This window comes from Pseudomonas sp. RG1 (assembly GCF_025910115.1).
GTDB classification, from domain to species: Bacteria; Pseudomonadota; Gammaproteobacteria; order Pseudomonadales; family Pseudomonadaceae; genus Aquipseudomonas; species Aquipseudomonas atacamensis.
On record NZ_JAPCIK010000019.1, the window covers coordinates 223,081 to 338,423 of the forward strand.

94 protein-coding genes (2 of these 94 only partly in view) are annotated in these 115,343 nt (G+C 60.7%); 55 read left to right on the forward strand and 39 right to left on the reverse strand.

What is annotated here, in order from left to right; all coding sequences use genetic code 11:
* Window positions 1-878, reverse strand: partial view of an SDR family oxidoreductase gene (locus OK411_RS12520; RefSeq protein ID WP_264365000.1) — the 5' portion only. 169 nt of this gene lie to the left of the window's left edge; 878 of the gene's 1,047 nt are visible here — the first part of the coding sequence; the start codon lies at window positions 876-878; the stop codon falls past the left edge of the window.
* A 145-nt stretch (window positions 879-1,023) separates the two neighbouring features.
* On the opposite strand from OK411_RS12520, the gene OK411_RS12525 reads away from it, so the two are divergent.
* From OK411_RS12525 to OK411_RS12545, 5 genes are all read left to right on the forward strand, one after another.
* The gene (locus OK411_RS12525; RefSeq protein WP_264365001.1) at window positions 1,024-1,941 is read left to right on the forward strand and encodes a LysR family transcriptional regulator; all 918 of its coding nucleotides are present in this window, start codon (window positions 1,024-1,026) and stop codon (window positions 1,939-1,941) included.
* Window positions 1,942-2,324: 383 nt separating this feature from the next.
* Window positions 2,325-3,413, forward strand: a complete 1,089-nt coding sequence (locus OK411_RS12530) for a nucleoid-associated protein (RefSeq protein ID WP_264365002.1) — start codon at window positions 2,325-2,327, stop codon at window positions 3,411-3,413.
* Window positions 3,414-3,415: 2 nt separating this feature from the next.
* Window positions 3,416-4,885, forward strand: a complete 1,470-nt coding sequence (locus OK411_RS12535; RefSeq protein ID WP_264365003.1) for a hypothetical protein — start codon at window positions 3,416-3,418, stop codon at window positions 4,883-4,885.
* Between the two features lie 216 nt (window positions 4,886-5,101).
* Complete coding sequence (locus OK411_RS12540; protein WP_264365004.1) at window positions 5,102-6,061, forward strand: DUF6602 domain-containing protein; 960 nt, start codon at window positions 5,102-5,104, stop codon at window positions 6,059-6,061.
* Window positions 6,062-6,349: 288 nt separating this feature from the next.
* Window positions 6,350-7,255 carry a DUF6216 family protein gene (locus tag OK411_RS12545; protein WP_264365005.1) on the forward strand — a complete coding sequence of 302 codons (906 nt, stop codon included), beginning with the start codon at window positions 6,350-6,352 and terminating at the stop codon, window positions 7,253-7,255.
* A gap of 143 nt (window positions 7,256-7,398) precedes the next feature.
* Here OK411_RS12545 and OK411_RS12550 read toward each other — a convergent pair whose 3' ends face one another.
* Complete coding sequence (locus OK411_RS12550; RefSeq protein ID WP_264365006.1) at window positions 7,399-7,911, reverse strand: nuclear transport factor 2 family protein; 513 nt, start codon at window positions 7,909-7,911, stop codon at window positions 7,399-7,401.
* A 179-nt stretch (window positions 7,912-8,090) separates the two neighbouring features.
* Here OK411_RS12550 and OK411_RS12555 point away from each other — a divergent pair, with 179 nt between their 5' ends.
* The gene (locus OK411_RS12555; protein ID WP_319636909.1) at window positions 8,091-9,065 is read left to right on the forward strand and encodes an AraC family transcriptional regulator; all 975 of its coding nucleotides are present in this window, start codon (window positions 8,091-8,093) and stop codon (window positions 9,063-9,065) included.
* A gap of 69 nt (window positions 9,066-9,134) precedes the next feature.
* Here the strand turns inward: OK411_RS12555 and OK411_RS12560 are convergent, their stop codons facing one another.
* Both OK411_RS12560 and OK411_RS12565 read right to left on the reverse strand, forming a co-directional pair.
* Complete coding sequence (locus OK411_RS12560) at window positions 9,135-9,806, reverse strand: hypothetical protein (RefSeq protein WP_038860152.1); 672 nt, start codon at window positions 9,804-9,806, stop codon at window positions 9,135-9,137.
* Window positions 9,807-9,818: 12 nt separating this feature from the next.
* Window positions 9,819-10,556: a HupE/UreJ family protein gene (locus tag OK411_RS12565; protein WP_264365007.1), complete on the reverse strand. Its 738-nt coding sequence runs from the start codon at window positions 10,554-10,556 to the stop codon at window positions 9,819-9,821.
* 513 nt (window positions 10,557-11,069) lie between these two features.
* Between OK411_RS12565 and OK411_RS12570 the strand changes: the two genes are divergently transcribed.
* The 3 genes from OK411_RS12570 to OK411_RS12580 are packed head-to-tail and all read left to right on the forward strand — an operon-like array spanning window position 11,070 to window position 12,599.
* A complete protein-coding gene (locus OK411_RS12570; RefSeq protein WP_264365008.1) occupies window positions 11,070-11,375 on the forward strand; it encodes a metal-sensing transcriptional repressor in 306 nt (101 codons plus the stop codon).
* A 7-nt stretch (window positions 11,376-11,382) separates the two neighbouring features.
* Entirely contained in the window at window positions 11,383-12,519 is a 1,137-nt protein-coding gene (locus OK411_RS12575) for a nickel/cobalt efflux protein RcnA (RefSeq protein ID WP_264365009.1), read from the forward strand.
* Window positions 12,520-12,524: 5 nt separating this feature from the next.
* A complete protein-coding gene (locus OK411_RS12580) occupies window positions 12,525-12,599 on the forward strand; it encodes a YHYH domain-containing protein (protein ID WP_240995604.1) in 75 nt (24 codons plus the stop codon).
* Window positions 12,600-12,684: 85 nt separating this feature from the next.
* Here OK411_RS12580 and OK411_RS12585 read toward each other — a convergent pair whose 3' ends face one another.
* A complete protein-coding gene (locus tag OK411_RS12585) occupies window positions 12,685-13,047 on the reverse strand; it encodes a DUF6124 family protein (RefSeq protein ID WP_039758848.1) in 363 nt (120 codons plus the stop codon).
* A gap of 543 nt (window positions 13,048-13,590) precedes the next feature.
* On the opposite strand from OK411_RS12585, the gene OK411_RS12590 reads away from it, so the two are divergent.
* The 4 genes from OK411_RS12590 to OK411_RS12605 all read left to right on the forward strand — a co-directional run bounded on the left by OK411_RS12590 (window position 13,591) and on the right by OK411_RS12605 (window position 20,164).
* Window positions 13,591-14,913: an APC family permease gene (locus OK411_RS12590; RefSeq protein ID WP_264365010.1), complete on the forward strand. Its 1,323-nt coding sequence runs from the start codon at window positions 13,591-13,593 to the stop codon at window positions 14,911-14,913.
* Between the two features lie 134 nt (window positions 14,914-15,047).
* Window positions 15,048-15,674, forward strand: coding sequence for a TetR/AcrR family transcriptional regulator (locus OK411_RS12595; RefSeq protein WP_160768953.1), 627 nt, complete (start codon window positions 15,048-15,050; stop codon window positions 15,672-15,674).
* A gap of 324 nt (window positions 15,675-15,998) precedes the next feature.
* The gene (locus OK411_RS12600) at window positions 15,999-17,108 is read left to right on the forward strand and encodes an efflux RND transporter periplasmic adaptor subunit (RefSeq protein WP_264365011.1); all 1,110 of its coding nucleotides are present in this window, start codon (window positions 15,999-16,001) and stop codon (window positions 17,106-17,108) included.
* Window positions 17,105-20,164, forward strand: coding sequence for an efflux RND transporter permease subunit (locus OK411_RS12605; protein WP_264365012.1), 3,060 nt, complete (start codon window positions 17,105-17,107; stop codon window positions 20,162-20,164). Before OK411_RS12600 ends, OK411_RS12605 begins: the two co-directional genes overlap by 4 nt.
* Here OK411_RS12605 and OK411_RS12610 read toward each other — a convergent pair.
* Window positions 20,142-21,077 (reverse strand): NADP-dependent oxidoreductase, encoded by a 936-nt coding sequence (locus tag OK411_RS12610; RefSeq protein WP_051600431.1) that lies wholly within the window; start codon window positions 21,075-21,077, stop codon window positions 20,142-20,144. The genes OK411_RS12605 and OK411_RS12610 overlap by 23 nt on opposite strands.
* 60 nt (window positions 21,078-21,137) lie before the next feature.
* Window positions 21,138-21,569: a DoxX family protein gene (locus OK411_RS12615; protein WP_264365013.1), complete on the reverse strand. Its 432-nt coding sequence runs from the start codon at window positions 21,567-21,569 to the stop codon at window positions 21,138-21,140.
* A 295-nt stretch (window positions 21,570-21,864) separates the two neighbouring features.
* Here OK411_RS12615 and OK411_RS12620 point away from each other — a divergent pair, with 295 nt between their 5' ends.
* Both OK411_RS12620 and OK411_RS12625 read left to right on the forward strand, forming a co-directional pair.
* Window positions 21,865-22,698, forward strand: coding sequence for an oxidoreductase (locus OK411_RS12620; RefSeq protein ID WP_264365014.1), 834 nt, complete (start codon window positions 21,865-21,867; stop codon window positions 22,696-22,698).
* Between the two features lie 290 nt (window positions 22,699-22,988).
* Window positions 22,989-23,204, forward strand: a complete 216-nt coding sequence (locus tag OK411_RS12625) for an Atu4866 domain-containing protein (RefSeq protein ID WP_056786820.1) — start codon at window positions 22,989-22,991, stop codon at window positions 23,202-23,204.
* 45 nt (window positions 23,205-23,249) lie between these two features.
* Here OK411_RS12625 and OK411_RS12630 read toward each other — a convergent pair whose 3' ends face one another.
* The 5 genes from OK411_RS12630 to OK411_RS12650 all read right to left on the reverse strand — a co-directional run bounded on the left by OK411_RS12630 (window position 23,250) and on the right by OK411_RS12650 (window position 28,530).
* Complete coding sequence (locus tag OK411_RS12630; protein WP_056785061.1) at window positions 23,250-23,807, reverse strand: flavin reductase family protein; 558 nt, start codon at window positions 23,805-23,807, stop codon at window positions 23,250-23,252.
* A gap of 137 nt (window positions 23,808-23,944) precedes the next feature.
* Complete coding sequence (locus OK411_RS12635; RefSeq protein WP_024012654.1) at window positions 23,945-24,850, reverse strand: LysR family transcriptional regulator; 906 nt, start codon at window positions 24,848-24,850, stop codon at window positions 23,945-23,947.
* An 84-nt stretch (window positions 24,851-24,934) separates the two neighbouring features.
* Complete coding sequence (locus OK411_RS12640; protein WP_264365015.1) at window positions 24,935-25,501, reverse strand: GNAT family N-acetyltransferase; 567 nt, start codon at window positions 25,499-25,501, stop codon at window positions 24,935-24,937.
* A gap of 86 nt (window positions 25,502-25,587) precedes the next feature.
* Window positions 25,588-26,592: an NAD(P)-dependent oxidoreductase gene (locus tag OK411_RS12645; RefSeq protein ID WP_264365016.1), complete on the reverse strand. Its 1,005-nt coding sequence runs from the start codon at window positions 26,590-26,592 to the stop codon at window positions 25,588-25,590.
* Between the two features lie 114 nt (window positions 26,593-26,706).
* A complete protein-coding gene (locus OK411_RS12650) occupies window positions 26,707-28,530 on the reverse strand; it encodes an NAD(P)/FAD-dependent oxidoreductase (protein WP_264365017.1) in 1,824 nt (607 codons plus the stop codon).
* 246 nt (window positions 28,531-28,776) lie between these two features.
* Between OK411_RS12650 and OK411_RS12655 the strand changes: the two genes are divergently transcribed.
* Both OK411_RS12655 and OK411_RS12660 read left to right on the forward strand, forming a co-directional pair.
* Window positions 28,777-30,666 (forward strand): sigma-54-dependent Fis family transcriptional regulator, encoded by a 1,890-nt coding sequence (locus OK411_RS12655; protein ID WP_073474928.1) that lies wholly within the window; start codon window positions 28,777-28,779, stop codon window positions 30,664-30,666.
* 238 nt (window positions 30,667-30,904) lie between these two features.
* Window positions 30,905-31,501, forward strand: a complete 597-nt coding sequence (locus OK411_RS12660; protein WP_264365018.1) for a serine protease — start codon at window positions 30,905-30,907, stop codon at window positions 31,499-31,501.
* Here OK411_RS12660 and OK411_RS12665 read toward each other — a convergent pair whose 3' ends face one another.
* The 9 genes from OK411_RS12665 to OK411_RS12705 all read right to left on the reverse strand — a co-directional run bounded on the left by OK411_RS12665 (window position 31,502) and on the right by OK411_RS12705 (window position 53,525).
* Window positions 31,502-32,689 carry an HlyD family type I secretion periplasmic adaptor subunit gene (locus OK411_RS12665; RefSeq protein WP_370593533.1) on the reverse strand — a complete coding sequence of 396 codons (1,188 nt, stop codon included), beginning with the start codon at window positions 32,687-32,689 and terminating at the stop codon, window positions 31,502-31,504. It lies immediately after the preceding gene.
* Window positions 32,690-32,694: 5 nt separating this feature from the next.
* A complete protein-coding gene (locus OK411_RS12670; protein WP_264365019.1) occupies window positions 32,695-34,857 on the reverse strand; it encodes a type I secretion system permease/ATPase in 2,163 nt (720 codons plus the stop codon).
* Window positions 34,854-36,290: a TolC family outer membrane protein gene (locus OK411_RS12675; RefSeq protein WP_110599261.1), complete on the reverse strand. Its 1,437-nt coding sequence runs from the start codon at window positions 36,288-36,290 to the stop codon at window positions 34,854-34,856. The genes OK411_RS12670 and OK411_RS12675 overlap by 4 nt, the downstream gene beginning before the upstream one ends.
* Before the next feature lie 43 nt (window positions 36,291-36,333).
* Entirely contained in the window at window positions 36,334-48,057 is an 11,724-nt protein-coding gene (locus tag OK411_RS12680) for a BapA/Bap/LapF family large adhesin (protein ID WP_264365020.1), read from the reverse strand.
* A gap of 407 nt (window positions 48,058-48,464) precedes the next feature.
* Window positions 48,465-49,424, reverse strand: a complete 960-nt coding sequence (locus OK411_RS12685; RefSeq protein WP_264365021.1) for an alpha/beta hydrolase — start codon at window positions 49,422-49,424, stop codon at window positions 48,465-48,467.
* Between the two features lie 61 nt (window positions 49,425-49,485).
* Window positions 49,486-50,514, reverse strand: a complete 1,029-nt coding sequence (locus OK411_RS12690) for a transketolase family protein (protein WP_071171997.1) — start codon at window positions 50,512-50,514, stop codon at window positions 49,486-49,488.
* Complete coding sequence (locus OK411_RS12695) at window positions 50,511-51,359, reverse strand: transketolase (RefSeq protein ID WP_264365022.1); 849 nt, start codon at window positions 51,357-51,359, stop codon at window positions 50,511-50,513. The genes OK411_RS12690 and OK411_RS12695 overlap by 4 nt, the downstream gene beginning before the upstream one ends.
* A gap of 17 nt (window positions 51,360-51,376) precedes the next feature.
* Complete coding sequence (locus tag OK411_RS12700; RefSeq protein WP_123442684.1) at window positions 51,377-52,675, reverse strand: MFS transporter; 1,299 nt, start codon at window positions 52,673-52,675, stop codon at window positions 51,377-51,379.
* A gap of 100 nt (window positions 52,676-52,775) precedes the next feature.
* Window positions 52,776-53,525 (reverse strand): SDR family NAD(P)-dependent oxidoreductase, encoded by a 750-nt coding sequence (locus OK411_RS12705; protein WP_024012667.1) that lies wholly within the window; start codon window positions 53,523-53,525, stop codon window positions 52,776-52,778.
* 194 nt (window positions 53,526-53,719) lie between these two features.
* Here OK411_RS12705 and OK411_RS12710 point away from each other — a divergent pair, with 194 nt between their 5' ends.
* The 4 genes from OK411_RS12710 (at window position 53,720) to OK411_RS12725 (ending at window position 55,766) form a co-directional block, all read left to right on the forward strand.
* Complete coding sequence (locus OK411_RS12710) at window positions 53,720-54,637, forward strand: LysR substrate-binding domain-containing protein (protein WP_024012668.1); 918 nt, start codon at window positions 53,720-53,722, stop codon at window positions 54,635-54,637.
* A gap of 82 nt (window positions 54,638-54,719) precedes the next feature.
* Window positions 54,720-54,944: a DUF2188 domain-containing protein gene (locus OK411_RS12715; RefSeq protein ID WP_016774410.1), complete on the forward strand. Its 225-nt coding sequence runs from the start codon at window positions 54,720-54,722 to the stop codon at window positions 54,942-54,944.
* 49 nt (window positions 54,945-54,993) lie between these two features.
* Entirely contained in the window at window positions 54,994-55,524 is a 531-nt protein-coding gene (locus OK411_RS12720; RefSeq protein WP_110599269.1) for a hypothetical protein, read from the forward strand.
* A complete protein-coding gene (locus tag OK411_RS12725; RefSeq protein WP_122507439.1) occupies window positions 55,524-55,766 on the forward strand; it encodes a hypothetical protein in 243 nt (80 codons plus the stop codon). Before OK411_RS12720 ends, OK411_RS12725 begins: the two co-directional genes overlap by 1 nt.
* Before the next feature lie 203 nt (window positions 55,767-55,969).
* Here the strand turns inward: OK411_RS12725 and OK411_RS12730 are convergent, their stop codons facing one another.
* Window positions 55,970-56,878, reverse strand: a complete 909-nt coding sequence (locus OK411_RS12730; RefSeq protein ID WP_264365023.1) for a LysR family transcriptional regulator — start codon at window positions 56,876-56,878, stop codon at window positions 55,970-55,972.
* A gap of 134 nt (window positions 56,879-57,012) precedes the next feature.
* On the opposite strand from OK411_RS12730, the gene OK411_RS12735 reads away from it, so the two are divergent.
* The 3 genes from OK411_RS12735 to OK411_RS12745 all read left to right on the forward strand — a co-directional run bounded on the left by OK411_RS12735 (window position 57,013) and on the right by OK411_RS12745 (window position 59,277).
* Entirely contained in the window at window positions 57,013-58,041 is a 1,029-nt protein-coding gene (locus OK411_RS12735) for an alpha/beta hydrolase (protein ID WP_024012672.1), read from the forward strand.
* A 24-nt stretch (window positions 58,042-58,065) separates the two neighbouring features.
* Window positions 58,066-58,503: a cyclophilin-like fold protein gene (locus OK411_RS12740; protein ID WP_260470652.1), complete on the forward strand. Its 438-nt coding sequence runs from the start codon at window positions 58,066-58,068 to the stop codon at window positions 58,501-58,503.
* 141 nt (window positions 58,504-58,644) lie between these two features.
* Entirely contained in the window at window positions 58,645-59,277 is a 633-nt protein-coding gene (locus OK411_RS12745; RefSeq protein ID WP_264365024.1) for a carboxymuconolactone decarboxylase family protein, read from the forward strand.
* A gap of 39 nt (window positions 59,278-59,316) precedes the next feature.
* Here OK411_RS12745 and OK411_RS12750 read toward each other — a convergent pair whose 3' ends face one another.
* Window positions 59,317-60,315 carry an AraC family transcriptional regulator gene (locus tag OK411_RS12750; RefSeq protein WP_264365025.1) on the reverse strand — a complete coding sequence of 333 codons (999 nt, stop codon included), beginning with the start codon at window positions 60,313-60,315 and terminating at the stop codon, window positions 59,317-59,319.
* A gap of 62 nt (window positions 60,316-60,377) precedes the next feature.
* Here OK411_RS12750 and OK411_RS12755 point away from each other — a divergent pair, with 62 nt between their 5' ends.
* Entirely contained in the window at window positions 60,378-61,604 is a 1,227-nt protein-coding gene (locus OK411_RS12755) for an MFS transporter (protein ID WP_264365026.1), read from the forward strand.
* A gap of 5 nt (window positions 61,605-61,609) precedes the next feature.
* On the opposite strand, the gene OK411_RS12760 is transcribed toward OK411_RS12755, so the two are convergent.
* Entirely contained in the window at window positions 61,610-62,233 is a 624-nt protein-coding gene (locus OK411_RS12760; protein ID WP_016774418.1) for a TetR/AcrR family transcriptional regulator, read from the reverse strand.
* A 129-nt stretch (window positions 62,234-62,362) separates the two neighbouring features.
* Between OK411_RS12760 and OK411_RS12765 the strand changes: the two genes are divergently transcribed.
* Complete coding sequence (locus OK411_RS12765; RefSeq protein ID WP_264365027.1) at window positions 62,363-63,580, forward strand: MFS transporter; 1,218 nt, start codon at window positions 62,363-62,365, stop codon at window positions 63,578-63,580.
* An 18-nt stretch (window positions 63,581-63,598) separates the two neighbouring features.
* Here OK411_RS12765 and msrA read toward each other — a convergent pair whose 3' ends face one another.
* From msrA to OK411_RS12780, 3 genes are all read right to left on the reverse strand, one after another.
* Entirely contained in the window at window positions 63,599-64,105 is a 507-nt protein-coding gene (gene msrA, locus OK411_RS12770; protein WP_016774420.1) for a peptide-methionine (S)-S-oxide reductase MsrA, read from the reverse strand.
* Between the two features lie 124 nt (window positions 64,106-64,229).
* Window positions 64,230-65,015 carry an enhanced serine sensitivity protein SseB gene (sseB, locus tag OK411_RS12775; RefSeq protein ID WP_264365028.1) on the reverse strand — a complete coding sequence of 262 codons (786 nt, stop codon included), beginning with the start codon at window positions 65,013-65,015 and terminating at the stop codon, window positions 64,230-64,232.
* A 238-nt stretch (window positions 65,016-65,253) separates the two neighbouring features.
* Window positions 65,254-67,380 (reverse strand): TonB-dependent receptor family protein, encoded by a 2,127-nt coding sequence (locus OK411_RS12780; RefSeq protein WP_264365029.1) that lies wholly within the window; start codon window positions 67,378-67,380, stop codon window positions 65,254-65,256.
* Window positions 67,381-67,570: 190 nt separating this feature from the next.
* Between OK411_RS12780 and ppk2 the strand changes: the two genes are divergently transcribed.
* From ppk2 to cydB, 5 genes are all read left to right on the forward strand, one after another.
* Window positions 67,571-68,386, forward strand: a complete 816-nt coding sequence (ppk2, locus tag OK411_RS12785; protein WP_264365030.1) for a polyphosphate kinase 2 — start codon at window positions 67,571-67,573, stop codon at window positions 68,384-68,386.
* A 716-nt stretch (window positions 68,387-69,102) separates the two neighbouring features.
* A complete protein-coding gene (locus OK411_RS12790; RefSeq protein ID WP_016774424.1) occupies window positions 69,103-69,318 on the forward strand; it encodes a hypothetical protein in 216 nt (71 codons plus the stop codon).
* 23 nt (window positions 69,319-69,341) lie between these two features.
* The gene (locus OK411_RS12795; RefSeq protein WP_264365031.1) at window positions 69,342-69,731 is read left to right on the forward strand and encodes a VOC family protein; all 390 of its coding nucleotides are present in this window, start codon (window positions 69,342-69,344) and stop codon (window positions 69,729-69,731) included.
* Window positions 69,732-69,734: 3 nt separating this feature from the next.
* Window positions 69,735-71,108, forward strand: a complete 1,374-nt coding sequence (locus tag OK411_RS12800; protein WP_264365032.1) for a cytochrome ubiquinol oxidase subunit I — start codon at window positions 69,735-69,737, stop codon at window positions 71,106-71,108.
* Between the two features lie 12 nt (window positions 71,109-71,120).
* Window positions 71,121-72,122, forward strand: a complete 1,002-nt coding sequence (gene cydB / locus OK411_RS12805) for a cytochrome d ubiquinol oxidase subunit II (protein WP_264365033.1) — start codon at window positions 71,121-71,123, stop codon at window positions 72,120-72,122.
* A 3-nt stretch (window positions 72,123-72,125) separates the two neighbouring features.
* On the opposite strand, the gene OK411_RS12810 is transcribed toward cydB, so the two are convergent.
* Window positions 72,126-74,735: an EAL domain-containing protein gene (locus tag OK411_RS12810; RefSeq protein ID WP_264365034.1), complete on the reverse strand. Its 2,610-nt coding sequence runs from the start codon at window positions 74,733-74,735 to the stop codon at window positions 72,126-72,128.
* Between the two features lie 220 nt (window positions 74,736-74,955).
* Between OK411_RS12810 and OK411_RS12815 the strand changes: the two genes are divergently transcribed.
* Window positions 74,956-77,160: an OsmC domain/YcaO domain-containing protein gene (locus OK411_RS12815; RefSeq protein WP_264365035.1), complete on the forward strand. Its 2,205-nt coding sequence runs from the start codon at window positions 74,956-74,958 to the stop codon at window positions 77,158-77,160.
* Between the two features lie 193 nt (window positions 77,161-77,353).
* Here OK411_RS12815 and OK411_RS12820 read toward each other — a convergent pair whose 3' ends face one another.
* The 3 genes from OK411_RS12820 to OK411_RS12830 form a co-directional block, all read right to left on the reverse strand.
* Window positions 77,354-77,869: a PaaI family thioesterase gene (locus OK411_RS12820; protein WP_016774430.1), complete on the reverse strand. Its 516-nt coding sequence runs from the start codon at window positions 77,867-77,869 to the stop codon at window positions 77,354-77,356.
* A gap of 8 nt (window positions 77,870-77,877) precedes the next feature.
* Window positions 77,878-79,035 (reverse strand): GGDEF domain-containing protein, encoded by a 1,158-nt coding sequence (locus OK411_RS12825; protein WP_073474876.1) that lies wholly within the window; start codon window positions 79,033-79,035, stop codon window positions 77,878-77,880.
* A 105-nt stretch (window positions 79,036-79,140) separates the two neighbouring features.
* Window positions 79,141-79,389, reverse strand: coding sequence for a hypothetical protein (locus OK411_RS12830; protein ID WP_024012689.1), 249 nt, complete (start codon window positions 79,387-79,389; stop codon window positions 79,141-79,143).
* Between the two features lie 167 nt (window positions 79,390-79,556).
* Here OK411_RS12830 and OK411_RS12835 point away from each other — a divergent pair, with 167 nt between their 5' ends.
* Window positions 79,557-80,198, forward strand: a complete 642-nt coding sequence (locus tag OK411_RS12835; protein ID WP_051600691.1) for a class II glutamine amidotransferase — start codon at window positions 79,557-79,559, stop codon at window positions 80,196-80,198.
* An 85-nt stretch (window positions 80,199-80,283) separates the two neighbouring features.
* Complete coding sequence (locus OK411_RS12840) at window positions 80,284-80,625, forward strand: hypothetical protein (protein WP_071172017.1); 342 nt, start codon at window positions 80,284-80,286, stop codon at window positions 80,623-80,625.
* Between the two features lie 818 nt (window positions 80,626-81,443).
* Here OK411_RS12840 and OK411_RS12845 read toward each other — a convergent pair.
* The 4 genes from OK411_RS12845 to OK411_RS12860 all read right to left on the reverse strand — a co-directional run bounded on the left by OK411_RS12845 (window position 81,444) and on the right by OK411_RS12860 (window position 85,365).
* Window positions 81,444-82,400, reverse strand: a complete 957-nt coding sequence (locus OK411_RS12845) for a 2-hydroxyacid dehydrogenase (protein WP_264365036.1) — start codon at window positions 82,398-82,400, stop codon at window positions 81,444-81,446.
* Between the two features lie 31 nt (window positions 82,401-82,431).
* Window positions 82,432-83,190, reverse strand: coding sequence for an SDR family oxidoreductase (locus OK411_RS12850; protein ID WP_016774436.1), 759 nt, complete (start codon window positions 83,188-83,190; stop codon window positions 82,432-82,434).
* 34 nt (window positions 83,191-83,224) lie between these two features.
* Window positions 83,225-83,917 carry a fumarylacetoacetate hydrolase family protein gene (locus OK411_RS12855; RefSeq protein WP_016774437.1) on the reverse strand — a complete coding sequence of 231 codons (693 nt, stop codon included), beginning with the start codon at window positions 83,915-83,917 and terminating at the stop codon, window positions 83,225-83,227.
* A 98-nt stretch (window positions 83,918-84,015) separates the two neighbouring features.
* Complete coding sequence (locus OK411_RS12860; protein ID WP_016774438.1) at window positions 84,016-85,365, reverse strand: MFS transporter; 1,350 nt, start codon at window positions 85,363-85,365, stop codon at window positions 84,016-84,018.
* Between the two features lie 541 nt (window positions 85,366-85,906).
* Here OK411_RS12860 and OK411_RS12865 point away from each other — a divergent pair.
* The gene (locus OK411_RS12865; protein ID WP_264365037.1) at window positions 85,907-86,839 is read left to right on the forward strand and encodes a helix-turn-helix transcriptional regulator; all 933 of its coding nucleotides are present in this window, start codon (window positions 85,907-85,909) and stop codon (window positions 86,837-86,839) included.
* 8 nt (window positions 86,840-86,847) lie between these two features.
* On the opposite strand, the gene OK411_RS12870 is transcribed toward OK411_RS12865, so the two are convergent.
* From OK411_RS12870 to OK411_RS12890, 4 genes are all read right to left on the reverse strand, one after another.
* On the reverse strand, window positions 86,848-88,041 hold the full coding sequence (locus OK411_RS12870) for a GAF domain-containing sensor histidine kinase (RefSeq protein WP_264365038.1): 1,194 nt from the start codon (window positions 88,039-88,041) through the stop codon (window positions 86,848-86,850).
* Window positions 88,042-88,168: 127 nt separating this feature from the next.
* On the reverse strand, window positions 88,169-90,337 hold the full coding sequence (locus OK411_RS12875) for a TonB-dependent siderophore receptor (RefSeq protein ID WP_136493529.1): 2,169 nt from the start codon (window positions 90,335-90,337) through the stop codon (window positions 88,169-88,171).
* Window positions 90,338-90,607: 270 nt separating this feature from the next.
* The gene (gene yghU / locus OK411_RS12885) at window positions 90,608-91,447 is read right to left on the reverse strand and encodes a glutathione-dependent disulfide-bond oxidoreductase (RefSeq protein WP_024012700.1); all 840 of its coding nucleotides are present in this window, start codon (window positions 91,445-91,447) and stop codon (window positions 90,608-90,610) included.
* A gap of 230 nt (window positions 91,448-91,677) precedes the next feature.
* Window positions 91,678-92,181, reverse strand: coding sequence for a cupin (locus OK411_RS12890; protein ID WP_264365039.1), 504 nt, complete (start codon window positions 92,179-92,181; stop codon window positions 91,678-91,680).
* Window positions 92,182-92,360: 179 nt separating this feature from the next.
* Here OK411_RS12890 and OK411_RS12895 point away from each other — a divergent pair, with 179 nt between their 5' ends.
* The 20 genes from OK411_RS12895 to OK411_RS13000 form a co-directional block, all read left to right on the forward strand.
* The gene (locus OK411_RS12895; protein WP_264365040.1) at window positions 92,361-94,148 is read left to right on the forward strand and encodes a thiamine pyrophosphate-requiring protein; all 1,788 of its coding nucleotides are present in this window, start codon (window positions 92,361-92,363) and stop codon (window positions 94,146-94,148) included.
* A gap of 10 nt (window positions 94,149-94,158) precedes the next feature.
* Complete coding sequence (locus OK411_RS12900; protein ID WP_264365041.1) at window positions 94,159-94,896, forward strand: DUF72 domain-containing protein; 738 nt, start codon at window positions 94,159-94,161, stop codon at window positions 94,894-94,896.
* 74 nt (window positions 94,897-94,970) lie between these two features.
* Complete coding sequence (locus tag OK411_RS12905; RefSeq protein ID WP_071172020.1) at window positions 94,971-95,858, forward strand: Dyp-type peroxidase; 888 nt, start codon at window positions 94,971-94,973, stop codon at window positions 95,856-95,858.
* Window positions 95,859-95,867: 9 nt separating this feature from the next.
* Window positions 95,868-96,833 (forward strand): Gfo/Idh/MocA family protein, encoded by a 966-nt coding sequence (locus OK411_RS12910; protein WP_264365042.1) that lies wholly within the window; start codon window positions 95,868-95,870, stop codon window positions 96,831-96,833.
* A 214-nt stretch (window positions 96,834-97,047) separates the two neighbouring features.
* The gene (locus tag OK411_RS12915; protein ID WP_217879849.1) at window positions 97,048-97,800 is read left to right on the forward strand and encodes a GntR family transcriptional regulator; all 753 of its coding nucleotides are present in this window, start codon (window positions 97,048-97,050) and stop codon (window positions 97,798-97,800) included.
* Complete coding sequence (locus OK411_RS12920) at window positions 97,797-99,527, forward strand: fumarate reductase/succinate dehydrogenase flavoprotein subunit (RefSeq protein WP_264365043.1); 1,731 nt, start codon at window positions 97,797-97,799, stop codon at window positions 99,525-99,527. Before OK411_RS12915 ends, OK411_RS12920 begins: the two co-directional genes overlap by 4 nt.
* A gap of 27 nt (window positions 99,528-99,554) precedes the next feature.
* Window positions 99,555-99,800: a ferredoxin family protein gene (locus tag OK411_RS12925; protein ID WP_003225615.1), complete on the forward strand. Its 246-nt coding sequence runs from the start codon at window positions 99,555-99,557 to the stop codon at window positions 99,798-99,800.
* 211 nt (window positions 99,801-100,011) lie between these two features.
* Window positions 100,012-101,436 carry an ABC transporter substrate-binding protein gene (locus OK411_RS12930; RefSeq protein ID WP_264365044.1) on the forward strand — a complete coding sequence of 475 codons (1,425 nt, stop codon included), beginning with the start codon at window positions 100,012-100,014 and terminating at the stop codon, window positions 101,434-101,436.
* Between the two features lie 216 nt (window positions 101,437-101,652).
* Window positions 101,653-102,432: an ABC transporter permease gene (locus OK411_RS12935; protein ID WP_110599314.1), complete on the forward strand. Its 780-nt coding sequence runs from the start codon at window positions 101,653-101,655 to the stop codon at window positions 102,430-102,432.
* On the forward strand, window positions 102,432-103,280 hold the full coding sequence (locus OK411_RS12940; RefSeq protein WP_264365045.1) for an ABC transporter ATP-binding protein: 849 nt from the start codon (window positions 102,432-102,434) through the stop codon (window positions 103,278-103,280). The genes OK411_RS12935 and OK411_RS12940 overlap by 1 nt, the downstream gene beginning before the upstream one ends.
* Window positions 103,277-104,239: a HEAT repeat domain-containing protein gene (locus tag OK411_RS12945; protein WP_264365046.1), complete on the forward strand. Its 963-nt coding sequence runs from the start codon at window positions 103,277-103,279 to the stop codon at window positions 104,237-104,239. The genes OK411_RS12940 and OK411_RS12945 overlap by 4 nt, the downstream gene beginning before the upstream one ends.
* Window positions 104,236-104,514 (forward strand): DUF971 domain-containing protein, encoded by a 279-nt coding sequence (locus tag OK411_RS12950; RefSeq protein ID WP_264365047.1) that lies wholly within the window; start codon window positions 104,236-104,238, stop codon window positions 104,512-104,514. The genes OK411_RS12945 and OK411_RS12950 overlap by 4 nt, the downstream gene beginning before the upstream one ends.
* Before the next feature lie 193 nt (window positions 104,515-104,707).
* Entirely contained in the window at window positions 104,708-105,325 is a 618-nt protein-coding gene (lexA, locus tag OK411_RS12955) for a transcriptional repressor LexA (protein ID WP_264365048.1), read from the forward strand.
* Entirely contained in the window at window positions 105,325-105,942 is a 618-nt protein-coding gene (gene imuA, locus OK411_RS12960; RefSeq protein ID WP_024012713.1) for a translesion DNA synthesis-associated protein ImuA, read from the forward strand. The genes lexA and imuA overlap by 1 nt, the downstream gene beginning before the upstream one ends.
* Window positions 105,943-105,947: 5 nt before the next feature.
* Window positions 105,948-107,363, forward strand: a complete 1,416-nt coding sequence (locus OK411_RS12965) for a Y-family DNA polymerase (RefSeq protein WP_122610544.1) — start codon at window positions 105,948-105,950, stop codon at window positions 107,361-107,363.
* Window positions 107,360-110,437, forward strand: a complete 3,078-nt coding sequence (locus OK411_RS12970) for an error-prone DNA polymerase (protein WP_264365049.1) — start codon at window positions 107,360-107,362, stop codon at window positions 110,435-110,437. The genes OK411_RS12965 and OK411_RS12970 overlap by 4 nt, the downstream gene beginning before the upstream one ends.
* 435 nt (window positions 110,438-110,872) lie before the next feature.
* Entirely contained in the window at window positions 110,873-111,232 is a 360-nt protein-coding gene (locus tag OK411_RS12985) for a hypothetical protein (protein ID WP_264365050.1), read from the forward strand.
* A gap of 124 nt (window positions 111,233-111,356) precedes the next feature.
* Window positions 111,357-112,046, forward strand: coding sequence for a GntR family transcriptional regulator (locus tag OK411_RS12990; RefSeq protein WP_136493519.1), 690 nt, complete (start codon window positions 111,357-111,359; stop codon window positions 112,044-112,046).
* A 135-nt stretch (window positions 112,047-112,181) separates the two neighbouring features.
* The gene (locus OK411_RS12995) at window positions 112,182-114,293 is read left to right on the forward strand and encodes a PAS domain-containing hybrid sensor histidine kinase/response regulator (RefSeq protein ID WP_136493518.1); all 2,112 of its coding nucleotides are present in this window, start codon (window positions 112,182-112,184) and stop codon (window positions 114,291-114,293) included.
* 38 nt (window positions 114,294-114,331) lie between these two features.
* Window positions 114,332-115,343: the 5' end (the start) of an excinuclease ABC subunit UvrA gene (locus OK411_RS13000; protein ID WP_264365074.1), read on the forward strand. 1,622 nt of this gene lie beyond the right edge of the window; the window shows 1,012 of its 2,634 coding nt (coding positions 1-1,012); the start codon lies at window positions 114,332-114,334; its stop codon lies off the right edge, out of view.

Below are 115,343 nucleotides of genomic sequence, written 5' to 3' on the forward strand. Positions count from 1 at the left end.
GCATACAGCGTCGGCAGCGCGCCCTGCGCTGCGGAATGATACAGGTCCCGCTCTACAGCCCATTGTTTGCCGAATTCACTGTCCAGGCCAGGCCCCCGGGCGATCAGCTCCGTCACGGCAACGCCGGGGTGCGCGGCGATGCTGCGTATCCCCCAACCGGCGGCATCGCTGCGCTGCTGCAGCTCGATACTCCACTTCAGAACCGCCAGTTTCGATTGGCTGTAGCTGGCGAAAGGGTCGTAACTGCGCTCAGCCTGCAGGTCATCGAAGTTCAGGTTTGCGCGCCCGGCGGCGATGCTCGACAGGCTGACCACCCGAGCATCGTCGCTTTTGCGTAGCAGGGGCATCAGCAGGCCGGTCAAGGCGAAATGCCCCAGGTAATTGGTCGCCAGTTGCATCTCGTAGCCATCGGCGGAAACGCCTCGAACAGGCGGCGACATGATCGCAGCATTGTTGATCAGCACGTCGAGCCTCGGCAGGCGCCCTTGCAGACGGTTGGCGAGGTCGCGCACCGATTGCAGATTGGCAAGGTCCAGCGTTTCGAATTGCACGCGCGCCTCGGGCACGGCTTGCTTGATTTTCGTGATTGCTTCGCGGCCGCGCTCGGCGTTGCGTGCGGCGATGATCACCTCGGCACCGGCGCGCGTCAGGGCCAGCGCGTCTTCATAGCCCATGCCGCTGGTCCCTCCGGTCACCAGCACAATGCGGCCTTTCTGGCTGGGCATATCGTGGGTTGACCAGTCCGGCTTCGGCTCCGTTTGGGGCGCAGCCTGCGCAGCCAGTGTGCCGGCCATCGCGGAAATGGCGAACAGCATTCGGGTGGCCTTGAGGAGGCGTTGGGTCGCGGTATTGCTCGGCGTAGCGGGTGAATGGCTCATCGGGGGATTCTCATTCGCGTGACAGGTTCCCGCTTGGCGGGGCGAGTGAGCAGTATCGGTGTACGAGTGCGCGAGGATAAGTCGGGCATTGGTGGATGGCCCGTACGGTATGGCGTACAGTCAGTCGCTTGCGGAGGGAGCGTCCATGCGTAAACCAAACCTTACCGATGTGTCGATATTTGCTGCGGTGGTCGAGGCGGGGGGATTTCGTGCTGCCGCGCAAAAGCGCGGGCTGTCCGCCTCGTCGTTGAGCGACTGCATGCGTCGGCTGGAAAGCGACCTGGGCGTGCGCCTGCTCAATCGAACCACGCGCAGCGTCACGCCGACGGCAGCCGGCGAGCGATTGCTCGAGCGCCTGCGCCCGGCCTTGCAAGAAATCGACGCCGCTTTCAACGATCTGGACGACGACGCTCAGCGCCCGGTCGGCACGCTCAAGCTCAATGTGCCAGTGCCGGTGGCACGCTTTCTGTTGCCCGACCTGCTGGCGCGTTTTCTGCGCCTTTATCCAGGGGTCAGTGTCGAAGTCGTCATGGACAACACCTTCGTCGATGTCAACGCTGGCGGGTATGACGCCGGCGTGCGCTATGAAGAGAGCCTGGCCAAAGACATGATCGCCGTGCCCATCGGCCCGCGTCGCCAACGCTTCGTTGCAGCCGCCGCCCCGCGCTATCTGGCTGAACGCGGTACGCCCACTCACCCCGAAGAACTGCCGGGCCATGACCTGCTTGGCCATCGCTTCGAGAGTGGCAAAGTCGGCGTATTCGAGTTCCATCGAGACGGCCGTATCGTGCGTATCCCGCCTCAGGGGCAACTGCTGACGTCGTCGCACGATCTGAAAATTCGCTCGGCCATCAACGGGCTGGGCATCATCTATACCTTCGAGGACTTCCTGCGCGAGCCGCTCTCCGATGGTCGACTGGTGCCGATTCTCGAGGACTGGTGGCAGACCTTCGACGGCCCGTTTCTTTACTACCACGGCCGCCGCCACATGCCTTCGCCGCTGAGGGCGTTTGTGGATTTTTTGCGGGGGGAAGGGCGGATTGCGGAGAGTTTAGGCGTCTAACGCTGTTTCGTGAGGCGAATACATGGCCTGGCAGCAGAGCGCCCGTGGCGACTGGCAGCAATCTGCCAGAAGCAGACATTCGGAACAGGCCAGCTACGGGCCACTTTCCGGAGTTTGTTGATGAGGCTGAGGAGCTTCCTTGTCCCATTCTCCATGGTCCCTCTCTAGGAGCCCTTACACACCAGTCGTCGCTTCGACGTAGCTAGGCTGGCTAATTATGGGCAAAATCTCGTCTTAAGTACTGTGTTTTTGTACAGTTTTGTTCGGGCGCATGGATGCTTGAAAAATCGCTCACGGCGTGGACACGTTATGGTTCATTGTTTATGGTGAAGGCAATGTGTCATCAATTTCTTGATGGTTGCTCTTAAAAAGGAACTTTAATAGTGAGAAATCGTGTCAGTGTATTGACTGAAGTCCAGCGAAATGAACTCGTTGTTGAGAACTTTATTTACCATATCCTGAAGTCTGGCGAGGACGAGCCTGAATGTCTGGATGAAGTTCTTCTTTCAAGTGATACCCAGAGAGCATTCTTCAAAAAAATAATATCGGAAACAGGACAGGGTACTCAATACACCTTCGTCGATAAGGAAAACTCCCACTTGGTGACGGCATGTAATGCAATTGTTGAAGAGCCTGATATTCAGTTTGTCGAGCAGTCTAAGGAAATAGCTAGGTTGTTTTTGGGACAGCATTCAGCGGGGCAAACAGCTGATGGAGTCCTTATCGTAGCAAGAGTGACAATTATTTCTGGAACCTCAAGGCAGTCTCTGGTTGCTTTAATTAAACTGGATTATAGCACCGTGCTGCGTCAACAAAGAGATGCGGTGCAGAATACGAGAGTTAGGTTGGAAGAAATTATAGAGGCTCTTTCTGAGCAGGCTGCTGCTGTTCAAAAGAAGGCTCTGATTCAGCTTGGAGATGATTTTGCTTGGGACGTACTGGCAGTAGAGCGGAAAAAAACAGGTGCGGTACTGGATACGGAGGACGCCATTACTGATTATTTCAAGCGTTTCCTTGGTGTCCGTCTAAGAGTGAACGATTCAACCTTGACTAAACAAATGGTAGTGGCATGCCATCGATGGGCAAGAGCATATGACGGGGACTTGGGCGGTAGAACTCCTTCAGACGTAAGGCATTCAGTAATCGGTTTGCTTGACGCCTTCGCAGACGGTGAGCTTGCCTATAGTGAGATTAAAGATCGTGTCTGCATTCATACTGATCCAGCACAAGTTACTCGTATGAAAAGCAGCTTTGATTCGCATATGGATGAGCTTGGGCTTGGTGGAGTGTCGTTCTCACCCAAGCCGGGTTCTATTCCTAATAAGGATAGGAAAGGTGAGTGGATTACTGATGCAGGCGTGAAAGTGATTTGGCAAGGAGAACGAAATCCAAACATTCTGGATAAGACAAAGCAGGCTGATGGTTCATACATTATTACCATTAGAGCTACTACCGTGGAAGAACGGGAGTAGTTATGGCTGTTGATCTGGGGGTGGTATCTGGACTCATAGTCCGATTACAGCGCGAAGCTGATATCTCTTATAGTGAGAATTCGTTCGGAGCTAACTACTCTGGTCTTCTTAGTGTGACTTCTCGCGAGGTTTTAAGCGAGTTGTCTAAGTTGATTTGTGAGCATGCTATACCGAGCATACGCTTACAGGTCGATGGGCAAGATGAGGCTTGGGATGAGGTGGATTTTTCTGATCCGCGTATGCTGGATTGGGTTGTATCTATAACTGATAAGGCTGCTTTGCTTCGAGATTCCTTAGCGATTAACGTTGATATAGATGGTTTGTTGTTTTTTGATAAAGTCTATTTCTTAGAAACTTGGCTTCCGAAAGTTTCTGGTTTGCTAGGCGGTGATCTACACCAGAGTCTTAAGTCTGAAAGGCCACTTAAAATATTTTTATGTGGTTTCGAAGATGCATTTGGCGGACCTAGAATTGCAATAGTTCCGACAAATAAATATGACCAAGCTTTGCCCGTCGAGTGGATGATGTCAACGAAGCTTCCAAATCTGGAGAGGCTTCTTAAGTCAGTTCATTTTGTTACCGGAAACGCCGTTATGGTGTCCCCTGAGCGTTTTTTATTTAATTGGGGGCGTATTGATAATGCTATTGCAGCCTACTTCAACAAGGCTTGTGTTGTTTATGCCATGATCTCATTGGTTCAAGAGTTTTATGATTGGGATAAGGTTGTCTTGAAGGGGCGTAGAAAGCTCGAGCTTAGTGTCTGTGATAACGTATTGCAGGAGTTTTCGAAGCGGGATACTGATGCGGTTATTGCATGTGTTGAGTGGTGCTATGCAGAGAGCGATGAAGAAACTAGAACCTTACTTGTTGTTGATAGGCTGACTCTTGATTTAAAGGATGATCAGGCGTTAACTGGCGCGGTTCGCCTTGTATTTGCTGCGTTTGCAGAGGCAAGGTCTAGGTATAAATATGTAGTTTTGGATAGGAAAAAAGATTACACGAAAGAACTGTCTGATATACAAAAGGACTTGTCTGGCGTGGTGGATAAATATGTTGCTGCAAGTCATCAATTTACTGGGAGCTTGCTTACGGATGTGTTGGCTCTAGCATTTGTGCTCACTGCTGGAGTCGTGTCGCGTAGATTTATTGCTGAAGACGCGCTGAAGAGCCCGGAAGCAGTAGTTCTGTTCAAGTCGTTTTCAATTTATTTAGCTGTGGCTGTTATTTTGAGATTCTGGGGGGCGATTTCTGTCAGTCTAATCTCTACAAAATTATTTACAGATTGGAAGGATATCGTTAGATCGCATATGTCGGCGGAAGAGCTTCAGAAAATCGTTGATAATTCTTTGTTTTCGGTAAAATTGAATTTTTGGATTACCTGTGTTGTTGTATTTGTTATTTATGTAGTTATGGCGATATCCTGTTGGAATGTTGAGCTGACATTGAATTTGTTTGGGGTGCTTGGCCGATAGTCGAAAACGTATTTGTAGATCTCATGTTTCTCCGACGTCTACAAGAAGTCTCTGAAATTAATACTTTCAGACTTTATTGTTTGCTAGTTGTACCTGGGAAGTGTGCGCGGGTTTCACCTGCAGCGTTTTGGATCTGAGAATTTGTGATGGGCGATTTTTTGCTCATTGGTGTCTCCTTAACATTATCCCTACTTGCCACTCACCGAGAAGGTACTTATGGCTCAAAAAACTCACGACCTTCATGATTTTATGCGCCAGATAAGCGTTGAGATGTCGGCAGAGTATGATCGCATCCAGAAGCGAGCTACCGAAGATCCAGGTACTGCGGGAGATCAGGGTGAGGAAAACTGGGCAGAGCTTCTTAGAGACTGGCTTCCGCGGAGCTACGAAGTGGTCACAAAAGGCCGAATCATAAGCCAAGAGGGTGAGACAAGCCCTCAGATTGATGTACTTGTATTAAAAAGCTCATATCCGAAAAAGATGCTTAACAAAAAACTTTATTTAGCCGCTGGAGTAGCGGCAGCATTTGAGTGCAAGACAACTCTCAAGTCGTCTCACATTACTGACGCTATAAATACATGCGTTAAAATCAAAAGCTTCTATCGAAGTCGTACCGGTACGCCATATAAAGAGCTACATTCCCCTATAATTTATGGGTTATTAGCGCACTCCCACTCTTGGAAAAAAGAAAATTCGACCCCGTTAGAGAACATACAGAAGAATCTATATGATTCGGATGCTGTGTCTGTACACCATCCGAGGCAAAAACTAGACATATTATGCGTCGCTGATCTCGCAACGTGGACGTCGTCAGCAATGACATTCATTGGCCCTCACCAGATTCCTGACTGGGCATCAATGATCCAGAGTTACGGCGTACATGGCTCTGCTACAAGCGCATATGTAGGCCATGCATATTCACATGAACAGCAGGTCGAACAATTCACCCCTATAGGGGTAATTATCTCATATCTGTCCCAAAAGCTGGCCTGGGAAGATCCCGCATTTCGCGATCTGGCTGACTATTACCGATTAACTAACATAGCTGGGTCTGGAAGGGGGCAAATGAGGAAGTGGCCGGCTTCCATATATTCTGATGAGATTCGTTCTCGCGTCGAGAGTGGTATGCTATCGAACGGTAAACCATGGGACGAATGGAGTATATACTTTGCATAAGATGGCTAACACCTAATTCAAAGCGTTAATGAATCGCCCCGACCTCTTTAGATGCATTCAAGTTTCATAGAAGCGCTGCTAACCTGCGTAATAGTCCGCTTCTGGCCAATTTCTGCCCTCCGTGGGGGCCAGAAATCGGCCAAAAGCGGTCACTGAACGGTTAAGGGCTTAGTCGATTTTCTTGGCTCTCGTACATATTCCCAATAACAGCTCATGACGGACAGTCGCATGCTATGGAATCCAATAAGCTAGACTGGTCGGATGAGTTCAATTGTGATGGAGGTTTAAATGGCGGATTCTGATACTCAAGTACAACTGCTCGATAATGTTGTAGGCAGCCTGAAAGATATAAATCCTTGGATCACCACTGCAATTATATGCTTGTTGATTGTATGGGCTATTGCGCGCGCTCGATCCGCGCATTTTCTCTACGACAGGGTTTGGAGGATGGTCGGTGGTGGGGGAATACAAAATCCCACACTAAAGGCATACTGGGATGATGTCCGCGATGTTGAGGGTTTCAGATTTCGAACAGGAATAAACTTTCCTTCAATGGAGGTTTTGCTGGCTACAGCGAAGTGGACAAAAGATCATAATATTAATATCAAAGATTTGTCTTTTGCACGAGGTTGGATTCGCGATTTGCCATGGGTTTTTGGAGCGCCACCAATCAGGATGATAAGGAGCGTAGTTATAGCTCTATTGATTCCATTTGGCGTACTAGCAACCGGGACCGCTTACATGCTGGGAAGTGAAAGCGTACTTCTGACTATAAAAGAATCGAAAGTGATTTTCTGGACTGACGGTTTGACGGCGACAAATTTTTTCTTTGAAACGCATGTTTCTGATTTTTCTGTAACTCAAAGCAACTGTTCAACAACCCCTCTTGAAGGGTTGACCCAAGAAGATGTAAAGGTCATTTGCGAAACATTGTCCCCAGACAACTTCAAAGAAATCAAAAAATCGTTGACTGAACAGCGGATTATTGCTGGATATTTTTTAGCGGTCTTGACGTACATTTCATTCATTCTCCTACGATCTCTTGCTCAGGCACAGATGGCGATAAAACTCCGTAAATATCCCATACCGAATTTTGGAGCAAGCGAGCCACAAGATGGATTGATATCTAGCATCCAGCCCGTACCGAGTGAGCCATCTACTTTCCAAAGGGAATCGACAGCCGCTTCTGACTAACTGATAGGTGGTATCCAACCGGCGCAGGCCTCCAATCTAATCGTCCGCTTTTGGCCGAAAGCGGACATTCGACGGCATACCCACCTGCTGAAGATCTTGCAGCTCTCGCGAGCAGATCCTCCAGTCGATCCTGGCGGGCTTATCTATTCAACATCGCCCGCTTTAACCGGAATTCGTCTGATAACGTCGTCATAAGGCACCAGGTCGAGAAAGGCAGTGACCTCAACTGCCTGCAGATTTCGCATGCGCATGATCCATACGTAGCTGTTGCGATAAGGCGCGCCGTCGGCTGCGGTGGCGGTGCCGTCCCAGTGCACGACGACGTCATCGCCCTCAGCCCAGATATCCGTCACCGTCGGGCGAACGGGCGAGGCGAGCCGTTTTGCGAAGGGTTGGACTGCGCGTTTCAGGAAGTCGTCTCGGCCCCGATAAGTACCTGCCGAAGGGCTCGTCCCCTTGATTGTCCAGATCACATCGGGAGCCAGGACATCTGTGAAGAACGTCCGGCCGCCCTGAGCCCACTGGTTGAACGCTTGCGCAATGAATTGGCGGTTGCGTTCCGTAGTCGGTTCGCTGGCCACGGCGGGCGCCGGCCCTGCAATGAGTGTGGTGAAGACTAATGCTAGCGCTGTAGAGAGGCGGTGAACAAACGTCATTTCCTGTGCTCCTTAATCTGTCCCGAGTTGGATGGGCCGTTGTTGTTATCTGTAAGCCGCTAGTTGCGTTCCCTCACGCCGTTGCTCTATATGGGGCTTTGGCAAAGAATCGGCGCGGGTTTGGCCGGCAGTACCTCTGGGCTTCATCTGAAGTGTGACTTATGAGCGGAGGAGGGCTGTTGCAGGATCGTCCTGATTTCTTGCTTGATCATCCGATACCAGTTGTTAAACCGCCGCATGCCCTCGTTATGGAGTTGCGTTTGAATTCCCTTTCAAAGCTTGTCGATATCGTTGGTCGTCACGTCCGGGATGACGGCATTCACAGCACCGCGATTCCGGGTGTCAGCCTGATTCGTTCGGCTTCGCCCACGATGCCTATGCCGGTGGTGTACGAGCCAACACTCTGCCTTGTCGCTCAGGGACGTAAACAAGCGATGCTGGGTACTACCGTCTATGTTTACGATCCGGCCAAGTACCTGATTGCATCGGTAGACCTTCCGGTGATGGGCTCGGTCATCGAGGCGAGTCAGGCTGTTCCCTATCTGTGCCTGGCGCTGGATCTCGATACCACTGTGTTGAGTGAACTTGCGTTGCGCCATCCGCTAAGAGAAGAGAGCGTCAGTGCACCGCCGGCAGGCATTACGCTCAACGATACGACTCCAGAACTGCTGGATGCTGCGGTTCGGCTGGCCGGGCTGCTCGACAGGCCACGGGATATCGAAGCGCTCGCTCCGCTGGTGATTCGCGAAATGCTTTATCGCCTTCTCACCGAGAATGGCAACAGCATCATCAGGCAGATGGCACAAGCAGACAGCCGCTTGAACCAGATCGCCAAGGCTATTGCCTGGCTGCGCAGCCACTACAACGAAGCGTGTCGGATAGATGAACTCGTCGAAATCGCCGGCATGAGTCGTTCCTCGTTTCATACGCATTTCAAGGCGATCACCTCGATGAGCCCGCTGGAATTTCGCAACCAGTTGCGGCTACAGGAAGCACGTCGGCTGATGGTCACCGAAGCGGTCGATGCCGCAGAGGCGGGATATGCAGTCGGTTACGAAAGTCCCTCGCAGTTCAGTCGGGACTACGCCCGCTTGTTCGGTATGCCGCCGGCGAAGGACGCCTGGCGGCAGCGCACGGACATTTGTGGGATTTGAATCCAGCACTTTTCTTCGCGCAGAAAAAACGAGGCCGCATTTGCGGCCTCGTTTTCCATATGTTCCGGACTACTGTTTGACGCTCAGGTAATCGCCGGTCGTATTCAGCGAGATGGTCACGTCCTTGTTGCTGCGGTTACGCCAGAACCAGCCATGGGTGCCGTCGAATAACGCGGTGAATTCGCCTTTATTGCTTTTGACCTGCTTGCCCTTGTTATAGCTGTGGAAGTAACCCTTTTCACCGTTATAGGGCTCGCCGTGCGTGTCGTAGTTCACAAGGCCACCGACCGCCGTCCATTCGTAGCTGACAGTCTTGCCCTTCAGCATTTCCAGTTTGATTTCCGTACCTTCGCCAGGTTTGAGCGTTACGCTCATCTGATTGGTTTTCAGCGCCGTGGCGGGCGCGGTTACTGGCTTGGTAACAGGCTTCTCAATGGGTTGGACTTGTGCAACTTGCTGCGCTGGAGCTGGAGCAGAAGTTGGAGTCGGAGCTGGAGCTGGAGCGGTTGCTTGAGGCGTAGCGGCTTCCGCCAACGCTTCTTGAGCAAGGATGAGTTTCAGCTCGCCCATCTGGGTCAGCCCCAGTGTTCTACCTACACCTGTCGGATCAATGGCGTATTCAGACGGCATGACAACGGTCACCAAAAGGCCGGTAGCAACCAGTATCGCGATGACGGTCGAGCGCAGCAGTCTGCGGGTGCTGGGCAGTTCATTAACAGTTGGAAGCGGAGTATTGAACATGGTCAGAATTCCTTAGGCGGAGACAAACAGGCCGGTGATCTGGTAACCGATCAAGAGGAAACCGGCACTCATCATGGCGACGTTGGCGGTATACGCGTGGCGCCAGAAACTAACGGTGCGCCGCCAATACCCCATCAAAATGAGAATCGCGCTGAGGGCCAGCAATTGGCCGATCTCGACACCAACGTTGAAGGCGATCAGGTTCGGAATCAGGCCGTCTGGTGAGATCTCGTATTCCTGAATCTTGGTCGCCAAACCAAAACCGTGGAGCAGGCCGAAGATCAGCGTGGCCACTTTGGTATTGGGTTGGTAACCGAACCAGCGCTGGAATGCGCCGAGGTTATCGAGGGCTTTGTACACCACCGAAAAGCCGATAATGGCGTCGATGATGTAGGAGCTGATGCTGATCTCGGCCAGCACGCCAAGCAGCAGCGTGACCGAGTGGCCTACGGCGAACAGCGTGACGTAAAGGCCAACATCCTTCAGGCGGTAGAGGAAGAAGATCACCCCGAACAGAAACAGCAGGTGGTCGTAGCCGGTCATCATGTGCTTGGCGCCCATGTAGATGAAGGGCAGCAACATGACACCTGAGCTTTCCTGGATGAAACCTTTGTCGCCTTCCGCAACAGCGTGAGCCATCGCCTCGGGTGTTCCGAGTAAAAGTGCAGCGACAAGTAAAAACAACAGCAGTAGCGGGCGGTGCGAAGGCGCAGTAAATACGCCTGTGCCGCTCATCGAGTGCGAATGCATGGGTCAGTCCTACGTTGCAATGATCGTGGGCCGCATTGCGGCCGTGGTCAGGATGCGAACGAAGGGCGAGGTGGACGCTCGATCAAAAATATCGGCGGCAGAGGAACCGAGTGTCGAAGTGCATCGACCCGGATCGATGGCATCGGCGTTGTCGCCAACATCAACGCGGCTGTGAGTTGCGGCGTTTCGTGCTGATGATCAGGGGTCAATGGCGAGTGATAGTGTTCTGAAAAGCTTGAGTGACTGGATGACAACTCTTCGCCGTGAGCATGATGGACGTCCTGAGCGATCTCCCAGGCTGGCTGCCCCGAAGTGACTGACAACGAATAGATATGCCCGGCCCAGGCCATGAACATGGCGAGAGCAAGCGCGATTACTACCGTCGTTGTCAGTGTTTTGCTGAACATGGCGTTAAAGGTTTCAACTCGTTGACAGGGCGTTCAAGCGATTTGCCTAATCCCCCCTGGGGGGATACGATGCCAGCGTAATTCATCGAGCCCTGAGACTCAACTCATGAGTGAACACGAACACGAACACGGCCACAGCCATCCCCACACCCACCAAAGTCATGAGGCGATCATCAAACGCCTCAAACGGGCGGACGGGCATTTGCGCGGCATCATCACCATGATCGAAGAAGGGCGTCAGTGCGTGGATATCGCCCAGCAGCTTCATGCGGTTGAGAAAGCGATCTGCCAGGCCAAACGAACACTTATTCAGGATCACATCGACCACTGCCTCGAAGATACCGTTTCGGCGCTAGGCAATGGCGAGCGCGCACCGCTGGAAGCCTTCAAACAAATCACCAAGTACCTTTAGGTCTGACATGCCCGATTTCGCTGAACTGTTGCAGCAAGGCGGGGCTCACGCCTGGCTGTATTTCCCGAGCGCGATTCTGCTCGGTGCCTTGCATGGCCTGGAGCCCGGTCATTCGAAAACCATGATGGCGGCCTTCATCGTGGCCATCCGTGGCTCGGTCAAACAGGCTGTTTTGTTGGGGTTGGCCGCAACGCTTTCGCACACCGCCGTGGTGTGGCTGGTCGCCATCGGCGGCATGTACCTGGGCAAAGGTCTGGACGCTGAAACCACTGAGCCGTATTTCCAGCTTGCTTCCTCTGCACTGATCATCGCGATTGCCCTGTGGATGCTGTGGCGTACCTGGCGCGGTGAGCAGATGTTCAAGTTCGAGCAAAGCGATGATCACCATCACGGCGAACACGACCATGGTCATCATGATGAAACGCACCGAATAGATACCGGCCATGGTCGTATTGAACTGTCGATCTTCGAGGAAGGCATGCCACCGCACTGGCGCCTGAAGACCTTGAGCGGACACGCCTGGGCAGCCTCGGATGTTCGCCTGACCACGACGCGTCCGGACGGCAGCAGCCAATCGTTCGCGTTCGTCGAGCGTGAAGGCTTTCTGCAGTCGACGGTGGATATTCCGGAACCGCACGAGTTCGGCGCTCGCTTGAGCCTTGGACACGCCGGGCATTCGCATGATTACGACCTGACATTCCAGGAGCATGGTCACGGGCATGCGCATTCCGAATTGGAAGGCCTGGAGCTGTCGATTGATGGCTATCAGGATGCGCACGAACGTGCTCATGCCAACGACATCCGTAAACGCTTCACCAACCGCGAAGTGACCACGGGTCAGATCGTCATGTTCGGGCTGACTGGCGGCCTGATTCCCTGTCCGGCTGCCATCACTGTCCTGTTGCTGTGCCTGCAAGTCAAAGAGGTCGCGCTCGGCGGCATGCTCGTCCTGTGTTTCAGCATCGGCCTGGCGCTGACTCTGGTCACTGTCGGTGCCGCTGCGGCCATCGGTGCCAGACAGGCTTCCAATCGCTGGCCGTGGCTGGGAACCGTGGCGCGCCGCGCTCCTTACCTGTCCAGCGTGCTGATCATTGGCGTTGGCCTGTATGTCGGCTTTCATGGCTGGATTGGCCTGAGCGCATAAGGCCCATTACGCACAGCGGTGGCACTGATTCAAAGGGTTGCCATCGCAACCATAAGACCAACGACTACCACTGCCACTGATGAGCAAAAAAGCCCAGCGCAAGGCTGGGCTATCGAGGCGCGAGCGATGAGAGCGAGGCATTAGCGAACGCCTGCATCCGCAGGATTACTCGACCGGCACGACGTTATCCAACGCCTGATTAACCGCCAGCTCGCCGAGCATCACTACCTGCGCGATACCTTGCAGTGTCTTGCGCGCAGATCCTTCAACCATCCCGATCACATCACTCAGCATTACCGAGGCAGAGCCTAGCGATTCGCTGGCGTTGACCAGCAGTTCTTCGGTGGCGATTTTCGGGTTGGCGAGGAACATGCTGCTGGTCTGGTAGGGCGTGGTTTTGAGGGTGTCGGTGGGTTTGAGGTAGTGGTCGAGGGCGCGGTCGGCGGCTTCGTGGAGTTTTTTTGAGTCGAGGGATTCGTAGGGGGAGGTTGCGTCTGACTGTGGCGGGTTGGGCGTTACTTTGAACATAGATGAAACTCCAGGGTGAAAAGTGGAGCCATCACTTTCGCTACCAAACGAGGGTGGTGGCCAAACGCAGGTTGGTAGACCGGTCACCTGGAAACCCGGCGCGTCCTGAGACGCCCTACGCATGGCCACCATAAACAGCGGACGAAGCCGTCCGTGCAAATGACTTGCGATGCGACAGGTAAGCCGGGCTACCAAACCCGATCACTGTTTTTCAGTGACCGGCCAACGATAGAACCCCGGCCCGAGGCGCACAAGCCGGCGGATTCTGGCGTAGTCGTAGGCAATGGCGCAAGGCGTTGTAGCTTGCTGGAATAGTCTGGATGTCGGTTTTAAACGAGGTGTTTAGGGAATTGGTTTTGGCTGAGGTTTTGTGTTGATCGGGCTGGCTTCTTCGCGAGCAGGCTCGCTCCCACAGGTGTCGAGTTGGCAATGTTTATAGCGTCGTGCCGACAAGCCCCATCACACATTTTGAACTTTGCTTTCGGCGCCATTTCCATTGTTTGAGGTGACAACCCTCCAGCTCCTCCACACCTGAACCAAGGAATGACCGTGACGGCTCCCACTCATAAACCTGCTCTGCGCCGGGCAATCACTTTCCCGATGCTGTTTCTGTTTATTCTCGGCGATGTACTCGGCGCGGGTGTTTACGCACTCGCCGGAACGATCGCGGGGGAGGTGGGCGGCGCGATTTGGGTGCCGCTGCTGATCGCATTGTTCTTCGCCATGTTGACGGCAGGTTCCTACGCGGAGTTGGTGACCAAATATCCCCACGCCGGCGCGGCTTCGGTGTTCGCGGAAAAGGCCTTCAAGTCGCCGCTCATTTCCTTCCTGGTCGGTTTCTGCATGCTGGCGGCTGCGGTCACCAGCGCTGCGGGTTTGTCGCTGGCGTTTGCCGGTGATTACCTCAACGCCTTTGTCGACGTATCGCCGCAGATTGCAGCGCTGGTGTTTCTCCTGGCGATCGGCCTGCTCAACGCGCGGGGGATCAAGGAGTCGCTTGGGGCGAATCTGGTGATGACCGTGATTGAACTGTCCGGGTTAATTCTGGTGATCGTGGCTGCGGTCTGGTATTTCCGCACAGGCGATGCGGATCTGGGGCGGACGCTCACGTTCAAACCGGGCGTCAGTCCCATGCTGGCGGTGCTGGGGGCGGCGTTGTTGGCTTTCTATTCCTTCGTAGGCTTCGAAACTTCGGCCAATCTGGCCGAGGAAATCAAAGACGTGCGCAAGGTCTACCCGCGCGCCTTGTTCGCCGCTTTGCTCACCGCTGGGGTGGTTTACATGGCAGTGGGCGTGGCGGCTTCTTCGGTGTTGCCTACCGAGAAGTTGGTGGCCACGTCGGCGCCTTTGCTCGAAGTTGTCCGCGCATCGACCCTCGACATCCCACCGGCGCTGTTCTCTTTTATCGCGCTGATCGCTGTGGCCAACGGTGCGCTGTTAACCATGATCATGGCCAGCCGACTGACCTATGGCATGGCGAATCTGGGGCTGTTGCCGGGTGTTTTGGGTGCGGTGCTGCCTGAACGAAAAACTCCGTGGGCTGCCATTGTCGCAACGACCTTGGTCGCTATTGCCCTGACACTTACAGGGACGCTGGCAACGCTGGCAGAGACGGTGGTCTTGCTGTTGCTGTTCGTTTTTCTAAGTACCAATGTGGCGGTGCTGGTACTTCGGCGGGACAGGGTAGAGGAGGATCACTTTCGCGTGCCGACCTTCGTTCCGGTGCTTGCGATCGTTTCGTGTCTGGTGCTGCTCAGTCAGCAGGGGTGGGAAACGTGGTTGCGCGCGGGGGCGTTGATCATTGTCGGGATGTTGCTGCACGGCTTTTCTCGTATCAATTTTTCCGCGATCAGTAAGGCCGGGTAGTGCAGCAGCTTGGGGAATTGGTGTTGTTTGGGCGGGCGTATTCGCGAGCAGGCTCGCTCCCACAGTGGATGGGTGGTGGTTTTCAGAATAAGTCACACGTTGTCAGTCGGCGGGCGGGTGAGTAAGCTGCCGACATGAATCAGTCCTCAGTTTCCCCATCCTTCCCCGGCCCGCGTGGTCCCGTCGATCACGACATTCGTGATCAGATTGTCGCGGCGGCCAACGAGCATTTCAGCCAGTACGGCTACGCCAAGACCACGGTGTCCGATCTGGCCAAGGCCATCGGTTTCTCCAAGGCGTACATCTACAAATTCTTCGATTCCAAACAGGCGATTGGCGAAGCGATCTGCGCGAACTGTCTGGGGCAGATCGTTGCGGCGGTCGAGCAGGCGATCGACGAAGAAAACCTGACCCCTACCGAGCGTTTCCGTCGTTTGGTGAAAACCGTGATCGCTACGGGCGTGAACCTGTTCTTCAACGATCGCAAACTCTATGACATTGCCGCGTTTGCAGCGGGTGAGAACTGGCCAAGTGCGCAGCGTTACGATGCGCAGATCAAGCGCTTTATCACCGACATTGTCCGCGATGGTCGCGAGGCCGGTGAGTTCGAGCGCAGGACGCCGCTGGACGAGACGGTCGAATCGATTCACCTGGCGCTGCGGCCCTTCGTCAATCCACTGATGCTGCAACACAATCTGGATTTCATCGAAGTGGCGCCCACGCTGACTTCGAACCTCATCCTGCGCAGCTTGATGCCTTGACCCTCTGCTGATCCGAATACTCGGATCAGTCGCCCCAACCCCATCCTGTTCCTGACGCAACGACATTTCCGCTGTTCTGATCGTGACTCTTGGCTGGTATGGTCACTGGGGCAACATGGCCGCCGCAGTTTGGTTATTTCAGTGCTGCGTACCAGGGTTCGTACAGCGCGAAATACAAGAACAGCGCCAGCGGGCTCGGTACTTCTGTCAGCTATCGCTTCTGATTCAGCGCTGAACATCGGGCCGGTGACTCTGTGACTGTTGACGATATTGGTCACAAGACTGAGAATATGATGATCATCCTATTTTCAGTGAAGGAATTCCATGCGCCGGCTCCGACCTTTTCCCCTCGCGGTATGTTTGTTGCCCTTGGTCCTGACGGCGTGCGGGGATTCCTCCAGCGCAAAAGATCCACGTACCTTGGCGCCGATTGTCAGATCGGCAACGGTGCAACCGGCAGAAAATGGGTCTCGATCATTCACCGGCGTCGTCGCTGCGCGCACCCAGGGCGATCTGGGCTTTCGCGTTTCGGGCAAGGTGCTCGAGCGTCTGGTTGATACCGGGCAGACGGTCAAGCGCGGCCAGCCACTGATGCGCCTCGACCCGATCGACCTCGGCCTGCAGGCGCGAGCCCAGCAAGAAGCGGTGAGCGCCGCTCGCGCCCGAGCCATACAGACTGCCGGTGACGAAGCGCGCAATCGCAAACTCGTCGCCGCCGGCGCTATTTCGGCATCGGCCTACGATCAGTTCAAAGCCGCAGCCGACACCGCCAGGGCGCAGCTCAATGCCGCTGTGGCGCAAGCGGACGTAGCGCGCAACGCCTCGGGCTACGCGGTTTTGCTGGCGGACGCTGATGGCGTGGTGGTGGAAACCCTCGCCGAACCCGGGCAAGTCGTCAGCCCGGGACAACCGGTGGTGCGACTGGCGCGGGCCGGTCAGCGGGAGGCCATCGTCCATCTGCCCGAGACCTTGCGCCCCGCGCCGGGCTCAACCGCTCAGGCAAAACTGTATGGCGATACGTCGGCTGCCGTGAGCGCAAAACTGCGTCTGCTTTCCGATTCGGCCGACAGTACCACTCGTACGTTTGAGGCGCGCTATGTGCTCGAAGGCAAACTGGCCAATGCCCCGATCGGTTCGACAGTCACCCTTGATATCGCCCAAGGTTCTGTACCAAAACAGGTGCTTAAGGTGCCCGTCGCCGCGATCTACGACCCGGGCAAAGGCCCCGGCGTGTGGGTCATCGCCGGCACTCCGGCGAAAGTGAGCTGGCGCCCGGTCGAGGTGCTGGGCTTGAGCGATGATTCGGCCCGTGTCGCTGGCCGGCTCAACGTCGGTGAGCCGATTGTCGCGCTGGGCGCGCATCTGCTGCGCGATGGCGAAGAAGTGCGCTTGCTTGCCCGCGACGATGGCCAGATTGCCGGGGGTCGTCCATGAGCGAGGGCCGGTTCAACCTTTCTGCTATCGCCGTGCGCCAACGTGCGATCACGGTGTTTCTGATTTTTCTGATCGCCGTTGCCGGCGTCCTTTCGTTCTTCAAATTGGGCCGGGCGGAAGATCCGCCGTTCACGGTCAAGCAGCTAACAGTGATTACCGCGTGGCCGGGGGCGACCGCGCAAGAGATGCAGGATCAGGTCGCCGAACCCCTCGAAAAACGCTTGCAGGAACTGAAGTGGTACGACCGCTCGGAAACCTACACGCGACCGGGACTGGCATTCACCATGGTTTCGTTGCTCGACAGCACACCGCCGTCGCAAGTGCAGGATGAGTTCTACCAGGCACGGAAAAAGCTCGACGACGAAGCAATCAGGCTGCCGGCGGGTGTCATCGGGCCGATGGTCAACGACGAGTTCTCCGACGTGACCTTCGCGCTGTTCGCCTTGAAAGCCAAGGGCGAGCCGCAGCGCTTGTTGGTGCGCGACGCGGAAACTTTACGCCAGCGCCTGTTGCATGTGCCGGGGGTGAAGAAGGTCAACATCATCGGCGAGCAGGCCGAGCGGATATTCGTCTCGTTTTCCCATGATCGCTTGGCGACGCTGGGCTTGTCGCCACAGGACATCTTCGCCGCGCTGAACAATCAAAACGTGCTGACCCCCGCCGGATCGGTCGAAACCAAAGGGCCAGAGGTGTTTTTGCGCGTCGATGGCGCGTTCGACACGTTGCAAAAAATCCGGGACACGCCGGTGGTGGCGCAGGGGCGGACACTCAAACTGTCTGACGTGGCCACGGTCGAGCGCGGCTACGAAGACCCGGCAACTTTCCTGGTGCGCAGCAACGGCGAAGAAGCGTTATTGCTCGGCGTGATCATGCGCGAGGGCTGGAACGGTCTCGATCTGGGCAAGGCGCTGGATGCCGAGACAGTCAGGATCAACGGGGAAATGCCGTTGGGCATGACGCTGTCGAAAGTCACCGATCAGGCGGTGAATATCGACTCGGCGGTCGGCGAGTTCATGGTCAAGTTCTTTGTCGCGCTGCTGGTGGTCATGCTGGTGTGCTTTCTCAGCATGGGCTGGCGCGTCGGCGTGGTCGTCGCAGCGGCGGTGCCGTTGACCCTGGCGATCGTGTTTGTGGTGATGGCGGCGACCGGCAAGAACTTTGACCGGATCACCCTCGGCTCGCTGATTCTGGCGCTCGGGCTGCTGGTCGATGACGCGATCATCGCCATTGAAATGATGGTGGTGAAGATGGAGGAGGGCTACGACCGCATCAAGGCCTCCGCTTATGCCTGGAGCCACACGGCAGCGCCAATGCTGGCCGGTACGCTGGTGACGGCGATTGGCTTTCTGCCCAACGGATTCGCGCAATCAACGGCGGGCGAATACACCAGCAATATGTTCTGGATTGTCGGCATCGCGCTCATTGCGTCGTGGGTCGTCGCCGTGGCTTTCACGCCGTACCTGGGCGTGAAGCTGTTGCCGGACATCAAGAAAGTCGAAGGCGGGCACGCGGCAATCTACGACACGCCGCGCTATAACCGTTTCCGGCGTGTTCTGGCGTGGGTGATCACGCGCAAATGGCTGGTGGCCGGTGCGGTGGTCGCGCTGTTTGCCGTTGCGATTCCAGGCATGGGGCTGGTGAAGAAGCAGTTCTTTCCGACCTCTGACCGCCCCGAAGTGATGATCGAAGTGCAGATGCCCTACGGCACGTCCATCGAGCAGACCAGTGCCGCGGCGGCCAAGGTCGAAGCCTGGCTGCATCAGCAGGAAGAGGCCAAAATCGTCACCGCCTATATCGGTCAGGGTGCACCACGGTTTTTCCTGGCGATGGCGCCGGAGTTGCCGGACCCATCGTTCGCCAAAATCGTTGTGCTGACCGACAGCCAAAACGCCCGTGAAACTCTGAAGTTGCGTTTGCGCGAAGCGGTCGCCGAAGGGCTTGCTCCAGAGGCGCGGGTTCGGGCGACGCAAATTGTCTTCGGCCCGTATTCGCCATTTCCGGTGGCCTATCGGGTGATGGGGCCTGATCCGGCGAAATTGCGCGACATCGCCGAGCAGGTCAGGGCGGTGATGCAGAACAGCCCGATGATGAGAACCGTCAACACTGACTGGGGGCCGCTGACGCCGACGTTGCATTTCAACCTGGATCAGGACCGCTTGCAGGCGGTGGGGCTTACGTCCAGCGCAGTCGCCCAGCAGTTGCAGTTTCTGCTCAGCGGGGTGCCGATCACGGCGGTGCGCGAGGACATCCGTTCCGTGCAGGTCGTTGGCCGTGCGGCGGGCAATATCCGCCTGGACCCGGCACAGATCGAAGGCTTCACCCTGGTCGGTGCGGCGGGGCAGCGCATCCCGCTGTCGCAGATCGGCCAGGTCGAAGTGCGCATGGAAGACCCGATCCTGCGCCGCCGCGATCGCACGCCGACCATCACCGTCCGTGGCGACATCGCCGAAGGTTTGCAGCCACCTGACGTTTCCGGCGCAATCATCCAGCAGTTGCAGCCGATCATCGAAAACCTGCCTTCCGGCTACCGGATTGAACAGGCGGGCGCCATCGAAGAATCCGGCAAGGCCGGCAAAGCGATTCTGCCGTTGCTGCCGATCATGATCGCCATGACGCTGCTCATCATCATCGTCCAGGTACGCTCGATCTCAGCGATGATCATGGTCTTCCTCACCTCGCCGTTAGGCTTGATCGGTGTGGTGCCGACGCTGCTGATATTCAACCAGCCATTCGGCATCAATGCGCTGGTCGGGCTGATTGCGCTGTCCGGGATTCTAATGCGCAACACGCTGATTCTGATCGGGCAGATCCATCACAACGAGCAGGAAGGGTTGGCGCCGTTCCATGCCGTGGTTGAAGCGACAGTGCAACGGGCGCGGCCAGTGTTGTTGACCGCGCTGGCGGCGATTCTCGCGTTCATTCCGCTGACCCACTCGGTGTTCTGGGGCACGCTGGCGTACACGCTGATCGGCGGCACGTTTGTTGGCACCATCATCACGCTGGTGTTTCTGCCGGCGATGTATGCGATCTGGTTCAGGATTCGGCCTGAGCGCTGACATCGAGCACGATTTTTCCCCGGGTGTGTCCGGCCCAGCTTTGTTTAACCGCGTCGACAACTCCTGTCAGCGGTACCACTTGAGCCTCAAGGCTGAGCTTGCCGGATGTGAACAGCGCGGCAATCTCGGCCAATTGGCTGCCATCGGAGCGGGTGGCGAAATTTTTGCCACTCACACCGTGCTCGCTTGCCTTCTGTGCAGAGGGTGCGCTTACGGGGGAAACCAGAACGCCCCCGCGCTTGATCACACTCCATGAGCGGTTCTGAGTTTCGCCGCCGACCAGATCAATGACCGCATCGAGGTCAGCAACGCTGTCTTCGAATTTAGCCGTGGTGTAGTCAATCACCTCATCGGCGCCAAGTGAACGCAGATAGTCGTGGTTCTTCGCAGAGCTGGTCGCGATCACATAAGCACCGGCAAGGCGGGCGAGCTGGATTGCGAAGCTGCCCACGCCACCTGAGCCGCCGTGAATGAGGACTTTTTGACCTGCCTGAATTCCGGCGTGTTCATGCAAAGCTTGCCAAGCGGTCAGCGCTGCCGCCGGCACGCCGCCGGCTTCTTGCAACGATAGTGTTGTCGGCGTGTGGGCCAGACGATCTGGCGTTGAGAGGGCCTGGGTCGCATATCCGCCGGTAATCCCGATAAACCCGAACACCTTGTCGCCAACGACAAAGTCTCTGACATTCCTGCCCACCGCGGCGACTGTGCCTGAGACTTCCACGCCAGGCGTGTAGGGCAGTGGCAGAGGAATGAATTGCTGCATGGCACCGGAGAGGATTTTCCAATCGATTGGATTGATCCCACTACCGGCAACATTGATTAACACCTGATCGTCATTGGGTTTCAGATCCGCAAGTTCTTTGAGCTCCAGCGCTTCTGCCTGGCCGTACTGCGCGACTTGGATCGCTTTCATGATTCTCTCCGTTGTGATGGTCAAGGCTCGTCGGAAGAAATGGACGCGCCGGCGATTCGATTAGTGGCCACGTGCGTCGAGGCTGAAACGCCCTGCGCCGAAAGAAACGATCTGCAAGAGCCCACCGGCCATGGCGATATTCTTGAAGAAGTGAATGAACTGATTCTGGTCCGCCAGGGCGTTATGGAAAATCAGTGCGGTCAGTACGCTGAAAATCGCCAACAGCGCTGCGGTGGTACGTGTGCGATAACCGGCGATCAACGCTACGCCGCCGAGAACCTCGACAGCAATCGCTACGCCCAACGCCAGTGCGGGAAAAGGCAACCCGACAGAGCCGATGTAGCCAATCATCATGGCCGGTGCCGCGATTTTCGACAGGCCCGAAAGAATGAAGATCGCGCTCAGAAGAATCCGCCCGATCAAGGAAACGCTGCTGTTGAGGTTGGAAGACGTTGAAGCAGTGACGCTGGAAATTGTGGCTGCGTGGGACATGACGTGGATTCCGCTGATTTCAGCGCTTCACCATGAAGCGCCGTTGTGGAGCAGATGATGTCACCGCGCAGCTTTGCGCAATAGCCGACAAGTTTCGATGATCAGGTTCGAAAAAATAGAAATGCAGCAGATATCGAACGGGACCTTCCTCTGTGGTTAGCGACGTGTGTTGGTGAGCAGAATCAGGCAAATGTCGCGGACTAATCGGATAACAGCGGCGGGGCGGATTCGGTACGTTGGTCTCGAACGCGGTTCAGCCGAATCCTGAACCGCCGCTATCAAGAGGAGTACTGCAATGAACGAGACTAAGGTTTGGTTGGTTACAGGCTGTTCCACCGGGTTCGGTCGCCACATCGCCACGGCGCTGCTGAATGAGGGTGAGCGTGTGGTGGTCACGGCGCGCAACACACAGCAGATCGAGGATCTGGCCGCCCTCGGCGACGCTTTGATTCTGCCTTTGGACGTGACCGATCCGGCGCAGGCGATGCAGGTCGTACAGGCGGCCGAGCATCGCTTCGGGCGCGTGGACGTGCTGATCAATAACGCCGGCGTTGGCTATTTCTCATCGGTAGAAGACAGCGACGATGAAGCTGTTCGGCGGATGTTCGAGGTCAACTACTTCGGCACGGCCCATATGATTCGCGCGGTACTGCCAGGCATGCGCAAGCGGCGCACCGGCATGATCGTCAACCTCACATCGGTAGGCGGTCTGGTCGGGTTCGAAGCGGTCGGCCATTACTGCGCGACGAAGTTCGCCGTGGAGGGTCTGTCGGAAAGTCTGCGCGCCGAAGTTGCGCCACTGGGTATCGGCGTGATGACCGTTCAGCCCAGCGCCTTCAGAACCCAATGGGCGGGGTCTTCGGGCGCCGCGCAAACGGTGGCCGAGGATTACCAGGCAACCGCCGGCGCTGCGATGCGCGCATACCAGCAATCTGTTGGCAATCAAGCTGGCGACCCAGCCAGGGCGGCAGCGGCAATCTACGCCGCAGTTACCTGCGCAGCGCCGCCGGCGCGCCTGCTGTTGGGCAATGAAGCCTATGAGGCAGCGCAGGCGAAGCTTGCCGCCATGGGCCGCGAGTTCAGCGCATGGGAGTCTACCGCCCGTGGCACGGACTTCCCGACGGCCTGACAGGCGAAGCCCGCACTGATGGCATGGACGCTGTCTATTGCCTAGTTCGCTTAGTCCTCTGCCTAGACGTTTCTGCGAGCGCCTGGAGCATTGGGCAAAACCTGCGCAGGAATTGCATACCGGCACCGCGCCGCGACTTTTTACTCTTGCTTCAAGTCCTGCTGAACGGCAGGAAACTCTGATCTGAAAACAGGAGTTCTAAAATGTCCGATGTCGAAATTCGCGTAGCCCCTGATGCGCAAGAACACGCCACGGCAAATTCAGCCGGCGATCAGGGCAAGTACGTTGGCATGTGGGTGACAGCCGACGGTCATATTCGCCATGAGTTGCTGCCAGGAGGGCGATATGACGAGGCTCGCGGTCGGCAAAAAAGCGCTTATCAAGGGCGCTACTGGCTGGAAGGCGACCACATCGAGTATGTGGACGATACTGGCTTTACCGCAGACGGAGAGTTTCGAGATAACGTGCTGTACCACGCGGGCATGGTGTTATATCCCGAGCGCTGACGCATAAGCCGGAATGAACATTCCGGCTTTTTTATTGGTGTCGTATTACAGATTCTGTGGGCGGAATTGATCGCGCAAATCCAGGGTTTCGCCCGCCACCATAAATTTCCCCTGCCCGCGGTAATGCAGGGTTTTGGGGTTTTTCACCGACGTAGCCACATGCGCCTTGACCACTTCCCACACGAACAGACCGTACTCGCCGATAAGATTGGAGTCGAACAGCTTGCACTCGAAATTGGCGTAGCACTCTTTGATCAACGGGGCCTTTACCCGTTCTGCGGGGGCGGCTGTAAGGTCAAATTGGGCAAACTTGTCGATGGCGCCACCGCTGCTGTTGCCGACGGCAACAACCTGGTCCACCAATTCGACGGTGGGCACGTTGATGACGCACTGCTGGCTGTTGTGGATCAGCTCGTAGCTGTGGTTTGCACTCCAGATGTAGCAGCCAAACAGGGCGGGGGAGAACTGCATCATCATGTGCCAACCCATGGTCATTATGTTGGTTTCACCTTGCCAGGCGGAGGTCACCAGGACGATGGGGCCGGTTTCCAGATGCTGGCGAACCTCGCTCAAAGGGAAGTCGGATTTTCGAAATGCGGTCATGGCGCCTCCGGGGATCAAAAGAGGATAAACAGTTGTTGTCAGTCGCTTTCGACAATTCAACTTTCCTGCTTTTTGACATGCACCTCTCCGGCAGCCTTGCTCAGGCTGTCGGATTTTTGCTCTTTTTCCTGGATTGATTACGTCGGCAAGAGCTGTTCGCCGAACCGCTTGATCAGCCACTGCCCAGCCGGACCGGGCGGCGAGTCGGTTCGATAAATCGCATCGAAGGCATAGGTGCCGCCTTTACAGTCGGGCATATCAAGCTCGACCAGGCGTCCTTCGTCCAGGTCAGACTGAACCATGGGCACCGGCATATTCCCCCATCCGATGCCCTCTTTGAGAAGCATGTGTTTGGCGCCCAGATCCGCCAGTCGCCAAGTGCGAGTGCTCACGACGGCAAAGTCCTTGTCACCCGTAAGCGTTGAACGATCCGATAGCACCAATTGAACAAACTCTCTGGCAGCGCCAGGGGATTTGGAACACTCGGTTGCAAGCGGATGTGCAGGCGCGGCGACCGGTATCAATTGAACACTGCCCACGCCGATGCGCTCGATGCCGTCCAAGCCAATGTCCAGCGGACCGCTGATGCCGACTCCAGCTTTCTTCTCCATCACCAGTTGGGTCACTGCCCCCAAGGCTTCCATGTGCAAGTGCAGAGTGACTGTGGGAAATTCTTCCCTAAAGGTCCTCAACGCATCGACTACTCGCTCGGCAGGGAGCATTACATCGAGCGCGAGGTGAACTTCTGCTTCAAGCCCATGCAGCAAACCGGAGACTTTTGCGCGCAGCCCATTTACGCCGTTGGTAATAGTGCGTGCTTCAGCCAGGACGGTTCGACCTGCCTCCGTCAGTTGCGGTTTGCGCGTGGTTTTGCGGTCAAACAGTGAAACCCCGAGCTGCATCTCCAGATTGGAAATGGAGTAACTCACCACCGATGTCGCGCGATGCAGTTTTCTGGCCGCAGCGGCAAAACTGCCCACTTCTACAACCGTCAGAAATACTTTCAGTTGATCAAGCGTTGGTGTTCCTGGATCGGAGATCATTTCTACTGTCTCGAACGTTTGGGGAGTACTTGTCCTGATTTTGCAGACAGCAGCATATACGCAAGATTGAGCACTTGATCGGCTCTAACAATCAATTGACCGGTTTGTTTCTTCGGCAAGCCATTCGCTGCGCGTGATCTCCCACACCTCCACAGGCATCGGCCCCGACACAAACTGGCCGTCCCGCGTTTCAGCCATCCGCATGCCTTCATCTTCGGAAATCTTGCGCGAGGCGTGGTTGGCGGCGGCCTTGGGCACCTGCATCAATGGGCGCATCAACGTATCGAACCAGAAGGCATTGATCACCTTGCAGGCCTCGCGCATGTAGCCGTTGCCCTGAAACTGAGGGGCGAGCCAGAAGCCTCGATGGTTACCCGGTTGATCAAACAGGCTGATACTGCCGATGCAGCTCTCGGGCTGAACGCGGGTGCGGATCATCCAGTGCCATTCCTTTGCGGCAGCCATCGCGGGCAGCGCGACATCGCGGACGTAAACAAGCGCGCCGTCGTCCGGATACGGCCACGGAACGCGGCTGTCGAGATAGCGCACGACCTCCCATTGCGGAAACAATCGTTGCACCGCCGCTGCATCAGTCAGTTGCAGCGGGGTGAGGATCAGGCGGTGGGTGTAAAGCGTGGGGATGCGATCCATGGCAATCAATCCTTGCGAGCAGTGGCGGGCAGCACCGGTACTCTCTCAAACGAGCAGTTCAAGTGTCGAGCGACCTGTGCGCGGTCTCACTCAAGTAGTTCGATCAACTCCCCACCGTCCTCTTTCAACCGCTGCAAAAACACCTGTGCCTCCAGCAATTGATAGGGAAAATACAGCCCCGGTCTTACCGGCGCTTGCCCATCCAGCCCAACCAGTCGCTCCAGCAGCATGGCCACGCTGAGCCCGGTCAACGCTGCTGCGCCTGATCGGTGAACCACGGCGTGGCGTGTGCGCAATGGCTGGCCATCGTGATCCGTGCCTTCGAGTTCAATGAGTATTTCCGTCGACATCGGCTGACCCTGACGTCGGGTCGAGCTGACGCCGCTGGCGAGGTTGAACTCGACGTTCGGGGCGCCGGTGGCGGCGGCCAGGCCGGTGACGTCGATCGAGGAAAAGCCGGCGCCCTGCATGATTGTGCCGTCGACGGCGCGGAAGCTGACCTTGGCGTCGTCGCCTTCACGCCAGATGAACTCGCCGCCTCTGCGGGTCAGTGCGGCGGGCAGCATCTTGTTCAGGTGTTCGAAATCGACGGCCACGGTCGGGCCGCCGCCGTCCTGTTCGTCGACCAGTGCATGAATGCGGATGTCATTTACGCGGGCGAACGCCTTGGTGAGGTGCAGCGTTGCCACGGTCGTGGCACCGACCATCCATTCATAGCCGAGGACAATGGGCGACGCGTCGGGCGAGTGGATGAAACTGGCGATCTGCGGGGCGATTTCGAACACGCCGGAAGAGATGCTCAGGTGCGGCACCTTGCGCTTTTGCGCAAAGCGCAGCCCGGCGAGGGCGTGGTCCATGTAGAACAGGACGATGGCGCTGATCGGGCGATCACCCAGCCCCAGATCTTCTGCGCGAGCATCGATGACCACACCCTGGGCATTGCCGATTTGCTCGGCGGTTTGCTCAGCCTTGGCGAGGTCGCGTCCGCCGATCAGCAAGGGGACGTCGGGATGCGCCGCGCGCAATGCGCGGGCTGTCTGGTGGCCGATGGCGCCGGAGCCGCCCATGAACAGAATGGGATGAAGTGGCATGAATCCTCCTCATTTTTCCTGGATTGAAACGTGCTTGGGCTAGACACCCTAGCACGCACTTTCCAGTTCGCCGGTGCGCTTGGTCTGCGCACCGACGAACGACCACTTGAGGAATCAGCCCAGATGATGGCGCTCTGCAAGGCGATAAACATCGGTGTCGAGGCCTTCGAAACGGGCTTTCAACTGCAACGCCAGATACAGCGAATAGTGCCGTGACTGATGCAGGTTGCCACCGTGGAACCAGAGGTTTTGCTGCTGGGTCGGCTTCCACATGTTGCGCAGTTCACCTTCATACGGGCCGGGGTCGTTGGTGGTGCCGGAACCCAGGCCCCAGCAGCGTCCGACCTTGTCGGCGACTTGCTGAGAAATCAGCTTCGCGGCCCAGCCGTTCATCGAGCCATAACCCGTCGCATAAACGATGAGATCGGCCGGCAAGCGGCTGCCATCGGTGAGCACCACCGCATCCGCTTCGATGCGTTCGACACCGAGGCCCGGCGCGCTCTTGAGCTTGATCGTGCCGTTGGCGATCAGTTCCGAGGCGCCGACGTCGATGTAGTAACCCGAGCCACGGCGTACGTATTTCATGAACAAACCCGATTCATCGTCGCCGAAATCGAGCATGAAACCCGCCCGGCTCAGGCGTTCATAGAAGTCCTTGTCGCGCTCCTTGATTGCGTCGAAGATCGGCCGATGAAACTGTGGCATGACCTTGTACGGAATCGAGGCGAACAGCAGGTCGGCCTTATCCGTGGTCAGCCCCGACTCCAGCGCCTCTTCGGAATAAAGCCCGCCGAAAACCAGTTCCATCAGGCTGTCCGAACGCACGATGTGTGTGCTCGAACGTTGCACCATGGTCACCTCGGCGCCGTTTTCCACCAGATCGGCGCAGATGTCGTGGGCTGAATTGTTCGCGCCGATGACCACTGCGCGCTTGCCTTTCCACGCATCGCCGCCGGGGTGACGGCTCGAGTGATGTTGCTGACCCTGGAAGTCTTCGGCGCCGGGATACATCGGCACATTCGGTACGCCAGACATGCCGGTGGCGAGGATCAGTTGCGTCGGTTGCAGGGTGACGGGATCGCCGTTGCGCAGGACCTCCACGGTCCAGCGGCCAGTCTCTTCGTCAAACGTAGCGCCGAGGCATTCAGTGCGCGGCCAGTAGTTGAGTTCCATGACCTTGGTGTACATCTCTAGCCAGTCGCCGATCTGGTCTTTCGGGGTGAACACCGGCCAGTGGTCGGGGAAGGGCAGGTAGGGCATGTGGTCGTACCAGACCGGGTCGTGCAGGCACAGCGACTTGTAGCGGCCGCGCCATTGATCGCCGGGGCGTTCGGCTTTGTCGATGATCAGCGTCGGTACGCCCATGCGTTTGAGCCTTGCGCCGAGGCCGAGCCCGCCCTGACCGCCGCCGACGATCAGGCAGTACGGTTGCGTGGTAATGCCCAGCGCCGCTTCTTCATCGCGGCGGCGCTCCAGCCAGTTGCGCTTGTCAGCGTGGGCATGGCCGTGGCTCGCGCCCATCGGCCGGCGGCGGCCGCTGGGTTCTTCGAAACCCTTGAGCTCGCGCATGGTGGTCAACAAAGTCCAGCACAGACCGTCCTTCAGGCGCACGTAGCCTTTGCCACGTGCGGTGTCGGTTTCCAGGCTCATCCAGCCTTCAAGCACGCCATCGGTGAGCGTGGCTTCACCTTCGAGTTGCCAGCGTTCGGGCCGGGTCTGCTCAAGGCGTGTTTCGAGCATGTCGCGAATCGCCGGTTTGCCTTCCAGGGTGACGAGGTTCCAGCTGAACAGCAGCAAGTCACGCCAGTGGCATTCTTCGGCAAACAACTCCAGCGTGCCGTCCACATCTCGTTGCGCCAGACGTTCGCCGAGGCGTTCGACCCAGGCCGCAAGTTGCGCTGTTGGCGATTGCAAAGGGGTTTCAATAGCGATGTTCATGGGGCCACTCCCGATCTTGTTGTTTTGGTAAGCCATGGCATCAGAGCAAGGCTTGGGCCATCTCATTGAAAGGCGCGGGCCAGAGCGTTTGATGCAAAGGCCGACAAGGCTTGGCGCAGGCGAAATGTCACAAATTCGAGAATCGCGGATGACACTGTGTCACTCGGCGCGAAATTCCCCCGCAACGAGCTTTTCATCTAAGCTGCGGACACACCCGTGTCTTCACCGAAGCGGAGAACAACAACAATGAAACCGGCCTCGATCAACGCCCACGCGCGCCAGGTACTGCAAGCCGTGCAGGGCTCTGTTGCCAGCCACAGCGCGGCGGCAGACCTGGCGATCACCCGTTCGTGGCGGCGCTGCCTGGATCAATACCAGCTCGATCCGGCCAGCCGCCGCGCGCCGGATGTGCTTGAACAGGCACGTTTGCGCGAACACCGTGCGCCGTTGGAACACATCATCTCCGTTGCGCATTGGCAGATGAACAGCCTGCATCAGCAACTGGGACGTGACGGCCATGTCGTGCTGCTCACCGATGCGCGCGGCGTGGCGATCGACAGCGTGTTCAACGAAGCCGAACGCGGCGAGTTCCAGCGCTCCGGGCTGTGGCTCGGCTCGGTCTGGAGCGAGGAGCACGAGGGCACCAACGGTGTCGGCACCTGCCTGGTCGAGCGCCAGCACGTGACCATTCGCCGCGACGAGCATTTCCGTGGCCAGCACGTCGGCCTGACCTGTTCGGCCAGCCCGATATTCGACGCCAGCGGTGAGTTGCTCGCCGTGCTCAACCTGTCCTCCGTGCGCGAGGAAAGCAGCCTTGAGCAACGCTTCAAGGCCATGGCCCTGACCAATCTGTCGGCCAGGTTGATCGAGAGCTGTTTTTTCCTCGGCCACGATCCGCAACGCTATTTGCTCCGGTTTCATCCCGACGCCGGGTTTGTCGGGCTGCTGGGTGAAGGCCTGCTCAGCTTCGACGAGAGTGCGCGGATCTGTTCGGTGAATGCGGCGGCGCTGGATCTGTTGGGCCTGAGCCGCGAGCAGATGGTCGGGCAGTCGTTGACCATGTTGCTGGAAACGCCGATGGAGCAGTTGCTCGATCAGGCCAGTGCTCAGGCGCACGTCTGCTGGCCGATGCGCCTGGCCGACGGGCGCTTGTTCTACGGCCAGTTGCGCGAACCGATCCGCTCCGCGCCGTTGACCCTTGCGCCTGTCCCGCCAATCAAGGATGAGCGCGTGTGCCTGGAAGACCCGCGCCTGCAACGCGGATTCGCCCGCGCACTCCGTGTACTGGAGCGTGACGTGCCGGTGTTTCTGCAAGGTGAAACCGGCACCGGCAAGGAGGCCTTTGCGGCAGCGCTGCATCGCGCCAGCTCCCGCGCCGGCCAGCCGTTTGTCGCGATCAACTGCGCGGCGATCCCCGAGACGCTGATTGAAAGCGAGCTGTTCGGCTATCGCGGCGGCAGCTTCACCGGCGCGCGCAAGGACGGCATGGTCGGCAAGCTTGAGCAGGCCCATGGCGGCATTCTGTTTCTCGACGAAATCGGCGACATGCCCCTCGCGCTACAGACCCGTCTGCTGCGCGTGCTCGAAGAGCGCCAGGTTGTGCCGCTGGGCAGCGCAACGCCGCGACCGCTTGATGTACGCCTGATCAGCGCCAGCCACCAGAATCTGCCAGCCTGCGTGGCCGACGGACGCCTGCGCGAGGACCTGTTCTATCGCATTGGCGGTTTCGCCGTGGAACTGCCGCCGCTGCGCGAGCGTTCCGACAAGGGCCGTCTGCTTGACCTGCTGCTGCGCGAAGAAGCGGCGGGCGCCACTGTGCGGCTGCAAGCGGGAGTTCGAGAGCGCTTGCTGGCGCAGCCTTGGCCGGGCAACGTCCGGCAACTGCGCACCTGTTTGCGGACGTTGGTGGCGTTGGCAGTGGAAGGCCGGGTCACGCTGGAGGACGTGCACGAGTTACTGCCCGCAAGTGACGACCAACCTGTTGACGATCCACTGGGCGTATCCGAACGGCAAACTCTGCTCAGCATGATCGAAGCTGAACACTGGCATGTCGCGCGAGTTGCCCGTCGTCTGGGGATTAGCCGCAATACCCTGTACCGCAAGCTTCGTCAGCATGGGATCACTCGACCTGGTTGAAGACAATCGCGATCATTTGCGTTCATTCGCTGTTGATTGCGCGTATTGCCTGGAAATTGCTTGGATCCAATAATTAACTCACTATATCGCATGCCGACAAGCGGTAGGCTTAGCCTATTGCTCAAAGTGATGGCGCAATGACATATTGCAGCACCTTTCCTCACTTCAAGATGTACCGAAAATGCGCCCCCTCAAGTCACTTGTTGCAGCGTCGTTGCTGCTCAGCGGGTGCAATGGAATGCCAGTCGCTTTTGTTCAGGATCCTGTTTTAGACCAAGCCTTTATCGTCCACTCCGGCGCGCCTTTGCCTTACGTGCTGATGGGTTCGGCTGTGCAATGGAATGAAGACTTCGCCGTGACGGTGAAGCACATTCCTTACTTGTCGGGCACGGTTTTCCAGGGGCAGGCAGACGTGCAGTTCTTCCGCCACAAGGCCAATAGCGTGCCGGCGTGGCGCGGCTACAAGCCGGGCGAGGAGCTGACTTCGGTGGGCTTCAATTCGCTGTACATGTCGGTCAAGGGCACCGGCCAGGCGCTGCCGGCCATGGTTCGCCTCGACGTCAAAGAGGGCAACGTGCTTTATGGCACCCATAATGGCGCACTGGCCAAGGGCATGTCCGGCGGGCCGGTGTTTTCCGCCGATGGCAAAGTGGTTGGCATCAACGTGGCGTTCCTCACCCGTGACGATGTCAGCCGCCTCAAACGTAAAGACCTGCTCGATCAACCGCGCGTAAGCATCTTTTTGCCGTACGCGGAGATCAATCGCGAGTGGTCGCGCTATCAGGCCAGCATCACCCCGACAGCGCCACCAGCGACCAAACTGGCCAGCCGCTGATCAGCGTTCGCGCAACGCTTCGCGGGCGCGGTTGAGTGGTTTGATCAGGTAGTCGAGCACGGTTTTTTCGCCGGTACGGATGTCCACCGTGGCGATCATCCCGGGCACGATGGCGAAGCGTTTGCCGGCCTTGTTGCGCAGCTCATCCGAAGCGGTGCGGATGAACACGCGGTAGTAGAAGATCTCCGGCTTGGCTTCGTCCTGAATCGTGTCCGGCGAGATCGTCACCACTTCGCCGTCGAGGCTGCCGTAGATCGAATAGTCATAGGCGGTGATTTTCACTTTCGCCGCCTGGCCCGGGTGAATGAAGGCGATGTCGCGCGGCGAGATGCGCGTCTCGATCAGCAGTTGTTCATCGAGCGGCACGATCTGCATGACCTGGCCGTTAGGCGCAATGACGCCGCCAATCGTGCTGACCTCGATGTCCTTGACGATGCCGCGCACCGGCGAGCGCAGGGTCAGGCGCGATAGTGAATCGGTGCGACCACGGATCACCGCTTCGAGCATCTGCGCTTCGGCGTTGGCCTTGGCCAGGTCTTCGCGGGCGCGGACCATGTAATCGGATCGGGCTTCGGTGGCCTTCAATTCCAGCTCCGAGCGTTGACGGGTCAGGCGCAGCACTTCAACCCGGCTCGAGGCGCCGATCTTCGCCAGGTTTTCAGTGATCGCCAGTTCGCTGCGCACCAGTTTCAGCGAGCTCTGAATACCGTCGAGGGTTTCCGCCAGCCCTTTGCGCCGGGTCTGGTAGAGCTCGGTTTCGGCGCGGATCAGATCGGGAAACTCCTGCAGCGATGCGTCGAAGGTCAGCGGCTTTTCGCTGACTTCGGCCTGCAAGCGGTTGACGCTGGCCAGCGCCGCGCGGTACTTGGCCGCGCTTTCGCCGACGTTGGACTGGTTCTTCACCGGGTCCAATTGCGCAAGGATCTGCCCGCGCTCGACCAAAGCACCTTCGCTGACATTGAGCTGCTCAAGAATGCCGCCCTCCATCGACTGAATCACCTGCTCGCGCGAGCTCGGCACCACTTTGCCGGTGCCGGTCGAGACTTCGACGATTTCAAACCACGCGGCCCAGGCAATGAAGCAGGCGAGCATCAGCGCGCAACCCCAGATCACCTTTGCGCCACCGGCAAGAGCGCGCTCATCGCGGCCGTCGAGGTAGGACATCGGGTCCGGCACGTCGGTCATCATCGGCTTCATACCGCCACTCCTTTACCCGGTGCGCGCAGCCGCGCCAATGCCGCGTCGCGGTGGTCGTCGATGACGATACGCCCATTGTCGAGAACGATGATCCGCTCGACCAGTTGCAACACACTGACCCGGTGCGTGGCGACCACCAGCGTTCGGCCCTGGGTCCAGGTCGCGAGTTTTTCCAGCAGCAAACGCTCGGTGACGTCATCGAGCGCGGCCGTCGGTTCGTCGAGCAACAGCACTTGTGGCTGACGGATCAACAAGCGCGACAGCAACAAGCTCTGACGCTGACCGCCCGACAGGCCCAAGCCACCTTCAAGCACTAAATGATCCATGCCTTTGGGCAGCTGACGGACGAAATCCAGCGCGCCAGTGACAGTCAGCGCGGCGATGATTTCCTGATCGCTGGCCTGCCCGGCGCCGAGGGTGATGTTGTCGCGCAAGGTGCCGTGAAACAGTCGCGCCTGTTGCGACAGCAGGCCGACGTCGCGGCGCAGATCGGCCGGATCCAGATGTGCCAGGGCGATGCCGTCCAGGGTGGTTTCACCGCTGCTCAGATCCACCGCGCCGCCCAGCGCTTGCAGCAGCGTCGACTTGCCAGCACCGTTGCGGCCGAGCAGGGCGATGCGCTCGCCGGGCCGAATGCTCAGGTCGATGTTGTGGAGCGCCGGGGTCGCTTCCTCGCTGTAGCGAAAACTGGCCTGACGCATGCGGTAATCGCCGCGAATCGCCGGCAGGTGCACGCGCTGACTGCCTTCGGGATGATCCACCGGCATCTGCATGATCCGGTTCAAGCCTTCGAGCGCGACCTTGGCCTGCTGCCATCGGGTGAGCACGTGGGTCAGTTGCGCCATCGGCCCCATCATCCGCGACGACAGAATCGACGCCGCGACCAGACTGCCGGTGGTGAGGTCGCCGGCAATCACCATCGGCGCGCCGAATACGATGACCACTGCGAACACTCCGCCTTGCACGTTCTGCGTCCACGCCACCAGGCTGTTGGTCAAGGTGCGCAGGCGCAGGCTGCTGTCCGCCGAGGCGGCGTTGTACTGGTTCCACTGTTGCTGGAATCGCTGCTCGGCCTGCAATGCCTTGATGTCGTCGAGGCCCTGAATACTCTCTACCAGCATGGCGTTGCGCAGCGCCGCTTCACGCATCGACGCATTGGCCAGTCGCGCCAGACGCGGTTGCGCGATGATCCCGGGCAGCAACATGAACACCAGCGCCACCAGTGGAATCAGCACCAGTGGCCCGCCGATCAAATAGAACACCAGCAGGAACAGCAGGAAAAACGGCATGTCCGCCAGTGCCGTGGCGGTGCTGGAGGTGATCAGGTCGCGGATCTGCTCCAGCTCGCGCAACTGCGAAATGAACGAACCGGTGGATTTCGGCCGGGCGGAATTGCGCAGGCGCAAAGCGTGGCCGAAGACCAGATCGGAGACGCGCAAGTCGGCGCGTTTGCCCAGCACATCGGTGATGCGCAGACGCAGAATGCGCATGACGAAATCGAACAGCAGCGCCAGCATCACCCCGCCGAACAACACGTACAGGGTCGGCAGCGACTCGGCCGGAATCACCCGGTCGTACACCTGCATGGAAAACAGCACCCCGGCCATGCCCAGCAGATTCGCGACCAGTGAGGCGATCATCACTTGGCTGTAAGGCCGCAGATCGGTGAGGACGATGCGCCGGAACCAGTGCTCGTCGTAGGGCTTGATGTAATCGTTGGTGCGCACGTCCGCCACCGGTTGCGTCGGACGCAGAATCACCGTGCGCAGCGCCTGCTCGGCGAGCGCGCCAGCCTCCATGCGGCTCTGCAAACCCTGGTCGCCACTGAAGCAGATGCCCAGCTCGCCGGTTTCGCCGATGCTTTCGAGCACGCCGACCTGACCGTCGCGCAGTTGCACCACCAGCGGCGTGCGCCAGCGACTCAGGCTCTTGTTATCGAATACCGCGAATTTCACGCTCAAACCGGCCTGACGCGCCATGTGCCGAACCACTTCTTCGACGCGGCCTTCGCTGTGCACCGAGGCCAGACGCACGCTTTCCGGCGAGACGTCGAGGCGATAGTGACGGGCGACCTTCAGCACCGCTTCCAGCCACGGTGAATAATCGTCGCGAGCTTCGGCAGCAGCGGGTTCGGGAACAGTGATGCTGGCATCGGTCATGGCAGGATCTCGACATTCTGGATGGCGCTGTGGTCGATGCCGAAGACCCGGCGAATCGCACCGCTGTTGTAGAAGCAGTCGATCTGCAGGCGTTGCAGATCAGCCTGGGTGTTGACCAGATCGAAGCGCGACTGATGGATTTCCTGCTCGGCGTTAAGCAGGTCGAGCAGCGGTCGCGTGCCCAGTTCCAGGTACTGGCGGCCATACAACATGCGCGCCTCGGTGATGCTGGTCTGGCGAAATTCCAGCGAGCGCAGCCGCCGGTTCAGACCCGAGGTTTGCGCCTGGGCTTCGGCCAGACCCTGGCGCGCTTGCAGACGGGCGAAGTCTTCGGCCGAATCCGCTGCGGTCAGCGCATGCCCGGCGGCGCGGCTGCGCGCACTGATCGCGCCGCCCTGATAGATCGGCACTTCGAGGTTGAGAAAGATCCCCGCCTGGGTGCGATCAGCGCGCGAGTTCTGATCGTCGTAGTGGTCGTCCAGGTATTGGTTGACCGACGGTTGCAGCGACAGGGTCGGGTAGGCCTCGGCTTTGGCCTGGGCCAGCTCGGCCTGGGCCTGGGTGCGTTGCGCGGCGGCTTGGAGAACGGCGGGCAGGGTGTCGGAAATCTTCGACGCGTCACAGGCCTGAGTCAGTGTCGGCGCGGCGGCGGCGCTGACCGCCGGCGGCGTGCGCCGTCCGAGCAGACTGGTCAGGGTCGCTTGCCAGCGTGCGTATTGCGCCTTGAATTCCTGCAACGTCGCCGTCGCGCCTTCGGCCCGGGACTGCGCCTGAACCATATCGGAGCGGGTGCTGGCGCCCATGTCGCTGCGTTGCTTGGCCAGGTCGACGATGCCACCGATGCCCTGAATCTGCTCGCGGGCAACCTCGAGCAGACGCTGATAACGCTGCACCTCGATGTAGGCCCTGGCGGTGTCGCGGGCGATGTCGTCAATCGCCAGCAGAATCCCCGCCTGACTGCGCGCCACCCGGGCGCGGGCGGCGTCGACCGAGCTGGAAACCTTGCCGAAGTCATACAGCATCTGCTTGAGGGAAATGTTCACCGATTGGCTGCCGGCATCGCTGCCGTAACCGCTGGTGTAGCCACCCTTGATGCCGCCGGTGACCTGCGGGTAATAGCCGGATTCGGCGACGTTGACCCCTTCGCCTTGCTGGAACAGGGTGCCGATGGCTTCGCCGATGCGTGGGTGCCAGTCCACGGCCAGCCTGACCGCTTGTTCTAGCCCCAACGCGTCCGCATCGGCGGACGCTTTCAGAGCAGGGGCAGGGCGCTGACGGCTTTCATTGCCTGCCGGTTGTTGCAGTTGCGACGGGCTGATGCTGCGCAAGCTGCTGTCAAGGTTGTCGTCGGCGCGAATGCCGACGGTGAAAGCGGGGTAGAGGCCGATGGTCAACAGGACCACCGGCCATTTCTGGCGAAAAACTGACTCCACAGACTTCCCTTACTGTTGAGAGACCAACGTTCGATGTCTTGTTTCAAACCACTTGAATGCCGTTCTGTACCCACAAGTGGTGGCTCGGATCCTCCTGTGCCGTGTATTGAACATAGTCGATGCCGTCGGCCTGTTGCGTGCCATCGGCGACCCAGCCATCGGTCATGTGCACGCTGTCCCTGTCGTCACCCTTGATCAGCAGGGTGTTGTTGTCCGAGGACGTGATCGCCAGCAGATCGCTGAGATTCAATGTCAGCGCGACCGCACTGGAATGGTTGAGATCGAGGATCTCGACGTTGTGGATCTTGCTCTGCAGATCGCCGAGGTTGATCGACACGTCGCCACCGGCCCAGAGCAGGGTGTCGGTGCCGCTGCCGCCGTCCACAGAGGTGAACTGCTGGTCGGCGATGATCAGCGTGTCGTCGCCACCGCCACCTTGCAGGGTCACGGCGCCACCGTGCGAGCCGTCGAGGGTGTCGTTGCCCTCGGTGCCCTGGATCAAGTCACTGCCAGTGGCATGGGCCAGACCGAGGTCATCGCTGGCCAGTGCCGAGAACGCGGTGCTGGCGAATGCGCCGGCATTGTTCAGGTCGATGGTCAGCGTCGCGGTATCCACGGTGCCGTTGGGGTGGGTGAGTTGGTAAGTGAAGGTGTCTTCCTGGCCGATCACCGCATCGGTCAGCCCGGCCTTGAGCGTGTAGGTGTAGTTGCCGTTGGCCTGAACCACCAATGTGCCGTAGTTGCCGACCAGCGACACGCCGTTGTAACCCGGCGCCACGTAACTGCCGGCGACCAGTACGCTGAGCAAGGTGTACACCGAGCCCAGCACATCGGCGCCGCCGCCTGCGGTGTCGGTGAGCAGGTTGCCTGACACGGGCGTGTAGCTGCCGACCACGAACTGGTTGTTGTAGGTCGCGACGTTGATCAGGCTGGTGTTGACGCTGGTCAGCAGGCCGAGGCCGCCCACTGCCACCCGCACCTGATAACTGCCGGCGGTCTGGTCGTCGAACTTGATCCCGTAGTTGCCGCCGCCGAGATTGAGCAGGGCATTGCCGCCGTAACTCTTGACCAGCACGTACTGGTTGGTCGCCGTGTTGAGCTTGTACAGGCCCACCGTCATCGAACCGAGCAGCGCCAGCAGGTTGCTCGAATTGACCACCACGGTCAGGTCACTGACGGTATCGGCCGCGACCACGGTGTTGTAGTTACCACTGCCGCCGCCCAGCAGCACATTGAACGTGCCGAGGGCGGAGTTGGTGGTGACTTCGCGGTTGATCAGGGTGACGTCGGTCGAGGCGATGTCCGCTGTGGCATCCACCACCAGTGCCGGGCTGCCAAGGTTGGCGTCATTCCACACTTCGCTGGCTTGCGGGCTGTCGATGCGCACGTACAGATTGGCGGTGTCACTCAAGCCGTTCGGGTGCACCAGTTGGTAGTTGAACACGTCGACTTTGCCGACGCTGCCGACACTGCCGTTCGGTTTGTAGCTGTAGTTGCCGTTGGCGTCGATGGTCAGCGTGCCGTACAACCCTTGCACCGTGGTGCCGGCACCGGCGCTGACCCAGGCGCCATTCTTGAATATCTGCAACTGCGCGCCGTTGTCCGGGCCGGTCTGATCGACCGTGCCATCGACGCCGACGTTGGTGATGACGTTGCCGGTCACCGCTGGCCCGGCAATGCCGTTGAACTGGGTCAGGCTGCTGACATCCAGTTGCAGCTGGGTATTGACCGTGGTCAGCACGCCTATACCGGTGCTTGAAACCGTCAGTCGATAATCGCCTGACAGCAGGTTACCGATGTCGACCCGCACGCCTTGGCCGGCGAGCGCGATCAGGTCGAGCAGGCCGCCGCTGCCATTGACATCCAGAGTGACCCAGTTGCCGCTGGCATCCTTGACTTGCAGGGTGTAGACCACGCCATCGATCAGCGAAATCAGGCTGCTGGTGGTCAGCGTCAGGGTCGGATCAAGACGCGTGCCGCCGGCGACGGTGAAGGTGAAGGTTTTCGAGAATCCGGCCAGCAGCGTGGTGAACGAGTCGTTGAAGGTCTGCGAGGCGGTGACCGGGGCCAGCGTGACGGTGCCGACGGCGAGGTTATCGCTGGCGATCACTGGCGCGTTGACGTCGACGTCCGGCGCAATGACGTTGGCGGCCACCGAAACGTTGCCGCGTGCGTCGCTGAGGTTGACGGTGAGGTTTTCACCGTTGATCTGCGCACTGCTCAGGGTGACGGTAAACACGCCGAGGTTGTTAACCGTAGCGGTGCCCAGAACGCTGCCGCTGGCCGACTTGATGGTCACGGTTGCGCCGGCTTCACCGGTACCGGTGACAGTGAGGCCATCGGCACCGACCAGCAGCGCGGTGGCCGCCGCTGGAGGCGTCAGGTCTGGCGCCGTCGCGGTCGCCGCAGCCGATACGTTGCCACTCGGATCGGCCTGGGTGACGCTGAGTGCCTGGCTGTTGATCTGCGCCGAGGCCAGTGCCACGGAGAAACTGCCGTTAGCGGCGACGGTGGCGGTGCCGAGCACCACGCCGCCGACGCCTCGCACGCTGATGGTCGAACCGGGCACGCCGACGCCAGTGAGCACGGTGCCGCTGCCATTGACGCTGACGCCGGTCGGCGCGCCGGGCGCGGTAATGTCCGGCGCTGTCAGGCTGGCGTTGGGCGACAGATTGCCGGCCGGGTCGACCAGACGCACGGTCAACAGCTGCCCGTCGAGTTGCGCGGTGTTCAGGTTGAAGCTGAACGTGCCGCCACTGCCTACGGTGGCGGTGCCAATCAGCGCGCCGCCCGGGCCGTAGACGTTGACCGTCGCACCGGCTTCGCCCGTACCGCTCAAAGTCAGACCGTTGGCAGCGAGCGTCAGACCGCTGGCTGCAATCGGCGCCTGCACGTCAGGGGCCGTCAGATTGAAGACCTGCGACAGATTGCCCGTCGGGTCGGCCTGTTGGACGTTGAGCTGTTGGCCGTTCAGTTGCGCGCTGGACAGTTGCACGGTGAAGGTGCCGCCAGCATTGACCACGGCGGTGCCCAGCACGGTACCGGCTGCGTTGGTCACGGTGACGGTCGCGCCGGCCTCACCCGTGCCGCTGACGGCCAGGCCAGTACCGTTCAAGCTGACATTGCTCAGCGGCGCCGGCGCTGTGGTATCGGCGACGCTGAGGTTGGTAACCGGCGAAACGTTGCCCGCCGCATCACTCTGCGTGACGCTCAGCTGCTGGCCGTTGAGTTGCGCCGATGACAAGGTCACCGAGAACGAGCCATTGCCCGCCACCGTCGCCGTGCCCAGCACCGTCCCACCCGCAGCGCGAACAGTGACGGTGGCGCCAGCTTCACCGAGCCCGCCGAGGACCAGACCGGCACCGCTAAGGACCAGCGCCGTCGGAGCGGCCGGGGGAGTGATATCGGGCGCCGTTACGTTAAGCCCGGATGAGGTGTTATTGGACGCATCGGTCTGTGTCGCATTGAGCACCTGACCGTTGACCTGCGGGGTATTGAGCTGCGCGCTGAAGGTGCCATTGGCGCCAACCGTCGCATTGCCCAGCACCACGCCGCCCGCGCCGGTGATGGTCACCGATGCGCCGACTTCGCCGCGACCGGTGACCAAAGTACCGTTGGCGTTGACCGCCAGATCGCTGAGTGGCGCCGGTGCCGAGGTGTCACCTGCGGTGATTTCAGTCGGCAGCGAGGCACCCCCCAGCGCAGTGTTGGCGGTGACTTCGAGGCTTTGGCCGTTGATTTGCGCAGGCGTCAGCACCACGCTGAACGTGCCATCCCCGCCGGTGACGCCGGTGCCGATCAGGCTGTTATCCGGCGCGTAGACATTGATGGTGGTGCCGATCGCCGCCGTGCCGGTCAGCGTCACGCCGTCGGCTGTCAGCACAAGATTGTCCGGCGCAGCCGGCGCTGGCACTGCCGGAACAGTCAGGTCGGCGTCTGCGGACACATTAGTCGCGACGTCTGTTTGATTCACTGTCAGCACTTGCCCGGTGGTGATGCCCGGGGCCAGATCGATCAGGAATGTGCCGTTGGCCGCCACCGTGCCGCTGCCGACAACATTGCCCAGCGCATCGGTCACCTCGACACTCGCGCCGGCTTCGCCACGACCGGCGAGCTGGCTCAGATCGCCGCTGATGGTCAGACCGGTGACGGCATCCGGAGCCGTGGTATCTGCCGCCGGGTAGAGCAGCTCTGGCGATGCGTTTTGCGCCTCGTCCGTCGCGATCACCGACAACAACTGACCATTGGCCTGAGCCGGATTCAGCGTGACTGTGTAGGTGCCGTCGCTCAATGCCACCGCTGTGCCGAGCACGGTGCCGGTGGCGGACAGCACAGTCACGGTGCTACCGGCTTCGGCGGTCCCGGCGAGCAAGGTGCCGGCGCCGGTCAGCGATGTCACCGTTGGTGCGATAGGTGCAGTGCTGTCCGGCGCGTCCACCAGTACGGGCTCGGACTGGTTGTTTTGCGCGTCGGCTTGCACTACCGAGAGCGCGCGGCCATCGAGTTGCGCAGCCGACAACGTGACGCTGAAACTGCCATCTGCCGCCACCGTCGCTGTGCCGAGCACCACCGCGCCGTCAAGCACGGTGACGGTTGCGCCGGGCTCGCCGGTACCGGTCACGGTCAAGCCGTCCTGGCTGACGTTGAGGTCGGCCACTTCCAGTGGATCAGTGCTGTCGCCCGCTTGCAGAGGTGCTGTGGGTGAAATGTTTGAAGCCGGATCAGTCTGATTGACGCTCAACAGCTCGCCATTCACCTGCGGCGGATTGAGGGTCACGCTGAACGAGCCATTGCCGGTCACGGTTGCCGAGCCCAGTACCGTGCCAGTCGCGCTGAGCACGCGCACCGTGGCGCCGGCTTCACCGGTACCGGTCAGTGTCAGGCCATCAGGCGTGAGAACGAGGCCGGTGGGCGCAGCGGGCAGGGTGATGTCCGGCGCAGTGACGGGCACGATTGGCGAAGGATTACCTGCGGCATCGCGCTGGATCACCGACAAAGCTTCACCGTTGAGCAGAGGCTGGTCCAGGTTGACGCTGAAACTGCCATCGGCCGCGACGGTGCCGGTGCCAACGATGGTGCCCAGCGCATTGGTGACGACTACCTGCGAGCCCGCCGCACCGGAGCCGGTGATCAGGCTGCCGCTGGCGTCGATCTCGACATCGGTCAGTGCTGCAGGAGGCGTGCTGTCAGGTGCCGTCAGGGTGCCGGCAGGCGAGGCATTGCCGGCCGCATCCGCCAACACCACGAACAGCGCTTGGCCATTGGTTTGCACCGGAGCCACGGTGATCTGGAAACGGCCATCGCTGCCCACGGTGCCGGTGCCCAGCTCGGTACCGTCTGCGGATGTCACGCGGACAATGGCGCCGACTTCGCCGGTCCCGGTGAGGGTGTCGCCATCGGCATTCAGTTGCAGATCGGCCGGCGTCGCTGGCGGCGTCAGATCCGGTGCGGTGATCGACACCGGCGCGCTGACGTTGCCGGGTGGATCGGCCTGCTGCACGCTGAGGATCTGTTCGTTGATCTGCGGCGGATTGAGGGTGACGCTGAAGGTGCCGTCGCCGAGTACCACGCTGGTGCCGAGCAAGGTGCCATTGGCATCGCGCACGGTCACGGTCGCGCCGGGTTCGCCAGTACCGATGACCAGCGCGCCGGACGAGTTGATGTCGACGTTGTCCAGTGGATCAGGCGGGGTGAAGTCCGGTGTGGTCAGGTTCACTGTCGGCGAGTCGTTGCCCGCTGCGTCGGCCTGGACCACGGTGATCACTTCGGCGTTGGTCAACGCCGGGTTCAGTGGCAGGGTGAAGGTACCGGTCGCGCTGACCACGGCGGTGCCAAGCACGTTGCCGTCGCTGTCGATGACGCGCACCTGCGCGCCCGGTTCGCCGCGCCCGGTCAGGCTTGCGCCGTCGCCGCCGATGCTCAGTTGCGAAACGGCCGCTGGCGGTGTGCTGTCGACCGAAGTGAACGGCGTGGCTGCCGAGGTGTTGCCCGCCGCATCCGTCAGCGACACGGTCAGCGCCTGGCCATTGGCTTGCGGCGTGGTCAGGGTGATCGCAAACGTGCCGTCGATGCTCACGGTGCCGGTCCCGACCAGCGCTCCGGCGGCGTTGTACACGTTGACCGTGGTGCCGGCCTCACCGGTACCCGACAGCAAGGTGCCGTCAGCGCTCGCCACCAGCGCCGCCGGCGCATTGGGCGCGAGCAGGTCCGGGGCGATCAGGTTGACGCTGTTGGATTCGTTGGCGGCGGCGTCGGCCTGGCTCAGGCTCAAAGTCTGGCCAGAGGTCTGTGCCGGGCTGAGGGTGACGCTGAAGGTGCCGTTGGCCGCCACCACCGCGCTGCCGAGAACCGTTCCACCGGTGCCGAGCACGGTCACGGTGGCGCCGGCTTCACCGCGCCCGGTCAGGGCCGTGCCGTTCGGTGCCAGACTCAGTTCGCTGAGCGGCGTTGGCGCGGCGATGTCGGCAGCGGTGTAGTCGGTCGGTGACGAATTGATACCGGTGCTCGAGATTGCCACGGCAGACAGCTGTTCGCCGTTGAGTTGCGCGGCGTTGAGGGTGACGCTGAAAGTGCCATTGGCCGACACCAGCGCGCTGCCGAGCAACACGCCCGAGGCATTGCGAATGCTCACGGTGCTGCCGGCGGTGGCCGAGCCGGTCAGGGTCAGACCGTCGGCGCTGAGGGCCAGATTGGTCGGTGCACTTTCCGCCAGATTGCCCGGCGCAGTCACCGGCGCCGCCGGTCCGGTGTTGCCGGCAGCATCGATCTGCACCACGGAAAGATTCGATCCAGCCACCGCAGCCGGGGACAACGTGACGCTGAAATTGCCATTGCTGGCAACGGTCGCAGTACCCAGCAAAACACCGCCGGCATCGCGAACTTCCACGCTGGCGCCGACCTCGCCGATGCCGGTCAGGGTGGCACCATTGGCGCTCACCGCCAGATCGCTCGCCACCAACGGCGCCGTGCTATCGACCGCATTGACGATTGCCGGGGCTGACGGATTGCCTGCCGCATCGGTGGCCGTCACGTTCAGCGACTGGCCGTTGGTTTGCGGGCTGTTGAGAGTAATCTGGAAAGTGCCGTTTGCGGCCGCCGTGGTGGTACCGAGAAGATTGCCCTGGCTGTCGCGTACGGTCACCGTACTGCCGGCCTCGGCGTTACCGGCCAGTTGCACGCCGGCAGCATTGAGCGTCAATGCGCTCGGAATCGCCGGCGCGGTCAAATCCGCGGCGATGACTTCAACCGCCGTCGAAACGTTGCCCGGCGGATCTTCCTGAGTGACGGTCAGCACTTCGGCATTCAGTTGTGCTGCGTTGAGGGTGACAGTGAACGCACCGCCACTGCCGACCTGCGCGGTGCCAAGCAACGTGCCGTCGGCGCTGCGCACGGACACCGTTGCGCCCGGTTCGCCATGACCAGTGACGGTGACGCCGTCAGCATTCACCGCGACTTGGGTCAGTGCAGCTGGTGGGCTGATGTCGGGCGCATTGACGCTGGTCGACGGCGAGACATTGCCGGCAGGGTCGGTCTGGTTGATCGCCAACGCCTCGCCGTTGGTCGGCGCTGGCGCCAGGGTCACACTGAACGCGCCGTCCGCGCCAACTACGGCGCTGCCGAGCACGGTGCCGTTGGCGGTGGTGACATTGACTGTTGCGCCAGCCTCACCTGTGCCGCTGAGGGTGCTGCCATCGGCGCTGATCAGTGGATTCTGCACAGCGGCCGGCGGGGTGCCGTCGACGGTGATCACGCCAGTGGACGTCGAAGTGTTGCCGTTGGCGTCGGTCAGAGTGACCTGCAGGGTTTCGCCGGTGTTCTGCGCGTTGGGCAGGGTGACCTGGAAGTTGCCGCTCTGATCGACCACGCCGGTGGCCAGAACATTGCCGGCGGCATCGCGCACGGTCACGGTGCTGCCGGCTTCGCCCTGGCCTTTGACCACGGTGCCGACGTCATTGATCGTAACGCCAGTCGCTGCGGCTGGCGGTTGCAGATCGCTGGCAATGATGCCGGCAGGTTGCGACAGGTTGCCAGCGGCGTCGCTCTGGATCGCGGTAAGCGCCTGGCCATTGAGCTGCGCCGGCGTCAGCGTCAGGCTGAACGTGCCGTTGCTGGCGACCAGCGCAGTACCGAGCACGGTACCTGTGGCGTCGGTGACAGTGACCGTCGCCCCGGCCTCACCGCGTCCAGTGAGTGTCGTGCCGTTGGTATTCAGCGCCAGATTGCTCACCGCGTCCGGCGCTGTGCCATCGATCGCCGTCACCGTGCCCGGAATCGACACGTCACCGTCGGGACTGGTGGCCGTCACTTGGAGAACTTGCGCATTGATCTGTTTGCTACTGAGCAACAGGGTGAAGCGGCCGAAGCTGTTGATCAGACCTGAGCCGAGCACCGTGCCGCTGCTGCTGGTCACCGTCACGGTGCAACCGGGCGTTCCGGCGCCCGTCAGGGTGAAACCATCGGCACTCAAGGCCAGATCGGTCGGGGTCGCGACCTGGCTACCGTCCAGTCCTGCCAGCGGCACGACGGGCGAATCATTACCGCCGCCATCCGTGCTGATGACTTCCAGATTGCCGCCAGGCTCGGCCGGTGGGCTGAGGGTCACGACAAAGCGGCCATCCGCATCGGCCGTCGCGGTGCCCAGCACAGCGCCACCGCCGGCAATACTGACGGTGACCGTGGTGCCCGGTTCGGCAAGGCCAGAGACCTGCGTGCCGGCCGGGTTGAGCGCGAGATCGCTGACCGCTGCCGGCGGGGTGCTGTCCGGCGCGGCAACGGTGCCTGGCAGCGAACTGTTGGCGCCGTCCGACACCACGACTTGCAAGGCTTCGCCATTGGTCTGAGCCGTGTCGAGGTTGACCGTGAAGGCGCCCGTGCCGTCAGCGGTCGCGGTGCCGATGACGTTGCCGTCGGCATCCAGCACCTGCACCGTGTTATTGGGTTGCGTGGTACCGGTGACGGTGGCACCCGCCGGATCGATGAGCAGACCGCTCGGTGCAGGTGGGGCGGTGATGTCCGGTGCGGTGACCGGCGTGGCCGGCGAGGGCAGGGCGCTCGCATCGGTCTGGATCACACTCAGCACCTGACCGTCGAGCTGAGCCGGACTCAGATTGACGCTGAAACTGCCGTCGCTGGCGACCACCGTAGAGCCGAGCACCGTGCCGTCGGGCGCGCTGACGGTTACGGTGCTGCCCGCTTGCCCGGTGCCGGTCAAGGTCACGCCGTTACTGGCGAGCACGACATTGTCCGGCGCCAGCGGCGCGGTGGTGTCCGTCGCCGTCAATGGTGTGCTGGGGGAAACGTTCACGCCATCCGATTGGCTGACTTGCAGTTGCTGGCCTTCGATCTGCGGGCTGTTCAGCGGCACTGTAAAGGCGCCGCTGCCGTCGACGATCGCGGTACCCAACACATTGCCGGCCGAATCCTTGACCGACACCGTGGCACCGGGCTCGCCGGTGCCACTCAGTTCAGTGCCACCTGCATTCAGCGTCAGATCCGAAGGAGCCGTTGGGGCCTGAATATCCGGCGCTTCAACTGGAACTGCCGGCGAGCCCGACGGCGAGCCATCGGTCTGCACGACGCTGAGGTTCTGGCCATTGGTTTGTGGCGAGGACAACGTGACTTCGAACCGGCCGTTGCTGCCGACGACAGCTGTTCCCAGCACGGTCCCATTGGTGTCAGTGACAGTAACGGTGGCGCCGATCTGACCCGCGCCGGAGACCACGGCGCCATTGGCGGAAATGCTTACATCGGTCACGGCAACCGGCGTGGTCAGATCGGGTGCGATCACGTTGACCGGCGCCGAAGGATTGCCGTCCGCGTCGGTCTGGATCACTTGCAGCTGTTGCGCATCGGTCTGTGGTGTGGAAAGTGGAACGGTAAAATTGCCGTCGGCACCCACCGTGCCGGTGCCGATGATATTGCCGGCCGGATCGCGCACGATGACCGAGGCGCCGATTTCGCCTTTGCCGGTCAGCGTCTGTCCCTGGCCATCGAGTGTCAGGTTGGACACCGCCGCCGGGCCTTGGGTGTCAGGCGTTACATAGGTCAATGGGGCGGAGGTGTTGCCAGTGGCGTCGCTGGCACTGATCTGCAACGTTTCACCATTGTTCTGCGGGCTGCTCAATTGCACCGTGAACGTGCCATCCGCAGCGACCACTGCCGAGCCGAGCAGATTGCCGTTGGAGTCGCGCACTGTCACGGTCGAACCGACCTGGCCGCGACCTTTCATCTGCAGGCCATCCACGCTCAGGGCAACGTCGCTCGGCTGGGTCAGTCCGTCGAGATCAATGGCGATAACGGTCGCTGCTGGCGAAGGGTTGCCGGCGGCGTCGGTGACCAGCACGCTCAGCGCCTCACCATCGATTTGCGCGGCGCTCAGTTGCACGGTGAACGAGCCATCGGCTGCGACTAAAGCCGTGCCGAGCAGTGTGCCTTGGGCATTGGTGACGCTGACTGTGCTGCCGGGTTCGCCACGGCCGGTGACCGAGAGGCCATCGCTGCTCACCGTCAGATCCGTAGCAGCGGCGGGGCCGGTGATGTCCGGCGCATTGAAGGTGATGGCCGGCGATTGCGCACCGGCGCTGTTGACTGCCACGACACTGAAGGTTTCACCGTTGGCCTGCGCACGAATCAGCGTCAGCAGGAAAGTACCGTCAGCGGCCACCGCCGCGCGCCCGAGCAATTCGCCGTTGGCGGCACGGACTTCGATCGTGGTGCCGGCCCGGGCGGTGCCGGTCAGCTGGCTGCCGTCGCTGCTCAAACCGAGATTGCCTGGCGTCGTCGGTTCGACGATCTCCGGCGCGCTGACCGTTGCGCCGGTCGAGATATTGCCTGCGGCATCGGTGGCATTCACTGTCAGCGGCTGACCGCCGGTTTGCGCGGGGCTGAGGACGACGCTGAAGGTGCCATCGGCCGCAACCACGGCGCTGCCGAGCAGGCTGCCATCGGCGGCGCGCACCTGGATGGTCGAGCCGACTTCACCGGTGCCGCCGAGTTGCGTGCCGTCGGCGCTCACAGCGAGGTTGCCAGGCGCAGTGGGCGCGGTGGTATCCGGCGCAGTGACCGTACCCGGCGTCGAAACGTTGCCCGCAGGGTCGGTGAGCGTGACGTCGAGCGGCTGGCCATTGTTCTGTGGCGTACCCAGGTCGACCTGGAAACTGCCATCGGCGCCAACGGTACCGGAACCCAAAAGGTTGCCGGCTGCATCGCGTACCTGAACGACACTGCCAGCTTCGCCAAAACCACTCAGCACCCGGCCATCGGCCGACAAGGTTAATCCGGTCGCGGGCGCCGGAGGCGTCGCGTCTCCACCGCCACCACCACCACCGCCGCCGCCCCCACTTCCGCCGGCAGCGGCTGCCGCACCACCCGCGCCCAACAGGCCAAGCCCGGCAATCGCCCATGCCGGCGTCGCCCCATCCACCACACCGACGCCAGCGATCAGCTCGTCCAGCGAATTGATTTCGTCAAAGGTAAAGCCATTGAACGGCTCGGCGCTGTAGCGCGCCTGCCACAGCGTCGCGTCGTCACCCTGAAAGACAATGTCATTGGGCACGCCGTCAGGGCTGGTGACAAAGAAATTGGAGATTTTGATTTGCTCGCCAGACTTCAGATTGACGATCAAATCCTGACCGCTGCGACTGGTCGACGCCAATTGATCGGGCCGAACCGGCATTTGTACAACTGAAGGCTGACTGAGCTGAACATTGCCCCAGTTCTGGGCAGTGAGCTGAGAATTGGCTTTGTCGGCAATGACGATGTTGTCCATTACTACTCCCTGTAAATGGGTGGGGCGGACGTCCACGGATGGTTTTAAAACCATAGATAGGGAGTGTCAGATGGGGCTGCCTGATTTTTGACGAGTGTATGAATGGGCCATTTGCCCACGTTTATCTCTTTGAAAAACTGCTCTAATCAGGTCGTTACCGTTTGTCGGGACGTTGGATCCAAGCGGTTTTTGGGTGCAACAAAATGTGTCGTTTTCGACATTATCCAACGGAACGCTGGAAAAGGTCCGGGCGGAATCGCCGAGGGTGATGGCTAAGCGATATTGAATTTCTCAAAGCGCGGGCCATCCTCCGCAGTTGCCTGTCTGCGAAGGTGTTAATCAAAAAGCGTAGAAGGGGAGGAAGGCTTTGTATAAGAAATCCTGTTGTACCGTTTCAGCTGTTCTTTCTATCCCTCAGCAGTTAATGCGCTAGCTATCGATCGCCGAAGTGATCGGACGATATCCAGCGCAGACTGATCGCTAACGCTGCCGGGGCACTGATCAAACATATGTGGCGCCCCAGGGTAGACATGCAGTTCGACGGCAACCCCGGCGCGCGACAGGCGCAGGGCAAATGCAATGTCCTCTTCCAGAAACAGATCCAGCGCCCCGACGGCCAGAAACGTCGGTGGCAAGTCACGCAGATCGTCTTGCAGGGCCGGCGAAAACCAGCCAATTGGCAGATCATCCAGCGCTTGGTCAGCGCGCAGGCACTCCCAACAGAACTGGTTGGCTTGCGCCGGCCAGCCAATCACTCCGGTCGTGCTGTTCTGCTGAGGCGAGGCCGCGCTGCCCGAACGGTGATCGAGCATCGGATAAACCAGCACCTGACTGGCGATGGAATACTCGCCGCGATCCCGCGCCACAATGGCCAGCGCTGCTGCCAGCCCGGCGCCGGCACTGTGGCCCATGACGATTACTTTGTCGGCGTCGATGTTGAGCGTTTGCCGGTGGGCGAAAACCCAGCCAAGGGCGGTGTAGCAATCTTCTAGGGGAATAGGAAAGGGGTGCTCTGGCGCGAGACGGTAATCGACGGCGACGATGATCGCCTGAAGGTTTTCGGCGAGGTCAGCCAGATAGTCATCGGCCATTTCGGGGCAACCGAGGACGAAACCTCCACCGTGGATGTACAGGATCACCGCAAAATTACCGTCCGCTGCTGCGGCGGCGGGCCGGTAAAGACACAGGCGCAAATTCTCACCGTCGTGGGCCTTGGTCCATAGGTTTTCTCCGAGCGCTTGTTCTCGGGATTTGAATGTCGCGTGAACACGCTCCCTGATCGCGGGCAGCGTTCCCAACGTCCAGGCTTCTGCGCCGGGGGTTAAAAAGCTTTTGAAGTCGGGATCCAGCAGTTCATGTGCTTTCACGTTCGGCCTCCTGGTTGCGAATGAACGAGCGCCTCGGATGGAGGCGCCGCTCACGGTGGAGTTACAGCCAGGCTTTGATCTGCGCGCAAACGGCCGGCGTCGAAATGCCGTAGCGATCATGCAGCGTCGGCAGGGCGCCGGCGTCGAGGAAGGCGTCGGGCAACGCGATCTGTCTGAAGGTGGGCGTCACGCCATTGCGCAACAACAACCCGGCCACCGCCTCACCCAAACCGCCGATGATCGAGCTGTTCTCGGCGGTGACCACCAGACGCCCGGATTTGCGCGCTTCGGCGAGAATGGTTTGCTCATCCAGCGGCTTGATGGTCGGCACGTGCAGCACGGCCACATCAATGCCGTCGGCCTGCAATTGCTTGGCCGCTTCCAGTGAGCGCATGGTCATCAGCCCGGTGGAGATGATCAGTACGTCGTTGCCCGTGCGCAGGGTCTTGGCCTTGCCGATCTCGAATTTATAACCGTACTCGTCCAGCACCAACGGCACATTGCCGCGCAGCAAACGCATGTAGACCGGGCCTTGGTGAGCGGCGATGGCCGGCACGGCCTGTTCGATTTCCAGCGCATCGCACGGGTCGACAATCATCAGATTGGGCATGGCGCGGAAAATAGCCAGATCATCGGTGGCCTGGTGGCTCGGCCCGTAACCCGTGGTGAGACCGGGGAGGCCGCAGACGATTTTGACGTTAAGGTTTTCCTCGGCGATGGCCATGCAGATGAAGTCGTAAGCACGCCGCGATGCGAACACCGCGTAGGTGGTGGCGAACGGCACGAAACCCTCACGCGCCATGCCCGCCGCAGCGCTCATCAGCAACTGTTCGGCCATGCCCATTTGATAGAAACGCTCCGGATGCGCCTTGGCGAAAATGTGCAGGTCGGTGTACTTGGACAGGTCAGCCGAGAGACCGACGATGTCCGCGCGCTGGTCTGCCAGCGCTGCGAGCGCATGGCCGAACGGTGCCGAACGGGTCGCCTGACCCTCGGAAGCAATCGAGGCAATCATCGCCGAGGTGGTCAGGCGCTTTTTCACCGGCGCGCCAGTAGCAGTCGAAGGCGCAGTGTTGGCGGCGTTGCTCATTGGTCTTTTCCTTCTTCAAGGTTGCTCAGTGCCAGGTCCCATTCGTGCTCTTCGACGCGAATGAAGTGGGTCTTTTCCCGGTTCTCCAGAAACGGCACGCCTTTGCCCATTTTCGTGTCGCAGATGATCACGCGCGGTTGCCCGCCGGGGTGATTGCGCGCGGCATCGAATGCAGCGACCAGGGCGTCGAGGTCATTGCCGTCGACGCGCTGGGTGAACCAGCCAAAGGCTTGCCAGCGATCGACGATGGGTTCGAACGAAAGAATCTCGCTGGAGTAACCGTCGGCCTGCTGGTTGTTGACGTCGACGATGGCGATCAGGTTGTCGAGCTGCCAGTGCGACGCCGACATCACCGCTTCCCAGGTCGAGCCTTCATTGAGTTCGCCATCGGACAGCAGGTTGTAAACGAAAGATGACGAGCCTTTGCGCTTGAGGCCCAGGCAGGCACCGACCGCGATACCCAGGCCCTGACCCAGCGAGCCGCCGGTGATTTCCATCCCCGGGGTGTACGCGGCCATGCCCGACATCGGCAGGCGGCTGTCATCCGAGCCGTAGGTTTCCAGCTCGTCGAGCGGAATGATCTCGGCTTCGATAAGCGCTGCGTACAGAGCAATGGCGTAGTGGCCGATGGAGAGATAGAAGCGATCGCGCTGCTCCCATTCGGGGTCCGCGGGGCGATGATTCATCGCATGAAAGTAAGACACCGCCAGCAGGTCAGCCGCGCCGAGGGCCTGGCCCACATAGCCCTGGCCCTGAACCTGGCCCATGCGCAGTGCATGGCGGCGAATGTTGTGCGCGCGCTGGGTCAGGCTCAGCGATGCAGCGTGTGCAAGATTAGTCGTCATGATGAAACTCCGTTGACTCAACGATTGACCAAAGCGGCGGGAATACGCAGGACCAGGCTGGCGCCGAGGAACAGCACCCCGGTGATGAGGTACATGCCGATGGCGCTGGAACCGGTCAGGGTGGTGATCCAGCCGATCAGATAGGGCGAGCAGAACCCGGCGAGGTTGGCGAAGCTGTTGACCGCGGCGATGCCGGCGGCCGCAGACACCCCGCCAAGCAGCGTGGTGGGCAGCATCCAGAACAACGAGGTGGCGGAGAGAATGCCGGAGGCGGCCAGGCACAGGCTGAGGATCGACAAGGTCGGGTTGCCGCCCATCATTGCTGCCAGGCTCAAGCCGATCGCACCGGCGATCATCGGCACGATCAGGTGCCAGCGGCGCTCGCGATGTTTGTCGCCACTGCGGCCGACCAGGAGCATGGCGGCGATGGCGCACAGGTAAGGCAGGCTGGTCAGGAACCCGATGTGCAGCGGGTCGGAAACGCCTGCATTACGTACCAGTGTCGGCAGCCAGAAGGTGATCGCATATTGGCCCATGACCACACAGAAGTAGATCGCTGCCAGCAGCCACAAGCGCCGGTCGCGAATGAACTCGCCGACCGAGGCGTGGGTGACCTTCTGCTGGTCGTCTTCGGCCAGCTCGCGAGTGATCAAGGCTTTTTCCTCGTCATTGAGCCAGGTCGCCTGATGCACGCCGTCCTTCAGATAACTCAGCACCAGCAGGCCGACGACGACGGTGGGCACCGCCTCGAGAACGAACATCCATTGCCAGCCGGCCCAGCCGTGCACACCGGCAAAGTGATTCATGATCCAGCCCGACAGCGGGCCACCGACCATGCCTGACAACGGAATGGCGATAAACCACAACACGGTCATGCGCGCCCGCCGATAGGACGGAAACCAGTAGGTGAGGTAGAGCAGCAGGCCCGGCGCCAGACCGGCTTCGGCAATCCCCAGCAGAAAGCGCAGCGCGTAGAACTGCCAAGCGGTTTCGACGAAGGCGAACAGCGCCGAAACGATGCCCCAAGTGATCATGATCCGCGCAATCCACACTCGCGCGCCGACCTTGTGCAGGATGATGTTGCTGGGCACTTCGCAAAGGAAATAGCCGATGAAAAACACCCCGGCGCCCAGTCCGTAGACCGTTTCGCTGAGGGCCAGATCGTTCATCATTTGCAGCTTGGCGAAACCGACGTTGACCCGGTCCAGATAGGCGCATAGGTAGCACAGCATCAGGAACGGCATCAGCCGCCAGGCCGTTTTGCGATAGGCAGAAGAACGCACGGTCGAAACCGCTTCGAGCGACAGGGTAGTCATGATGGTCTGATCTCTTGTTTTTATTGACCGCCAGGCCATCAGGCCCGGCTGCGTCATCGATCCAGAACCGCACGGGCCACGCAGGCCCGCCCAGAGTTACTCAGTGAATCAGCATGCCGCCGTTCACATCGAGGGTGATGCCGGTCAGATAAGCGGACAGGTCGCTGGCCAGAAACAGCGCGGCGTTGGCGACGTCCTGCGCTTGACCCAGGCGCCCCAGCGGAATGCCTTCGATGATGGCGTGGCGGCGTTCATCCTGCATCAGGCCGCCGGTGATGTCGGTGTGAATAAGGCCGGGAGCGATGGAGTTGACGCGGATATTGTCCGGCCCCAATTCCCGCGCCATGGCCTTGCCCAGCCCCAGCACACCAGCCTTGGCCGCGCTGTAATGCGGGCCACCGAAGATGCCGCCGCCGCGCTGGGCCGACACCGACGACATGCAGACGATGCTGCCGGAAGACTGTTGGCGCATCAGCGGAATCACCGCCTGAGACATGAGCAAAGTGCCGCGCAGGCTGACGTCCAGCACCTTGTCGTAGTCCGAAGGGCGAATATCCAGAGTCTTCAGTGGCTGGGTGATGCCGGCGTTGTTGACGAGAATATCGATGCGCCCGAAGTGCTCGATGATGGCGGCGACGGCTTGCTGAACCTGCGCTTCGTCGGCCACGTTGGCCGCCAGGCCCAGATGACCTTCGCCCAGTGCTGCGGCGGCGTCACGTGCTGCGGAGGCATCCAGATCGAGGATGACCACGCGAGCGCCGTGTTGCGCAAATGTGCTGGCGGTAGCGCGGCCAATGCCACGGGCAGATGCGGCACCGGTAATGATTGCGACTTTGCCTTGAAGAAGCATGGAGGATTCCCTCGAATTGTTTTTATTGGGTCGGTCTGCGAAAAACCGATGACTCAGCTTGTCCTCCGGGGCGAGCGTGAGCAATAACGCGGAAGTCACTCAATGCTGAAAAAAATTCAGCACTCGTCAGGCCGTTTCGCAAATGCTTGAATGAAACCTGCCGGTACATCACAAGAAATCACCACGGAGTCACCATGCGCTCTGACACTGAGGCATCGATCATCCTGCCACCGCTGAAAGCAATTCAGGCCTTCGAACAAACCGCGCGCTTCGGCAACGTCGCCAGAGCGGCGGAAGTGCTGGACCTGACACCCTCGGCAGTCAGCCATCAACTGGCGAAACTGGAAGGGATGATCGGCCGGCAATTATTCGTTCGCGCTGCTCGGGGCGTCTCGCTGACGCCGGTCGGCGAGCAGTACCTCAAGGAAGTCTCCGGGATTCTGCACAGCCTCGCCGTTGCCACCGAGCGTGCGGCCAGCGATGTCAGCCTCGATTGCCTGCGCTTGCACTCATCGCCAAGCTTCGGCCTGCTCTGGCTGATGCCGCGCCTGGAAGCGTTTCGCGCCAGTCATCCGGACATTCAGATCAACCTGTCGTGCTCCTATGAATCGCTGCACTTCAGTCGCGACAAGATCGACGTCGATATCCGCCATGGTCTGCCGAACTGGCCAAGCTATGAGGTGCGCACGGTCAGGAACGAGACGTTCGCGGTGCTGACCTCACCGAAACTGCTCGCGCAACGCCCGGTACGCGGCGCGGCGGATCTGCTGGAGTGCGATCTGATTCTGTCGGAAGCCACTCTGCTCAAATGGCCGCAATGGTTTGCCCAGCATGGTCTGGCGCGTCCGGAACGGCCTTACGCATTGAGCTTCGATCGTTCATACATGTCGCTGGAAGCCGCGAGTCATGGCTTGGGTTTCGCACTGGAAAGCACATTGCTGGCGCAAAAGTATCTGGCCGCGGGCACGCTGGTTGAAGTAGCGCCTGAATCTCTGAGTGCTGCGGTGGCTGCGCACCATCTGGTATTCCCCAAAGCGCATTCGAGCTTTCCACGGGTCAGGCGTTTTCTGGCGTGGATGGAGAGCGAATTGGGGCACGAATTCGCGTATTGAGTCGGGCTCAATTCTTTCAAACTCTCTGAACCGGCCAAGGTCAATCCATTACCGGTCACATATTCACGTCAGAGGTGAAGGAATGGATAACTACCACATCAACAAAAACCAGCAGCGCTGGGAACTGGTCAAAGAGGGCGCGCAGCGTGCGTCGAAAACGGCTGCGACCAAAGCCGAGATCACCCAGATCGCCAGCGACTACCTCCAAGACAAAACCGCCTCGCTGAAAATCCATAAAGAAGACGGGACGATTCAGGAAGAACGCACCTTTCCGCGCGCAGCCGACCCGCGAAAAACCAAAGGCTGAGCAGGCTGTTCTTTTCTGTGTTCATCGTTTCTTCAGAAGGGTCTGATTTATGGTCATTGCATGTCTGGGATGGGGCTCACTGATCTGGAAACCGGACGGTTTGCCGCTGGCCAGCGAGTGGTTTGCCGACGGGCCGCAGGTACCGATCGACTTCGTTCGCGTCAGTGACACTGGCGAGTTGACTACAGCCATAAGCGCGAACGCGCCGCCGTGCAAAGTGCTGTGGTCGGTCCTGGACGTGACCGATCTCGATCAGGCCCGTGAGCTCCTGCGTATTCGAGAAGGTGTGCCGGAGGCCAGGGAGGATGGCATCGGCAGTTTCACCGTCGGTACCTCGCCGATGGGCATGCTTGCTGAATGGGCAATTCCTCGGCAACTGGATGCAGTGATCTGGACGGCGCTGCCCGGCAGATTCAAGAACATCGAAGGCCTGGTGCCGAATGTCGACGACGCAGTTTCTTATCTGGCCGGGTTGAGCGGCGCGGCGCACGAACAAGCGCGCGACTATATCGAACAGGTGCCGGCGCAGATCGACACGCCGTATCGCCGTGAAATCATTGCCAGGCTCGGGTGGAAATAATGAGCACCCGCAGCCAGGCGCAAATTGCCGCGATCTTCGATCAGCTGTTGGCACTGCGAGAAAGTGTCGACATTCTCCAGCACGTGGAGAGCGCTAGCGTCGAGTCGCTGCGTGGCCATCAGACCGTGGACGCCCCCGAGTCGTTGGATCTGGTGTTTCAAAAGCTGCAAGAAGACATCGCCAGCATGGAGGAAACGTTGGCGACGATAGCTGAGGCTACCGGTGACGTGCCGAAGTTGTGAGGGTGTCGCGGGGCTGGCATGCAGGGATGATGTGCCTGGTCTGGCGCCTTCGCGAGCAGGCTCGCTCCCCACATTGGACTTGTGAATCGATTGATTTCCGGGATCTGACGCAAAACTCTGTGGGAGCGAGCCTGCTCGCGAAAGCGCTGGATCTGGCACTTATCCTGTTGGATGTGCCGACGTTATCGCGAGCAGGCTCGCTCCTACAACGGGGCTGGATCTCTCTCCACGCGCAACGCATCCACCACCAGTGAAAACGCCGGCGATGGTTGGCGGCGGCTGGGGTAGTAGAGGTGGAAGCCACCGAACGGTTCGCACCAGTCTTCCAGCACTCTGACCAAACGCCCTTCAGCCAGATGCGCACCGAACTCGTCTTCAGGCAGGTAGGCAATCCCCAGCCCGTTCACAGCGGCGTCGGCGATGTGCACGGTGGAGTTGAACACCAGTTGGCCGTCGACCCGCACTTTCAGCTTTTTGCCCTGCCGCTCGAATTCCCAGGCATCGACACCGTCGTAGGTCGGAAATCGAATGTCGATGCAGCGGTGTGCCGCCAGCTCGCGCGGATGTTGCGGGGCGGGGTGCCGGGCAAAGTAGTCGGGCGAGGCGACGACGGCCATGCGCAGCGGCGGGCCGATCGGTACGGCGATCATGTCCTGGGCGACGGTATCGCTGAAACGCACACCGGCATCGAAGCGGTCGGCAACGATGTCGCGGAAACCGTAGTTGATATCGAACTCGACCTTGATGTCCGGGTATTGCAGCAATAGTGGCGTCAGCTTGGGCAGCAGAGTGGTCTTGATGATGTTGTCGCCGCAGGTGATGCGCACCGTACCGGCAGGCTTGTCGCGCAACTCGGTCAGCGCGTCCAGCTCGGCTTCGATTTCATCGAAACGATGACCCACGGTGTGCAGCAAACGTTCGCCGGCCGCCGTCAGTGACACGCTGCGTGTGGTGCGGGTCAGCAGGCGAATTTTCAGACGCGCTTCCAGCGCCGAGACTACCTGGCTCACCGCCGATTGCGTCACGCCCAGTTGCACCGCCGCGCGGGTGAAACTGCCGGTGCGGGCCACGGTGACGAAGGCGAGCAGGTCATTGAAGTTGGGTTTGGCCATGGCGCAATGCTCAGGTTTATTGATTAGCAGTGTTTATAACCGCATTAAGCACTCATTAGCTAATCAAAGTCTCGAGCCTGCGCAACAATACCTTCATCCCGGCCACGCCTGGCTTCTCGATCAAGGACGCCCCCATGAAACGACTGTTCATACTGCTCGGGTTTCTCCTGAGTTCATTCACTGCATTCGGAGCTGACATGTCCCACGGTGCCGACAATTTCTTCCAAAGCGACAAGGTGACCGCGCAGAAGGTCAGCTTCAAAAACCAATATCAACTCACCGTGGTCGGCAACCTGTTTGTGCCTAAAGGACTCGACCCGGCAGCCCGCAGCGCGGCGATTATCGTTGGCCATCCGATGGGCGCGGTAAAGGAGCAGAGCGCCAATCTGTATGCGCAGAAACTGGCGGAGCAGGGCTTTGTCACCCTGTCGCTGGATCTGTCGTTCTGGGGCGAAAGCGAGGGCGCGCCGCGCAACGCGGTGTTGCCGGACATGTATGCCGAAGACTTCAGCGCGGCCGTCGATTACCTCGGCACACGGCCATTCATCGACCGCGAGCGCATCGGCGTGTTGGGCATCTGCGGTAGCGGCAGCTTCGTGATCAGCGCGGCGAAAATCGACCCACGCATGAAAGCCATCGCCACCGTCAGCATGTACGACATGGGCGCGGCCAACCGTGATGGCCTCAAGCACTCGCAAAGCCTTGCGCAGCGCAAGCAGATCATTGCGCAAGCGGCAGAGCAGCGTTACGCCGAGTTCACTGGCGGCAAGGTCGCATACACCGGCGGCACCGTGCTGGAACTGAAAGCCGACACCCACCCGATTCAGCGTGAATTCTTCGATTTCTACCGCACCCCGCGCGGCGAATTCACCCCGGCCAGCTCGACGCCGCAACAGACCACGCGTCCGACGCTGAGCAGCAACACCAAGTTCATGAACTTCTATCCGTTCGTCGATATCGAGAGCATCTCGCCGCGCCCGATGTTGTTTATTGCCGGTGCCGACGCGCACTCCCGTGAGTTCAGCGAAGAGGCGTTCCGGTTGGCGGGTCAGCCGAAAGAACTGGTGATCGTGCCGAATGCCGGCCATGTCGATCTGTACGACCGGGTCGAGCTGATTCCTTTTGCCAAGCTGACGCAGTTCTTCAAGAGCAACCTGAAGTAACTTTCAACGCGACGGAGCAAAGCGATGCGGACTTTTGCCAACGGCTGGAAGGGATTCGTACTGATGGCATGGCTGCCCGTTGCTCTGTCTGCACCGACCGCTATGGAGGCCAGCACGATGTGGATGACCGTCGGAGAACAGCGTTTTGCCATTGCTCTGGAGGACAACCCGAGTACGCGGCAATTGCTCACGCGATTGCCGCTGAGCCTGGAAATGACCGACCTGCACGGCAATGAAAAATACGCCACCGTGCAGCCGCCATTGCCCACCCAACCCTACCCGCCGGGCACGATCCGCATCGGCGATTTCCTTTTGTATGGCGACGATACGTTGGTGGTCTTCTACAAAACTTTCGATTCGTCCTACCGCTATTCGCGTCTTGGCCGCATCGACCGCCCGCAAGACTTGGCCGAAGTCTTGGGGCGTGGCGATGTGCGGGTGACGTTCACTCTGCATGAGTGAGGAGAGTCATTGATGAACCAGAAATCGTTAAATCAAGGGCGCCTTCTGCGCATCGTCGCCCTCGGCTGCGCGGTCCTTGCCAGTGCAGCCTGCGTGAATCCCCTCTGCGCCAATCCTTCCCGATCACCGGAGAAACCGATCATGAAAGAACAGCCTCTGACGCCTGAACAACTGGCGATCGCCCCGATTGCCGCCAACGCTGCAATCGGCGACATGCCGCGTTTGCACGACGCACTCAATCGTGGTCTTGATGCCGGGCTGAGCATCAGCGAGACCAAGGAAATTCTGGTGCAGCTGTACGCCTACGCCGGATTCCCGCGCAGCCTCAACGCCTTGTCATTGCTGATGAAGGTTTTGCAGGAACGCGCCGCGCGGGGCATCGAAGACGTGCCGGGACGCGAGCCGGGTCCGGTTCCGTCGGGATATGCGCTCACCGAACTCGGCACCGACAATCAGACCCGTCTGGTCGGTGCGCCAGTGTCCGGCCCACTGTTCGAATTCGCCCCGGCGATCGATCAGTTTCTGAAAGTGCACTTGTTCGGCGACATCTTCGCCCGCGACAACCTGGCATGGACGGATCGGGAACTGGCAACTGTTGGTGCGCTGGCAGCGATGGCTGGGGTGGAATCACAGCTGGAGTCGCATTTGAAGATCAGTCTGAATGTGGGATTGACGGTTGAGCAGTTGCGGCAAGTGGCGCAGGAGTTGGAGGCGCGTGGGGATTTTCAGGCTGCTGAGCGGGTGGGCGCGGGGCTGGACAAAATCCAGCGGTGAGGGCGGCTCGGATTCATTGCCGCTCTGTTAATGCAATTCTTATGGTGCGCGCTGGCGCCGACTCGCTCCCGGTGAGCTTCCCGTTATCCGCTTGAACGCACGACTGAACGCCGCTTGGGAGGTGTAGCCCAGGCGCTGCGCCACTTCTTCGATCGGCAGTCTTTCCAGGGTCAGCCACTGACTGGCCAGGCGCATGCGCAGTTCGGTGGCGTAGCGCAGCGGCGGGGTGCCGAGGGTGGTCTGGAAGCGTTCGGCGAAGACCGAGCGTGAGGTGTTGCACAGCGTTGCGAGTTCGGCGACGCTCCAGTCGCGCCCCGGTTGTTGGTGCAGGGCCAGCAAGGCCTGCGCCAGGCGAGGGTCGCGCAGGGCGGCGACGAGACCGGAGGCATTGCCGCAAGCGCATTCGACCCAGCCGCGAACAATCATTGCCGCCACTACGTCGGCAAGGCGCGCGAGAATGCCGGCAAAGCCAATGCGCGCTGCGCTGACTTCGCGTTCCATGGTCGCGAGAATCGGCATGAGTCCCGGATAGCGCTGGCCACCGGCGTCGATCAGCATAAGACCCGGCATCAGCCGACCGAGGCCTTGCAGGCTGCCGAGTTCGAACTCCATACAGCCACTGAAGAGCAGGGCGCTATCGGGCAAATCGGCGCTGTGTCCGACCTGCACCGCGCAGACCGTGTCGCCGAGCGGTGCGGCGACGGCGTTGTCAATGTCCTGCACCTCGGCGTTTGGGTGTGACAGCAACTGGTGCGCGGCACCGTGGGCGATGAACACTGCATTGCCCGCCGACAATTCGTACAGGCTGCCGTCCTCCAGTCGCAATACCGTCGATCCAGCGGCGACGAAGTGGAAATACGCATGGCCGGACTTGTCGCTAAAACCCAGACCATACGGCGGACCAGCGTGGATCCGACGATATTGCACGCCACGCAAACGCATGCTGCGCAGCAATTCAGTGATCAGGTCTGATGACAGTGAAAAGGGATCGGTGCTGCTCATGTTCGGGGTTTCGATCAAAAGTTCAAGACTGCGCATCATAGATCATCCGGTTTGCCGCCAATAGACTGCCCTCTCGAAATGTCCAAGGGAGTCTTGAAATGAATGAACGTGTAGGTGATGGGCGAACTGACGGGGAGCCGCTGGTGCCTGCGTGGATGGCGGTGTTTTCACTGGCGATGGGCGTGTTTGGTCTGCTCACGGCGGAATATCTGCCGGCCAGCCTGCTGACGCCGATGGCGCTCGATCTCGGCGTCAGCGAAGCGCTGGCCGGGCAAGCGGTGACGGTGACCGCAGTGGTGGCGCTCTTTGCCGGATTGCTCATACCTGGGTTGACGCGCAGCCTTGATCGGCGCCTGGTCTTGCTCGGTTTCTCGGCACTGATGATCGCCTCGAATCTGCTGGTGGCGTTGTCGTCCAGCCTCGCAGTGTTGCTGATCATGCGCATCCTTTTGGGCATAGCTCTGGGCGGATTCTGGAGCATGGCGGCGGCCGTGGCCATGCGCCTGGTGCCGGCGGCGCTGCTGCCCCGCGCGTTGTCGATCATCTTCAGCGGGATCGCCGTGGGTACCGTGGTGGCGGTGCCGTTGGGCAGCTATCTCGGCGGCCAGTTTGGCTGGCGCAGTGCGTTTTTCGCAGCAGCAGCGGTGGGCGTGGTGACGCTGGTCTTTCAGATGTTCACGCTACCCAGTCTGGCGCCGCATCGTCCGTCACGCCTGCGTACGGTGCTTGAGGTGTTGCTGCGACCGGGCATTGCCGTCGGCATGTTCGGCTGTGTATTGGTGCATACCGGCCATTTCGCGTTGTTCACCTATATCAGGCCATTTCTGGAAAGCACCACCGGCGTCGGCCCGCAGATGCTGGCACTGATGCTCCTTGGTTTCGGCGTGGCGAACTTTGCCGGCACGCTGTTCGCCGGCTGGCTGTTGCAGCGCAATCCAAGGGCAACGTTGGTGCTGATGCCAGTGTTGGTGGGCGTTGTTGCTCTGGCGTTGGTCGGGTTACCGGCCTCGGTCAACGGGCAGGCGTTGCTCTTGGCGCTGTGGGGGATGGCCTTTGGTGGCGTGCCGGTCGCATGGTCGAACTGGGTGGCGCGCTCGATACCCGATCAGGCCGAAAGCGCAGGCGGCATGGTGGTCGCATCGGTGCAGTCGGCGATTGCCGCAGGCGCCGCCGCCGGCGGTTCGGTGTTCAGTTTCAGCGGTATCAATGGCGTGTTTGTAGCGGCTGGAATTCTGATGTTGCTGGCCGCGCTGCTGATTGCACTGAAGGTCAATGTCGATGTGCCGGAGCCGGGTTCGGCGCCGGTGGCACCGGTGCATTTGTGATTTGATCAATCCGCCTTACGCGTGACGGCAATGTCCCAGGTTTGCATGACCTGAGTGATAGCAGCATCAATGTTATCCAGCGCGGTGTTGTCTCTGGCGAGGATGGATATGCCCTGCAGGAAACTGTCGAATACCGTCGCCATCGCCGCCGCACTTGTGCCGCTGGCCAGCTCGTCGGCATTCACAGCGCGTTCGACGCAGGCTTGAATGCCGGCACGGGTGCGCTGCCTTGAGTGGGTCAGGGCTTGCGCCACATGGGCGGTTTCCGGGCTCGGTGCGCTCATGACGCCGAGGGTAACCATGCAGCCCTTGGGGTGTGTGTCGTCGCACTGCATGCGTGCCGACTGGCGCAAAGCGGTCTCGATCGCCTGGCGTGGTGGCAGGCTGTCGTCCCACAGGCACTCGGTGACTTGCGCATAGGTGGTTAAATAACGCTGCACGCATTCATCGAACAACGCTTCCTTGGAACCGAACGCGGCGTAGAAGCTAGGTGCAGAGATACCGCCACCCAGGCCTGCCTTCAATTGGGCCAGCGATGTCGCGTCGTAGCCGTGTTGCCAGAACAGTTGCAAAGCCTGATCGACGGCGTCGTCGCGATCAAACTGACGGGGGCGACCGGTTCTCGCCATGACCTGACTCCTCATTGATTTAATATAAAGACTAGTCGATACAGAAATTGTTGACAACGCTGCGCATGCACCCTCAGGATCTAGATCGATCGGTATTTAAATCTGAGTCGGTTTTTCGAGGAGCTTCCAGTGACACCTTCAATCACGTTAACGGCTACGCCAAAAGGTCTGCCCATCGGCGCTTTGCTGGCGCTGGCCATGACTGGCTTCATCTGCATCGTCACCGAAACCCTGCCGGCGGGCCTGTTGCCGTTGATCAGTGAAGGCCTGGCGATTTCGCCGTCCATGGCCGGGCAAATGGTTACCGCGTACGCATTGGGTTCCGTACTGGCGGTGATCCCGATGACCATCGCCACCCGGGGCTGGCGGCGCCGCAACGTGCTGCTGCTGACGATTGTCGGTTTCCTGCTGTTCAATTCGATTACCGCGCTGTCGTCGCACTACGGCGTTACGCTGGTCGCGCGGTTCTTCGCCGGGGTTGCAGCGGGTTTGGCATGGAGTCTGTTGGCCGGCTATGCGCGACGCATGGTTGAGCCCGAACAGCAGGGCAAGGCGTTGGCACTGGCGATGGTCGGCACACCGATTGCGCTGTCGCTGGGCGTGCCTGTGGGTACGTGGCTCGGTGGGCTGGTCGGTTGGCGCACTACATTCGGCCTGATGTCGGCGCTGACCTTGGTACTGATCGTCTGGGTGCTGGTGAAAGTGCCCGACTACCCGCCGCAGCCGGCCCATCAACGCCTATCGCTGAGCAAAGTCTTGACTACCCCGGGCGTGCGTCCTGTGCTTGCAGTGGTGATCAGCTGGATGCTGGCGCACAACATTCTCTACACCTATATCGCTCCGTTCGTGGCGCCGGCGGGCATGGCCGAGCGGGTGGATGTGGTGTTGTTGATCTTCGGCATCGCCGCGCTGGTCGGGATATGGCTGACGGCGAAGCTGGTCGAGCCGCTGCTGCGCTCGACTGTTCTGCTGAGTTTGGCGACCTTTGCCGCGGTCTGCGTGGCGCTGGGTTTTGGCGGACGCAACCCAGAGGTGATTTATCTCGGCGTGGCGGTATGGGGTTTGACGTTCGGCGGCGCGGCGACGCTGTTGCAAACGGCGCTGGCTGACGCGGCGGGCAACGGAGCGGATGTCGCCTTGTCGTTGAATGTAGTGGCGTGGAACAGCGCGATCGCTGGCAGCGGTGTCGTCGGCGGCGTGCTGCTCGATCAGTGGGGCGTTGCCTCATTTCCGTGGGCCATGCTGGCACTGGTCGCTATCGCCTTCGCCATTGCCTGGGGTGCCCGGGCCCACGGTTTCAAGTCGGGCCCGCGCTCTGTAGAAGCTTCGGTGGTGGCGGGGCATTGAACCCCGCCAGCAGTTTCTTCAACCGCGCTTCGGCAGTTTCCAGTTAGGCCGGATGAAATGGCAAGTGTAGCCATTCGGAATCCGCTCCAGGTAATCCTGATGCTCGGGTTCCGCTTCCCAGAACGGCCCGGCCGGTTCGATTTCGGTTACCACACGGCCCGGCCACAGCTTCGAGGCGTCGACATCGGCAGCGGTGTCTTCGGCGACGGCACGCTGCTCGTCGTTGAGGTAGTAGATCGCCGACCGGTAGCTCGGGCCAAGATCGTTGCCTTGACGGTTGGGCGTGCTCGGGTCGTGGATCTGGAAGAAGAACTCGAGGATCTGCCGGTAGCTGATTACCGCCGGATCGAATTCAATCTCGATGGCTTCGGCGTGGTTGCCGTGGTTGCGATAGGTCGCATTCGGGACATCGCCGCCGGTATAGCCGACGCGGGTTTTCAGCACACCCGGATAGCGGCGCAACAGATCCTGCATGCCCCAGAAGCAGCCGCCGGCGAGAATGGCAGTTTCGGTTTGAGTGGTCATGGTGTGTGCTTCCTCTCGAGACGATGTGGGGATACCCACTGTTATGAGGGCGGGTTGAGAGAATCCAAGGTTACGCTCATCAGAATCGACCACTGGCCTGCTGATCAAGCGGCATGCAGGCGTGTCAACCAAAGCCAAATAACGAACGCAGCCTGCTCGGTGACTTGCGTTCGTAGAACGGTTTGGTCTCCCTGAGGAAGTAATCACTCAGCCCGGCTTGTCCCGTCAGCACGCGGCAAAAATCAACTGGTCCGCCATCGGGGGCTGTGTCCGCAGCGACATTGCCGGCTTCGCGCATGACCTGTTCGATATCGCCATCCGCTTCGATGCCGACGATCAAGTGCGGTTTTTCATCAATCGAGGGGTCGTGCATCAGCGCCAGGAATGCGCGTTTCACATTGGCGTGTTTGGCCAGCAATTGCGAGAGCGAATGGACCATCGTCGATGGGTAGTCCGAAGGCTGTCCAAGCAAGACGTTGGTTTCTTTTTCCACGGTACGCTGCGTGGCGGGCCGGCCGATTTCGCCTGAGAGCAGGCGTTGCACTTCCGCCGGAAGAAATTCCTTGCCGTACGGCGACTTCGGATTCAGAAAAAGCAGCGCGCCCAGCGTGATTTCGAACAATGATCGGGCGGGTATCTCCACATAGCTCTGCTCGCTGTCGATGGATTGTTGCAGCGTTGGCAGTGAGGAGAAGAACGGAATGACTGGCGTGCCATCGGGCTTCTGCCAATGGGCGATGCTGATGTTGCTGCCGGCTTCGAGATTGACATGACCTTGCGCCGCACCGGCGGTGCCGAGGATGTAGAGGGTCGAGTCCAGAAGGGTGCGATAGAACTCAGGGCTATGCGCGGGTTCGTCCGCGGCCAGCCGGAGCGATGTTTCCAGAGGGTTTTCTTGGGAAGTATCCATGAGGTCAGTCCGTTATTTTCAATGGAGAACGATGATTACCTGGTCGGTCCGAGGAGATGTGCTGTCACGATGATACTCGTCCAGAGATTCGAACCCTGCGTCGTTCTAACCAACACCACAAAGCCAACTGTGGGAGCGAGCCTGCTCGCGAAGGCGTCGTGTCAGTTGAAATAACTCACGGCTGATACACCGCTTTCGCGAGCAGGCTCGCTCCCACATTTGAATTTCGCGTTGGGTCTTATAGCAAACTCCACGAAACCCCAACATAAACCCCCATCCCTTCACCCGGGGTCGACCGCGCGGCATCCAGACCTTTGTCGTCATACCCCGGCGTGACCGTTGCCGCATAACGCTTGCCGGTCAGGTTGCGCATGTCGACCCAGCCTTGCCAGTCGCCCTTCGGGGCGTTGTAGCCCAGGGTGGCGCCAAACAGGGCGTAAGGGTCGGCGTAGTAGCTGTTGGCGTAGTCAACGGCAACTTTGGACACCAGTTGTGTGTTCACAGCGGCGAAGAAGCCCTGCGGCCAGTCGTAACGCAGTTCGCCCTGGTAATAATGCATCGGCAGGCCCGGCAGGCGGTTGTCGCCGAAGCGTTCGTCGTCGCGGTAGTGGAAGTCGCTGAAGGTGTAGGCCTGGCGCAAGCTCAACTGGCGGCCGTCGGCGGTGGTCCAGAGTTTGCTGTTGAGGCTGGCCTCGATGCCCTGGTGCACGGTCGGGCTGGCGTTGAGTTCGTACGGCGTGACGGCGTTGGCGTCCGGCAGTACCGAGAGCAGTTCGTGACGAACTTGCGCGTAGTACCAGGCCAGGCTCCATTCGCCCAGTTTGCTGTCGCCACGGCCACCGAGTTCCAGAGTGGTAGCGGTCTGGTTTTGCAGTTCGACCGGGTCGCGCTGGGTGCCGGTGGCGGCGCCGTTGCCGGCAGGGAAGCGCACGTTGGAGCTGTAGATCAGCGACCACGGGTGCGGTGCTTCGACGGAGCGGCTGAGGTTGCCGAACACTTGCACGTCGGGGGTGATCTGATAGCGCAGGCCGATGCGCGGTGCATAGTCCCAGTCGCTGAGACTGGTTTTGCCGCCGCCCTGCGGATAGGTTACGGCGCTTTCGCGGCGGGTGTAGATCGCGGCGAGGCCGGTGGTCAGCCAGAGGTCGTCGGCAATTTCCAGGTCGTTACCGAAATGCAGCACGGTATCCGAACCCTGATAGGTGAAATTACGCATCCGCGTGCCCGGGGCGTAGCTGGCGGTGTTGCCACTCGGGATGCGCACGAACTCGCTGGCGCCGTCGTTGGGCAGGTGCTTGGTCACGCGCAGGCCGACATTGCTGCGGCTTTCCATGCCGAACAGGGTGTCGCGGCGTTTGTAGTCGAAGGTGCCGCTGACGTCGGTATATGCCACCTTCAGCCTGTTGGGGCCTTCGCGCAGATCCATCGGGTAGTCGTGGTAGGCGAGGCCGGTCTGGATGCTCGAATCGTCATCGAGGTAGAACGTGGTCTTGTTGCCGATGAACGTGCTGCCGGGCTGCTTGCGGCTGTCATCGCGGGCCACATACGCCGGGTTGGCTGCCCGTGGGCTGTGTTCGATGGAATGCTTGGTCACGCGACCGGCGAGGTCGTTGTCAGTCTCGCGATAGCGGAAATAGAAGCGGGTTTCCAGATTTGGGTTGAAGCGGTAGCCGAAGTTGGCGATCAGGCCTTTGCTCTCGCTGGCGGTGTGGTCCTGATAGCCGTCGGCATTGGCATCGGTCAGCGACACGTAGTAATCGAAATCGCCCAGCACTTGCCCGGAGCTGACCTGGCGCTGCTGATAGCCATGGCTGCCGGTGGCGTAACGCACTTGCAGTTTCGGCGCGGTGTAACCGGTGTGGCTGACGTAATCGATAGCGCCGCCCAGCGCCAGCGCGCCGCGATCGAAACCGTTGGCGCCGCGCAGCACTTCGACATGATCGACCCACAACGGCTCGAGCAATTCATACGGCGTGCCGCCGGGGCCGGTGAGGGGCAAGCCATCCAGCATCGTGTACAGCCCCGAGGCGTGGGCACCGGGTGCGCGGTTGATGCCTGAACCACGGATGGAAATCTTTACGCCTTCGTTGCCCGCCGACTGCGCATACACCCCCGGCTGATAGGCGAGCACATCCTGATTGCTGGCAACGCGGCCCTGCAACGGCTGGCGCATGTCGACCACGTCGGCGCCGCCGGGAACCTGCTCAAGGCGTTGCCGCGCTTCTTCGACCGCTGCATCGTTGCCACTGCGCTCATCTGCCGAAATCAGCACTTGCCCCAGCTCCAGACCTTGGGTCTCGGCCATCACCGGGCAGGCCAGGGCCAGACCGAGCAGGGCAGTGGGCAATGATTTGGACGACGGCATCGAAAAAACTCCAGCAAACAGGGGATCGGGCAATGAACAGTGCGACGTCGGAACAAACCCAGGAAACACATGGCGACAGGGCTTTTTTGCCCGACGATGGCAAACAATCGGGCGTGAACTAACCTCACGGATCAGGGCCATCGGGTCAATAAACAAATTCAGCGGGCTGTTGAAGCGCGAGGACAGGTTCATGGCGAAAGACAAGAAGAAACCTGCAAAGGCAATCGAACGTCCACGCTTGAAAAACAAGGACTATCTGGAACAGCTGCGCAAGCTCCACGTTGAACTGGTCAAGCTGCAGGAGTGGGTCATCGCCAAAGGTGTCAAGGTGTGTATTGTTTTCGAAGGCCGCGACGGTGCAGGCAAGGGCGGGGTGATCAAGGCGATCACGGAACGCGTCAGCCCACGGGTTTTCCGGGTAATGGCACTGCCGGCGCCAACCGATCGCGAAAAGAGCCAGATGCATGTGCAGCGCTACCTGCCGCATCTGCCGGCGGGCGGTGAGGTGGTGATTTTCGACCGCAGTTGGTACAACCGCGCCGGCGTCGAACGGGTCATGGGCTTTTGCACGGAAGAACAGGCTGACAAGTTTCTCAAGTCGATCCCTTGGGTGGAGAACGCTATCGTCGATTCGGGGGTGATCCTGCTCAAGTACTGGCTTGAGGTCAGTCCGGAGGAACAGACCCGCCGGCTCGAAGCGCGAATCAATGACGGGCGCAAGACCTGGAAACTGACACCAATGGATCTGAAATCCTACAGTCGCTGGTATGACTACTCACGGGCGCGGGACGAGATGTTCAAGCATACCGACACCGATTGGGCGCCGTGGAGGGTTGCCGACTCCAATGACAAACGTCGTGCACGGCTGAACATCATCACTGATCTGCTCAGTCGCATCCCCTATGAGGAGGTTGAGCGCGACAAGGTCGAGTTGCCGAAACGGCAGAAGCCGGGCAAGTATCGGGAGCCGGATTATGCGTACAAGCGGGTGGCGGATCGTTTTTGACAGTTGTGGGGGTTTTCAAGGCTTGGCGGCCTTTAGGCCGACCAAGCTTTGGTTGGTTTGGGTGAATATCCGTTTTTTGCGGTGTCGCGGCTGGCGGTTTCGCCCTTACGGCGAGTCACCTTTTTCAGACGCCAAAAAGGTAACCCAAAAGGCTTGCTCCTACGTTCGGCCCTCGCAGGCTCGGGTTCCTTCGCTACGGGACTGATCCGGGCGCAGCGGCTACGGTTTGCTTCGCTGCACCTCCTTCCGCTGTGTTCGACTTCGTCGAACGGTCGCTGCGCTCCCACGCCCGGATCAATCCCTCCACTCAGCCTTCCGACGTCGCCGGTGGATCAAAAGCAAGATCAAAAGCACTCGAGCTTGCGCTCATTGTTGAGTGGGGCGGCTTCGCCGCGGGCAGCTGCGCTGCTTTGCTTTTGCTTTTGTGGGAGCGAGCCTGCTCGCGAAGGCGGCCTGACAGCCGACCTGTTCTTGAGGTTGTACGCGACCAACTGTAGGAGCTGCCGAAGGCTGCGATCTTTTGATTTTGCTTTTCTGTGGGAGTGAGCCTGCTCGCGATGACGGAGGAACATTCAAATTTAATTTGACCGACATACCACTATCGCGAGCAGGCTCACTCCGACAAGGTTTTGCGTATCACCCGTCCATCCGTCGTCTGCCCTGAACCTCTGTCGCGCTGTTTTTTCTACCGGGTAAGTCCCTCAGGAGATACCCGTATGTTCGATCAGCAAAAGAAGGCATCACTGGCGGCATGGCGCAGGATGGCGGAGCAGGCCGAGGGCGATCTGGATCCGGAACAGCAATATGACGAATTGCTCAAGGCTGCGGATCAGATGGAGGAGCAAGGCCTGATCACCAGTGCCGAATGGCGCCAGTTGGTGCGCGACGCTGGCAATGTTTTTACCCTGAACGAGGAACAGCCACAGCGCTGACAGCTGCCATCGGAGGACATCCCATGCTCAGTTATCTGTTTATCGGCGCCGACGATGTCGAGCGTTCGGCGGCTTTTTACAAGGCGATCCTGACGCCGCTTGGCTACCGGCATGATCGCGAAGAACACTACTGTTTCTACTTGCCCGATTGCGCCGACAAGTCCAACGGGCCCGGGAGTGTGCACATCTCGCAACCGTTCAATGGTGAGCCGGCGACACCCGGCAACGGCATGATGCCGGCATTTCGCGCCGACTCGCGGCACCAGGTCGATCAGGTGCACAAGGCCGGGCTCGACTATGGCGGTAGCGATGAAGGCGCGCCGGGCACGCGCGAGGCCTATACGCCGGACTTCTATGTCGCGTATCTGCGCGACCCCGAAGGCAACAAGTTGGCTGTGTTCTACAGCGGCTGATGGATGGAGCCTGTTGATTCGGCCCTGATGGCGGCCCGCGCCCAGTTTGCGATCACGATCAGTTTCCACATCGTGCTGGCGGCGTTCAGCATCGGTCTGGCGAATTTCCTCATGGTGCTGGAAGCGTTGTGGTTGAGGACCGGGCGCCAGGTTTATCTGGATGTCTATCGCTACTGGCTCAAAGTGTTTGCGCTAAATGTCGCAGTGGGCACGGCGTCGGGATTGATTCTGGAATATCAGTTCGGCCTCAACTGGTCGCGGCTGTCGGTGCAGGCCGGTGATGTCCTCGGCCCGCTGATGTTCTATGAAGTGATGGCGGCATTTTTCATCGAAGCGGGATTTCTCGGCATCATGCTGTTCGGCCTGAAGAAGGTTGGCCCGCGTCTGCACTTTTTTGCCACGTGTACGGTGGCGGTGGGCTCGCTGATCAGCGCGTTCTGGATTCTTTCCGCCAACTCATGGATGCAAACCCCCGCCGGCTATTCGATTGGCGCGGACGGGCGTTTCCTCGCTGAGGACTGGTGGGCAATCATCTTCAATCCTTCGTTCCCCTATCGCTTGGCGCACATGCTGCTCGCCGTGTTCATCGGCAGCGCGACGCTGATTGCCGGGATCAGCGCCTGGCAATTGCGCCAGGCCCGGGAAAACCCGCGTGCTCGCCTGCAATTCTCCATGGCGCTGTGGGTGATTGCGCTGCTGATGCCGGTGCAGATCGTTGTCGGGGACCTGCATGGCCGGCACAGTTTGCAAGCCCAGCCGCAGAAAGTGGCGGCCATCGAAGGCTCATGGACGCGCCCGCCAGAAGGCGCGGGGGAGCCACTGCGGCTGTTCGCATGGCCGGATATGCAAGAGCGCCGCAACCATTGGGAAGTGGCGATTCCGCGCATTGGTTCCCTCTACCTGCAGCATGACCTGACCAGCACCATCGCCGCGCTTGATGAGTTCCCGCCTGAGGACATCCCGCCCGTGGCGCCGGTGTTTTTCGCGTTCCGGCTGATGGTCGGGCTGGGGCTGTTGATGCTTGGGCAGGGTGTGGTCAGCCTGATCCTGCGTCGACGTAATCGCCTGTACACGGCGCGCCGCTGGCTGGGCGCGTGCGTGCTGCTGGCGCCGGCCGGATTTCTGGCGATGCTCAGCGGCTGGGTCGTCACCGAAGTGGGGCGACAGCCGTTTACCGTTTACGGATTAATGCGCACGGCGGACAGCCTGTCATCGGTGTCCAGGGCTCAAGTCGTCGGGTCGACGTGGTTGATTCTGCTGTTTTATCTGCTGATCTTCGGCATCGGTCTGTGGGTGTTGCTGCGCCTGTTGCGCGAGCCGCCACAGCAGGATCAACCCGGGCCGCAGCCCACCCTTGCCGACGAAACCGGGCACTGAGGAGTCGCAGACATGGACACCGACTGGCTGACGCTGTTGTGCGCTGCCGCATTGGCGTTCTCGGTGATGAACTACGTGGTGCTCGACGGCACCGATCTGGGCGTCGGCATGCTCATGGGCCTCACGCCTTGCAGCAAGCAGCGCAGGGCGATGGCGGTGTCGATTCTGCCGGTGTGGGACGCCAACGAAACCTGGCTGGTGCTCGGCGGCGGCGGGCTGCTGGCGTTGTTTCCGCTGGCGTACGCGATCTTGCTTCCGGCCTTGTACGTGCCTTTTATCGTGATGTTCCTCGCCTTGATCGCGCGGGCCATGGCGCTGGAGTTTCGCGATTACGCACCGAACGAACGACGCAAGCGCATCGTCGACGGCGTGTTGGCGCTGGCTTCGCTGCTGACCGGGTTGGTCCAGGGCATGGTGCTCGGTACCCTCGTGCAAGGCATCGCCCATCAGGGCGGTCAGTACATTGGCGATGGCCGCGACTGGCTGAATCCGTTCCCGGTATTTTGCGGTTTGGTGCTGGTGCTCGGTTACGTCTGGCTGGGGACGTGCTGGTTGTACTGGCGGACCCTGGATGAATTGCAGCAGCACTCGGCCCGCCAGGCCCGCGTGCTGTCGCTGGTCGTCGTGGCGTTATTGCTGGTGCTGATTGCATGGACGGCGACGTTGCAGCCGCAATATGCCCGGCGGCTTGCCGAAATTCGGCTGTGGTTGCCGGCAGGGGTCATCCTCTGTGCTCTGGGATGGGTATTCAGCAAAGGCTTTCACAGCCGCTTCGACTTCATCCCGCTGTTCGCCGCACTGGGCGTTTTCGTGCTGGCTTTCGCGGTGATGCTGGTCGCGCTGTATCCATTCATCATTCCGCCGGATCTGACTTTGAGCGAAGCAGCCTCAAGCCCCACCAGCCAGATCTTCATGCTGGTCGGATTCGCCGTGCTGATCCCCATCACGCTGGCCTACAACACCTTCGGTTTCCGCGTGTTCAGCGGCAAGGTGCGCGTTGCCAACGATGGTTGAGATTCACGTTACCCGACCTTTTTTGCTCACCAGCGACAGGCGCGAAGCCCGTAGCAGATCAGCAAAAGCCGCCTTGTCGATCGGCCGACTCATGAAATAACCCTGCACCTCGTTGCATTGATCCTTGCCGAGAATCGCCAGTTGCTCCTCGGTCTCGACGCCTTCGGCCGTCACCGTCAGCCCCATGGCTTTGCCCAGACCGATGATCGCTTGCACCACGGCACGGTCGTTGGTGCCGCTGCTGATCGAGGCGATAAAGCGTTTGTCGATCTTGATCCCGTCGAATGGATAGGCGCGTAGGTAACCGAGCGACGAATAACCGGTGCCGAAGTCGTCCATGTTCAGACGCACGCCGAGCTCCTTGAGCTGATTCATGGTGGTCAGCGCGCCGTCGGTGTCATTGAGCATCACGTTCTCGGTGATCTCCAGCTCCAGACGGCTGGCCGGGAAACGCGTATCCACCAGCACTTCACGAACATCCTCGACGACATCGCTGAGGGCGAACTGCGCAGGCGAAAGGTTGACCGACAGCAGAATGTCATGGGGCCATTCCAGCGCGGTTTCGCAGGCTTCGCGCAGCACCCAGCGGCCCAGCGGTACGATCAGGTCGGTCTGCTCGGCCAGCGGAATGAACACGTCCGGCCCGAGCAGGCCCTGGGTCGGATGCTGCCAGCGCACCAGCGCCTCCACCGAGACGATGTGTTTGCCGTCGACCTTGTAGCGCGGCTGATAGTGCAAGACGAATTCGTTGTGTTTTAGCGCATGGCGCAGGTCATCTTCCATTTGCCGGCGCGTCTGGATCTGGTCGCTCATGTGCGCTTCGAAGTAGCACCAAGTGTTCTTGCCGTCGGATTTGGCTTGATACAGCGCGATGTCGGCGTAGCGGATCAGATCGCTGGCGACGAAACCGTGTCGACGACTCAGGGCGATGCCGACACTGGCGCCGATATGCAGCGGATGCTGTTCGTAGAGGATCGGCTGATGCAGGCTGCCGATCAGCCGTGTGCAGAATTTGTCGATCTCGTTATGGCTGTCCATGCCATTGAGCACCACGACGAATTCATCACCACCGAGGCGGGCGACGAGGTCGTGCTCGCGGGTGCATTCGCGCAGGCGCGTGGCGACTTCCTGGAGGACCGCGTCACCGGCAGGATGGCCGAGGGAATCGTTGATCGGTTTGAAGTTGTCCAGATCGATCATCAGCAGCGACAGCGGCGGCGCGTGTTCCTTCAATACCAGGACGTCGTCGAGATAACGCGCCAGTTTGTTGCGGTTGGGCAGGCCGGTCAGGGCGTCATGCATCGACAGGTGCTGGATCTGCGCATGGGCGGCGACTTCGTCGGTGATATCGCTGGCAGTGCCGCGATAGCCGACGACGCTGTCCTTGTCGAAAATCGGCCGCGCCGAGAGCCGGCAGTGGCGTGGCTGCCCGGAGTGATCGCGATAAGTACAGCGCAAATCGCCGGCGCTGTTTTCTTCGCTGAGTTTGCGCAGCCATAGTTCCAGTGGCGTGGTGTCGCAAGTCAGTAATTCGCCGATGTCCTGGCCCAGCCAGAGGGCTTGCGGGTAGCCGGTGACTTCGCTGAAGCGTGCCGACAGATAGGTCAGCGCCAACTGATCATCAACTTCCCAGATCCAGTCTGACGCCGCTTCGGCCACGGCGCGAAAGCGTTCTTCACTGGCTTCGAGGGCATGATTGGCTTTCTCGAGTGCCTGATTCGAGGCCTGCATGGCATGGATACTGTTGTCGACGTATTGCGAAGAACGCAGGGCGTGGCGGAAGAAGTATGCCGTCAGCAGCATCAGCACCAGAAACGTCGCGCCGAGCGGCGGCACCAGCGTCCATAGCAATTGCTGGCCGGGTCGTTGCAGGTCGGCAACCAGACTGTAGCCGGTGCTGTCGAGGGGCACGCTTGGATGGCCTTTCTCAATGGTGCCGTCCGGGACCAGGCTCAGGTTCGTCAGGCCATAACCGCTGCCGATCTTGCGCAGTTTGGTCGGGGTCAGCTTGTCGACGAACACCAGCACCGAGGTGTTTCTCAATTCATCCAGCGGGCGCTCGTCATTGGGAATGATCGCGGCAGCGGTGATCAGCGCCGGCCAGCCTTCGAACAATGAATAACTGCTGATCGGCTTGGTCAGATCAGGCTGACTCAGCACCTGCTCGACCAGCGCCGAGGCGGGCGCTTGCAGTACGCTGGATACGTCGGTTTCAACCATCTGCCCGCGAATCACTGCGTACTTGGTGCGATTGCGATCGAGGACGAAAACGCCGTCATAGCCGTCGCTGGTGAACAGGGTCTTGCCCATGTTCTGTTCGGTGTAGGCCCAGTTGACGTCGATCGGCCCGCTCAAGGCCTCATAGGCGCGGGTCCAGTAGGCGTAACTGGTGATGTAGTTTTTCGACGCGGTGATGCGGTTTTCCACGGCGCGCACGGAATAGAACTGGTTCTGTTCCAGATCTTTCGCGTCAAGGGTATTGGCGATGCCAAGCAGGGTGCTGATCGCGGCGATGACACCCGCAACGAACAGTGCGCCAACGGCGATGGCCAGGCGCCGGGTCACGGCGCGTTGCGGGGTGGGGATTGGCTGCGCAGGGAGAGTAACGGCCATGTGCTCGTCCTTGATCCGGTGTCTTCTGAATCTAGAACAATGGCGAGCGCACAATGTTCAGATTGTTGTTATTGGTATCGCCTGGATTTTTTCAAAGTGTAGCGAATCCGTTGGAATTTCCAGCAGCGCCGGCCAGCGGCGAATCCCGAAAGGGCGAGACTTCCCGCACAAAAACCGGATAATGGCCGCCATTCGTTTAGCCGTATTCTGGTAATCCCGCATGGAAATCAAGGTCAACTTTCTCGACAACCTTCGACTTGAAGCCAAGTTCGACGACTTCACGGTGATCGCCGATCAGCCCATCCGCTACAAGGGCGATGGCTCGGCACCGGGGCCGTTCGACTACTTCCTGGCGTCGTCGGCCTTGTGCGCGGCTTACTTCGTCAAGCTGTACTGCGACACGCGCAACATCCCGACAGAGAACATTCGCCTGTCGCAGAACAACATCGTCGACCCGGAAAACCGCTACAACCAGATCTTCAAGATTCAGGTCGAATTGCCCGCCGACATCTCGGACAAGGATCGCCAGGGCATCCTCCGTTCCATCGACCGCTGCACCGTGAAGAAGGTGGTGCAGACCGGCCCCGAGTTCATCATCGAAGAAGTCGACAACCTCGACGCCGATGCCCAGGCCTTGTTGATGCCGCAGTCCGATTCCCAGGCAGGCACCTACATCGCCGGCAAGGACCTGCCGCTGGAACAGACCATCGCCAACATGTCGAAGATTCTTGTCGACCTCGGCATGAAGATCGAAATCGCCTCGTGGCGCAACATCGTGCCCAACGTCTGGTCGCTGCACATTCGCGATGCGCATTCGCCGATGTGCTTCACCAACGGCAAGGGCGCGACCAAGGAAGGCGCACTGGCGTCGGCGCTGGGCGAGTTCATCGAGCGCCTCAATTGCAACTTCTTCTATAACGACCAGTTCTGGGGCGAAGACATCGCCAACGCCGAATTCGTCCATTATCCGGACGAGAAATGGTTCAAGCCGGGTCCGAAAGACGAATTGCCTAGCGAAATTCTCGACGACTACACCCTCGGCATTTACAACCGCGACGGCGAACTGCGTGGCTCGCACCTGTACGACACCAACTCCGGCAACACCCAGCGCGGCATCTGCTCGCTGCCGTTCGTGCGCCAGTCGGACGGTGAAGTGGTGTACTTCCCGTCCAACCTGATCGAAAACCTCTACCTGAGCAACGGCATGAGCGCCGGCAACACCCTGGCCGAAGCGCAGGTGCAGTGCCTGTCGGAAATTTTCGAGCGCGCAGTCAAACGCGAAATCCTCGAAGGCGAAATGGCCCTGCCGGACGTACCGCAAGAGGTACTGGAGAAATACCCGAGCATCCTCGCCGGCATCAAGGGCCTGGAAGAGCAGGGCTTCCCGGTGCTGGTCAAGGACGCCTCGCTGGGCGGTGAATTCCCGGTGATGTGCGTGACCCTGATGAACCCGCGCACTGGCGGCGTCTTCGCTTCCTTCGGCGCGCACCCGAGCCTGGAAGTTGCGCTGGAACGCAGCCTGACCGAACTGCTTCAGGGCCGCAGCTTTGAAGGCCTCAACGACTTGCCGCAGCCGACGTTCTCGGGGCAGGCAGTCACCGAACCGAACAACTTCGTCGAGCACTTCATCGATTCCAGCGGTGTGGTGTCGTGGCGCTTCTTCAGTGCCAAGCCAGACTTCGAATTCGTCGAGTGGGACTTCTCAGGCCAAGGCGAAAACTCCAACGCCGAAGAAGCCGCGACCCTGTTCGGCATCCTCGAAAACATGGGCAAGGAAGTCTACATGGCGGTCTACGAGCACATCGGCGCCAAGGCCTGCCGCATCCTCGTGCCGGATTACTCGGAGATCTACCCGATCGAAGACCTGATCTGGGACAACACCAACAAAGCCCTGCAATTCCGCGCCGACATCCTCAACCTGCACAATCTCAGCAAAGTCGGCCTGCGCAACCTCGTTCAGGGGCTGGAGCGCAGCGAGCAGGACGATTACACCGATATCACCACACTGATCGGCATCGAGTTCGATGACAACACACCGTGGGGCAAGTTGACGATTCTGGAACTGCGCCTGCTGATCTACCTCGCGCTGCAGAAGTTTGACGAGGCCAAGGATCTGGTCGAGGCATTCCTGCAATACAACGACAACACCGTTGAGCGTGGCTTGTTCTATCAAGCGGTCAATGTGGTGCTGGAGATGGAGCTGGACGAGGATCTCGAGCTGGAAGACTACGAGGCCAACTTCCGCCGGATGTTTGGTGACGAGCGTATGGATGCGGCGATTGGTTCGGTCAATGGCAGCGTACGGTTCTATGGCCTGACACCGACGAGCATGAAGCTGGAAGGGTTGGATCGGCATTTGCGCTTGATCGAGAGCTATAAAAAGCTGCATGCGGCGCGGGCGGGTGTGGCGGCTTTGTCGCGTTGAAGAGCTGGCTCACGTTTCGCTTTCGGCTTGAGTGTGGCTGCGTGGCTTGAACCGCAGCCCCTCACCCCAGCCCTCTCCCGAGGGAGAGGGAGCCGATTTTCAAGCTTTTCAGAATTTGTGTTCGACTCGGTTTCCCAGGTCGGCCTATCTCCACCAGACACTGCGGTCAGTTCCCTCTCCCTTTGGTAGAGGGCTAGGGTGAGGGGCTTTGGCTTTCGCGGCCATGCGCTGCATCCGCCAACTGCCCCGTATCCACCCGCACAAACACCGAATCACCCACTGCCGTCAGCACTTCCCCGGCATACACTTCGCAAATCACCCGGGTCTTGCGCCCGACTTCACCTTCGACCCGTGCACGCAAGAGCAGCGGTACGCCCATCGGCGTTGGCTTGATGAACTTGATCCCGAGGTTACCGGTGACGCAGTCGATGCGCGGCAGGCTGCCGGCTTCGCGGTTTTCTGCGCGGTAGTGCCAGGCCATGGCGGTCCAGTTGGAGTGACAGTCGACGAGCATGGCAATCAGCCCGCCGTAAACCAGATCCGGCCAGCCGCAATATTGAGCGTCGGGCAGATGCTCGGCGATGACGTGGCTGCCGTCCTCATCCCAACGACTTTTCACGTGCAGGCCTTGCGGATTGCGGCCGCCGCAGCCGTAACAAACGCCTTCGGGGGCGGCGAGGTCTTGCAGCGGGGTGGCGTGGCTGGACATGGCTGGGGTCATCCTGGAGTGGCGAGGCCGGACAGGCGCAAGCGGTTGCGGCCGCCGCGTTTGGACTCGTAGAGCGCGGCGTCGCCAAGTTCGATCAGCGCCGCCAGACTGGCCGGCGGTTTGTCGAACAGGGTGGCGCCGATGCTCAAAGTCACCGCAGCGGACGTGGGATAGGTGTGCGACGCCAAGGCCAGAAACTGTTCGCGCAAGGCATTGCCCAGTTCAAGGATAGCTTCGGCTGAGGCGTTGTTGAGCAACATCAGAAACTCATCGCCACCCAGCCGCGCCGTCAGCGCATGGGGCGGCAGCTGGGCGCGGATCATCTCGCTCAGGGCAATCAGCAAGCGATCACCGGCGATATGCCCGTACTGGTCGTTGACCAGTTTGAAGTTGTCGATATCGATCAACAGCAACGCACCCGGTCTTTGCGCTGAGACACCGGCCAACAGGCGTGGCGTGCGTTTTTCCAGGGCGCGGCGGTTGTAGAGGGCCGTGAGCGGATCGCGCTCGGCGAGGCGGGCGATCTGCTTTTCCCGGCGATAACGCTCGGTGCCGGTCATCGACAGGGCGATCAACATGATCGCCATCGCGCCTTCGACCAGCGAGATCTGAATGATCTCGCCACGAAACGCCGCCAGATCGATCAGCGTGCCGGGGATCACCACGGTCAGGGCCTTGGCCACATAAAAGATGCCGTGGCCGAGCAGCACATAGCGCAATTGCACCGCGCCAACGCTCAACGACTTGCCGTGCGGGCGCAGAAGCGAACTGGCCTTGAGTGTCGGGATCGCCACCAGCAGCGAGTTGGCTACCAGCATGGCCTTGGACCACAGCGGGCCGTCCGGCAACATCAACATGATCAGCCACGTCGCGAAAATCAGGTACCACGCCGGCGACAGTCGGGTCTGGGTGAAGCGCGCCACACCGAGCAGGAAAAAGAAGTGCGCGGTCACCAGCAGGCCGTTGGCGAACCAGATGCCCAGCAGCAGAAAACCGCTGCTGCGCAGCAGAGCGAGGGTGGAACCGATGGTGATGGTGGCGAAACCGGCGCTCCAGAACAGTAGCGAAGGCTCACGGATGCTGCGCCACTCGACCGCCAGGTACAGCGCGGCAGCGGCTGCGAGGGCGATCGTGATGGTCAGCATCGTTGGCGGGTCGAGCGGCATTTCCGGGCAGGCCTGTCTGTATGGCAATAGGCCTGCGATTGTAAGCGTTTGGTCAGGTTTTTCGCAGGGGGCGTGTTGCCGGGCAGACCACTGGCGCTCCAGCGGTCACTCTTGCGGGCTTAGCCAGGTGTCTACCACGCGGCGATCGAGCTCTTCCCAATAGGCCATGCCCAGCACCCGCGTGGTGTTGAGCCCGCGCAGGTAACCGCGCAGTTGCTGGGCAGTGTCGCGGATCAGTTGCGCATCGCGGCTGTTTTTGTCCAGCAGGATGCTTTCGTACTGCATCAGGTATTCGGCTACGCGGTCGCGATATTCGGGCAGCACGGTGTCACGGATCAGATCAAACGTTCTCAAGGCGAGACCCTCATCATTTTTCTTGAATGTATCCAGTGTGCATCAGTCTGCGCGACGCGCAACTATTGCTGGAAGTAATAGTGACCATCAAGAAACGCAAGTTCTGCTTTGCCGGCGATCGGCGGAAAATCGCCTCCATCGAAGACGCAGCTCAAGGAAATTGCGCGATGAACATTCTGACTCGACTGGCAATGATCGCCCTGCTGATGGGCGGGGTGGTTACTGCACCGGCTTACGCAGACGACGCCCGGTCGTGTCACCTGCAACCCATCGCCGCCAGCGCCTCGGCGTTGCAGCACACGCAGACAGTGGGTGTGTTGTTGAGCGAAAACACGTTGCAGAACCTGCAATACCTGGAGCGCTACCACGACATGGCGCTGAACGGTGCGAAAGACGCACTGGACTCGCGAATCCGCGACGCCTTTGTCGGCAGCTCCGACCCGGAACTGGCCCTCGACTGGCTGGTGAGTTCGCTGCAACAGCAGTTCGTCTCGGTGACCGTCTACGACAACCTCGATGCGCTGGTTCAGGCCCATCCGGACGTGGTGGTCAAGCTCGACACCTTCAACCGCTTGCTGACTCAGCGCAACAGTTTGGTCGAGGCGCGCTTCTCTGCGCGGTTCTATGACGCCGACCTGCAATACATCGGCAAGGCCGAGGGGGCGATTGAGCAAGAGTTGCCTTCGGTGTGGGTGCACAACCAGGCGGCGCCGCAGATCGCCGCGCAGATCAATCAGCAACGTGACCTGCAACTCAATGCGCTGAAGCAATTCGATGTGTCGCTCAAGGCCCTGGTGGCGTCGAGCTGATTCTTAAAACGTAAATGGCAACGGCGGCGCCGTGAAGTCGAACCGTTGCCGGTTGAACCGAACCTTTATTTTCAGGATTTACCCCATGCGTCCTTTATTCGTGCCAGCCATGGCTTTTGTTTCCCTGTTGCTCGCCGGTTGCGCTTCGGCGCCAAACGATCCGACCCTGACCTTGCAGACCAGCAAGACGCCGGCGCAGTACGCCGATTGCGTGGTGCCGAAATTGCAGGGCAGTGCGTTGAATCCGACGGTTTCGCAGAGTCAGCGCAGTTATCGGATTGTGGTGCCGAGCAAGGTGTCGGCGGATAACGTGTTGGAGGCGTACAAGGCGGGGAAGGGCGGCAAGGTGTTCATTTATGAGCGGCATTTGCTGGCGTCGAATTTGTTGCCTTCGAGTTTTGAGCGGGCGGCTCAGGAGTGTATTTGATCTGAGCGCTTGAATGGTTTTGACAGAGCTCCTTTGGTTGGCCGCAACCAACCAATTTTTTCGCCCCACACTGGTTTTCGGTTGTGGGGTTTTTTTTTGTGTTCTTGGCGGCCTTTGGGCCGACCATGCTCTGGGGGTTCTGGGTGAATATCCGTTTTTGGTGGTGTTGCGGCTGGCGGTTTCGCCCTTACGGCGAGGCACTTTTTCCAGACGCCGAAAAAGTACTCAAAAAGGCTTCGCCCTGACGTTCGGCCCGCTCGCTGGAGCTCGGGGTTCCTTCGCTCCGGAATCGATCCGGGCGCAGCGGCTACGGTTTGCTTCGCTGCACCTCCTTCCGCTGTGTCTGGCTGCGCCAGACGGTCGCTGCGCTCCCACCCCCGGATCAATCCCTCCACTCAGCCTGCCGACGGGCTCCAGGATCAAAAGCTACTCGAGCTTGTGCTCATCGTGTTGGGTGGCGGGACGGCCTGCTTGGTTTGCTTTTGCTTTTCTGTGGGAGCGAGCCTGCTCGCGAAGGCGGCCTGACAGCCGACCGATTTTTTTGTGGGGCGCGATCCAACTGTAGGAGCTGCCGAAGGCTGCGATCTTTTGATCTGGCCTTTGCTTTTGCTTTTCTGTTGAGAGCAAGCCTGCATTGGACGTTGGGTGTTGACCAATTCCTGTTCACGCCACAAAAACCTGTGGGAGCTGGCTTGCCAGCGAAGGCGGCCTGACAGACGCCCTATTTCTCACTGAATGTACGCAATCAAACCTGTGGGAGCGAGCCTGCTCGCGAAGGCGGTGTGTGCCGCGATCACGAACAGCGCTCCGGAACCCGTTCACCCCGTCACACACCCAACCGGCACTTTACCCGCAAACGTATCAACCAGACTCGCCACCACCATTTCCCCCATCCGCGTGCGTGTCTGAAGTGTGGCGCTGGCCCGATGCGGTTGCAGCACCACTTGTTCATTAGCAAACAACGCTTCAGGCACATTCGGTTCATCGACAAACACATCCAGCCCAGCCCCGGCAATCTCTCCCGCTGAAAGCGCGGCCACCAGATCCGCCTCATTCACCAGTTTGCCCCGGGCGACGTTGATCAGATAACCGTCCTTGCCCAGCGCTTGCAGCACTGGCGCGTCGATGATCGCTTCGCCCTTGTCCGCCGCGGCGGCGAGGATCAGGGCGTCGCTGTCGCGGGCCAGTTGTTTGAGGTCGGCGACGAAGGTGTGGGGGACGTCGCTCATCGGTTGCAGGTCGGTGTAGCTGATCGGGCAGCCGAAGGCGGCGGCGCGGGTGGCGATGGCGCGGCCGACGCGGCCCATGCCGACGATGCCGATGCGCATGCCGGAGACTTGTCGGGCCAAGGGCAGCGGGGCGAGTGGGGTTGGGCTTTGCGGCCATTGGCCGGAGCGCACGTAGCGGTCGCTGGTGCACAGGCCGCGACAGACCGAGATGAGCAGGCCGATGGCGAGGTCGGCGACGTCTTCGGTGAGGGCGCCGATGGTGGCGGTGACGCGGATGCCGCGATCGCGGGCGTAGGCCAGATCGACGGCATCGGTGCCGACGCCGTTGACCGCGACGACTTCCAGGTTCGGCAGTTGCGCCATCAGCGCCTGGCTGATGCCGGTGTGGCCGCCGGTGATGACGCCGCGAATGCTGGCGCCGTGTTCCTTTATGTAGGCGGGTTTGTCCGCTTGCTGGAAGTAGCGGCGTACGGTGAACAGTTCGTCCAGACGCGCGTTGATTGCCGGGATCAGGATCGGGCTCAGTTGCAGGATTTCTGGCTTCATGGCTACCTCGTTACGCAATAAAAAGGCCGGCTCAACCGCGGCCGGCAAACGGCATGGCGCTGGCCATGACGGTCATGTTCAGGACGTTGGCTGACAGCGGCAGGCCGGCGATGTAGCGCACTGCATCGGCGACGTGTTTGACGTCGACCATCGGCTCGACGGCGATGCTGCCGTTGGCCTGGCGTACGCCTTTGGTCATGCGCACCGACATTTCCGTCAGGGCATTGCCGATGTCGATCTGGCTACAGGCAATGTTGAATTCACGGCCATCCAGCGCCAGGGATTTGGTCAGGCCGAGCACGGCGTGTTTGCTCGCGGTGTAGGCGCTGCTGAACGGGCGCGGTGTGTGTGCCGAGATGGAACCGTTGTTGATGATTCGTCCGCCCTGCGGCTGTTGTTTGCGCATCAGCCCGAACGCGCCGCGAGCGCAGAGAAAGACGCCGTTGAGGTTGGTGTCGATCACGTTGCGCCACTGCTCGAAGGTCAGCTCGTCCAGCGGCACGGCGGGGGCGTTGACGCCGGCGTTGTTGAAGACCACATCGAGGCGCCCGTAGACCTCGGCAATGGTCGCGAACAGCACGTCGACACTGGCCGGGTCACGCACGTCGGTGGGCACCGCCAAGGCTTGATAACCCTGGCTCTGCGCCAGTTCGGCCAACGCTTGCAAGGGCTCGGGCCGGCGTCCGGCGAGCACGAGGGTGAAACCGTCAGCCATCAGGCCCAGCGCCACGGCGCGGCCGATGCCACTGCCGGCGCCGGTCACCAGCGCGACTTTTAAAGGGGTAGTCATATTGTTGTTCTCCTTTTTTCTCAATCCGCTGGAATCAGGGCCGTGGGCCGACGCGCATTTCCAGGTGGCCGATGCCGTCGATGCCGGCGTTGATCACATCGCCCGGTTGCAGGCTGTCAACGCCGGCGGGGCTGCCGGTCATGATCAGGTCGCCGGCGCGCAGGGCCACGGATTGCGAGATGCGCGCGATTACTTCACTGACCGACCAGATCTGGCTGTCGAGATTGTCGCGCTGGCGTTCTTCGCCGTTGACGTTCAGCCACAATTCGCCCTCGGGATGGCCGCTGCGGCTAACCGGGACGACGGCAGTCATTGGCGCGGCACCGTCGAACACCTTGGCGCCTTCCCACGGCAAGCCGTTGCTCTTGGCTGCGCGTTGCACATCGCGGCGGGTCAGGTCGAGGCCGGCGGCGTAGCCCCACACGTAGGCGAGCGCTTGATCCTCGGGGATATTGGCGCCGCCTTCACCGATGGCGACGACCAGTTCGATTTCGTGAACGAAGTCCTCGCACACTGAGGGGAAGGCGACGTCGCCGACGGCATCGACCACGCAACTTGCCGGTTTCATGAAAAACACTGGCGGCTGGCGCGACTGGCCTTGAGTGTCCGGCCATGGGTAGTTGCGGCCGACACAGAACACCCGGCCAACGGGGAAGCGCTGCTCGGTGCCGAGTACAGGCAAAGTCACGGGCAGATCCGGGGTAAAGACGTATTCAGTCATGTTCATCCTGCGGGTCATCCTGTTTGAAAGGGCAGCGTACGGCGGCTGGCGTCGGTGAAGTTGGACGAAAGCCGCCTGCGTTTGGACAAATCCGGGTTCTTGCCTCAGCGCACCTTCAGCTCGATGCGATACAGGCGCCCGAGCAGTAACGAATAGGAGAGGGTGCCGATCAGCGCCACGCCGCCGATAAACCAGAAGGCATAGGCGAAGGTGCCGGTGGCGTGGACGATGGCGCCGATCACGATCGGCGTGACGATGCCGCCGATGTTCGCCGCCAGGCTGGTAATGCCGCCGGTGAGGCCGATCAGCTCTTTTGGCGCCACTTCCGATACCGCCGCCCACGACGAGGACGCGATGCCTTGGGCGAAGAAGGCGATGGTCAGCACGGCGATGCAGATCAGGTTGGAGTCGGTGAAATTCACCAACACGATCGACATGCCCAGCATCGAACCGACCACCAGCGGCAACTTGCGCGCAAACGACATCGAGTAGCCGCGACGGATCAGCAGGTCGGAAACGATGCCGGCCAGCAGAATCCCCACCGTGGCACCGACGAAGGGCAGCACGGCGAAGATCCCGGCCTTGATCATGGTCAGTTTGCGTTCTTCGATCAGGTAGGTCGGGAACCAGGTGAGGAAGAAGTACAGCGCCGAGGTGCTGGCGAACTTGCCGATGCAGATCGCCCAGATCTGCCGATAGCTGAACAGCTCGGCAATCTGCCGCCAGTTGAAGCGGGTGCGCTCCTGGCTGCTCTTGACCAGACCGCCGCCGGTTTCGATGTACTTCAATTCTTCCTGGCTGACTTTCTTGCAGTTCAGCGGATCGCGATACAGGTACAGCCACAGCACACCGAAGACGATGCCGAGTGCGCCGGTGCTGTAGAACACGTGGCGCCAGTCAAAAGTGGTCGCCAGCCACAGCAGCGCGCCGGTGAACAGCGCCGTGCCGAGGTACTGACCGCACACGTAAATGCTGCTGGCCATCCCGCGTTCCCGCGCCGGGAACCACACCGTCACCGCGCGGCTGTTGGCCGGAAAAGCCGGGGCTTCCATGGCGCCGACCGCCAGGCGCAGGCCAAACAGTGAAGCAAATCCAGTGGCGAAACCCTGGCAAACGGTGACGGTCGACCAACTGATCAGCGATACGCCGTAGGTGAAGCGCGAACCAAACCGATCAGCGATGAACCCGGCCGGTACCAGTGCCAAGGCATAGGTCCAGGCGAACGCGGAGAAGATCAGGCCCATCTCGATCTTGTCCAGGCCCAAATCCTTGGCCATGAACGGCGCGGCGATCGAGATGTTCACCCGGTCGATGTAATTGATGATCGTCGCGATCAGCAGCAACGACAGCATGAACCAGCGCCGCCGGGTAGGCAGACGCTGCGTCGTAACGGCATCGCGTGCACCGGCAATCACCGGCGGCACCGTGGCACTGGAAGAATGGGAGTTGGACATGCGGAGACCTCGTTATTGTTAGAAGAGTCGAGATTTTTCGAGCAGCCGATGCCGTTGCCCGCAACGTGTGGGGCAAGGCAATCGAACGGGTTGCAGCGCGGCTTTCAGACGTTCAGGAACGTCTTTGTGCGATTGATTTCAAGGGGAGGTCGGGCGGGGCGGCGAGGGGAAATAGCAGGATCATGACGTGCGCACCTTTGATTGTTTTTGAAAGAGGTTGGGCTGCGTTGGTCATTACAGTGGTCGTACAACGGTTCTAAATCAACCGATGGGTTAGAACGTTTTTTCTTGAAAAAAGTGGATTTGGCGAACGTGTCCAAAAAGATAAATACGATTTGTCTTGAGAATAAAGATCAGATTTAAATCTCAAGCAACTGAAAAATAACGACTATCACTGTTTTTAAGCTAATGCGCTTTTTGGACAGGCTCATCGCGAGGCTTCTTTCAAAAAAGCCAATGTCATCGTATGACTCATTGCCGCCCACCGCCCAACCCTGCAAGATGACAGGCGCTACCTCACTGCCCGGAGGACCTTCTGCCCATGTCTTCACCCAGCCGTATCCCGACTTACGTCATGCAGCAACGCAGCGAATTGACCGATTTCTACATTCGCGACAAAAAGGGTCGTCGCGCCGAAACCGCGCCTCACCGGCACGAGTACTTCCAGATCCAGATCAACCTCGGTGGCGACACCGTGCAGCACATCGGCAGCGTCCAGCGGCCATTCCCGCGCAACACCCTGGCGTTCATCCTGCCGCACCGCGTGCATGTGATTCCGCATCCCGCAGACAGCAATTTCATCGTCATCAATTTTTCCCAGACGTTTCTCTTGCCGCATCTGCAATGCGACCCGATGGATCTGGAAGAGGTGTCCATCCTGCTCGCGCCGGAGCTATCGCCGTTCCGCTTTCAGGAACATCTGGATTTCATTTTGGGCGATGAGGATTTCGCTCAGGTCTGCGGCCTGATCGAACAGATGCGCGCACTCGATGAGAACCGTCAGTTCGGCACGCGGGAAATGCTCAAGGGCTTGTTGCTGCAGATGATCGGTAGCGTGTGTTTTCTCTACGCCGAGCCGCTCAAGCGTCTGGCGGAAGAGAATGCCGCCGAGAACAGTCGTCGCGACGCCTTGAGCCGCATGTTCGAGTATTTGCGGAAGAACATCGCCGATCCTGACCTCAACCTGATCAAAGTCGCCGCTGCGACCTATCTGTCACCGACCTACTTGACGCACTGGCTGCGCAAAGAGATCGGCAAGACCTTCACCGAGCTGGTGCTGGAGCGGCGCATGCACGCGGCGCGCAACTTCCTCCTCAACAGTACGCGCTCGGTGGGCGAAGTGGCGCGGTTGTGCGGGTTCGCCGATGAGGCCTATTTCTCCCGGCGGTTTCGCCAGATTCATGGCCAGCCACCGGGGCAGTTCCGCCGCCGCCAGCTCAACCCGGACACGCCGCAGACGCCGCTGGATACTTAGAGCGGCGCTCAGACCCACTTGAAGCGGGCAGGGAAGCGCGCGACAAAACAGGTGCCCGTTTCACGGTCGGATGTCACGCTCAAGGTGCCGTTGTGCGCATTGGCAATCTGCCCGGCGATGTACAAGCCCAGTCCCAACCCTTCATGACGCTGGCCTGCTTCGGAACGGGAAAACGGTTCGAACAGCAGCGGCATCAGCGCAGGCGGGATCGGCGTGCCCTGATTGGTCAACGAAATAACGAATTCGTCGCCCTCGGCAAAGGCTTTGAGCACGATCGGTTCGGCCGTGGAACCGTGGGTCACGGCGTTGCCCAGCAGATTCGACAACAACTGGCTGATGCGCAGCGGGTCGCAATAGACCCCGGCCGGCACCTCCAGCGAATCAATAAACTTCGCCTGCGGGTAGGCCACCTGGATTTCTTCCAGGGTCTGGCGCAGCGTTTGCTGCAAGTCATCGACCAGTTTGCGCTGCACCGGGATGCCACTGCCGAGCCGACCCCGGGCGAAGTCGAGGATGTTTTCGATCAGCACGCCCATGCGCACCGAGCTGGTGCGAATCGCCGACAGTAGCGTGCGCGAGCGCTTGTCCTCGACTTTGCTTTCCAGCAGATCTGCACTCATGCGGATGGCACTGAGTGGCGTGCGCAAGTCATGGCCCAGTACGGCGATGAACTGCTCGCGCAGACGGCCCATTTCGTTGGCATCGGCCAGCGCGGTTTTGGTCGCGTGCAAATGGCCTTGGGTATCCAGGCTCATCGCAATCAGTTGGGCGAAGAGGGTGAGGGTCTTTTCGATGGCCGGGTCGTCAAGGTTCGCCGGCACCGAATCAATGGCGCACAGCGTGCCGAAAAACTCGCCATCGGCCTTGATGATCGGAATGGAAATGTAGCTTTCCAGACCGTAGGTTTTCGGCGTGTGATGCGTGGAGAACAGCGGGTGCTGGCTGGCATGGCCGAAGATCACCGGCTGATGGTGCTGACGGATCTCATGACAAATCGTCGATTCCAGCACCAGTTCGCCGCCGGGCAACAGGCCGAAGTCAATCGAATCATCCACGGCGCAGGCGATCCACTTGCTCTCGGTGACCCGCGCTACGGCGGCGAAGCGCATACCGGTGATGTGCTTGACCATGCTCAGGATCACCGGCACAGCGTCAATGCTGCCGATGGCCTGGAGGTCGGAGGAGAAATCTGTCTGGGGCATGGCCGGTGCTTCGCGAAAGTGTCGCCAGAGACTATCGGTAATTGCCGGCCTTGCCTAATGAACCTGCAAAAAAGGGCACCGGGAAAACTCCCGGCGCCCTGTGTGGTGCTTGCTGAGCGCTATCGCCTCAGAACTTGTACTTGGCCGTCATCATGTAGCTGCGCGGGGTGCCGTAGTTATCGGTCGAGCCCCAGGTCACGTCGGTGCCGATGGAGGAATAGTACTTGCGGTCGAAAATGTTGTTGGCGTTGACCTGCAGGTCGAGGTGCTTGTTGACCTCGTAACCAGCCATCAGGTCGGTGACCGCGTAGCCGCCCTGTTCGAGGCGATAGCTGCCGCCGTTGGCCAGAGCGATGTCGTTGTACATGCGGCTCTGCCAGTACACGTTGCCGCCCACGCGCAGTTTTTCCAGCGGGCCTTTGAAGCGGTACACGGTGGAGACCTTGAACAGGTGCTCGGGCATGTCGGTGTCGAATTTCTGGTTATTGTTGGCCGGGTTTTCGTCCTTGATGTAGTGGGCGCGGGTGTAGGTGTAGCCGGCGCCGACTTGCCATTGCTCGGTCAGCGCACCTTGCAGTTCCATGTCCACGCCTTGGGCGCGAACCTTGCCAGAGGTTTCGTAGCAGGTCAGTTCCGGGCAGCCTAGCTGGGTCGCTGCCTGAGTGGCGCGGTTGGTCTGGTCCATCTGGAACACTGCCACGCTGCCGTTCAGCGCGCCGTCGAAATATTCGCCCTTGATACCGACTTCGTAGTTTTCACCGACGATCGGCTCAAGCACTTTGCCGCCGAGGTCCTTCTGGGTTTGCGGGGTGAAGATGTCGGTGTAGCTGGCGTAGACCGAGTGATGGTCATCGAGTTTGTAGATCAGGCCGGCGTAACGGGTCAGGTTGCGGGTGACTTTGAAGTCGCCGTCGGCGCTGCGATCGTCGTAGTCATACCAGTCCAGACGACTGCCGAGGATCAACGTCAGCGGGTCGGCCAGGCTCAAGCGCGTGGTCAGGTAAACCGCGTCCTGAGTGGTGACGTTGCGCGATTTGCCGCTACGCACGAAGTCAGGTTTTGGCGCGGCGATCGGCAGGCCGGTGTCGTAGGGCGAGTATTCCTTGGTGGTGGCGTCGTACACCCGATTGCTGGCGCCGACTACCAGTTCGTGGGTACGGCCGAACGCTTCGAACGGGCCGCTGGCGAAACCATCGAAGGCGCGTTGCTTGTCGGTGTGGTGCGATTGGTAGGCGGTGGTTTCCAGCGGGCCGTCGTAGCGCGACAAATACGTGCCGGAGAATTCGCCTTCGGTTGTCGAAGTGGAACCGCCGAGGTGCAGTTTCCAGTCGTTGTCGAAACGGTGTTCGACTTCACCGAATACGGTGTCGACTTGCAGCTTGCGGTTTTCCCAGTCGGTGCCCGGGTAAGTGGAGCGGGGCAGGTCGAGGTGGTGGCCGTCTTCGCCGATCGGCAGGCCGCCCCAGAAATAATTGGTCTGATCGTTCTGCCGGGAGAAACCGAGGGTCGCCGTGGTGCTGTCGCTCAGGTCGGCTTCACCGATGGCGTAGAACAGGCCGTGATCGTTTTCTTCCTTGTCGCGAAAACTGTCGGCGCCCTGATACGACGTCACCACCCGGCCACGCAGGGTGCCGCTGTCGTTCAGCGGGCTGGAGGCATCGACCTCGCCACGGTAGTCATCCCAGCTGCCGGCGGCGCCGGTGAGGGTCACGCGCTGATCGGCGGTCGGGCGTTTGCGCACCATGTTGATCGCCGCCGACGGGTTGCCGGCACCGGTGACCAGGCCGGTCGCGCCACGGACGATTTCCACGCGATCAAACATCGCCAGGTTCGGTTGCACCGCCAGGGTGTACGGCGAATACGAGCTGGGCAGGCCGTCGTACATGATGTTGTCGATGTCGAAACCACGCGCCTTGTAAGTCTGCCGCCCCGGGCCGCTGGCCTCGCTGAGAAACAGCCCCGGCGTGCCACGCACCACGTCGTTGACGCTGGTCATGTTCTGGTCGTCCATGCGCTGGCGAGTGATCACCGTCACCGCCTGCGGCGTTTCGCGCATGGTCAGCGACAGCTTGGTCGCGGTCTGCATCGGGCCGGTGGTGTAGGACTGCGTGTCTTCGGTGGTGCTGCTCATCTGCGTAGCGCCGATTTCGGTCGCTTGCAGTTCCAGCGGGCCATTGGTGGGCGCAGTGGCTGCGGTTTCTTCAGCCAACGCAGGAGCGATGCTGGCCATGCCGATGGCGATTGCGAGGAGGTTAGGTGAAAGGTTCGAGCGGCGGTGAATGGTGTGAAACGACATCTATCTGCTTCCCCAAGATTTACCCAAACGAAACTAATGCGAGTGCATGTAAGAATTATTCGCATTAGTATGTCGGAAGTTTCCGGGGGAATAAACCCGTACGAGTCAGTTAGTTAATGATTTTTTCACAATTGGATTCGATGGCCTTCGGACGCAAATGTGGGAGCGAGCCTGCTCGCGAAGGCGGTGTGTCATTCAACAGATGCGTTGTCTGATACTCCGCTTTCGCGAGCAGGCTCGCTCCCACAGGGTTATGCGGTTTTTTTGAAATCAGTCCAGATCCTTCGCCTCATGCCGCTCCGGCACCTGACTGTCTTCATCACCCCAGGTGCGATTCACTCGCTGCCCACGCATGACCGCTGGCCGCTTGGCGATTGCTTCGGCCCAGCGCTGCACATGGGTGTATTCATGCGCCGCGAGAAATTCCGCCGCCGAGTAAACGTTGTTGCGCACCAGTTGCCCGTACCAGGGCCACACGGCGATGTCGGCGATGGTGTAATCGTCGCCGGCCAGATAGGCGTTATCAGCGAGACGGCGGTTGAGCACATCCAGCTGCCGTTTGGCTTCCATGGTGAAGCGGTTGATCGGGTATTCGAGCTTCTCCGGCGCATACGCGTAGAAGTGCCCGAAACCGCCGCCCAGGTACGGCGCCGAGCCCATTTGCCAGAACAGCCAGTTGAGGGTTTCGGTGCGACCGGCCGGATCCTTGGGCAGCAAGGCGCCGAACTTTTCCGCCAGATACAGCAGGATCGAACCGGACTCGAACACCCGGATCGGCGGCTCGACGCTGCGATCCAGCAGCGCCGGGATTTTCGAGTTCGGGTTGACCTCGACAAAACCGCTGGAGAACTGATCGCCCTCGCCAATGCGGATCAGCCACGCATCGTACTCGGCCTCGCTGTGGCCGAGTGCGAGCAGCTCTTCGAGCATGATGGTGACTTTGACACCGTTGGGCGTGGCCAGCGAATACAGTTGCAGCGGATGCTTGCCGACCGGCAGTTCCTTATCGTGGGTCGGCCCGGCGATCGGCCGGTTGATGCTGGCGAAGTGGCCGCCGGAAGGGGCTTCGTGTTTCCACACCTTGGGCGGAACGTAAGACGCATTGCTCATGAAACGGACCTCGTCGATGCTGGGAGAGAACAGGTAGACACCGTAGGGAAAATTTCCGGCGGGTGCCAGCGGTGAGTGCGGTTATTCATATTGAATGATGCAAACCGATCTGCCGCCTTCGCGAGCAGGCTCGCTCCCACAGGGGTATGTATTGGACAGAGAAGCAGGGTTCACCCGTATTCATTGTGGGAGCGAGCCTGCTCGCGAAAGCGTCGGCAGGGTCGCCGCGCCTAATGGCTCCAATACCGCCCAACCGCACCCCCGACTCCCTGCACCGGATCTGTCTCAGGAAACGCCAGCCCCTCGATCCGCGCCAACTGCGCATCACTCGGCGCGGCCCGGCAAATATCCGCCTGCTGCCCCGGCGGATAAGCACCGACCACCAGAAAATCCGAGCTCGATTCGAGATTACAGTGCCCGGTTCCCGCCGGCAGCAACAGCACATCCCCGGCGTAGACGTCGACGACTTGCCCATCAGGCCCGCCCAACATCAACCGCGCCTGACCGGCCGCCACGCCAAGCACTTCGTGGCCTTCAGTGTGATAGTGGTGATAGTCATAAATGCCGTAGCGCCACTGCGCCGGCCAGCCATTGGCGCCGAAGGTCTGCTCGAAGCGCGCCGCCGGATCGTCGCCTTCAACGGCAATCGCGCTGCGGTAGATCAGCACCGGCAGACGCGGATTGTTCGGCACCCAGTCATTGCGTTGAAGCAGCAGGGTTTGCACATCAGTCATGGCCCATCCTCCTTCGATCATTTCTCAATCGACCACAGAGCAGGGCGCACGCCTCAAAAAATCATTGCCGCGCAAACACGGCGCCTGAGCCATGCCCGGACAATCCAGCGAAACTTCATCGCGCAGCGAGCTGTCCAGACCCTTACATGTCCATGCAGCGGTAAATGGCGAGGGTCAAGATGACGATGACAGTAGGTGATTTTCTGGTTGAGCGGCTCAGCGAATGGGGCGTCACGCGGATTTTTGGTTATCCGGGGGATGGCATCAACGGCGTTTTCGGCGCCATGAGCCGGGCCAAAGGCAAAATCGAATTTGTCCAGGCGCGGCATGAAGAAATGGCCGCGTTCATGGCCTCGGCCCACGCCAAGTTCACCGGCGAGCTGGGCGTGTGCATCGCCACCTCCGGCCCCGGCGCTTCGCACCTGATCACCGGCCTCTACGACGCGCGCATGGATCACATGCCGGTGCTGGCCATTGTCGGTCAGCAGGCGCGTACGGCGCTGGGCAGTCACTACCAGCAGGAGCTGGATCTGGTGTCGATGTTCAAGGATGTCGCCGGTGCGTTTGTGCAGCAGGCTTCGGCGCCATCGCAAGTGCGCCATCTGCTTGATCGCGCGGTGCGCACTGCGGTCGGCGAGCGCCGCGTCACCGCGTTGATTCTGCCCAATGACTTGCAGGATCTGCCTTACGAACAACCCGCGCGCGCCCATGGCACCGCGCATTCCGGCGTCGGCTACAGCAAGCCGAAAGTCGTTCCTTATGCCGCCGATCTGCAACGCGCGGCCGAGGTGCTGAACAGCGGCGAGAAAGTCGCGATTCTGGTGGGTGCCGGCGCGCTGGAGGCGACCGATCTGGTCATCGCCGTGGCGGAAAAGCTCGGCGCGGGCGTCGCCAAGGCGCTGTTGGGCAAAGCAGCGTTGCCAGACGATTTGCAGTGGGTCACCGGCAGCATCGGCCTGCTCGGCACCGAGCCCAGCTACAAGCTGATGAGCGAGTGCGACACCTTGCTGATGATCTGTTCAGGCTTCCCGTATTCCGAGTTTCTGCCCAAGGAAGGCCAGGCGCGCGGCGTGCAGATCGACTTGCAGCCGGACATGCTCAGCCTGCGTTATCCGATGGAGGTCAATCTGGTCGGCGATTCAGCGGAAACCCTCGCCGCGTTGCTGCCCTTGCTGGAACAGAAAACCTCGAACAAATGGCGCAAGAAGATCGAAGGCTGGCGCAGCAGCTGGGAGAAAACCCTGGAAAAACGCGCCATGGCCAAAGCCGATCCGGTCAATCCGCAACGAGTGGTCTACGAGTTGTCACCGCGTTTGCCCGAGCAGGCGATTATCACCAGCGACTCTGGCTCCTGCGCCAACTGGTTCGCCCGCGATCTGAAAATCCGTCGCGGCATGAAATGCTCACTGTCCGGTGGCCTGGCCTCGATGGGCGCGGCGGTGCCCTATGCGATCGCGGCGAAATTTGCTTACCCGGAACGCCCGGTCATTGCCCTGGTCGGCGACGGCGCGATGCAGATGAACAACATGGCCGAGCTGATCACGGTCGCCAAATACTGGCGGCAATGGCAAAGCCCGAAATGGATCTGCGCGGTGTTCAACAATGAAGACCTCAATCAAGTCACCTGGGAGCAGCGGGTGATGGAGGGCGATCCCAAGTTTGAAGCGTCGCAGAGCATTCCCGATGTGCCATATCACCTGTTCGCGATTTCCATCGGTCTGAAGGGCATTTTCGTTGATCGTGAGGAGGAGGTCGCAGCTGCGTGGGAGCAAGCGCTCGCCTCGGAAGTGCCGGTGCTGATTGAGTTCAAGACCGACCCGAACGTGCCGCCGCTGCCGCCGCACATCAAGCTTGAGCAAGCGAAGAAATTCGCCACGACCCTGCTCAAGGGCGACCCGGACGAAGCCGGGGTGATCGTGCAGACCGCCAAGCAGGTACTGGGCGCCGTGTTGCCCGGGAAGAAGTGACGGTGTGCGCTTGAACGAGTCAACCATCTACATCGGTTGCGCCGGCTGGAGTCTCGCTCGCGAGCACTGGCCGGCATTCCCCGCCGAAGGCACGCACCTGCAACGCTACGCCGCGCGCTTCAACTGTGTGGAAATCAACAGCTCGTTCTACCGCCCGCATCGGCGTCAGACCTACGAACGCTGGGCCGACTCGGTAGCGCCGGACTTTCGCTTCGCAGTGAAAGTGCCGAAGCTCATCACCCATGAACAGCGGCTGGCGGACAGCGCGGCCGCGCTCGATGAGTTTCTCGGCCAGTGCCAGGGCTTGGGTGATAGACTCGGCTGCCTGCTGGTGCAGTTGCCACCGAAACTTGCGTTCGATGCGCCGGTGGCCGAGGCGTTTTTTCGTGCCCTGCGCGAGCGGTTCAAAGGCAGTGTGGTGCTGGAACCGCGACACGAATCGTGGACTGAGGCTGAGGCAATGCTGATGGAGCTGCAGATTGCCCAGGCGGTGGTCGATCCCTCGCGGATCAGCACCGACACCGCACCGGGTGGCTGGCAAGGCCTGCAGTATTGGCGCCTGCACGGCTCGCCACGGATTTATCACAGCGCTTATGAAGCGACCTATCTGCAACAGCTTGCTCAGAACCTGCGGCGCGCGAAGGCCGACGGCAGAGACATCTGGTGCATCTTCGACAACACCGCCAGCGGTGCCGCCACCGCCGATGCGCTGGCTTTGAAGGCGTTGATCGAGGGCGTTGAACGCTGAACGACGACGCTCTCGCCACCCACACAAACGATACGGCTACAGGTAAACTCCGCGCACTTTTTCAAGGAGTTCACATGAGTTACTACCAGCCGGGCATTCTCGCTACCCCTGTTCCTGCGCAAGCACGTCATCTGTTTTTCGCCCTGGCGTCGGTTGAAGCCTTGCCGCAAGCGATCGACAGCCTGCTGATGCTGGTGGATGGCAAGTCGGCGGTGGTTGGCTTTGGTGAGTCGTTGACCAAGGCGCTGAATGTCGAAATCGCCGGCCTGCGCAGCTTCCCGGCGCTGACCGGCGTTGGCGTGAACAACCCGTCGACCCAGCATGCCCTGTGGATCTGGCTGCACGGTGTCGACCGTGGTGAACTGCTCAACCGCTGCAACGCTATCGAGGCCGCGCTGGCCCCGGCCTTGCGTCTGGTAGAGATGCAGGAAGCCTTCCGCCACATGGACGGCCACGACCTCACCGGTTACGAAGACGGCACGGAAAACCCCCACGATGACGCCGCTGTCGCCGCCGCGCTGCTGAGCTCCGGCGCTGACGGGCTGGTCGGTGGCAGCTTCGCCGCGATCCAGCAGTGGCAGCACGACCTCAAGGGTTTTCATCGCCTGTCTGCCGGCGCCAAGGACGACATCATGGGACGGCGCTTGAGCGATAACGAAGAAATCGACGACGCGCCAATCTCCGCCCACGTCAAACGCACCGCGCAGGAGAGCTTCGCCCCGGAAGCCTTCGTCGTGCGCCGCTCGATGCCGTGGATTGAAGGCGATCGCGCCGGTTTGATGTTCCTCGCTTTCGGTTTCTCGCTGGATGCTTTCGAAGCACAGCTGCGGCGCATGAGCGGCCTGGAGGACGGTATTGCCGATGGCTTGTACCAGATCAGCCGGCCGATCACCGGCGGCTACTACTGGTGCCCGCCGCTTAAGGACGGACGCCTTGATCTGCGCGCGTTGCGCATCGGCTGAGGACTGCCTATGAACGTGGTGCGCTGGGGCATGATCGGTTGCGGCAGTGTCGCTGAACGCAAGAGCGGACCGGCCTTTTACAAGGCACCCGGTTCGGCACTGGTCGCGGTGATGGGCCGACGCCTCGACGCGGTGACCGACTACGCCGCGCGCCACGGCATCAGCCGCGTCTATACCGATGTCGATGCGTTGATCAACGATCCCGAAGTGGACGCGGTGTACATCGCCACACCGCCCGACAGCCACCACGCCTACAGCCTGAAAGTCGCCGCCGCCGGCAAGCATTGCTGCGTGGAAAAGCCCATGGCACTCAACGCCGGGCAAAGCCGCGAGATGCAGCAAGCGTTTGCCGCTGCCGGTCTGCACTTGTTCGTCTCCTATTACCGCCGCTCGCTGCCGCGCTTCGCCCAGGTGCGGCAATGGCTGGAGGAGGGTCGCATCGGCGATGTCCGCCATCTGAGCTGGACGCTGACCAAAGCACCGTCGCCGGCTGATCTTGAGGGTCGCGATAATTGGCGCACCGACCCGGCGGTGGCGGGCGGCGGCTACTTTGCCGACCTGGCCAGCCATGGCTTGGACCTGTTCCAGTATCTGCTTGGCGACATCGTTGAAGTCGCCGGTTTCACCGCGCGTCAGGCGGGTCTGTACGCGGCGGAAGATGCGGTCAGCGCCACCTGGCGGTTCGCTTCCGGAGCGCTGGGCATGGGCTGCTGGAACTTTGTTGCGGACCGCCGTGAGGATCGCGTCGAGATTATCGGCAGCAAAGGGCGCATCGAGTTTTCGGTGTTTGACGAGCATCCGGTGCAGCTGGATGCCGATGAGCAGATCAGCCTGGAGATCGCTCATCACGAGCATATTCAGTGGCATCACGTGCTGGGGATGAATGCGCATATTCGGGGTGATTCACAGCATCCCGCCGTGGCCGAGCAAGCCGTCAAGACCGATTGGGTAATGGACCGGATCCTCAAACGCTGAATAGCTCACGATCCCCGGTGGGAGCGAGCCTGCTCGCGAAAGCGGTGTGTCAGTCACGGAGGTATTGACTGACAGAATGCTTTCGCGAGCAGGCTCGCTCCCACAGGTCATCCGGCGCAACGCGCATCTAAGGTTATGCCCAAACAATATTTCTCAACCTCGTCATAACCTCTCTAAGATCACGTCATAACTCGTTATAACAAGTGATCCGACGATGACCGATAACGTTCTCTCCCTCAGTAGCGTTCCGCTGCACACCCAACTGCGCGACGTCCTGCGTGCGCGGATTCTCGACGGTGAATACCCGCAAGACAGCCAGATGCCTTCCGAAAGCGAACTGGGCGCGCTGTTCAAAGTCAGCCGCATCACCGTGCGCCAGGCACTCGGTGATCTGCAAAAGGAAGGCCTGATCTTCAAGATCCATGGCAAGGGCACCTTCGTCTCCAAACCGAAAACCTTTCAGAACGTCAGCAGCCTGCAAGGCCTCGCCGAGTCGATGACCGGGCGCGGTTATGAAGTGATCAACCGACTGCGCAGTTTCAAATTCATTCCGGCCGACAAGCGTGTCGCCGAGCGTCTGCAGGTGGCCGAAGGTGAGATCGTCGCGCAGATCAAACGCGTACGGCTGATCAATCGCGAGCCGATCTCGCTGGAAATTACCTACCTGCCCAAAGCGGTCGGCGAACGGCTGGAGAAGGCCGACCTGGTCACTCGCGACATCTTTCTGATTCTGGAAAACGACTGCGGCATCGCCCTTGGCCACGCCGATCTGGCCATCGACGCAGTGCTGGCTGACAGCGACCTGACCCAGGCACTCAACGTCGAAGCGGGCTCGCCGATCATGCGCATCGAGCGCCTGACCCATGACGCCCAGGGCCAGCCGCTGGACTTCGAACACCTTTATTACCGTGGCGATGCGTTCCAGTACCGCTTGCGGATCGACCGGCAAAAAGGGGAGCAGGCATGACCCGCAACGTTCTAGAACAGGAATACGACATCGTCGTGATTGGCGGCGGTACGGCCGGGCCGATGGCAGCGATCAAGGCCAAGGAGAAGAACCGCGATTTGCGCGTGTTGCTGGTCGACAAGGCCAACGTCAAGCGCAGCGGCGCGATCAGCATGGGCATGGACGGCCTGAACAACGCGATCATTCCCGGCCACTCGACACCGGAGCAGTACACCAAGGAAATCACCATCGCCAACGACGGCATCGTCAATCAGGCGGCGGTCTACGCCTATGCGACGCACAGTTTTGAAACCATCGAACAACTCGACCGCTGGGGCGTGAAGTTCGAGAAAGACGAAACCGGTGACTACGCGGTGAAAAAGGTCCACCACATGGGCGCCTATGTGCTGCCGATGCCGGAAGGGCACGACATCAAGAAAGTTCTGTATCGGCAGTTGAAACGTGCGCGGGTGAGCATCACCAATCGCCTGGTCTGCACGCGGTTGCTGACCGACGAGGAGGGCGCGGTCAACGGTGTAATGGGCTTCGAATGCCGCACCGCCGACTTCCATGTGATCAAGGCCAAAGCGGTGATTCTCGCCTGCGGCGCGGCCGGGCGCCTCGGCCTGCCGTCGTCGGGCTACCTGATGGGCACTTACGAAAACCCGACCAATGCCGGTGACGGCTACGCGATGGCCTATCACGCCGGCGCCGAACTGGCGAATCTTGAGTGCTTTCAGATCAACCCGCTGATCAAGGATTACAACGGCCCGGCCTGCGCCTACGTCACCGGCCCGCTGGGTGGCTACACCGCCAACAACAAGGGTGAACGCTTCATCGAGTGCGACTACTGGAGCGGGCAGATGATGTGGGAATTTCACCAGGAACTGGAAAGCGGCAACGGCCCGGTGTTCCTCAAACTCGATCACCTGGCCGAGGAAACCATCCAGAACATCGAGGAAATCCTGCACAGCAACGAGCGCCCGAGCCGTGGCCAGTTCCACGCCAACCGTGGCACCGACTACCGCACGCAGATGGTCGAAATGCACATTTCGGAAATCGGCTTTTGCAGCGGCCACTCGGCGTCCGGCGTGTGGGTCAACGAGCGTGCCGAGACTTCAGTCAAGGGCTTGTACTCGGCCGGCGACATGGCTGCGGTGCCGCACAATTACATGCTCGGCGCGTTCACTTACGGCTGGTTCGCCGGGCACAACGCCGCGGACTTTGTTGCCGGCCGCGAGTTTTCCGCACTGGACAGCGAGCAGATCGCCAAGGAAAAAGCCCGGGTCTACGCGCCGCTCGATCGCGAACACGGTCTGCCGCCGGCGCAGGTCGAGTACAAACTGCGGCGCTTCGTCAACGATTACCTGCAACCGCCGAAAGTAACCAAAAAAATGCAGATCGGCCTGCAGCGCTTCAGTGACATCGAGCGCGATCTCGAGCAGATGAAAGCCAACAACGCTCACGAACTGATGCGAGCGATGGAAACCAGCGTAATCCGCGACTGTGCCGAAATGGCCGCCCGCGCTTCGTTGTTCCGCGCCGAAAGCCGCTGGGGCCTGTACCACTATCGCGTCGATCACCCGCAACGCAACGACGCCGATTGGTTCTGTCACTGCCATCTGAAGAAGGGCGAGGACGGGCGCATGACCAGTTTCAAGAAAGCCGTCGAGCCTTACATCATCCCGCTCGATGCTGAGGAAATGCAGGCTTACGACCGCCTGCGGGTCGGCGCCTTCGCCGCTTGATGCATCACTGAAAAGAGAGTCCGAACCATGGCTTATCAAGCTCAGGAAATCTTCTTCCGCTCCAACGCGCCGGTCACCGTCGACGAGGACAAATGCATCGCCGAAAAGGGCTGCACGGTGTGCGTCGACGTCTGCCCGATGGACCTGCTGGCGATCAACCCGGCCACGCAAAAGGCCTACATGGCGTTCGATGAATGCTGGTACTGCATGCCGTGCGAGAAGGATTGCCCGACGGGGGCGGTGAAGGTCGACATCCCCTATTTGTTGCGTTGATCCCAAATCCACTGTGGGAGCGAGCCTGCTCGCGAAAGCAATCGTTCATTCAACAATGATGGTGACTGACCCGCCGCCTTCGCGAGCAGGCTCGCTCCCACGTTGCAATTGTGATTATCCAATAGCCATCCGGTGAACCCCGGACGCTGAATGCAAAACACCCCTCGTTTCCCACCGCGCCCCGATCGCGGCGGAGACGAACTTCAAACAAATGATTCGAGGGGAAACACTCATGTTGCGTGCAGCACTCGCCGGTCTGGTACTGGCTTCATTCACCTTGTCGGCCTCGGCCGAAACCATCCGCATCGCCATCGGCACCCAGGACACCACCATCAACTGCGCCGCCGGTGGCCTGTTGATCAGGGAACTGGGGCTGCTGGAAAAATACCTGCCCCACGATGGCGCCTACAAAGATGCGAAGTACGACGTGCAATGGAAAAACTTCACCAGTGGCGCACCGCTGACCAACGAGATGGTCGCCGGCAAGCTCGACTTTGGCGCCATGGCCGATTTCCCCGGTGCGTTCAATGGTGTGGCGTTCGAAACGGCGGGCAAGCACAGCCTGTTCATCAGCGTGCTGTCGGGCAGCATCAAGGGCAGCGGCAACGGCATCGTCGTGCCGAGCGCTTCGTCGGTGCAAAGCCTGAGCGAACTCAAGGGCAAGACCATTTCGGTGCCGTTCGCCTCGACGGCTCACGGCATGTTGCTGCGCGCCGTGGCAGAGCAGGGCTGGGACCCGCTCAAGGATGTCAACATCATCGCCCAGCCACCGGAAGTCGCTGGCTCGGCATTGCAGGCCGGCAAGATCGACGCCCACGCCGATTTCGTGCCCTTCGCCGAACTGTTCCCGAGCCGTGGTTTCGCCCGCAAGATCTATGACGGCGCCCAGGCCAACGCGCCGACTTTCCATGGCGCACTGGTGGATCAGGCCTACGCCAGGAAGTACCCGGAAATCGTTGTCGCTTACCTGCGTGCGAGCATCGAAGCCAACCAACTGCTCGCCGCCGAACCGGAGAAGTACAGCGAACTGATCGCCAAGGTCACCGGCGTCGATGCCGAGGTCAACTACCTGTTCCATGGCCCGCTCGGCGTACAGACCCGCGACCTGAGCTGGAAGCCTGAATATCGCCAGGCCGTCGGTACCGCCATCGATACCCTGAAGCTGCTGAAGAAAGCTGATCGCGGGCTCGACCTGAACAGCTTCATCGACGACCAGTACATCCGCGCCGCGTTCAAGGCTGCGAACCTCGATTACACCGCGCAACTGGCCAACTACGCGCAGACGCCGTTGCCGGGTGTAGATGCTGCGACGGGCAAAGCCATCACCGACGTCAGCCATGTCGCGGAAATCTGGGTGCGTGGCGAGGAAAAAGTCCGCCGTTACGGCTCGGCTGAAGCGGCGTTCACCGCGCTGGCGGCGTTGAAGCAGGAGGGCAAGAACATTCGTGCGGTGTATGCGCAGGCCAGTGACAGCGGGATCAAGTTGCTCGCTGAACAGGCGTGGTTTGCCAGCGACGCCAAGGGCCGCCTCAGCGCATTTCTGCTCAAGGGCCAGGCCCAGCAATACGCTGCGGGGCAAGGTGGCAAGGTGTTCGACTTCAGCGATGCCACTGCGCAGGTTGTTGCTGCGCGCTGAAGATCAAAAGCCCCTCACCCTAACCCTCTCCCGGAGGGAGAGGGGACTGACCGAGTTGTCGTTGAGAGATACGCCGACGTGAAGTACCGAGTCGAACTCAGGTCGTGAAAAGCACGCAAATCGGCTCCCTTTCCCCCTCGCCCCCCCTGGGGGAGAGGGCTGGGGTGAGGGGGTAAATCTCGGCCATCACACAGAACCCGAACTGGAAACCGGACTATGAAAACACCGTTGCGCTGGACATCAAGAGCCGCCTCACTGCTGCTCTGCCTGCTCTTCTGGCAACTCGCCGCCAGCCACCACTGGAACCTCGGCCTGGTCACCTTTGCCAACGTGCCGACGCCACTGGCGGTGATCGAAGCCGCGCTGGGCCTGGGCGACTCGGGCAAACTCTGGCAGCACCTGAGCAGCAGCCTCGGCCGCGTCTTCGCCGGTTACGTGGCGGCGTTGATCATCGGCATCGCCCTGGGCCTGGCCATCGGCCGGTCGAAATGGGCTGAGGATTTGCTGTTGCCACCACTGGAAGTCCTGCGCCCGATCCCCGCCGTGGCGTGGATTCCGCTGGCGATCCTGATGTTTCCATCCTCGGAATTGTCGATGGTCTTTATCACCTTCACCGGCGCGCTGTTCCCGATCCTGCTTAACACCGTGCACGGCGTCGAAGGCGTCGATCCACGCCTGATCGCCTCGGCAAAAAGCCTCGGGGCAGGGCGCCGGGCGATTCTGCTGGAAGTAATCCTGCCGGGCGCTGCGCCGAGCATCATTACCGGCCTGGCGATCGGCATGGGCACTTCGTGGTTCTGCCTGGTGACGGCGGAAATGATCTCCGGGCAGTTCGGTATCGGTTACTACACCTGGGAGTCCTACACCATTCAGAACTACGCCGACATTGTTGTCGGCATGCTCCTGATCGGCGTGTTGGGCATGGGCAGCAGTTGGCTGATCAAACGTCTGGGCGGCTTGTTCACGCCTTGGCATCGACCGCGAGGCAAAGCCTGATGAGCGTCATGCAAACCCCGGAAGGGCGGATCGACATTCGCCAGTTGTCCATCGTCCTCGGCCAGGGCCGCGAAGCCTTCGAAGCGGTGCAGGGCCTCGATTGCCAGATCGAACCCGGCCAGTTCGTGTGCATTCTCGGCCCGTCCGGTTGCGGCAAGTCGACCTTGCTTGGCGCCCTGGCCGGACACTTGAATGCCAGTACCGGCAGCTTGAAAGTCGACGGCAGCGCTGTGACCGGCCCGTCGCCGCAGCGTGGCATGGTGTTTCAGCACCACACGCTGTTCCCGTGGCGCACGGTGCGCGACAACGTCGCCTTCGGCCTGAAGATGCGCGGCGTCGCCAAGGCTGAGCGGCATCGCGCGGCTGATGAAATCCTCAAACTGGTCGGCCTCGAAGGCTTCGCCGAGCGCTGGCCGGATCAACTCTCCGGAGGCATGCAGCAGCGGGTGGAGATTGCCCGGGTGCTGGTCAATCGCCCGCGCCTGTTGCTGATGGACGAGCCGTTCGGCGCGCTGGATGCGCTGACCCGCTTGAACATGCAGGAACTGCTGCTGGACATCTGGACGCGCATCCGCACCACCGTGGTTTTCGTCACCCATGACATCGACGAGGCGCTGTTTCTAGCCGATCGCTTGCTGGTAATGAGCGCGCGACCAGGGCGAATCATCGAAGACTTGCCTCTGGACTTTCCACGCCCGCGTACCAATGAACTGGTGACCAGCCCCGAGTTCGCTCGCCTGAAACGCCATTGCCTCGACCTGCTGCGCCACGACAACGACCGACCGCTGCCGCGCCTCAATCCGCTCGGCCTGCCTCCTGAAAACCCTTTGCCGCGATTCGCCCTATGACCTCTATTTTTGCTGTGACCGACAACGAAGACATCCTCGCCCTGCAACCGCGCCTGACGGCGGAAGACCCGGGCGTGCGGCGCATTGCCCTGATTGATCTGGCCGATCTGGAGGAACCGGATGGTTTGCTCTGGCTGGTTGATCGACTCCGGCAGGATCCCGCCGAGGACGTTCGCGCTGAAGCCGCACGATTGCTCGAAGCGTGGGAGGATGAAGCGGTCGTGCAAGCCTTGTGCGAAGCGCTGACGGATCCGGCGCCCGCCGTGCAATCGGCGGCGGCGCAAAGCCTGAGCCTGCTCAAGACTGCAGCGGCGGGGCGGGTCATTCTGCCGTGGACCGCACATGCCGATGTCAGTGTGCGCATCGCCGCCTTTCGGGCGTTACGCGAATTGCGCTTTGCCGAGGCCGCGCCGGCTGCCGTCGCCGCGTTGGAGGACACCGATGCCAATGTTCGGCGCGAAGCGGTCGGTGTGCTCGGCTGGCTCAAACAGCTCGACGCGCTGCCAGCTCTGGCGCAACTGGCCAGCGACGACCCGGACACCGAAGTGCGTCGCGCCGCGACCGGTGCGCTGGGTCTGGCCAGTGGCGCCGAAGTATTGCCAGCGTTGCGCCAGGCTTTGCGCGACCCTGCCTGGCAAGTGCGCGAAGAAGCTGCGACCACGCTGGGCAAGGTTGGCCACAGCGACGCCGGCCCGGCCTTGGTCGAAGCGCTGAGCGATGATTACTGGCAAGTGCGCCTGCGCGCCACCCGAAGCCTCGGCCGCTTGCGCTTCGTCCCGGCGCTGGACGCGCTGATCGACACCCTCGGCCACCGTATCAGCAATCTGCGCAAGGAAGCCGCGCTGGCCCTCGGTGAATTGAACGATCGCGGCGCTGTTGCCGCGTTACAGGCGGCGCAGGACGACGGCGACCCGGAAGTGCGCAAAGCCGTGCGCATCGCTCTGAGTCAATTGCAATGAATCCGCTGGCGGTGGGCAACTCGCAGAGTGCGCGCACGTTGCGCCTGAGCTGGCCGGACGGGCGCGAATCGTTGCTCAAGCATGCCGATCTGCGCCGGCAATGCCCGTGCTCGCAATGCCGCGCATTTCGCCTGCGTGGCGTCACGCCGCTGGTTGATGATCGCGTGCGCCTGATCGAGGTCAATCCACAGGGTTATGGCGTGCAACTGGTGTTCAGCGATGGCCATCAACGCGGGATTTACCCGTGGGCGTACCTGGCGCAACTGGGTTCCTGACCTTATCCGATGATCGTTCCCACGCTCCGCGTGGGAATGCAGCCCGTGACGCTCCGCGTCACTGGACGCGGAGCGTCCCTTGAGGCATTCCCACGCGGAGCGTGGGAACGATCAGATCGCAGCCTTCGGCAGCTGCCTGCGTCGGCTTGCGCCGACTGGCGGTTCTTGTCAGGCATTTCCCACAGGAGTACAAATGTACTCCATGACGAACCTCACTCCCCGCCGTACCGCCATTCTGATCTTTATCCGCGATCGCATCGCCGAGCACGGTCAGCCCCCAAGCCTCGCTGAAATCAGCGAGGCTTTTGGTTTTGCCTCGCGCAGCGTGGCGCGCAAGCATGTGCTGGCGCTCACCGAAGCCGGTTTCATCGAGGTCAATCCGCATCAGGCCCGGGGCATTCGCCTGCTCGGTCAGCCACCGCGTCCGGAGCTGCTGGAGATCCCCGTACTTGGTCGTGTTGCCGCCGGCGCACCGATTGGCGCCGATGCCGATATCCATAACCGTTTGCTGCTCGACCCGGCGCTGTTCTCCCGTACCCCGGATTACATGCTGCGGGTGCAGGGCGACTCGATGATCGAAGACGGCATTCTCGATGGCGATCTGGTCGGTGTGCGGCGCAATCCCGAGGCGCTGAACGGCCAGATCGTCGTTGCGCGTCTGGACGGTGAAGTCACCATCAAACGCTTCGAACGGGTCGGGGATGAAGTGCGCCTGCTGCCGCGCAACCCGGCCTATCAGCCCATCGTTGTGCGTAACGATCAGGATCTGGCCATCGAAGGCGTGTTCTGTGGTCTGGTGAGGCAAGGCTGATGGGCGCCGTCGTTGCGTTGGATACGCTGTTCAATGGCGGCCAGGTCTGGCGCGGCCGGCCTGCGCCACCGGCGGCGAGTCCGCAGCCGACCGGGCATGCGGGACTGGACGCAGCTCTGCCCAGCGGCGGCTGGCCGGAAGCGGCGCTGAGTGAAATCCTTCTCGCCGGCCCCGGTGTCGGCGAGCTGCAGCTGGTCTGGCCAACCCTGGCGCGATTGTCCGCGGCCGGTGAGCGCATCGTGCTGGTGGCGCCGCCGTTCGTGCCGTACCCGCAGGCCTGGGCCAATGCCGGAGTCGATCTGCGCCAGTTGTCGGTGATTCAGGCCAGCGAGCGCGATGCCTTGTGGGCGGCGGAGCAATGCCTGCGCTCGGGCAGTTGCGGCGCGGTGCTGTGCTGGCCGAACAAGGCCGATGACCGAGCCTTGCGGCGTTTGCAGGTAGCGGCGGAAACCGGCCAGACCCTGGCCTTTGCCTGGCGCCCGTTGAGCGAGGCGGTCAACCCGTCACCGGCAGCGTTACGCATAGCCATCGATGCCAAACCGGCGCAGCTACGCGTACTCAAATGCCGTGGCGGGCTGGCGCGTGCTACGCCGATTGCCTTTGCCGTGGGGCACTGATCGTCATGCGCTGGGTATGTATCCTGTTTCCGCAATTGGCCCTCGACGCCGTGCTGCGTCAGCGGCCCGACCCTGAAGAGCCGCTGGTCCTGCTCAGCGGCCCGGCCCAGCGGCGGGTGCTGCAAGCGGTTAATCCGGCGGCACGCAAACTGGGCCTGCGTCCTGGCATGTCGATGACCGCCGCGCAAGCCATGAGCAAAGGCTTTGCCACCGCCGATTACGAGGTGGCCGAGGTCGAGCACTGGCAGCAGTTTCTCGCCGCGTGGGCCTATCGCTTCAGCGCGCAGGTAAGCGTGCATTATCCGCGTACCGTGGTGTTCGAGATCGAATCCAGCCTGGGACTGTTCGGTACCTGGCCGCAATTTGAAGCTCGCCTGCGCCAGGAGTTGAAAGACCTGGGCTTTCGTCATCGCATCGTCGCCGCGCCGAACCCGGTGGCTGCGCGAGTGCTGGCCAATGCCTACGATGGCTTGGTGGTGCCGGACGGTGAGGCTTTGCAGCATCATCTCGGGCAATTGCCGGTCGACCGCGTCGGGCTGGAGCCGAATGTAGCCACGGCGTTGTCGCGCATGGGCCTGCGCAATCTCAGTCAGGTGCAAAGCCTGCCACGCCAGGCACTGGCCCGGCGTTTCGAAGCGCAGATGCTCAAGCACTTGGATACGCTGTTCGGCGCACGCCCTCTGGCGCTGGCGTTCTATCTGCCGCCCGACCGTTTCGATATCCGCATCGAACTGAATTTCGACGTGCAATCCCATCAAGCCTTGCTGTTCCCGTTACGGCGCTTGACCGGCGATTTGTCGGCGTTCCTCTGTGGGCGCGACAGTGGCGTGCAGCGTTTCGATTTGCTTCTGGAACACGCCGGGCTGCCGGACACAGTGATCAAGGTCGGCCTGCTCAGTGCCGAACGTGACGCGGCAATGCTGTTTGAACTGGCCCGTGGCCGGCTGGAGCAAGTCCAGGTCGAAGCACCGGTGCGTGGTTTTCGCTTGCGCGCCGAAGACCTGCCGAGTTTCGTTCCGCAGTATCAGGAGCTGTTCGACGACCGCCCGCAGCAGACCTTGCCCTGGGAGCAATTGCGCGAACGCCTGCGCGCACGGCTGGGTGATGACGCGGTGCAGGGGCTGCGCTTTCAGGCCGATCATCGCCCTGAGTGCGCGTGGCAGAGCGCCGTCGACAAGCAGCCTTGCACGGGGTTGCCCAGCGTGCAGCGTCCGGGCTGGCTGCTCAACGAACCGCAAAGCGTGCCGGAAGGTTCGGCGCGGATTCTCATGGGGCCGGAGCGCATCGAATCCGGTTGGTGGGACGGTGGCGACGTGCGGCGTGATTACTACCTGATCCAGAACCGCGCCGGTCAGCAGGGCTGGGCCTGGCGGGCGGTGGGTGAGGGCGGTCCGCTGTGGCTGCAAGGCTGGTTCGCATGAGTGCCGATTACGCCGAACTGCATTGCCTGTCGAACTTCAGTTTCCAGCGCGGAGCCTCGAGCGCGCTGGAACTGTTTCAGCGGGCGAAAAAGCACGGCTATCAGGCGCTGGCGATCACCGACGAATGTACCCTGGCCGGCATCGTTCGTGCGTGGCAAGCGGCGAAGTCCGTTGAGTTGCCGTTGATCATCGGCAGCGAGATACGCATCGACAACGGCCCGAAACTGGTGCTGCTGGTGGAAAACCTTGCCGGTTATCAGGCCTTGTGCGGCTTGATCACCCAGGCTCGGCGGCGTACGCAGAAAGGCCAGTATCAGGTGCAGCGGGAAGACTTCGCCGAAGCGCTGCCGGGTTTGCTGGTGTTGTGGGTGCCGGATTCAGTGGATGACCGGGAAGAAGGGCGCTGGCTGAAACAAATCTTCGGCGACCGCCTGTGGCTCACGGTGCAACTGCATCGCGGGCAGAACGATCAGCAGCGACTATCGGCATTGTTGGCTCTGGCGGCTGAGTTGCAGATTCCAGCCGTGGCCAGCGGCGATGTGCACATGCACGCCCGGGGGCGCCGTGCCTTGCAGGACACCATGACCGCGATCCGTCATCACGTCCCCGTGGCCGAAGCGGGTCTGCGCCTGCACCCCAATGGCGAGCGGCATTTGCGTTGCCTCGATGAGCTGCGCGCCCTGTATCCGCCGGACTTGCTCGAAGCGTCGCTAAAACTGGCCAGACGCTGCACCTTCGATCTGAGCGAGCTGCGCTATCAGTACCCGAAAGAGCTGGTGCCCGAGGGCCACAGTGCCAGTTCCTGGTTGCGCCATCTGACCGAGGAGGGCATTGCCTGGCGCTGGCCGCAAGGGCCTCAGGCCAAGGTGCTCAAGCAGATCGATGACGAGTTGCAATTGATCGCCGAGCTCGGCTACGAAAGCTATTTCCTCACCGTGCACGACGTGGTGCGCTTTGCCCGCACACAGAAAATCCTCTGTCAGGGCCGTGGTTCGGCAGCCAACTCGGCAGTGTGTTTTGCCTTGGGCATCACCGAGATCGATCCGGAGCGCACCACGCTATTGTTCGAACGCTTCATGTCCAAGGAGCGCAACGAACCGCCGGACATCGATGTCGATTTCGAGCACGAGCGCCGCGAAGAAGTCCTGCAATACGTGTTCAACCGTTACGGCCGGCGACGTGCGGCGCTGACGGCGGTGGTCAGCACCTATCACGCCACCGGTGCCGTGCGCGATGTGGCCAAGGCCCTCGGCCTGCCGCCGGATCAGATCAACGCGCTGGCCGACTGCTGCGGGCGCTGGAGCGATGAGACGCCGCCGCTGGAACGTTTGCGTGAAGGCGGCTTCGACCCGGATAGTCCGGTGCTGCGCCGGGTGCTGAGCCTGACCGGGCAACTGATCGGCTTCCCCCGGCATCTGTCGCAGCATCCCGGCGGTTTTGTGATCTCCGAGCAGCCGCTGGACACCCTGGTGCCGGTCGAAAACGCGGCAATGGCCGACCGCACCATCATTCAGTGGGACAAGGACGACCTCGATGCGGTCGGCCTGCTCAAGGTGGATATCCTCGCCTTGGGCATGCTCAGCGCGATTCGCCGCTGCTTCGACCTGCTGCGCCGGCATCGTGATCTGAACCTGACGCTCGCGACGATCCCCGCCGAAGACAAACCGACCTACGAAATGATCAGCCGCGCCGATACCGTCGGCGTGTTCCAGATCGAGTCGCGGGCGCAGATGTCGATGTTGCCGCGCCTGAAGCCAAAGACCTTCTACGATCTGGTGATTGAAGTGGCGATTGTCCGGCCCGGGCCGATTCAGGGCGGCATGGTTCATCCGTATCTGCGCCGACGTAATAACGAAGAGGCGGAAACCTATCCATCGCCGGCGCTCGAAGTCGTACTCAAAAGAACCCTGGGCGTGCCGTTGTTCCAGGAACAGGTCATGCAGATCGCCATCGTCGCTGCCGACTATAGCCCCGGCGAGGCCGATCAGTTGCGCCGCTCGATGGCGGCGTGGAAGCGCCATGGCGGACTGGAGCCGCACAAGGAACGCCTCGCCGCCGGCATGAAAAAGAACGGCTACACACCCGAATTCGCTGCGCAGATCTTCGAGCAGATCAAGGGCTTCGGCAGTTACGGCTTCCCCGAATCCCACGCCGCCAGTTTCGCCTTGCTGACCTACGCCAGTTGCTGGCTCAAGTGTCACGAGCCGGCGGCGTTTGCCTGCGCATTGATCAACAGTTGGCCGATGGGCTTTTACAGCCCGGACCAGATTCTGCAGGACGCGCGGCGGCACCAATTGCAGATCCGTCCGGTGGACGTGCGCGCCAGTGACTGGGATTGCAGCCTTGAGCCGCTGAGTGCCGGGCAACCGGCGATTCGCATGGGCCTGCGCATGATCAAGGGGTTTCGCGAAGAAGATGCCCGGCGCATCGAAGCCGCGCGCCGCCACGGAGCCTTTGCCGATGTCGCTGACCTGGGTGAGCGCGCCGCCCTCGACAGTCGTGCGCAGGCCTTGCTGGCAGACTCCGGCGCCTTGCGCGGTCTGGCCGGGCATCGTCATCGTGCGCGTTGGGAAGTGGCCGGGGTGCAGAAACAACTCGGCCTGTTCGCCGGCCTGCCCAACGAGGAAGAAGTCAAAATCGTCCTGCCCAAACCCAGCGTTGGCGAAGACTTGCATGCTGATTACGCCACGGTGGGGACGACGCTGGGGCCGCACCCGTTGGCATTGTTGCGTGGCGAGTTGCAGGCCCGGCGCTGCCGCAGCTCGCGCGAATTGATGGATATCGAACATGGCCGGCCGGTCAGCGTGGCCGGGCTGGTCACCGGCCGACAGCGACCCGGTACGGCCAGCGGGGTGACGTTCGTGACCCTGGAAGACGAGTTCGGCAACGTCAACGTGGTGGTCTGGCGTGACCTGGCCGAGCGTCAGCGCCAAGTGCTGGTGGGGTCGCAATTGCTCAAGGTCGACGGCCGCTGGGAACGCGAAGGCGATGTGCGCCACCTGATCGCCGGGCGCATGAGCGACCTGAGCCCGCTGCTCAACGGCATTCACGTGCAGAGCCGCGATTTTCACTGACCCTTGTGGGAAAGAGCCTGTCGCGAAAGCGGACTGTCAGGCGATGACGATGTTGACTGTGCCGCCGCCTTCGCGAGCAGGCTCGCTCCCACAGAGACTTTGGTTGCTCTGGAGATGGTCGATCTGCCCCGTATCAGTGTGGAAGCGAGCTTGCTCGCGAAATCGCAGTGTCAGGCGATGACGATGTCGAACGTGCCGACGCCTTCGCGAGCAAGCTCGCTCCCACAGGGGTTTTGGTTGCGATGAAGATGGTTGATCGGCCCCGGATCAGTGTGGGAGCGAGCTCGCTCGCGAAAGCGGACTGTCAGGCGATGACGATGTTGACTGTGCCGCCGCCTTCGCGAGCAGGCTCGCTCCCACAGGGACTTTGGTTGCTCTGGCGATGGTCGATTTGCCATGTAGCAGTGTGGCAGCGAGCCTGCTCGCGAAAGCGCAGTGTCAGGCAATGACGATGTTGAATGTGCCGCCGCCTTCGCGAGCAAGCTCGCTCCCACAGGGATTTTGGTTGCGATGAAGATGGTCGATCTGCCCCGTATCAGTGTGGGAGCGAGCTTGCTCGCGAAAGCGGACTGTCAGGCAATGACAATGTTGACTGTGCCGCCGCCTTCGCGAGCAGGCTCGCTCCCACAGGGATTTTTGGTTGCGATGAAGATGGTCGATCTGCCCCGTATCAGTGTGGAAGCGAGCTCGCTCGCGAAAGCGCAGTGTCAGGCGATGACGATGTTGAATGTACCGCCGCCTTCGCGAGCAGGCTCGCTCCCACAGGTTTTGGCTGTTTATTCAAAATCGAGATAAATCAAAAGGCTGCACCTTTGGGCCGAAGGCAGATATTCTGCGCTTCACACTGGTACGGGAACCCGATCAACTCCATGGCCAGCCACTGCCAGGATGAATTGCCCGACGCCAAAGGAGTGTTCGAATGAGCGAAAAAAAGCTGGAAACCACGGTCGATCGCGTCTACCAAGGGGTTTATGCGGCGATCAGCAAGCGTTCGTTGCGCCCGGGCATGAAGCTGGGTGAGGCCTCGCTGGCCGAGCTGTTCAATGTCAGCCGCACCTCGGTGCGTGCTGCGCTCAAGCAGTTGGAAGCCGATGGCTTGGTCACCACCGAGCCCAACAAAGGCGCTTCGGTGTCGCTGCCCAGTGACGCAGAGCTGCGTTCGTTGTTCGAAACCCGGCGGCTGATCGAGATCGGCATCGTCACCGAACTGTGCCGGCGCAAAGACAGCGTTGCCATGCAGGATCTGCGTGAGCACTTGTTACTGGAAGATGCCGCGCATGCTGCCGGCGACCATGAACGACTGATCCATCTGCTCGGCGAGTTCCACCTCAAACTGGCGCGCAGCCTGAACAATCCGGTCCTGCTCGACTGGTTCCAGAAGCTGATCTCGCGGGCCTCGCTGTATGCCGCCGCGCTCGATGATGACAGTCATCAAGCCTGCCGCGACGATGAACACCTGCGTTTGCTTGAGTACATCGAAGCCGGCGATCAGAGCGCCGCGATCGAACTGACCTGTACGCACCTCAACGGAATCGAGAAGGCGATCCTCGACGCCGCGGCGAAAATGAAAACCGGCTATCACCCACTCAAGCACTTGATTGGCGTCTGAATGGCTCTGCGTCGCAAATCGGCTATACCTGCGATGAAACCAATGCGTTTTCACAGCCTCGAAACACACGGGCGTCGCGTCGTTGTAGCGTTGCGATAGATCGGAAAACCGCAAAAAAGGACACTGAGTCAGGCGATGCAGTTTTTATCCGAAAGCCACGGCTGTGAAGGCTGGAAAGGCGAAATGGCCGAGCGCATCCGTGCGTTCGACTGGAGCCACACCGAACTTGGCGCGCTCGCCGAATGGCCGGCCAGCCTGTGCAACACCGTGCAACTGATGCTGGCTTCGCCGTTGCCCATGGTGATGCTGTGGGGCCACGCCGGCTACATGATCTACAACGACGCTTATTCCGAATTCGCCGGCGGCCGCCACCCCTATCTGCTTGGCGTCCCGGTTGAGCTGGGCTGGCCGGAAGTCGCCGAATTCAACCGCCACGTCGTTGACACCTGCCTGGCCGGTGGCACCTTGTCCTATCGCAACAAAGAGCTGGTATTGCTGCGCGACGGCGTGCCCGAAGACGTCTGGATGGATTTGTATTACAGCCCGGTGGCCAACGACGAAGGCGTGCCCGGCGGCGTCATGGCGATGGTGGTCGAAACCACCGAACTGGTGCATTCCGAGCGCCTGCGTCAGGCGGCCGAAGATGCCTATCGCGCCGACAACGAGCGCGTGCGTCTGGCGCTAAATGCCGGCGCACTGCTTGGCTCGTTTGTCTGGGACATCAAGAACAATCGCTTCTCCGCTGACGAACGTTTCGCCCGCACCTTTTCCTATCCGCCGGATCAGGACTTGAGCGATCTGCAACAAGAGATCGCCGAATCGCGCATTCATCCCGACGACCACCCATGGGTCCAGGAGCGGGTCGCCCATTGTGTGCGCACTGGCGAGCCGTACAACGCTGAATACCGCGTGCAGCGGGCCGACGGCCAGTATCTGTGGGTGTTGGCCAGTGGTGCCTGCGAGTTCGATGAAGACGGAAGGCCGTTTCGCTTCCCCGGCGTGCTGATCGATATTCATGAGCGCAAGAATGCTGAAGAGTCGCTGCTCAAATTCACCCGCAACCTCGAACAGCGCGTGGCCGCCGAGGTGAATGCGCGGCTGGCGGCTGAAGAACAACTTCGCCAGTCGCAGAAACTCGAAGCCATCGGCGGCCTGACCGGTGGCGTTGCCCATGACTTCAACAATCTGCTGCAAGTCATCGCCGGCAACCTGCATCTGCTCGCTCGGCATGAGCCCAACAATGCCAACGTGCAGCGCCGGGTCGGGGCTTCGCTGGCGGCGGTCGAGCGCGGGGCCAAACTGTCTTCGCAATTGCTCGCATTTGCCCGCCGGCAACCGCTGTCACCGGCCGTGTGCAACCCAGAACAGATTTTCGAAGGCGTTGGCGAGTTGCTGCAACGCGCCTTGGGCGAAACCATTCAGATCGACGTGCAACTGCCGCCGCAGCCGTGGCATATCAACGTCGACCGCAATCAACTGGAAAACGCGATTCTCAATCTGGCCATCAACGCCCGCGACGCGATGAAAGGCGAGGGCGTCATCGGCCTCAGTGCCGCCAATGTCTGCCTGGACAGCGAATACTGCGCCGGCAAGGGCATAGCGGCCGGTGAGTATGTGCGCGTGGCGGTCACCGACACCGGCGTGGGCATTGCTCCACAGATGCTGGAACAGGTCTTCGAACCGTTCTTCACCACCAAGGCCGACGGCCAGGGCACCGGGCTCGGTTTGAGCATGGTCTTCGGCTTCGTCAAACAGAGTGGCGGTCACGTCGAGATCGACAGCAAGCTCGGCGAAGGCACGCGGGTGCAGTTGTATTTCCCGCGCAGTCTGCGCCCGGTTCGCGAAGAGACCGCCAGTGTTGGCGAACGCAAGAGCGGCGGCCACGAAACCATTCTGGTGGTGGAAGACAATGACGCGGTGCGCGCTTCGGCGGTGGAGTTGCTGCGCGAGGAAGGCTATCGGGTGATGACCGCGTGCAATGGCGACGTGGCCATGCAGATGTTGCTGGAAGGCATCGAGATCGATCTGATCTTTACCGACGTGGTCATGCCCGGCCTGATCAAGAGCTCCGATCTCGCTGCTTGGGCCAAGGTGCAGACGCCGCCAGTGCCGGTGCTGTTCACTTCCGGGCATACCCGCGACATCATTTCCCGCGACCACCAGCTCAGCCCCGATACGCATCTGCTCGGCAAACCCTACAGCCCGCAAGCGTTACTGCAGATGATTTGCGAGGTGCTCGGCACCTGATGCCGAGCGCTGCCCAGTTTTTCAATCAAGGCAGGCCGATGATTTCCAAGCGCAATTCCAAAGCACCCGCCGGCATGGTTCGTGTGCGCGGCGCCCGCGAACATAACCTGAAGAACGTTGATGTCGATATTCCACGCGATGCGCTGGTGGTGTTCACCGGCGTCTCCGGTTCGGGCAAGTCGTCGCTGGCGTTTTCCACGCTGTACGCGGAGGCCCAGCGGCGTTATTTCGAATCGGTGGCGCCGTACGCGCGGCGGCTGATCGATCAGGTCGGCGTGCCGGATGTCGATTCCATCGAAGGACTGCCGCCCGCCGTCGCTTTGCAACAGCAGCGCGGCACGCCGAGCGCGCGTTCGTCGGTGGGCAGCGTGACGACGTTGTCGAGCCTGATCCGCATGCTCTATTCCCGCGCCGGCAGTTACCCGCCGGGGCAGCCGATGTTGTATGCCGAAGACTTTTCACCGAACACGCCGCAGGGCGCCTGTGCGGAGTGTCATGGACTTGGTCGCGTCTATGAAGTGACCGAAGCGCTGATGGTGCCGGACCCGAACCTGACCATCCGCCAGCGCGCCGTGGCGTCTTGGCCCTTGGCCTGGCAAGGGCAGAACTTGCGCGACATCCTGGTGACCATGGGCATCGATGTCGACATTCCGTGGAAGAAACTGCCGAAAAAGCAGCGCGACTGGATTCTCTTCACTGAAGAGACGCCGACGGTGCCGGTGTACGCCGGGCTGACCCCGGAAGAAACCCGCGTCGCGCTCAAACGCAAAATGGAACCGAGTTATCAGGGCACCTTCACCGGCGCGCGGCGCTACATCCTGCACACCTTCACTCACTCGCAAAGTGCGCTGATGAAGAAGCGTGTTTCACAGTTCATGCGCGGCAGTCCCTGCCCGTTGTGCGAGGGCAAACGGCTCAAGCGCGAGGCTCTTTCGGTGACCTTTGCCGGCTACGACATTGGTGAGCTGTCGCAGATGCCGTTGCTGCAAGTGGCCGAAGTGCTGAGACCGGTGGCAGCGGCGAATTATCTGGAACAGGCCGAGGAGAGCG

Excerpts from the sequence above, each read along its gene's own strand:
- OK411_RS12795 (WP_264365031.1), top strand. The coding sequence starts at position 69,342 with ATGCTCAGTTATCTGTTTATCGGCGCCGACGATGTCGAGCGTTCGGCG.
- OK411_RS12890 (WP_264365039.1), bottom strand. The coding sequence starts at position 92,181 with ATGACTGATGTGCAAACCCTGCTGCTTCAACGCAATGACTGGGTGCCG.
- OK411_RS12970 (WP_264365049.1), top strand. The coding sequence starts at position 107,360 with ATGAGTGCCGATTACGCCGAACTGCATTGCCTGTCGAACTTCAGTTTC.
- OK411_RS12865 (WP_264365037.1), top strand. The coding sequence starts at position 85,907 with ATGTCTTCACCCAGCCGTATCCCGACTTACGTCATGCAGCAACGCAGC.
- OK411_RS12790 (WP_016774424.1), top strand. The coding sequence starts at position 69,103 with ATGTTCGATCAGCAAAAGAAGGCATCACTGGCGGCATGGCGCAGGATG.
- OK411_RS12715 (WP_016774410.1), top strand. The coding sequence starts at position 54,720 with ATGGATAACTACCACATCAACAAAAACCAGCAGCGCTGGGAACTGGTC.
- OK411_RS12935 (WP_110599314.1), top strand. The coding sequence starts at position 101,653 with ATGAAAACACCGTTGCGCTGGACATCAAGAGCCGCCTCACTGCTGCTC.
- OK411_RS12615 (WP_264365013.1), bottom strand. The coding sequence starts at position 21,569 with ATGTCCCACGCAGCCACAATTTCCAGCGTCACTGCTTCAACGTCTTCC.
- OK411_RS12605 (WP_264365012.1), top strand. The coding sequence starts at position 17,105 with ATGAGCGAGGGCCGGTTCAACCTTTCTGCTATCGCCGTGCGCCAACGT.
- OK411_RS12690 (WP_071171997.1), bottom strand. The coding sequence starts at position 50,514 with ATGAGCAACGCCGCCAACACTGCGCCTTCGACTGCTACTGGCGCGCCG.
- OK411_RS12905 (WP_071172020.1), top strand. The coding sequence starts at position 94,971 with ATGAGTTACTACCAGCCGGGCATTCTCGCTACCCCTGTTCCTGCGCAA.
- OK411_RS12895 (WP_264365040.1), top strand. The coding sequence starts at position 92,361 with ATGACGATGACAGTAGGTGATTTTCTGGTTGAGCGGCTCAGCGAATGG.
- OK411_RS12915 (WP_217879849.1), top strand. The coding sequence starts at position 97,048 with ATGACCGATAACGTTCTCTCCCTCAGTAGCGTTCCGCTGCACACCCAA.
- OK411_RS12710 (WP_024012668.1), top strand. The coding sequence starts at position 53,720 with ATGCGCTCTGACACTGAGGCATCGATCATCCTGCCACCGCTGAAAGCA.
- OK411_RS12640 (WP_264365015.1), bottom strand. The coding sequence starts at position 25,501 with ATGGATCGCATCCCCACGCTTTACACCCACCGCCTGATCCTCACCCCG.
- OK411_RS12990 (WP_136493519.1), top strand. The coding sequence starts at position 111,357 with ATGAGCGAAAAAAAGCTGGAAACCACGGTCGATCGCGTCTACCAAGGG.
- OK411_RS12910 (WP_264365042.1), top strand. The coding sequence starts at position 95,868 with ATGAACGTGGTGCGCTGGGGCATGATCGGTTGCGGCAGTGTCGCTGAA.
- OK411_RS12735 (WP_024012672.1), top strand. The coding sequence starts at position 57,013 with ATGAAACGACTGTTCATACTGCTCGGGTTTCTCCTGAGTTCATTCACT.
- OK411_RS12925 (WP_003225615.1), top strand. The coding sequence starts at position 99,555 with ATGGCTTATCAAGCTCAGGAAATCTTCTTCCGCTCCAACGCGCCGGTC.
- OK411_RS12595 (WP_160768953.1), top strand. The coding sequence starts at position 15,048 with ATGAATCAGTCCTCAGTTTCCCCATCCTTCCCCGGCCCGCGTGGTCCC.
- sseB (WP_264365028.1), bottom strand. The coding sequence starts at position 65,015 with ATGGATACTTCCCAAGAAAACCCTCTGGAAACATCGCTCCGGCTGGCC.
- OK411_RS12560 (WP_038860152.1), bottom strand. The coding sequence starts at position 9,806 with ATGTTCAATACTCCGCTTCCAACTGTTAATGAACTGCCCAGCACCCGC.
- imuA (WP_024012713.1), top strand. The coding sequence starts at position 105,325 with ATGGGCGCCGTCGTTGCGTTGGATACGCTGTTCAATGGCGGCCAGGTC.
- OK411_RS12780 (WP_264365029.1), bottom strand. The coding sequence starts at position 67,380 with ATGCCGTCGTCCAAATCATTGCCCACTGCCCTGCTCGGTCTGGCCCTG.
- OK411_RS12875 (WP_136493529.1), bottom strand. The coding sequence starts at position 90,337 with ATGTCGTTTCACACCATTCACCGCCGCTCGAACCTTTCACCTAACCTC.
- OK411_RS12625 (WP_056786820.1), top strand. The coding sequence starts at position 22,989 with ATGTGGGTGACAGCCGACGGTCATATTCGCCATGAGTTGCTGCCAGGA.
- OK411_RS12705 (WP_024012667.1), bottom strand. The coding sequence starts at position 53,525 with ATGCTTCTTCAAGGCAAAGTCGCAATCATTACCGGTGCCGCATCTGCC.
- OK411_RS12645 (WP_264365016.1), bottom strand. The coding sequence starts at position 26,592 with ATGCCACTTCATCCCATTCTGTTCATGGGCGGCTCCGGCGCCATCGGC.
- OK411_RS12610 (WP_051600431.1), bottom strand. The coding sequence starts at position 21,077 with ATGAAAGCGATCCAAGTCGCGCAGTACGGCCAGGCAGAAGCGCTGGAG.
- OK411_RS12660 (WP_264365018.1), top strand. The coding sequence starts at position 30,905 with ATGCCAGTCGCTTTTGTTCAGGATCCTGTTTTAGACCAAGCCTTTATC.
- OK411_RS12940 (WP_264365045.1), top strand. The coding sequence starts at position 102,432 with ATGAGCGTCATGCAAACCCCGGAAGGGCGGATCGACATTCGCCAGTTG.
- OK411_RS12820 (WP_016774430.1), bottom strand. The coding sequence starts at position 77,869 with ATGTCCAGCCACGCCACCCCGCTGCAAGACCTCGCCGCCCCCGAAGGC.
- OK411_RS12825 (WP_073474876.1), bottom strand. The coding sequence starts at position 79,035 with ATGCCGCTCGACCCGCCAACGATGCTGACCATCACGATCGCCCTCGCA.
- OK411_RS12630 (WP_056785061.1), bottom strand. The coding sequence starts at position 23,807 with ATGACCGCATTTCGAAAATCCGACTTCCCTTTGAGCGAGGTTCGCCAG.
- OK411_RS12760 (WP_016774418.1), bottom strand. The coding sequence starts at position 62,233 with ATGGCGAGAACCGGTCGCCCCCGTCAGTTTGATCGCGACGACGCCGTC.
- OK411_RS12740 (WP_260470652.1), top strand. The coding sequence starts at position 58,066 with ATGCGGACTTTTGCCAACGGCTGGAAGGGATTCGTACTGATGGCATGG.
- OK411_RS12750 (WP_264365025.1), bottom strand. The coding sequence starts at position 60,315 with ATGCGCAGTCTTGAACTTTTGATCGAAACCCCGAACATGAGCAGCACC.
- OK411_RS12930 (WP_264365044.1), top strand. The coding sequence starts at position 100,012 with ATGATTCGAGGGGAAACACTCATGTTGCGTGCAGCACTCGCCGGTCTG.
- OK411_RS12650 (WP_264365017.1), bottom strand. The coding sequence starts at position 28,530 with ATGAACATCGCTATTGAAACCCCTTTGCAATCGCCAACAGCGCAACTT.
- OK411_RS12755 (WP_264365026.1), top strand. The coding sequence starts at position 60,378 with ATGAATGAACGTGTAGGTGATGGGCGAACTGACGGGGAGCCGCTGGTG.
- OK411_RS12950 (WP_264365047.1), top strand. The coding sequence starts at position 104,236 with ATGAATCCGCTGGCGGTGGGCAACTCGCAGAGTGCGCGCACGTTGCGC.
- OK411_RS12800 (WP_264365032.1), top strand. The coding sequence starts at position 69,735 with ATGGAGCCTGTTGATTCGGCCCTGATGGCGGCCCGCGCCCAGTTTGCG.
- OK411_RS12860 (WP_016774438.1), bottom strand. The coding sequence starts at position 85,365 with ATGTCCAACTCCCATTCTTCCAGTGCCACGGTGCCGCCGGTGATTGCC.
- OK411_RS12525 (WP_264365001.1), top strand. The coding sequence starts at position 1,024 with ATGCGTAAACCAAACCTTACCGATGTGTCGATATTTGCTGCGGTGGTC.
- OK411_RS12665 (WP_370593533.1), bottom strand. The coding sequence starts at position 32,689 with ATGATGACCGACGTGCCGGACCCGATGTCCTACCTCGACGGCCGCGAT.
- OK411_RS12815 (WP_264365035.1), top strand. The coding sequence starts at position 74,956 with ATGGAAATCAAGGTCAACTTTCTCGACAACCTTCGACTTGAAGCCAAG.
- OK411_RS12995 (WP_136493518.1), top strand. The coding sequence starts at position 112,182 with ATGCAGTTTTTATCCGAAAGCCACGGCTGTGAAGGCTGGAAAGGCGAA.
- OK411_RS12840 (WP_071172017.1), top strand. The coding sequence starts at position 80,284 with ATGCGTCCTTTATTCGTGCCAGCCATGGCTTTTGTTTCCCTGTTGCTC.
- OK411_RS12565 (WP_264365007.1), bottom strand. The coding sequence starts at position 10,556 with ATGCATTCGCACTCGATGAGCGGCACAGGCGTATTTACTGCGCCTTCG.
- OK411_RS12725 (WP_122507439.1), top strand. The coding sequence starts at position 55,524 with ATGAGCACCCGCAGCCAGGCGCAAATTGCCGCGATCTTCGATCAGCTG.
- OK411_RS12810 (WP_264365034.1), bottom strand. The coding sequence starts at position 74,735 with ATGGCCGTTACTCTCCCTGCGCAGCCAATCCCCACCCCGCAACGCGCC.
- cydB (WP_264365033.1), top strand. The coding sequence starts at position 71,121 with ATGGACACCGACTGGCTGACGCTGTTGTGCGCTGCCGCATTGGCGTTC.
- OK411_RS12680 (WP_264365020.1), bottom strand. The coding sequence starts at position 48,057 with ATGGACAACATCGTCATTGCCGACAAAGCCAATTCTCAGCTCACTGCC.
- OK411_RS12670 (WP_264365019.1), bottom strand. The coding sequence starts at position 34,857 with ATGACCGATGCCAGCATCACTGTTCCCGAACCCGCTGCTGCCGAAGCT.
- OK411_RS12575 (WP_264365009.1), top strand. The coding sequence starts at position 11,383 with ATGCCCGATTTCGCTGAACTGTTGCAGCAAGGCGGGGCTCACGCCTGG.
- OK411_RS12550 (WP_264365006.1), bottom strand. The coding sequence starts at position 7,911 with ATGACGTTTGTTCACCGCCTCTCTACAGCGCTAGCATTAGTCTTCACC.
- msrA (WP_016774420.1), bottom strand. The coding sequence starts at position 64,105 with ATGACCACTCAAACCGAAACTGCCATTCTCGCCGGCGGCTGCTTCTGG.
- OK411_RS12695 (WP_264365022.1), bottom strand. The coding sequence starts at position 51,359 with ATGACGACTAATCTTGCACACGCTGCATCGCTGAGCCTGACCCAGCGC.
- OK411_RS12870 (WP_264365038.1), bottom strand. The coding sequence starts at position 88,041 with ATGCCCCAGACAGATTTCTCCTCCGACCTCCAGGCCATCGGCAGCATT.
- OK411_RS12700 (WP_123442684.1), bottom strand. The coding sequence starts at position 52,675 with ATGACTACCCTGTCGCTCGAAGCGGTTTCGACCGTGCGTTCTTCTGCC.
- ppk2 (WP_264365030.1), top strand. The coding sequence starts at position 67,571 with ATGGCGAAAGACAAGAAGAAACCTGCAAAGGCAATCGAACGTCCACGC.
- OK411_RS12620 (WP_264365014.1), top strand. The coding sequence starts at position 21,865 with ATGAACGAGACTAAGGTTTGGTTGGTTACAGGCTGTTCCACCGGGTTC.
- OK411_RS12540 (WP_264365004.1), top strand. The coding sequence starts at position 5,102 with ATGGCTCAAAAAACTCACGACCTTCATGATTTTATGCGCCAGATAAGC.
- OK411_RS12570 (WP_264365008.1), top strand. The coding sequence starts at position 11,070 with ATGAGTGAACACGAACACGAACACGGCCACAGCCATCCCCACACCCAC.
- OK411_RS12855 (WP_016774437.1), bottom strand. The coding sequence starts at position 83,917 with ATGAACATGACTGAATACGTCTTTACCCCGGATCTGCCCGTGACTTTG.
- OK411_RS12920 (WP_264365043.1), top strand. The coding sequence starts at position 97,797 with ATGACCCGCAACGTTCTAGAACAGGAATACGACATCGTCGTGATTGGC.
- OK411_RS12535 (WP_264365003.1), top strand. The coding sequence starts at position 3,416 with ATGGCTGTTGATCTGGGGGTGGTATCTGGACTCATAGTCCGATTACAG.
- OK411_RS12965 (WP_122610544.1), top strand. The coding sequence starts at position 105,948 with ATGCGCTGGGTATGTATCCTGTTTCCGCAATTGGCCCTCGACGCCGTG.
- OK411_RS12730 (WP_264365023.1), bottom strand. The coding sequence starts at position 56,878 with ATGGCCAAACCCAACTTCAATGACCTGCTCGCCTTCGTCACCGTGGCC.
- OK411_RS12600 (WP_264365011.1), top strand. The coding sequence starts at position 15,999 with ATGCGCCGGCTCCGACCTTTTCCCCTCGCGGTATGTTTGTTGCCCTTG.
- OK411_RS12835 (WP_051600691.1), top strand. The coding sequence starts at position 79,557 with ATGAACATTCTGACTCGACTGGCAATGATCGCCCTGCTGATGGGCGGG.
- yghU (WP_024012700.1), bottom strand. The coding sequence starts at position 91,447 with ATGAGCAATGCGTCTTACGTTCCGCCCAAGGTGTGGAAACACGAAGCC.
- OK411_RS12720 (WP_110599269.1), top strand. The coding sequence starts at position 54,994 with ATGGTCATTGCATGTCTGGGATGGGGCTCACTGATCTGGAAACCGGAC.
- OK411_RS12635 (WP_024012654.1), bottom strand. The coding sequence starts at position 24,850 with ATGATCTCCGATCCAGGAACACCAACGCTTGATCAACTGAAAGTATTT.
- OK411_RS12745 (WP_264365024.1), top strand. The coding sequence starts at position 58,645 with ATGAAAGAACAGCCTCTGACGCCTGAACAACTGGCGATCGCCCCGATT.
- lexA (WP_264365048.1), top strand. The coding sequence starts at position 104,708 with ATGTACTCCATGACGAACCTCACTCCCCGCCGTACCGCCATTCTGATC.
- OK411_RS12545 (WP_264365005.1), top strand. The coding sequence starts at position 6,350 with ATGGCGGATTCTGATACTCAAGTACAACTGCTCGATAATGTTGTAGGC.
- OK411_RS12585 (WP_039758848.1), bottom strand. The coding sequence starts at position 13,047 with ATGTTCAAAGTAACGCCCAACCCGCCACAGTCAGACGCAACCTCCCCC.
- OK411_RS12655 (WP_073474928.1), top strand. The coding sequence starts at position 28,777 with ATGAAACCGGCCTCGATCAACGCCCACGCGCGCCAGGTACTGCAAGCC.
- OK411_RS12845 (WP_264365036.1), bottom strand. The coding sequence starts at position 82,400 with ATGAAGCCAGAAATCCTGCAACTGAGCCCGATCCTGATCCCGGCAATC.
- OK411_RS12850 (WP_016774436.1), bottom strand. The coding sequence starts at position 83,190 with ATGACTACCCCTTTAAAAGTCGCGCTGGTGACCGGCGCCGGCAGTGGC.
- OK411_RS12590 (WP_264365010.1), top strand. The coding sequence starts at position 13,591 with ATGACCGTGACGGCTCCCACTCATAAACCTGCTCTGCGCCGGGCAATC.
- OK411_RS12945 (WP_264365046.1), top strand. The coding sequence starts at position 103,277 with ATGACCTCTATTTTTGCTGTGACCGACAACGAAGACATCCTCGCCCTG.